The organism is Roseovarius arcticus (assembly GCF_006125015.1).
Classification (GTDB): domain Bacteria; phylum Pseudomonadota; class Alphaproteobacteria; order Rhodobacterales; family Rhodobacteraceae; genus Roseovarius; species Roseovarius arcticus.
The window spans coordinates 3,640,483-3,752,773 of record NZ_SZZN01000001.1; the positions used below are offsets into that span (position 1 = coordinate 3,640,483).

At 59.4% G+C, this 112,291-nt stretch carries 110 protein-coding genes, 3 tRNA genes, 2 pseudogenes and 2 riboswitches (2 of these 117 running past the window's edge); of the genes and pseudogenes, 63 read left to right on the plus strand and 52 right to left on the minus strand.

Annotation, left to right across the window (positions count from 1 at the left end; genetic code table 11):
- The 6 genes from MK6180000_RS17405 to MK6180000_RS17430 all read left to right on the plus strand — a co-directional run.
- Positions 1-135: the 3' end of an ABC transporter permease gene (locus MK6180000_RS17405; protein WP_138935896.1), read on the plus strand. 705 nt of this gene lie to the left of the window's left edge; the window shows 135 of its 840 coding nt (coding positions 706-840); its start codon lies beyond the left edge, outside the window; it ends in the stop codon at positions 133-135.
- Positions 132-1,754, plus strand: coding sequence for an ABC transporter ATP-binding protein (locus MK6180000_RS17410; protein WP_138935897.1), 1,623 nt, complete (start codon positions 132-134; stop codon positions 1,752-1,754). The genes MK6180000_RS17405 and MK6180000_RS17410 overlap by 4 nt, the downstream gene beginning before the upstream one ends.
- A 70-nt stretch (positions 1,755-1,824) precedes the next feature.
- Positions 1,825-2,457, plus strand: coding sequence for a lysophospholipid acyltransferase family protein (locus tag MK6180000_RS17415; protein ID WP_138935898.1), 633 nt, complete (start codon positions 1,825-1,827; stop codon positions 2,455-2,457).
- Positions 2,458-2,460: 3 nt separating this feature from the next.
- The gene (locus MK6180000_RS17420; protein ID WP_138935899.1) at positions 2,461-3,396 is read left to right on the plus strand and encodes a phosphatidate cytidylyltransferase; all 936 of its coding nucleotides are present in this window, start codon (positions 2,461-2,463) and stop codon (positions 3,394-3,396) included.
- A complete protein-coding gene (locus MK6180000_RS17425; protein WP_138935900.1) occupies positions 3,393-3,788 on the plus strand; it encodes a hypothetical protein in 396 nt (131 codons plus the stop codon). Before MK6180000_RS17420 ends, MK6180000_RS17425 begins: the two co-directional genes overlap by 4 nt.
- Complete coding sequence (locus MK6180000_RS17430; protein WP_138935901.1) at positions 3,781-4,428, plus strand: CDP-alcohol phosphatidyltransferase family protein; 648 nt, start codon at positions 3,781-3,783, stop codon at positions 4,426-4,428. The genes MK6180000_RS17425 and MK6180000_RS17430 overlap by 8 nt, the downstream gene beginning before the upstream one ends.
- A gap of 171 nt (positions 4,429-4,599) precedes the next feature.
- Here the strand turns inward: MK6180000_RS17430 and MK6180000_RS17435 are convergent, their stop codons facing one another.
- From MK6180000_RS17435 to MK6180000_RS17445, 3 genes are all read right to left on the minus strand, one after another.
- Positions 4,600-5,544: a sensor histidine kinase gene (locus MK6180000_RS17435; RefSeq protein WP_212751922.1), complete on the minus strand. Its 945-nt coding sequence runs from the start codon at positions 5,542-5,544 to the stop codon at positions 4,600-4,602.
- A gap of 376 nt (positions 5,545-5,920) precedes the next feature.
- On the minus strand, positions 5,921-6,127 hold the full coding sequence (locus MK6180000_RS17440) for a hypothetical protein (RefSeq protein WP_138935903.1): 207 nt from the start codon (positions 6,125-6,127) through the stop codon (positions 5,921-5,923).
- 48 nt (positions 6,128-6,175) lie between these two features.
- On the minus strand, positions 6,176-6,544 hold the full coding sequence (locus tag MK6180000_RS17445; protein WP_171054678.1) for a phasin family protein: 369 nt from the start codon (positions 6,542-6,544) through the stop codon (positions 6,176-6,178).
- A gap of 305 nt (positions 6,545-6,849) precedes the next feature.
- Between MK6180000_RS17445 and MK6180000_RS17450 the strand changes: the two genes are divergently transcribed.
- From MK6180000_RS17450 to MK6180000_RS17465, 4 genes are all read left to right on the plus strand, one after another.
- A complete protein-coding gene (locus tag MK6180000_RS17450) occupies positions 6,850-11,139 on the plus strand; it encodes a chemotaxis protein CheB (protein WP_138935905.1) in 4,290 nt (1,429 codons plus the stop codon).
- Positions 11,140-11,250: 111 nt separating this feature from the next.
- Positions 11,251-11,676: a recombinase family protein gene (locus tag MK6180000_RS17455; protein WP_246040563.1), complete on the plus strand. Its 426-nt coding sequence runs from the start codon at positions 11,251-11,253 to the stop codon at positions 11,674-11,676.
- Positions 11,677-12,006: 330 nt separating this feature from the next.
- Entirely contained in the window at positions 12,007-12,891 is an 885-nt protein-coding gene (locus MK6180000_RS17460) for a class I SAM-dependent methyltransferase (RefSeq protein WP_138935907.1), read from the plus strand.
- Positions 12,888-13,907 (plus strand): glycosyltransferase family 2 protein, encoded by a 1,020-nt coding sequence (locus tag MK6180000_RS17465; protein WP_138935908.1) that lies wholly within the window; start codon positions 12,888-12,890, stop codon positions 13,905-13,907. Before MK6180000_RS17460 ends, MK6180000_RS17465 begins: the two co-directional genes overlap by 4 nt.
- A gap of 1,571 nt (positions 13,908-15,478) precedes the next feature.
- Here MK6180000_RS17465 and MK6180000_RS17470 read toward each other — a convergent pair.
- The 5 genes and pseudogenes from MK6180000_RS17470 to MK6180000_RS17490 form a co-directional block, all read right to left on the minus strand.
- Entirely contained in the window at positions 15,479-16,459 is a 981-nt protein-coding gene (locus MK6180000_RS17470) for a lysylphosphatidylglycerol synthase transmembrane domain-containing protein (RefSeq protein ID WP_171054680.1), read from the minus strand.
- Between the two features lie 22 nt (positions 16,460-16,481).
- Positions 16,482-17,540, minus strand: a complete 1,059-nt coding sequence (locus tag MK6180000_RS17475) for a hypothetical protein (RefSeq protein ID WP_138935910.1) — start codon at positions 17,538-17,540, stop codon at positions 16,482-16,484.
- Between the two features lie 313 nt (positions 17,541-17,853).
- Positions 17,854-18,446: pseudogene (locus MK6180000_RS17480) on the minus strand (IS3 family transposase); the annotation flags it as partial.
- 94 nt (positions 18,447-18,540) lie between these two features.
- Positions 18,541-19,624 (minus strand): annotated as a pseudogene (locus MK6180000_RS17485) (IS3 family transposase).
- 98 nt (positions 19,625-19,722) lie between these two features.
- On the minus strand, positions 19,723-19,983 hold the full coding sequence (locus tag MK6180000_RS17490) for a hypothetical protein (RefSeq protein WP_138935911.1): 261 nt from the start codon (positions 19,981-19,983) through the stop codon (positions 19,723-19,725).
- A 197-nt stretch (positions 19,984-20,180) separates the two neighbouring features.
- Here MK6180000_RS17490 and MK6180000_RS17495 point away from each other — a divergent pair, with 197 nt between their 5' ends.
- From MK6180000_RS17495 to MK6180000_RS17525, 8 genes are all read left to right on the plus strand, one after another.
- Positions 20,181-21,122, plus strand: coding sequence for an ankyrin repeat domain-containing protein (locus MK6180000_RS17495; protein ID WP_138935912.1), 942 nt, complete (start codon positions 20,181-20,183; stop codon positions 21,120-21,122).
- 402 nt (positions 21,123-21,524) lie between these two features.
- Positions 21,525-22,787 (plus strand): tyrosine-type recombinase/integrase, encoded by a 1,263-nt coding sequence (locus tag MK6180000_RS17500; RefSeq protein ID WP_138935913.1) that lies wholly within the window; start codon positions 21,525-21,527, stop codon positions 22,785-22,787.
- On the plus strand, positions 22,777-23,505 hold the full coding sequence (locus MK6180000_RS17505; protein ID WP_138935914.1) for a hypothetical protein: 729 nt from the start codon (positions 22,777-22,779) through the stop codon (positions 23,503-23,505). The genes MK6180000_RS17500 and MK6180000_RS17505 overlap by 11 nt, the downstream gene beginning before the upstream one ends.
- Positions 23,506-23,595: 90 nt before the next feature.
- Positions 23,596-23,766 carry a helix-turn-helix transcriptional regulator gene (locus tag MK6180000_RS17510; protein WP_138935915.1) on the plus strand — a complete coding sequence of 57 codons (171 nt, stop codon included), beginning with the start codon at positions 23,596-23,598 and terminating at the stop codon, positions 23,764-23,766.
- 108 nt (positions 23,767-23,874) lie between these two features.
- The gene (locus tag MK6180000_RS17515; RefSeq protein WP_138935916.1) at positions 23,875-24,162 is read left to right on the plus strand and encodes a hypothetical protein; all 288 of its coding nucleotides are present in this window, start codon (positions 23,875-23,877) and stop codon (positions 24,160-24,162) included.
- A gap of 90 nt (positions 24,163-24,252) precedes the next feature.
- The gene (locus tag MK6180000_RS20425; protein WP_171054681.1) at positions 24,253-24,423 is read left to right on the plus strand and encodes a hypothetical protein; all 171 of its coding nucleotides are present in this window, start codon (positions 24,253-24,255) and stop codon (positions 24,421-24,423) included.
- Positions 24,423-24,881 (plus strand): helix-turn-helix domain-containing protein, encoded by a 459-nt coding sequence (locus tag MK6180000_RS17520; protein ID WP_138935917.1) that lies wholly within the window; start codon positions 24,423-24,425, stop codon positions 24,879-24,881. The genes MK6180000_RS20425 and MK6180000_RS17520 overlap by 1 nt, the downstream gene beginning before the upstream one ends.
- 124 nt (positions 24,882-25,005) lie before the next feature.
- Positions 25,006-26,442, plus strand: a complete 1,437-nt coding sequence (locus tag MK6180000_RS17525) for a S1C family serine protease (protein ID WP_138935918.1) — start codon at positions 25,006-25,008, stop codon at positions 26,440-26,442.
- A 490-nt stretch (positions 26,443-26,932) separates the two neighbouring features.
- On the opposite strand, the gene MK6180000_RS17530 is transcribed toward MK6180000_RS17525, so the two are convergent.
- The gene (locus MK6180000_RS17530) at positions 26,933-27,592 is read right to left on the minus strand and encodes an SOS response-associated peptidase (RefSeq protein WP_138935919.1); all 660 of its coding nucleotides are present in this window, start codon (positions 27,590-27,592) and stop codon (positions 26,933-26,935) included.
- 579 nt (positions 27,593-28,171) lie between these two features.
- Here MK6180000_RS17530 and MK6180000_RS17535 point away from each other — a divergent pair.
- The 3 genes from MK6180000_RS17535 (at position 28,172) to MK6180000_RS17545 (ending at position 29,921) form a co-directional block, all read left to right on the plus strand.
- Positions 28,172-28,828: a hypothetical protein gene (locus MK6180000_RS17535; protein ID WP_138935920.1), complete on the plus strand. Its 657-nt coding sequence runs from the start codon at positions 28,172-28,174 to the stop codon at positions 28,826-28,828.
- A gap of 125 nt (positions 28,829-28,953) precedes the next feature.
- The gene (locus MK6180000_RS17540; protein WP_138935921.1) at positions 28,954-29,295 is read left to right on the plus strand and encodes a hypothetical protein; all 342 of its coding nucleotides are present in this window, start codon (positions 28,954-28,956) and stop codon (positions 29,293-29,295) included.
- Positions 29,296-29,495: 200 nt separating this feature from the next.
- A complete protein-coding gene (locus MK6180000_RS17545; protein ID WP_246040564.1) occupies positions 29,496-29,921 on the plus strand; it encodes a thermonuclease family protein in 426 nt (141 codons plus the stop codon).
- Between the two features lie 263 nt (positions 29,922-30,184).
- Here MK6180000_RS17545 and MK6180000_RS17550 read toward each other — a convergent pair.
- Positions 30,185-30,260: transfer RNA gene (locus MK6180000_RS17550), tRNA-Thr, on the minus strand.
- 56 nt (positions 30,261-30,316) lie between these two features.
- Complete coding sequence (locus tag MK6180000_RS17555; protein WP_138935922.1) at positions 30,317-31,192, minus strand: hypothetical protein; 876 nt, start codon at positions 31,190-31,192, stop codon at positions 30,317-30,319.
- 154 nt (positions 31,193-31,346) lie between these two features.
- Here MK6180000_RS17555 and uvrB point away from each other — a divergent pair, with 154 nt between their 5' ends.
- The 5 genes from uvrB (at position 31,347) to MK6180000_RS17580 (ending at position 36,074) form a co-directional block, all read left to right on the plus strand.
- Positions 31,347-33,545 (plus strand): excinuclease ABC subunit UvrB, encoded by a 2,199-nt coding sequence (gene uvrB, locus MK6180000_RS17560; RefSeq protein WP_138935923.1) that lies wholly within the window; start codon positions 31,347-31,349, stop codon positions 33,543-33,545.
- Positions 33,546-33,607: 62 nt separating this feature from the next.
- Positions 33,608-33,793, plus strand: coding sequence for a PLDc N-terminal domain-containing protein (locus tag MK6180000_RS17565; RefSeq protein WP_138935924.1), 186 nt, complete (start codon positions 33,608-33,610; stop codon positions 33,791-33,793).
- A 276-nt stretch (positions 33,794-34,069) separates the two neighbouring features.
- Positions 34,070-34,783 carry a precorrin-6A/cobalt-precorrin-6A reductase gene (locus MK6180000_RS17570; RefSeq protein WP_138935925.1) on the plus strand — a complete coding sequence of 238 codons (714 nt, stop codon included), beginning with the start codon at positions 34,070-34,072 and terminating at the stop codon, positions 34,781-34,783.
- The gene (locus MK6180000_RS17575; RefSeq protein ID WP_425466850.1) at positions 34,765-35,409 is read left to right on the plus strand and encodes a DNA-3-methyladenine glycosylase family protein; all 645 of its coding nucleotides are present in this window, start codon (positions 34,765-34,767) and stop codon (positions 35,407-35,409) included. The genes MK6180000_RS17570 and MK6180000_RS17575 overlap by 19 nt, the downstream gene beginning before the upstream one ends.
- On the plus strand, positions 35,406-36,074 hold the full coding sequence (locus tag MK6180000_RS17580) for an alpha/beta hydrolase (RefSeq protein ID WP_138935926.1): 669 nt from the start codon (positions 35,406-35,408) through the stop codon (positions 36,072-36,074). Before MK6180000_RS17575 ends, MK6180000_RS17580 begins: the two co-directional genes overlap by 4 nt.
- Here MK6180000_RS17580 and MK6180000_RS17585 read toward each other — a convergent pair.
- From MK6180000_RS17585 to cysS, 5 genes are all read right to left on the minus strand, one after another.
- The gene (locus MK6180000_RS17585; protein WP_138935927.1) at positions 36,071-37,294 is read right to left on the minus strand and encodes an MFS transporter; all 1,224 of its coding nucleotides are present in this window, start codon (positions 37,292-37,294) and stop codon (positions 36,071-36,073) included. The two genes, MK6180000_RS17580 and MK6180000_RS17585, sit on opposite strands and share 4 nt — an antisense overlap.
- Before the next feature lie 130 nt (positions 37,295-37,424).
- Positions 37,425-38,276, minus strand: a complete 852-nt coding sequence (gene cobA, locus MK6180000_RS17590; protein WP_138935928.1) for a uroporphyrinogen-III C-methyltransferase — start codon at positions 38,274-38,276, stop codon at positions 37,425-37,427.
- Positions 38,277-38,491: 215 nt separating this feature from the next.
- Positions 38,492-39,271: a squalene/phytoene synthase family protein gene (locus MK6180000_RS17595; protein WP_246040565.1), complete on the minus strand. Its 780-nt coding sequence runs from the start codon at positions 39,269-39,271 to the stop codon at positions 38,492-38,494.
- Positions 39,264-40,874 carry a citramalate synthase gene (gene cimA / locus MK6180000_RS17600; protein ID WP_138935930.1) on the minus strand — a complete coding sequence of 537 codons (1,611 nt, stop codon included), beginning with the start codon at positions 40,872-40,874 and terminating at the stop codon, positions 39,264-39,266. The genes MK6180000_RS17595 and cimA overlap by 8 nt, the downstream gene beginning before the upstream one ends.
- Before the next feature lie 136 nt (positions 40,875-41,010).
- Positions 41,011-42,486: a cysteine--tRNA ligase gene (gene cysS / locus MK6180000_RS17605; RefSeq protein WP_138935931.1), complete on the minus strand. Its 1,476-nt coding sequence runs from the start codon at positions 42,484-42,486 to the stop codon at positions 41,011-41,013.
- 361 nt (positions 42,487-42,847) lie between these two features.
- Between cysS and MK6180000_RS17610 the strand changes: the two genes are divergently transcribed.
- The 4 genes from MK6180000_RS17610 (at position 42,848) to MK6180000_RS17625 (ending at position 46,422) form a co-directional block, all read left to right on the plus strand.
- The gene (locus tag MK6180000_RS17610) at positions 42,848-44,386 is read left to right on the plus strand and encodes a trimethylamine methyltransferase family protein (RefSeq protein WP_138935932.1); all 1,539 of its coding nucleotides are present in this window, start codon (positions 42,848-42,850) and stop codon (positions 44,384-44,386) included.
- Positions 44,387-44,426: 40 nt separating this feature from the next.
- Positions 44,427-45,278 (plus strand): EamA family transporter, encoded by an 852-nt coding sequence (locus MK6180000_RS17615; RefSeq protein WP_138935933.1) that lies wholly within the window; start codon positions 44,427-44,429, stop codon positions 45,276-45,278.
- Positions 45,279-45,282: 4 nt separating this feature from the next.
- Positions 45,283-45,900 carry a metallophosphoesterase family protein gene (locus tag MK6180000_RS17620; RefSeq protein WP_171054682.1) on the plus strand — a complete coding sequence of 206 codons (618 nt, stop codon included), beginning with the start codon at positions 45,283-45,285 and terminating at the stop codon, positions 45,898-45,900.
- Positions 45,901-46,128: 228 nt separating this feature from the next.
- A complete protein-coding gene (locus MK6180000_RS17625) occupies positions 46,129-46,422 on the plus strand; it encodes a gamma-glutamyltransferase (protein ID WP_212751923.1) in 294 nt (97 codons plus the stop codon).
- Positions 46,423-46,472: 50 nt separating this feature from the next.
- On the opposite strand, the gene MK6180000_RS17630 is transcribed toward MK6180000_RS17625, so the two are convergent.
- The 11 genes from MK6180000_RS17630 to MK6180000_RS17680 all read right to left on the minus strand — a co-directional run bounded on the left by MK6180000_RS17630 (position 46,473) and on the right by MK6180000_RS17680 (position 56,638).
- Complete coding sequence (locus MK6180000_RS17630; protein ID WP_138935936.1) at positions 46,473-46,826, minus strand: cupin domain-containing protein; 354 nt, start codon at positions 46,824-46,826, stop codon at positions 46,473-46,475.
- Positions 46,827-46,835: 9 nt separating this feature from the next.
- Positions 46,836-48,215 carry an NAD(P)/FAD-dependent oxidoreductase gene (locus MK6180000_RS17635; RefSeq protein WP_138935937.1) on the minus strand — a complete coding sequence of 460 codons (1,380 nt, stop codon included), beginning with the start codon at positions 48,213-48,215 and terminating at the stop codon, positions 46,836-46,838.
- A 9-nt stretch (positions 48,216-48,224) separates the two neighbouring features.
- A complete protein-coding gene (locus tag MK6180000_RS17640; RefSeq protein ID WP_138935938.1) occupies positions 48,225-49,730 on the minus strand; it encodes an aldehyde dehydrogenase family protein in 1,506 nt (501 codons plus the stop codon).
- Positions 49,730-50,767 (minus strand): aminoglycoside phosphotransferase family protein, encoded by a 1,038-nt coding sequence (locus MK6180000_RS17645; RefSeq protein ID WP_138935939.1) that lies wholly within the window; start codon positions 50,765-50,767, stop codon positions 49,730-49,732. Before MK6180000_RS17645 ends, MK6180000_RS17640 begins: the two co-directional genes overlap by 1 nt.
- Positions 50,764-51,108, minus strand: coding sequence for a cupin domain-containing protein (locus MK6180000_RS17650; protein ID WP_138935940.1), 345 nt, complete (start codon positions 51,106-51,108; stop codon positions 50,764-50,766). Before MK6180000_RS17650 ends, MK6180000_RS17645 begins: the two co-directional genes overlap by 4 nt.
- Positions 51,109-51,120: 12 nt before the next feature.
- A complete protein-coding gene (locus MK6180000_RS17655) occupies positions 51,121-51,483 on the minus strand; it encodes a cupin domain-containing protein (protein WP_138935941.1) in 363 nt (120 codons plus the stop codon).
- Positions 51,483-52,766 carry a glycosyltransferase gene (locus tag MK6180000_RS17660; protein WP_138935942.1) on the minus strand — a complete coding sequence of 428 codons (1,284 nt, stop codon included), beginning with the start codon at positions 52,764-52,766 and terminating at the stop codon, positions 51,483-51,485. Before MK6180000_RS17660 ends, MK6180000_RS17655 begins: the two co-directional genes overlap by 1 nt.
- A gap of 56 nt (positions 52,767-52,822) precedes the next feature.
- A complete protein-coding gene (locus MK6180000_RS17665; protein ID WP_138935943.1) occupies positions 52,823-53,878 on the minus strand; it encodes an ABC transporter ATP-binding protein in 1,056 nt (351 codons plus the stop codon).
- A complete protein-coding gene (locus MK6180000_RS17670) occupies positions 53,875-54,666 on the minus strand; it encodes an ABC transporter permease (RefSeq protein ID WP_138935944.1) in 792 nt (263 codons plus the stop codon). The genes MK6180000_RS17665 and MK6180000_RS17670 overlap by 4 nt, the downstream gene beginning before the upstream one ends.
- Positions 54,667-54,669: 3 nt before the next feature.
- Complete coding sequence (locus tag MK6180000_RS17675) at positions 54,670-55,521, minus strand: ABC transporter permease (RefSeq protein WP_212751924.1); 852 nt, start codon at positions 55,519-55,521, stop codon at positions 54,670-54,672.
- 67 nt (positions 55,522-55,588) lie between these two features.
- On the minus strand, positions 55,589-56,638 hold the full coding sequence (locus MK6180000_RS17680) for a polyamine ABC transporter substrate-binding protein (RefSeq protein WP_138935945.1): 1,050 nt from the start codon (positions 56,636-56,638) through the stop codon (positions 55,589-55,591).
- A gap of 331 nt (positions 56,639-56,969) precedes the next feature.
- Here MK6180000_RS17680 and MK6180000_RS17685 point away from each other — a divergent pair, with 331 nt between their 5' ends.
- Positions 56,970-57,773 carry a lytic murein transglycosylase gene (locus MK6180000_RS17685; RefSeq protein ID WP_138935946.1) on the plus strand — a complete coding sequence of 268 codons (804 nt, stop codon included), beginning with the start codon at positions 56,970-56,972 and terminating at the stop codon, positions 57,771-57,773.
- Between the two features lie 82 nt (positions 57,774-57,855).
- On the opposite strand, the gene MK6180000_RS17690 is transcribed toward MK6180000_RS17685, so the two are convergent.
- Together MK6180000_RS17690 and MK6180000_RS17695 are read right to left on the minus strand one after the other, a co-directional pair.
- Positions 57,856-59,298: an amidase gene (locus tag MK6180000_RS17690; RefSeq protein ID WP_246040566.1), complete on the minus strand. Its 1,443-nt coding sequence runs from the start codon at positions 59,296-59,298 to the stop codon at positions 57,856-57,858.
- A gap of 203 nt (positions 59,299-59,501) precedes the next feature.
- Entirely contained in the window at positions 59,502-59,999 is a 498-nt protein-coding gene (locus tag MK6180000_RS17695; RefSeq protein ID WP_246040567.1) for a helix-turn-helix domain-containing protein, read from the minus strand.
- Positions 60,000-60,025: 26 nt separating this feature from the next.
- Between MK6180000_RS17695 and MK6180000_RS20915 the strand changes: the two genes are divergently transcribed.
- From MK6180000_RS20915 to MK6180000_RS17710, 3 genes are read left to right on the plus strand one after another with little or no spacing between them, the layout of a single operon-like run.
- Positions 60,026-60,160 (plus strand): hypothetical protein, encoded by a 135-nt coding sequence (locus MK6180000_RS20915; RefSeq protein ID WP_281284833.1) that lies wholly within the window; start codon positions 60,026-60,028, stop codon positions 60,158-60,160.
- A 2-nt stretch (positions 60,161-60,162) separates the two neighbouring features.
- Entirely contained in the window at positions 60,163-60,909 is a 747-nt protein-coding gene (locus MK6180000_RS17705; RefSeq protein WP_138935948.1) for an amino acid ABC transporter ATP-binding protein, read from the plus strand.
- 11 nt (positions 60,910-60,920) lie between these two features.
- The gene (locus MK6180000_RS17710; RefSeq protein WP_138935949.1) at positions 60,921-61,715 is read left to right on the plus strand and encodes an inositol monophosphatase family protein; all 795 of its coding nucleotides are present in this window, start codon (positions 60,921-60,923) and stop codon (positions 61,713-61,715) included.
- Between the two features lie 190 nt (positions 61,716-61,905).
- On the opposite strand, the gene MK6180000_RS17715 is transcribed toward MK6180000_RS17710, so the two are convergent.
- Positions 61,906-63,540 (minus strand): MFS transporter, encoded by a 1,635-nt coding sequence (locus MK6180000_RS17715; protein ID WP_138935950.1) that lies wholly within the window; start codon positions 63,538-63,540, stop codon positions 61,906-61,908.
- Between the two features lie 348 nt (positions 63,541-63,888).
- Positions 63,889-63,964 (minus strand) — tRNA-Lys (locus MK6180000_RS17720).
- Positions 63,965-64,071: 107 nt separating this feature from the next.
- On the opposite strand from MK6180000_RS17720, the gene dapF reads away from it, so the two are divergent.
- The 4 genes from dapF (at position 64,072) to MK6180000_RS17740 (ending at position 67,467) form a co-directional block, all read left to right on the plus strand.
- On the plus strand, positions 64,072-64,929 hold the full coding sequence (gene dapF / locus MK6180000_RS17725; RefSeq protein ID WP_138935951.1) for a diaminopimelate epimerase: 858 nt from the start codon (positions 64,072-64,074) through the stop codon (positions 64,927-64,929).
- Complete coding sequence (gene mtaB / locus MK6180000_RS17730) at positions 64,926-66,176, plus strand: tRNA (N(6)-L-threonylcarbamoyladenosine(37)-C(2))-methylthiotransferase MtaB (protein WP_138935952.1); 1,251 nt, start codon at positions 64,926-64,928, stop codon at positions 66,174-66,176. The genes dapF and mtaB overlap by 4 nt, the downstream gene beginning before the upstream one ends.
- Position 66,177: 1 nt before the next feature.
- Entirely contained in the window at positions 66,178-66,792 is a 615-nt protein-coding gene (locus MK6180000_RS17735; protein WP_138935953.1) for an FMN-binding negative transcriptional regulator, read from the plus strand.
- Between the two features lie 72 nt (positions 66,793-66,864).
- Positions 66,865-67,467: a glutathione S-transferase gene (locus MK6180000_RS17740; protein ID WP_138935954.1), complete on the plus strand. Its 603-nt coding sequence runs from the start codon at positions 66,865-66,867 to the stop codon at positions 67,465-67,467.
- Between the two features lie 33 nt (positions 67,468-67,500).
- Here MK6180000_RS17740 and MK6180000_RS17745 read toward each other — a convergent pair whose 3' ends face one another.
- Positions 67,501-68,190: an outer membrane protein gene (locus tag MK6180000_RS17745; RefSeq protein ID WP_138935955.1), complete on the minus strand. Its 690-nt coding sequence runs from the start codon at positions 68,188-68,190 to the stop codon at positions 67,501-67,503.
- 322 nt (positions 68,191-68,512) lie between these two features.
- Between MK6180000_RS17745 and petA the strand changes: the two genes are divergently transcribed.
- The 3 genes from petA to MK6180000_RS17760 are packed head-to-tail and all read left to right on the plus strand — an operon-like array spanning position 68,513 to position 71,295.
- A complete protein-coding gene (gene petA / locus MK6180000_RS17750) occupies positions 68,513-69,073 on the plus strand; it encodes a ubiquinol-cytochrome c reductase iron-sulfur subunit (RefSeq protein WP_138935956.1) in 561 nt (186 codons plus the stop codon).
- A gap of 12 nt (positions 69,074-69,085) precedes the next feature.
- Positions 69,086-70,426 carry a cytochrome b gene (gene petB / locus MK6180000_RS17755; RefSeq protein WP_138935957.1) on the plus strand — a complete coding sequence of 447 codons (1,341 nt, stop codon included), beginning with the start codon at positions 69,086-69,088 and terminating at the stop codon, positions 70,424-70,426.
- Between the two features lie 20 nt (positions 70,427-70,446).
- The gene (locus MK6180000_RS17760; protein ID WP_171054684.1) at positions 70,447-71,295 is read left to right on the plus strand and encodes a cytochrome c1; all 849 of its coding nucleotides are present in this window, start codon (positions 70,447-70,449) and stop codon (positions 71,293-71,295) included.
- A 203-nt stretch (positions 71,296-71,498) separates the two neighbouring features.
- Here the strand turns inward: MK6180000_RS17760 and MK6180000_RS17765 are convergent, their stop codons facing one another.
- Positions 71,499-72,524 carry a LacI family DNA-binding transcriptional regulator gene (locus tag MK6180000_RS17765; protein ID WP_138935958.1) on the minus strand — a complete coding sequence of 342 codons (1,026 nt, stop codon included), beginning with the start codon at positions 72,522-72,524 and terminating at the stop codon, positions 71,499-71,501.
- A 120-nt stretch (positions 72,525-72,644) separates the two neighbouring features.
- Here MK6180000_RS17765 and MK6180000_RS17770 point away from each other — a divergent pair.
- Positions 72,645-72,721 (plus strand) — tRNA-Arg (locus tag MK6180000_RS17770).
- Positions 72,722-72,726: 5 nt separating this feature from the next.
- Here MK6180000_RS17770 and radC read toward each other — a convergent pair.
- Together radC and MK6180000_RS17780 are read right to left on the minus strand one after the other, a co-directional pair.
- Positions 72,727-73,491, minus strand: coding sequence for a RadC family protein (radC, locus tag MK6180000_RS17775; RefSeq protein ID WP_138935959.1), 765 nt, complete (start codon positions 73,489-73,491; stop codon positions 72,727-72,729).
- Between the two features lie 44 nt (positions 73,492-73,535).
- Complete coding sequence (locus MK6180000_RS17780; RefSeq protein WP_138936570.1) at positions 73,536-77,105, minus strand: hydantoinase B/oxoprolinase family protein; 3,570 nt, start codon at positions 77,103-77,105, stop codon at positions 73,536-73,538.
- A 124-nt stretch (positions 77,106-77,229) separates the two neighbouring features.
- Between MK6180000_RS17780 and MK6180000_RS17785 the strand changes: the two genes are divergently transcribed.
- Positions 77,230-77,661 (plus strand): protein tyrosine phosphatase family protein, encoded by a 432-nt coding sequence (locus MK6180000_RS17785; RefSeq protein ID WP_138935960.1) that lies wholly within the window; start codon positions 77,230-77,232, stop codon positions 77,659-77,661.
- Entirely contained in the window at positions 77,661-78,383 is a 723-nt protein-coding gene (locus tag MK6180000_RS17790) for a 2-dehydro-3-deoxygalactonokinase (protein WP_138935961.1), read from the plus strand. Before MK6180000_RS17785 ends, MK6180000_RS17790 begins: the two co-directional genes overlap by 1 nt.
- Positions 78,384-78,497: 114 nt before the next feature.
- Here MK6180000_RS17790 and msrA read toward each other — a convergent pair whose 3' ends face one another.
- The 3 genes from msrA to MK6180000_RS17805 all read right to left on the minus strand — a co-directional run bounded on the left by msrA (position 78,498) and on the right by MK6180000_RS17805 (position 80,375).
- Positions 78,498-79,151, minus strand: coding sequence for a peptide-methionine (S)-S-oxide reductase MsrA (gene msrA / locus MK6180000_RS17795; protein ID WP_138936571.1), 654 nt, complete (start codon positions 79,149-79,151; stop codon positions 78,498-78,500).
- Between the two features lie 118 nt (positions 79,152-79,269).
- Positions 79,270-79,755 carry a GNAT family N-acetyltransferase gene (locus MK6180000_RS17800; RefSeq protein WP_138935962.1) on the minus strand — a complete coding sequence of 162 codons (486 nt, stop codon included), beginning with the start codon at positions 79,753-79,755 and terminating at the stop codon, positions 79,270-79,272.
- Positions 79,752-80,375 carry an HD domain-containing protein gene (locus MK6180000_RS17805; RefSeq protein WP_138935963.1) on the minus strand — a complete coding sequence of 208 codons (624 nt, stop codon included), beginning with the start codon at positions 80,373-80,375 and terminating at the stop codon, positions 79,752-79,754. Before MK6180000_RS17805 ends, MK6180000_RS17800 begins: the two co-directional genes overlap by 4 nt.
- Positions 80,376-80,499: 124 nt before the next feature.
- On the opposite strand from MK6180000_RS17805, the gene ahcY reads away from it, so the two are divergent.
- From ahcY to MK6180000_RS17830, 5 genes are all read left to right on the plus strand, one after another.
- A complete protein-coding gene (gene ahcY, locus MK6180000_RS17810) occupies positions 80,500-81,891 on the plus strand; it encodes an adenosylhomocysteinase (RefSeq protein WP_138935964.1) in 1,392 nt (463 codons plus the stop codon).
- A gap of 162 nt (positions 81,892-82,053) precedes the next feature.
- Positions 82,054-82,881 carry a PRC-barrel domain-containing protein gene (locus MK6180000_RS17815; RefSeq protein WP_138935965.1) on the plus strand — a complete coding sequence of 276 codons (828 nt, stop codon included), beginning with the start codon at positions 82,054-82,056 and terminating at the stop codon, positions 82,879-82,881.
- A gap of 215 nt (positions 82,882-83,096) precedes the next feature.
- Positions 83,097-83,438 (plus strand): DUF2853 family protein, encoded by a 342-nt coding sequence (locus MK6180000_RS17820; protein WP_138935966.1) that lies wholly within the window; start codon positions 83,097-83,099, stop codon positions 83,436-83,438.
- A 124-nt stretch (positions 83,439-83,562) separates the two neighbouring features.
- Positions 83,563-84,663, plus strand: a complete 1,101-nt coding sequence (folE2, locus tag MK6180000_RS17825; RefSeq protein WP_138935967.1) for a GTP cyclohydrolase FolE2 — start codon at positions 83,563-83,565, stop codon at positions 84,661-84,663.
- A 137-nt stretch (positions 84,664-84,800) separates the two neighbouring features.
- The gene (locus MK6180000_RS17830; RefSeq protein ID WP_138935968.1) at positions 84,801-85,073 is read left to right on the plus strand and encodes a hypothetical protein; all 273 of its coding nucleotides are present in this window, start codon (positions 84,801-84,803) and stop codon (positions 85,071-85,073) included.
- A 90-nt stretch (positions 85,074-85,163) separates the two neighbouring features.
- Here MK6180000_RS17830 and MK6180000_RS17835 read toward each other — a convergent pair whose 3' ends face one another.
- From MK6180000_RS17835 to ftsY, 5 genes are all read right to left on the minus strand, one after another.
- The gene (locus MK6180000_RS17835; RefSeq protein WP_138935969.1) at positions 85,164-86,063 is read right to left on the minus strand and encodes a dihydrodipicolinate synthase family protein; all 900 of its coding nucleotides are present in this window, start codon (positions 86,061-86,063) and stop codon (positions 85,164-85,166) included.
- Positions 86,064-86,082: 19 nt separating this feature from the next.
- Complete coding sequence (gene metZ, locus MK6180000_RS17840) at positions 86,083-87,261, minus strand: O-succinylhomoserine sulfhydrylase (protein ID WP_138935970.1); 1,179 nt, start codon at positions 87,259-87,261, stop codon at positions 86,083-86,085.
- A 57-nt stretch (positions 87,262-87,318) separates the two neighbouring features.
- A riboswitch (SAM riboswitch) is annotated at positions 87,319-87,395 on the minus strand.
- Positions 87,396-87,469: 74 nt separating this feature from the next.
- A complete protein-coding gene (locus MK6180000_RS17845) occupies positions 87,470-88,069 on the minus strand; it encodes an inner membrane-spanning protein YciB (protein WP_138935971.1) in 600 nt (199 codons plus the stop codon).
- An 18-nt stretch (positions 88,070-88,087) separates the two neighbouring features.
- On the minus strand, positions 88,088-88,990 hold the full coding sequence (locus tag MK6180000_RS17850; protein ID WP_138935972.1) for a DMT family transporter: 903 nt from the start codon (positions 88,988-88,990) through the stop codon (positions 88,088-88,090).
- Entirely contained in the window at positions 88,987-90,234 is a 1,248-nt protein-coding gene (gene ftsY, locus MK6180000_RS17855; protein ID WP_138935973.1) for a signal recognition particle-docking protein FtsY, read from the minus strand. The genes MK6180000_RS17850 and ftsY overlap by 4 nt, the downstream gene beginning before the upstream one ends.
- A gap of 149 nt (positions 90,235-90,383) precedes the next feature.
- On the opposite strand from ftsY, the gene MK6180000_RS17860 reads away from it, so the two are divergent.
- The gene (locus MK6180000_RS17860) at positions 90,384-91,430 is read left to right on the plus strand and encodes an alkane 1-monooxygenase (RefSeq protein WP_138935974.1); all 1,047 of its coding nucleotides are present in this window, start codon (positions 90,384-90,386) and stop codon (positions 91,428-91,430) included.
- Positions 91,431-91,471: 41 nt separating this feature from the next.
- Positions 91,472-91,864, plus strand: coding sequence for a hypothetical protein (locus MK6180000_RS17865; RefSeq protein ID WP_138935975.1), 393 nt, complete (start codon positions 91,472-91,474; stop codon positions 91,862-91,864).
- A gap of 44 nt (positions 91,865-91,908) precedes the next feature.
- On the opposite strand, the gene MK6180000_RS17870 is transcribed toward MK6180000_RS17865, so the two are convergent.
- The gene (locus tag MK6180000_RS17870) at positions 91,909-92,556 is read right to left on the minus strand and encodes a ChrR family anti-sigma-E factor (protein WP_138935976.1); all 648 of its coding nucleotides are present in this window, start codon (positions 92,554-92,556) and stop codon (positions 91,909-91,911) included.
- A gap of 7 nt (positions 92,557-92,563) precedes the next feature.
- Positions 92,564-93,130 (minus strand): sigma-70 family RNA polymerase sigma factor, encoded by a 567-nt coding sequence (locus MK6180000_RS17875; protein WP_246040568.1) that lies wholly within the window; start codon positions 93,128-93,130, stop codon positions 92,564-92,566.
- Positions 93,131-93,380: 250 nt separating this feature from the next.
- On the opposite strand from MK6180000_RS17875, the gene MK6180000_RS17880 reads away from it, so the two are divergent.
- From MK6180000_RS17880 to MK6180000_RS17925, 10 genes are all read left to right on the plus strand, one after another.
- A complete protein-coding gene (locus MK6180000_RS17880) occupies positions 93,381-94,670 on the plus strand; it encodes an NAD(P)/FAD-dependent oxidoreductase (protein WP_138935978.1) in 1,290 nt (429 codons plus the stop codon).
- Positions 94,667-95,422 (plus strand): DUF1365 domain-containing protein, encoded by a 756-nt coding sequence (locus MK6180000_RS17885; RefSeq protein ID WP_138935979.1) that lies wholly within the window; start codon positions 94,667-94,669, stop codon positions 95,420-95,422. Before MK6180000_RS17880 ends, MK6180000_RS17885 begins: the two co-directional genes overlap by 4 nt.
- Positions 95,419-96,636 carry an MFS transporter gene (locus tag MK6180000_RS17890; protein ID WP_138935980.1) on the plus strand — a complete coding sequence of 406 codons (1,218 nt, stop codon included), beginning with the start codon at positions 95,419-95,421 and terminating at the stop codon, positions 96,634-96,636. The genes MK6180000_RS17885 and MK6180000_RS17890 overlap by 4 nt, the downstream gene beginning before the upstream one ends.
- Before the next feature lie 175 nt (positions 96,637-96,811).
- Positions 96,812-97,549, plus strand: coding sequence for an SDR family NAD(P)-dependent oxidoreductase (locus MK6180000_RS17895; RefSeq protein ID WP_138935981.1), 738 nt, complete (start codon positions 96,812-96,814; stop codon positions 97,547-97,549).
- A gap of 155 nt (positions 97,550-97,704) precedes the next feature.
- Complete coding sequence (locus MK6180000_RS17900; protein WP_138935982.1) at positions 97,705-98,976, plus strand: ABC transporter substrate-binding protein; 1,272 nt, start codon at positions 97,705-97,707, stop codon at positions 98,974-98,976.
- A gap of 13 nt (positions 98,977-98,989) precedes the next feature.
- Positions 98,990-99,706 carry a haloacid dehalogenase type II gene (locus tag MK6180000_RS17905; protein WP_138935983.1) on the plus strand — a complete coding sequence of 239 codons (717 nt, stop codon included), beginning with the start codon at positions 98,990-98,992 and terminating at the stop codon, positions 99,704-99,706.
- Between the two features lie 4 nt (positions 99,707-99,710).
- On the plus strand, positions 99,711-100,637 hold the full coding sequence (locus MK6180000_RS17910; RefSeq protein WP_138935984.1) for a branched-chain amino acid ABC transporter permease: 927 nt from the start codon (positions 99,711-99,713) through the stop codon (positions 100,635-100,637).
- Positions 100,634-101,578 (plus strand): branched-chain amino acid ABC transporter permease, encoded by a 945-nt coding sequence (locus MK6180000_RS17915; protein ID WP_138935985.1) that lies wholly within the window; start codon positions 100,634-100,636, stop codon positions 101,576-101,578. The genes MK6180000_RS17910 and MK6180000_RS17915 overlap by 4 nt, the downstream gene beginning before the upstream one ends.
- Positions 101,575-102,282: an ABC transporter ATP-binding protein gene (locus MK6180000_RS17920; RefSeq protein WP_138935986.1), complete on the plus strand. Its 708-nt coding sequence runs from the start codon at positions 101,575-101,577 to the stop codon at positions 102,280-102,282. The genes MK6180000_RS17915 and MK6180000_RS17920 overlap by 4 nt, the downstream gene beginning before the upstream one ends.
- On the plus strand, positions 102,282-102,977 hold the full coding sequence (locus MK6180000_RS17925) for an ABC transporter ATP-binding protein (protein WP_138935987.1): 696 nt from the start codon (positions 102,282-102,284) through the stop codon (positions 102,975-102,977). The genes MK6180000_RS17920 and MK6180000_RS17925 overlap by 1 nt, the downstream gene beginning before the upstream one ends.
- A 57-nt stretch (positions 102,978-103,034) precedes the next feature.
- Here MK6180000_RS17925 and MK6180000_RS17930 read toward each other — a convergent pair whose 3' ends face one another.
- The 7 genes from MK6180000_RS17930 to MK6180000_RS17960 form a co-directional block, all read right to left on the minus strand.
- Entirely contained in the window at positions 103,035-104,360 is a 1,326-nt protein-coding gene (locus MK6180000_RS17930) for a M16 family metallopeptidase (RefSeq protein WP_138935988.1), read from the minus strand.
- The gene (locus tag MK6180000_RS17935) at positions 104,357-105,733 is read right to left on the minus strand and encodes a M16 family metallopeptidase (RefSeq protein ID WP_138935989.1); all 1,377 of its coding nucleotides are present in this window, start codon (positions 105,731-105,733) and stop codon (positions 104,357-104,359) included. The genes MK6180000_RS17930 and MK6180000_RS17935 overlap by 4 nt, the downstream gene beginning before the upstream one ends.
- A 180-nt stretch (positions 105,734-105,913) precedes the next feature.
- A complete protein-coding gene (locus MK6180000_RS17940) occupies positions 105,914-106,429 on the minus strand; it encodes a DUF3035 domain-containing protein (RefSeq protein ID WP_138935990.1) in 516 nt (171 codons plus the stop codon).
- Between the two features lie 59 nt (positions 106,430-106,488).
- Entirely contained in the window at positions 106,489-106,959 is a 471-nt protein-coding gene (gene lspA / locus MK6180000_RS17945; protein ID WP_138935991.1) for a signal peptidase II, read from the minus strand.
- A gap of 27 nt (positions 106,960-106,986) precedes the next feature.
- Positions 106,987-108,576 (minus strand): bifunctional phosphoribosylaminoimidazolecarboxamide formyltransferase/IMP cyclohydrolase, encoded by a 1,590-nt coding sequence (purH, locus tag MK6180000_RS17950; RefSeq protein ID WP_138935992.1) that lies wholly within the window; start codon positions 108,574-108,576, stop codon positions 106,987-106,989.
- A gap of 24 nt (positions 108,577-108,600) precedes the next feature.
- Positions 108,601-110,355, minus strand: coding sequence for a heparinase II/III family protein (locus tag MK6180000_RS17955; protein ID WP_138935993.1), 1,755 nt, complete (start codon positions 110,353-110,355; stop codon positions 108,601-108,603).
- A gap of 93 nt (positions 110,356-110,448) precedes the next feature.
- Positions 110,449-111,708 carry an RsmB/NOP family class I SAM-dependent RNA methyltransferase gene (locus tag MK6180000_RS17960; RefSeq protein WP_138935994.1) on the minus strand — a complete coding sequence of 420 codons (1,260 nt, stop codon included), beginning with the start codon at positions 111,706-111,708 and terminating at the stop codon, positions 110,449-110,451.
- Between the two features lie 66 nt (positions 111,709-111,774).
- Between MK6180000_RS17960 and MK6180000_RS17965 the strand changes: the two genes are divergently transcribed.
- Positions 111,775-111,975, plus strand: coding sequence for a DUF1674 domain-containing protein (locus MK6180000_RS17965; protein ID WP_138935995.1), 201 nt, complete (start codon positions 111,775-111,777; stop codon positions 111,973-111,975).
- A 33-nt stretch (positions 111,976-112,008) separates the two neighbouring features.
- A riboswitch (TPP riboswitch) is annotated at positions 112,009-112,105 on the plus strand.
- A 53-nt stretch (positions 112,106-112,158) separates the two neighbouring features.
- Positions 112,159-112,291, plus strand: partial view of a hydroxyethylthiazole kinase gene (thiM, locus tag MK6180000_RS17970; RefSeq protein ID WP_138935996.1) — the 5' portion only. It continues 656 nt past the right edge of the window; 133 of the gene's 789 nt are visible here — the first part of the coding sequence; its start codon is at positions 112,159-112,161; its stop codon lies beyond the right edge, outside the window.

Sequence of the window (112,291 nt, forward strand, 5' to 3'; positions counted from 1 at the left end):
ACCGTAATTCGCACCGCGTGGTGGCTTTCGTTCCTACCGGGCATGGCGATTCTTCTGACCGTGCTGGCGCTGAACCTGATCGGCGAGGGCCTGAACGACGCGCTCAATCCGCGCCTGACGAGGAAATCCGAATGAGCCTGCTCAGCATCCGCAACCTTGCCATCGCCCTGCCTGTCGGGGCCGATCGCCTCTATGCGGCCAAGAACATCAATTTCGATTTAGCCGCGGGCGAAATCCTATGTATCGTCGGCGAAAGCGGTTCGGGGAAATCCATGTCCGCCAACGCGGTGATGGGCCTCTTGCCGCAAGGGGTGGAGCCTGTGGAAGGCACTATCACGTTTGACGGGCGCGAAATTCTAGGGCTGTCCGAAAAGGAAATGCTAAAGCTGCGGGGCAGCCGCATTTCGATGATCTTTCAGGAGCCGCTGAGCGCGCTGAACCCGCTGATGCGCGTCGGCGCGCAAATCGCCGAAGTTTTTGAGGCGCATGGCGTGCTGAAAGGCCCCGAGCGTCGCGCACGCGCGTTGGAGTTGCTGGGCGAAGTTGGTATTCCCGATCCACAATCGGCAATCCGCGCCTACCCCTTTCAGCTGTCGGGCGGGCAGCGCCAGCGCGTGATGATCGCGATGGCGCTGGCGCTGGAGCCTGACATCCTGATCGCGGACGAGCCGACGACGGCGCTGGACGTGACAACACAAGCGCAGATCCTGACGCTCATCGAAAACCTGCGTAAGTCGCGCGGTATGGGGGTTATCTTTATCACGCATGATTTCGGTGTGGTCGCCGATATCGCGGACCGCGTGATCGTCATGCAGACCGGCGAGATTGTGGAGACAGGCACCGCCGACGAGGTTCTGCTGAAGCCGCAGCATCCCTACACCCGCGCGCTGATCGATGCGATCCCGCGTTTGACACAGCGTGCAGAGGCCGCCGAGCAAACGCGCGAGCCGATCATGTCCATCGAGGGTCTGAACAAGACCTTTTCTACCGGGTCCGGCACGTTTTTTGGCAAGCGCCGCGTGGTAAAGGCCGTACAGGACGTCAGCTTTCAGCTCTACGCAGGCGAGACGATCGGCATCGTGGGTGAAAGCGGCTCGGGCAAGTCGACGGTGGGCAGGTGCCTCGTGCGCCTTTTGAATCCCGACAGCGGCCGCGTGATGGTCGATGGCGCGGATATTGCGCACATGTCCGGTGCCGAATTGCGCGATCAGCGGCGCAAATTGCAGATGATATTTCAGGACCCGTTTTCGTCACTGAACCCGCGCGCACGGGTCTCGCGTATCCTGACCGAAGGACTGATTGCCTACGGCACACCCAAGGCGCAGGCGCTGGCCCGCGCCCGCGAGTTGCTGGATCTGGTCGGGCTGGATGCCTCTGCGATGAACCGGTTTCCACACGAATTCTCGGGCGGGCAACGTCAGCGGATCGGCATAGCCCGCGCACTGGCGCTGGAGCCCAAGATTATCATCGCGGACGAGGCTGTATCGGCGTTGGACGTGTCAATTCAGGCCCAAGTGCTGGATCTGCTGGCCGATCTTAAGTCGCGGCTGGACTTGTCGATGCTGTTTATCACCCACGACCTACGCGTCGCGGCGCGCATCTGCGACCGGATCATTGTCATGCAAAAGGGCCGCATTGTTGAGGCGGGGCCAGCCGGCAAGGTGCTGCACAACCCCGATACCGAGTACACGCAATCCCTGCTGGACGCGATTCCAGGGCAGGAGTACGAGCGCGCGCTGGCCAACGCCGAGTAGCGAATTTTATTTGGCTTGTGTCGCCGAGCGGGCCTAGCCCGGCGCGGCACACCTCTTTGGGAACTGCCTCATGTCCAGCCTTGCCAGTATTTGCGCGATACTGATCGTAGGGTTTGCCCGCGCCATTACCGCTGTGCGCGGTATCTGGGCGGGGGCCCCTCCCACGCCAGTGCAACGCATCTACTACGCCAATCATGCAAGCCATGGCGACTTCGTCCTGATCTGGACCGTGCTGCCACGCGCCATGCGTGCCCGAACGCGGCCTGTCGCCGGATCCGACTATTGGCTGACGTCCAAGCTGAAGGGGTTTATCGGGCGCGAGGTGTTTAACGCAGTGCTGATCGACCGAAACCCGGCCACGCGGCAGGGCGATCCCGTCACGGACATGAGCGAGGCGCTAACCGGCGGCGATAGTCTGATCCTCTTCCCGGAGGGTACGCGCAATACCGGCGATGAGGTGCTGTTGCCGTTCAAGTCGGGCCTCTATCATTTGGCGGCAGCGAACCCCGAGATTGATATGGTGCCCGTCTGGATTGCGAACCTGAACCGCGTCATGCCTAAAGGTGCGTTAGTGCCGATCCCCTTGATCTGCACCGTCACTTTTGGCGCGCCTATCCGACTGATACCGGACCAGGGCAAAGCCGACTTTTTGGCGCGCGCGCAAGCTGCGCTACGCGATCTGTCACCTGATGGAGGGGCCTGAGGCATGGACACACATTTTCTGATCTTGGCCATATGCGTGCTGGCCGTGCTGGGCGCCGCCACGGTCGCGGGGCAGCTACTAAAACGCCGGGCAGGGCCGGGTGATCTGACCATTCAGAACCTGACAGCGCGGATCAACGCATGGTGGGTCATGGCGGGCGTCATCGCATTGGCATTCATCGCGGGGCAGGTGGGTGTCGTCATTCTATTCGCGCTTTGCTCTTTCGCGGCGCTGCGCGAATTTTTAACGCTGACCAATACGCGCGCCGCCGATCACTGGGCGCTGGTTGCCGCCGTGTTTGTCGTGCTGCCAGTGCAATATGTGCTGGTCGGCATCGGCTGGTACGGACTCTACTCGATCTTTATCCCGGTCTATGCGTTTTTGTTGATGCCGATCCTGTCGGCACTACGCGGGCAGACCGATAACTTCCTGATCCGCGTGTCCGAAGCGCAATGGGCGCTGATGATTGCTGTTTTCTGCGTTAGCCACGTGCCTGCGCTGCTCAGCCTGCAAATCCCCGGCTACGAGGGGCGCGGCCTCTTTTTAATCTTTTTCCTGATTGTCGTCGTACAGTTTAGCGACGTGATGCAATACGTCTGGGGCAAAATGCTGGGCCGCCGCAAGATCGCGCCCCGCCTGTCTCCGTCCAAGACGCTGGAGGGCCTGGTGGGCGGTGTCCTCAGTGCTAGTCTGCTGGGTGCCGCGCTCTTTTGGATAACGCCGTTCACGCCTGTCCAGGCGTTTGGCATATCGCTTGTGATCACGCTGATGGGCTTTTTCGGCGGGCTGGTCATGTCGGCGATCAAGCGCGACCGGGGCGTCAAGGATTGGGGCCACCTGATTGCGGGGCATGGCGGATTTATCGACCGGCTGGATTCGGTGATCTTTTCGGCGCCGATCTTTTTCCACATCGTGCGGTTTTATTGGAGCGCGGTGTGAGCTTTGCGCGTCTTGCAGCCAGTACGCCGGTCCATGTCGCCATCGGTTTTGCCGCGATGGGCGGTTGGGCAGTCTGGGCCAATGCGGGCCACGGGATGCACGCGGCGCTGCTGGCCGGGTTGGTGCAGGGCGCGCTTTCGGGCGCGCTGACGCTGGGCCTGAAGCGGTCGGTCGACTGGATGCGGCCGCGGTTTGCGGGGCTGCTGGCCTATCTGCTGCCGCCGATCATCGCGGGGGGATGCTCGGCCATGCTGCTGATTATCGCTCATCGGCTGGCAGGCACACCCGAGCTTCTGGCGACCATTGCGGTGCCGCTGTTTGTGTCGCTGACCTATATTTTTGCCTACAATAGCCTGCGCCAATGCAGGGCCGAAAGGATGCGCAATGCCTGATCTGACCAGCCGCCGCCCGCTAAGCAGCCGCGACACCAAATGGGCCGCGCGCGTCACCCGCGCGCTGGCGGCAAGAGGCGCGACGCCTAATGGGATTTCGCAGGCCAGCATGGTCGCCGCACTAATCGCGGGCCTCGCATTCTGGGCCCTCGCGGCGACGTCGGGCGGCGTGCTCACCGCTCTCTTGCTGATCATTGCCGCGCTGGGATGCCAGATGCGTCTTTTGTGCAATCTGTTTGACGGCATGGTCGCGGTAGAGGCGGGCCGCGCTGCGCCTGATGGCCCTCTCTGGAACGAGTTTCCCGACCGCGTGTCTGACATCTTAATCTTCACGGGTGCCGGTCTTGGCGTTGGCCTGCCTTGGCTGGGAATTGCGGCGGCTGCGATGGCCGTGCTCACCGCCTACACGCGCGAGTTGGGGGCCAGCATCGGTGTTGCGCCCGATTTTTGCGGACCAATGGCCAAGCAGCACCGCATGGCGGCAATCACGCTGGCCGCATTCCTTGCGCTGTTCGAGACTGCGATCGTACCCATGGGCACCGCGCTGATTACGGCGCTCTGGCTGATCATGCTAGGGGCTGCTGCTACGTCGCTGCGCCGGGCATGGCGTATTAGTGCAGCCCTTTTAGCGCGCGGCTGATGCTGGGTATGCCGAGGGAGGGCGCCTGCGCAAAAGGGCCCCGGACATGCACATGCAGGACCCCGCGGCTACTTCACACCTAGCAGGGCGCGCCGCGGGGACAGTACTAACACCTGAGCTTTGGCAAGAGACGCTCTGACCAGAGTTCGATGATCTACAGGCACTTTGTCATCAATGTGTATGCATGTTCCGTCCACGTTCCAATTCAAGCCGCGCCGAATTAGACGCCGCGCTGATGTCAGCACTTCGCGGCCCATCTTTTTCACCTCGCAACGGCAGAGTAATTTCGAACCCGGCACCGGATCCGTGCAGAGGGCTCAGAGTACCGTCCAGCTTTTCCACTGCTGAGGTAATGATTGTCATCCCCAAGCCGTCCTGTGTGTGAAGGGAGAACCCCGCGGGCAGTCCGCGTCCATTATCGCGCAGCGTGATCCGCAACTGGTCGCGTCCACTGTGCACGGCTTCCAGCGACAGGATGACGGATTCATCATCATGGCCGCCGTGCTTGACCGCATTCATCGCCAGTTCGTTCAAAATGATACAGACTTGCGTCGCCTTATCAGCGCGCAGAGTCACGTCTTTGGCCTGAACCTCGATAATTGCGCCAATGCTTTGCGTGATGTCTGAGCAGAACGGAGTGAGAAACCGTGCCAGATCGACCTCGCTGTCCGGCAAGTCCTGACTAAGTTGCCGATGCATTCTGGCGATTGCCGTCAAACGCGACATCGCACTTGCAAGTGCATCGCGCGCCGAGGCGACATCGGTAATCCCGCGGCTCGCATGTTTCACCATCGCGGCGGCGATCTGGATACTGTTGGCGATCCGGTGATCGATCTCTCTCGCTTGCGCCTCAAGTTCGGTCGCACGGGAATGTCTGACCGGCCGGGGCCGGACATCAGCACATCGCTCTCTCGCTGATGTCGACCTGTTCAGGCGCCTGATACCGTCCTCAATTACTTCCAACGGAAGATTGGCCGCTCTGCTCATTTCACGCGGATTGAGACCAAGATCGACAAACATCTTCAGGCTATTCTGCAGGAGCTTTTCACTCACCAGCCTAGATTGCACTTTCCAGGGTGCCTCAGACCGGAGTGGCGCGACTTCGATATCTGACATGGTAGCTCTAGAACTGTGAAACTTCATCATTGTGACAACACCTCTCAAAAACCGAGACAATTAGCACCCCGCGAATATAAGGTTGGGATGCCGACGCAACAACCGGCCACATTAGATTTGCAATGGTTCAGTTTTGGGCAGTGAACCAGTGGAAGGGACGGAACTCGTTACGCTGGAACACCCCCGCCCATACCAATATCCATTCGGCGGAGGTTGCGAATATGCACCAAGTAGGCTCTCAGCAGGTGCATGATTTTGTAGAAACTCACTTCTGGCCGACATCAAGAATATGAATTCGATCAATCAGCCTTCCAAGTTTCGGCCATACATAAAGAAGCGACCTTGGAATCTCCTTTGTATCATTGTTGCAATCGCGCTAACTGGGTCGCGCGATGCCGTACCGGGCGCGCAGATCACAGACATCAATGCGGCTGATCGCAAAATGCTTGGCAATCTGGGCGTAGGGCATTCCCATGGAAATCAGTGCGCGCAGCGGCGCAGGACCTAGCGGCCATTTCGCGCCTTCCAGGAATGCAAGTCTAAGCACTTCTTCACGCGGATCTGTTTGTGTACTGTTTGGCATGTCAAAAACCCCCCTTTTGTGGACGGCGATACAGGTATTCCAATCAATTCAATGATCTGGTGCCGGGCGTTTGGCGGCGGCGGTTATCATGGCGACTGTCCGCTCTGATATGTTCTGGGCATGTTCGGAGTATTGCGCCGTCGCGTTTTCCATAAACTCGCGCTGGTGTCCCGCCAGTTCCGCTGGATCATGGCAAGACGAAAGCGAGCGGCATGCCTCAATATTTGCCTGCAGACGAGCCTGCGTAAACTGATGCACCGTCTTTGCCGTCTCGCTCATCTGGGTCAAAAGCGCAGCATTGGACTGCGCCCAGATATTGACAGCAGGATTAATGGCGTCGAACCAATTCTTAGTCTCTTGTGTGGCACGGGTCGGCGCCTCGGGTGATTTCCGCATCGGTGTCTGATCATTCGGCATATTTTCATCCTCATTTAAAAGTGTCGACTTTGCACAAAGAGGGACATCGCTACGATTGCGCATCTAATCCAATGTGGCCTTAGCGCGGCACCCACCCCCAAGCATCGCCTCCCGATTAAGTTAACGTCGGAACAACCTGAGGGTGAGACTCGGAAACTACGTAGAGACCTCAAAACTCAGCGGGATTTCGCCGTTTGAAGATAGTATAGTGCTGTTGCAGCCTCTCGGGTTTAATCTGCCGGTGGGCGTTGGTCGCGCGCCCCTGCGGTCATTTCACCCAGAGGTGTAGCGCGACAGGTGAACCGATGGAAAACGAAAGCAACCCAAACACAGCGCATACACAACGGTCTGATAAATCGGCACTATTTCCAATTGTGGCGATTGGCGCCTCTGCAGGCGGGCTTGAGGTGATCCGAAAGTTGCTGAACCTCATGCCAGCTAACACTGGTTGTGCTTTTGTCATCATCCAGCATCTCGACCCAAACCACAAAAGCATGATGGTAGATTTGTTGGCGCGCGATACGACCATGGCGATCGTTCAGGCGACGCATGGCATGGTGATTGAACCCAATTGCATCTACGTCATTCCGCCGCAACATTTTCTGTCTGTGTGCGATGGGGAGCTTCGGCTTTTGCAGCCAGAGCCGCCGCACAGGGTGCATTTGCCGTTCGATTTCTTTCTGAGGTCGCTGGCGGCGGAATCTGGGCCACGCGCCATCGGGATCGTCCTGTCAGGAACCGGGGCAGATGGCAGTGTCGGACTAACAGCGGTCGATGAGGCGGGCGGGCTTGTTATTGCGCAGGTGCCAAGCGAGGCCGCTTATGACGGAATGCCCCTTAATGCGATTGAGACCGGTGTGGTGGCCCAGATATTGCCGTTGGCGGACATCCCTGCTGCGCTGATCGAATACGCGGCTAACGTCGCTATCGATCCTCATCGCGGGCCTGGCCCGTCGCAACCGGTTGATGATGAACCGCTGGCAGCGATCGTTGAGCTGCTGCGAGGCCGTACATCGCAAGATTTTAGCCACTACAAGAAGGGTACATTGATGCGCCGCATAGGGCGCAGGATGTCGATTTTGGCAATCGATTCGATCAATAACTACATCGACAAATTGCGCCATGACCGTTCAGAATGCCAAGTTTTGGCAAAGTACCTGCTAATCCATGTGACGCGTTTCTTTCGCGATACAGACCATTTTCAGGATTTCGCCCGGTATGTCAGTCCGGAATTGGTGCGCAAAAGCACGCAAGGCGGGCCAATTCGTGTCTGGGTGCCTGCATGCAGCACCGGAGAAGAGGCATATTCCATTGCGATGTTACTTCTAGACGAATTCGCCGCCGCCGGGCGCCGTCCCGAACTCAAGATTTTCGCGTCCGATGTCAGCCCGGAGGCCATCGCCTTTTGTCGCAGCGGTCTATACCCGCCTTCCATCGCGGCAGATGTCCCGCCCGAGAGGCTGGCAAAGTATTTCGCGCGCGAAAGCGGCGGCTATCAGGTAACCGAAGCGTTGCGCAATACGGTTACCTTTACCGTGCAGGATTTGCTTTCCGATCCGCCATTCTCGCGGCTCGACCTCGTCTCGTGCCGTAATATGCTGATCTATCTTGAGGCAGGCGAACAAGAGAAAGTACTGCACCTTTTGCACTACGCATTGCGGGAGGACGGATACTTATGGCTCGGGTCGGCGGAGTCGATTGGCAACCTTGCACAACACTATCAGCGCGTTCAGGGCACGAAACACATCTATCGCCGCATCGGCCACGGCCGCCTAAGGGCGCGCGACACCGCGCTATCGATCAGCAGCTTTGCGCGTGCCTTTCTGCCGCGCAGCGCGCGAACGGGCGACAGCGACCGATCCAGTCTTGGCGCGGCGGTCCAGCGGCGTCTGCTTGAAATCAGCGCGCCCGCTACTGTTGTCGTGGATTCCATGGGTCAGGCCCTGTATTTCTTTGGGCCGACAGATCGATATCTGCGCATCGCCGAGGGTATTCCCGGCGATAACATCAGCACGATGCTGCGAAACGGTCTGTCAATCAAGTACCACGCGGCGATCCGGCAGGCCAAACGAGATCAAGACACTACCATCGTAATGGGTGCACGGATGCGGCTCGACGGCGCTGATTTCGCAGTTCAGATCACAGTGCGTCCAATGGAGCATAAGGGTGACGCGCTCCTGCTGGTCAGCTTTTCTGACGAGCCGGCCGACCAAGCCCCGCAAAGTTCCGAGCCGCCGGTATTGGCGCGTCACGACGACGACTTGAAACAAGAGCTGGAAATTACCCGTAGGGAACTTGACGAAGCTCTACGAGATCTTGAGGCCTCAAATCAGGATCTAGTCGAATTCACCGAAGAAGCTGGCATGCTGAACGAAGAATTCATGTCGACCAACGAAGAGCTGGAGGCGACGCGCGAAGAGCTTCAGTCGCTAAACGAGGAGTTGACGACCTCGAACAACCAGCTTCAGGAAACCCTTGAGGAGCGCGACAAGACCGCAAGCGACCTGCACAACATTCTGACCAGTTCCGACATTGCCACCCTGTTTCTGGACGCTGATCTGAACATCCGCTATTTTACACCTGCCGCAGTGCCGTTGTTTAAGTTGATCCCGTCCGATATCGGACGGCCGCTTGCTGATCTTTCGATCAGCTTTGGCGGTGTCGATCTGATCGCAGATGCAAGGCGGGTACTGGCCGGTCAAACGTCGGTCAAGCGCGATGTCGTCAACTCTATGGATGTGTGGTTCCTGTGCAGCCTGTCGCCAATGCGCTCGCAGGGCGACAGCATAGACGGGGTTGTGGTCAACCTTGCAGACATCTCGGATCTGGCCGCAGCGAAGGAAAAGGCCGAATTGGCCAACGTAGGCAAATCCCGCTTTCTGGCCGCCACCAGCCACAATTTACGCCAACCATTACAGACGCTCAGCCTAGTGCTGGGTGCAATGAAACGGCAGATTAGAAATAACAAAGCGCTGGCACTGCTAAACCGTGCAGAGGCCTCTCTTAGCGTGATGGCGACCATGCTGAACACGCTGCTAAACATCAATCAACTCGAAGCCGGTGTCATATCTCCAAAATTTGCCGAGTTCCCGGTCAACGGCTTACTCGATACTATCAAGGAGGAATTCGCCGAAGAGATGGCCGACAAGGGCCTCAAATGGCGGGTCGTCCCTTGCGGTCTGACTATCCGCAGCGACCGGCTTCTGCTGACCGACATGGTGCGTAATCTGGTCTCGAACGCGATACGATATACCGAAACGGGATCGGTGCTGCTGGGTTGCCGCCGACACGGCGACCGAATTTCAATAGAGGTCTGGGACACCGGCATCGGCATCGCCGAGGATATGCTGTCCTCGATATTCGACGACTATTTTCGCGCGTCGGGCGGACCGACGAACGGCAGCTTCGGGCTTGGTCTATCCATAGCGCACCAGATCGGGACTTTGCTGGGAAGTCCGCCGGCTTTGCGCTCAACGCTGGGCAAGGGGTCGGTCTTCTACATCGAAGTCCCCTGCGCGCGCGCCGCCAAACCCCGGCCAAAGCGACGAGAGGAACCGGCCGACAATGGCGGCGCGTGCCGTCCCGCCCGCGTCTTGCTGATCGAGGACGATATTTCCGTACACGAGGCGATCACCCTTTTGCTGAGCGCGGAGGGACATGACGTTTTCCCGGTCCGCACTCCAAAGGCGGCTCTGGAGCTGGTCACCATAGGTAAGCTGCACCCCGATCTGTTGATTTCGGACTACAATCTGCCCGGCAATATGAACGGCGTTCAGGCGGCCAAGGCCCTTTGCAAAAAGGTGGATCGCGCTGTCCCGGTGATTATCCTAACGGGCGATCTCAGGCTCACGGTCACGCGCGATATAGCCGAGAGCGGGTTCATGAAACGGGAAAAACCGTTGAAGGCAGATAAGCTGCTGTCCGACATCCGCAAAATTTGCGCCAAGCTTGAGCGGTCGCCGCCACCCACTGCGCCCGGCGCCGCGCCTGCCGCCGCCATGGTTTACGTGGTTGACGATGATCGGGCCGCGCGGGAGGCCATGCAGGTGTTGCTGGAACAGGCCGGATACAGTGTCGACGCCTTCGCCGATGCGCCGGCGTTCCTTGCATCTTACAAGCCGCGCAGCAGATGCTGTATCATCACAGATGTCCGCATGCCCGGCATGACGGGGCTCGAACTTCTCGCACAGATCGGGCAGACGGCAGGCGGCCCGCCGACAATCGTCGTGACGGGCAAAGGCGATATCTCGATGGCAGTCCAAGCGATCCGGGCAGGTGCAATCGACTTTATCGAAAAGCCGACCGCGCCGGATGCGCTCCTCGCCGCGGTTGACCGGGCGCTACGGCAGGCGGCAAGCCCTGCCGAAAAGTCAGCCCGGCAAATCGCCGCCGCCAGTCGGTTTTCGCGCCTCACAAAGCGCGAGCGCGAGGTCGCACAACTTGTCGTGGCCGGCCACGCCAACAAGGAGATTGCAGCACGACTTGGTATCAGCCAACGTACCGTCGAAACCCATCGCGCGGCTGCTATGAAAAAAGTGGGCGTCGAGACGATCTCTGACCTTGTCCGGCTGGAGATGGCGGCGCAAGGCAACTGACGGCGCAGGATAACGTCCAGACCAAAACGGCTCGACACATGAATTTCACCGGGACCAATGAGATGCGGCCCGACGAGACCTCATCTCAGGCCCCTTAAGATAATACCGGTCGTGGCCGTCTACGTTCGCGATGCCGAACAGGCATCGGATGAACGCGACGTGGGCCTTTGCCGGTGCCGCTGCGGATTTGGCTTCATTGCGCTCTTTGTCGAGAAACGCGGTGTTGATGGCTTCAAAGGTGTTCTCGACCGCCTAGCGCGGTCAGTCCCTCACCTTTTGGAAATCCTCAGTGTGCGGGATGACAAGGGAGCCAGCCTGCACATCCTTGGCACGGGAATAGATACCGCGACGCCGACGGGAAAGCTCGTGCTGACAGTCTTAGGGGGGATCGCGGTGTTTGTGCGCGAGATGATGCTGGAACGTCAACGAGAGGGTATCGCGGTGGGAATAGGGCCGACGATCATTGCCAAGGAGCTAGGGATAGGCCGTGCATCGGTCTGCCGGATAGTAGGTGACCGCGCGGAGCAGGCAAAGTAATAAGCTGGGCTAAATGGTTTTGGTAAAGGTTAGCTAGGCAGACCTAGATGGTGTCGGCACGAAGTGATCGTAAGATTACTGGTGACCTCAGGTGCACCAGAACTGGGGTCATTCTCAAGGCGAGCCCCTGCTCGCCCGCGTCCCAACTCCCGCAGGCTCGTCCTATTCACCAATTGCCGGGATTGAAAACCTAACCCCTGTCCGAACACTGCCCCAAATTTGACAAGATGTATTTCTAGCCTGTCGGCAAGCCAATCAAAGGTGGGCGCAGGCTAAGATTCCGGCGCGTGCCTTGTTAAAAGCAATTAGTTTTGGCACGAGGCAAAGCGAATGAACAAAATGACGTCGAATAATGCGATTGCAACTGAGTGGATTGTCGAGGAAACAGACTGCCCTCTCTGCGGCAGTTCCAGCGCCAAGGACACCCCCTACAAACAGCCACCCTTTGCAATCAAGACCTGCCGCACTTGCACGCTGTCGTTCCTCAGCCCGCGCCTTGCCGCCGAGGAAGCCCACCGGTTTTACCAAAACGACGCCTATTTTTCGGGTGGCGACGGCACATCGGGATATGAAGACTACGAGGTGCAGGAAGATAGCCTGAGAGCGACGTTCAGAAAGCTTCTCAAGACGCTTGATAGTCAAGGAGCCTGTGGCGGTACGTTGCTCGAGGTCGGATGCGGGCCTGGATACCTTCTGGACGAAGCGCGGGACTATTTCATAGATCGTGCTGGGGTCGAACTTTCAAATGCTGCGGCGCTCAAGGCGCAAGCGCGTTCGAATGCCAAAATTTACCTTAGCGTCGACGAGATTGACGATTTACCAGCTTTCGACTGTATTATCGCAACTCATGTCATTGAGCACATCTACGAACCGGTAGAGTTTGTGCAAAGCCTTGCAAGACGCCTTAACCCAGGTGGCAGTCTCATACTGGCCGCCCCTCATATGGGCAGCATTTTTCGGCATGTAATGGGGCGGCGCTGGCCATCTTTCAAATACCCCGAACATGTTACGTTTTATGACCAGAAAACGCTGCCGGACCTTTTGCGCCGCGCCGGACTTGAGGTAGTGGAACAAGTGTCTTACCCGCATGTGTTCCCGCTGTCGTTGGTCCTGTCAAAATTAGGCATCAGTGCAGGTCCTTGGGCTGACAAAGTCAGCGTCACGCTGCCTGCAACCACGATCAGCTTCAGAGCTCAACTCCAGAGCGTGAGATGACCGTAATGCCGATATTGTCGATCATCATCCCTGCCTATCATGAGCAAGAGGGTATTGAGGAGGCGCTTAGACATATCCGCGCTTGCGCTGAGCCGCTCTGCACCGTTGAATACATCATTGTGGATGACGGATCGACGGATCAGACATGGGATGTAATCGAGTCTCTGGCCGCTACTCAAGATCGTGTGCGTGGGGTTCGGCTGTCGCGCAACTTTGGCAAAGAAGCCGCAATTTCGGCCGGCCTGAATGCTGCGCACGGGGATGTGGTTGTCACGATTGATGCAGACCTACAGCATCCACCGAGTTTGCTACCGGAAATGTTCTCCTGTTGGCAGGCGGGTGCAAAAGTCGTCAATACCGTCAAGCGGACGCGTGAAAGCGAAGGGCGGATAAAGGCGTGGATGACACAACGCTATTTCGGGCTGTTCCAGCGTTTAGCCGGTATCGATGTTGGAAATGCGTCCGACTACAAGATGCTTGACCGTGAAGTGGTCGAGTGTCTTAAACAACTTCCCGAGCGCGAACGTTTTTATCGCGGCCTAGTTGGCTGGGTCGGATTTGAACAAAAGACATTGATGTTTGACGTGGCACCGCGCATTGCGGGTAGCGGTAAATGGTCCGCAACCAAGCTGATTGGTCTCGCGTTGGACTCCATCGTCTCGTTCAGCACGGTGCCCATGCATCTGATGACTATTCTCGGTACGGGTTTTGCTGCACTTGCTATCGCGCTTGGAGCGCGTACCACATGGCTGTGGTTATCCGGTAGCGCCGTGCCCGGATTTGCGACCGTCATTCTGCTCTTGATCGTCATCGGCTCAGTACTGATGATCGGTCTGGGCATCATTGGGGTCTATATTGCCAAGATATATGAAGAAGTTAAGCAGCGTCCGGGCTTTATCGTCCAGCAATCGACGCCGTTGAATTCTCTAAACTACGATAGCGATAGAGATCAAATGGCCCCACAGAAACGGGCACGTCGGAGCGGTCCCGAACTTGTTCAAGAAGCATCTTGCTAAGGGGCGTCAGATATTTGTCCTGACGCCGATGCACCACGAAAAGCGGTGCCGCGGTGTCCAGTGCGCGAACGGTCGTGCGCAGGTCCTCAGCACTTCGCAAACCCAAAGGCGTGCCGTAAAAGCGTACTGGTGATTTGCGTCCTGTCATAAAATTTAACTCGGGATCCATGGGCAGCGTCATCAGCGGTTCATCCACTCTCGCCACCGTGTCGATGGTTTGGACCATGCGTCGGTATGTTTCGGCGTCTGACGGCTGTATCCGGAGGCCAACGCGCGGCAGGGCCGCAGGTTCATTTGCGGGCGCGCGCAGGCCTGCAACCGTTCCTGAAAGGCCACGCTCCAACGGCTGCCCGGCTTGGAACACTACCATATACGCGGACAAAGCAATCAGCGTCACAGTCATTACCTGCCCTGGTCGCGCCATAAGAAGTGCCAGGAAAACGGCAGGTAGAGCAAAAAAGAGATAGATGGGGATCTGATAATGCAGCGCGCTTACAGACCAAAACACGGCCAGGATGACAGGCGCTGGCACTTTTTTGTCGCGCCACATCAGCCATGTTGCGAGCACACCAAGAAAGGGGACCGACGCGACCAACGCAATCCAAGCACCGCCAGACAGAACTGATGTAAAAAATGCACCCTGCGTTACATTCTGCCAGCCCAAGCTAAGCACCTGGCCGAAACTTGCTTGATTGATGAATTCCTGTCCATTGATTATCAGAGCCGTAAAGAAGATGTCTGAAATCCAATAGGAAAAGGCACCTTGCTGCATGGCTACGACGGCGAGTGGTAGACCGGACATTAAAAATCCCACGGCAACCAGTGCGCTTGTGCGACCCGCAACGGCCCACGTCATGCGCGCTCTAAATGTGACAAGTATTAGTAAGGCCAATGGCCAGATGCCCGCCCAGATCATTCCGAACATTTGCTGCTTTGATGCGATATAGACTAGCACCCCGATAAACGCTGTCGAGCCGATCAATAGTCCGGGGAGACGTCCACCACTTTCGTCCTCGGCGTTTTCCGACAAAAGCACGCAGATCAGGCCAAGCGCTAGAAAAACGCCGCTGAGTTGCCGTGTAAAAAAGCATAAGCCAAGAATTGCTCCAGCAACCAGTAAGCGGGTCGCTGATTTGATAGAGCTCTTCTCAAGAAGCAAGCATAGCAGAAAAAACGATCCCAACGCGTGCCAGTTGGCACTAGGGTTGGGAAACTGGATAAACGAGAATGCGGCGACCGTGATTGCGCCTGTTAGGGCCACGGTGCTGCCTGCTGGAGCCAGAAGTTTATAGGCGACCGCACATTGTAGCACCGCTATGGCGACCAACGGATACCGGAGGCTCAGTAGGTCTTCTCCAAAAAGTTGGAATGCCCAGATATTAAGAAGGTTTCCATAGCCTCCATGCAGGTCAATCAGGTCACGGTGTAGGACATCGCCGGCAAGGGCACGCTGCGCGACATAAGCGTAAACGCCTTCGTCCACTGGCCACCAAAACTGATCATGGTACCAGTATAGCAACGCGCCAATACTCGCGATAGCAACAAGCAATGGGCCGACATGTGCGCGTGCGTCAGTCATACTGCTTTTCTTTTCTACGGCTTTGCAAAACGAAAAATGCCGTGCCCAACCCGGCTGCGATTGTTTGCGTGACCCCGAACATAAAGGCCATAGCAATGGCGGTAGACGCACCAAGACCAACCGTTGCAAAAGCACCGATGGCTGCAAGTTCACGCGTTCCCCAACCACCGACGGAAACTGGCACAGAAGCGGCAAGCAGCACAGCAGGAAAGAGAACAAACAGAGCACCAATACTGACAGACACCGGTTGATCTTGCAGGAAGATAAACGCAATACCAATCGAGACGAGGTGCGCGGCTACCGAGAGCGCGATAGCCTCGCTAACAAGAGCCTTGGGCCGTGACCCGTTGGCAGAAAGGACACGTTCTCCTCTCCGCCACCTCACCAGCGAAAAGACGACAAGCCCCGAACACATGGCACATAAAAGGAAGACGCCCCACAAGGGAATAAGCTGTGGTGCAATAAATGTGCCAATAAGAACGACCGAACCGAGTGATGCAAGGCCTATCACGCGGTCAAAAACACCGACGGTGACCGCGGACTTTAGCGAAAGCCCGTATCTGCGCACCAGCCATACGCGCCCCACATCGCCGGCCAGAGATGTCGGGAAAAGCATGTTTGCGAGGGTTGCGCCAAAGGTAAGGCGGTTTGCATCCTGCAGCGATATCGCTGCGCCAGCAGCGTGCGTAATGCGCGCAAAACGCCAGGACGTCAGTAAGATGATAACTAGATGCAACGCCGTCATCACGGCCAATGTGTATGCCGACATTTGGGCGAGATGGCTTTGGACTTGAGACGTATCAACAATGCTGAGTACACAGACAACGAGCGCCAAAAACGCCACTAGACGCAAGACGGTCCGCCAGTGTGTGGACGATTTTGGCTTTGCATTTGCTGATGCAGTTGGCAGGCCAGATCCGAAAAGCGACAGCCCCAGCTGCCGCTTCTTGGAATTTTTCTGATCCTCTGACATGCAGGACGTACACATTCTACGCTCAATCGTTCGGTGCGATGTCCAGCGTCTTTTGTATCTTTGGTTTGCGCAACTTCCAGATCTTGCTGTCGATCATATAGTGGTGGAAGTTCACGATCTGATAAAGCACGATCGTCGCGGATAGCCCGGCAAAGAAAAGCCAGTCCAGTGTGCGCAGTATACCCCAGTAGATGACACCAGTAATCGCAACACCCACCAGCAGATAAAGCCAGATCCGCCCGTTTTGTGAGATATAGGACAGGAATCTAGCATTCGGATCGACCCCATCGGCAAAGCGCTTGTTATTATACATCCACACAAAGAGAATATACTGCGCGTTGTGCCAGATGTTGATCATCAGCCAACCAAGCGTGATGTCGCTTGTGGCAATATAGGCCAGATAGAAAATCGCGAAATGCGTCATCATGTACATCGTGTGCACGATCGCCAGACGCCCTTCGACCGCAGCCCTCAGACGAGAAAGTATCCAGTAGGTCAGCAAACCAACCGCGATATAGCCAGAGGCATCAGCGATTTGTGTTGGTACTGGTAGAGACCATAACTCCATCCCGATGAAAGTTGGGTGCTGTTCTGCGGAACGTGCAAGGATACCGAAAACCGGAATTGAGTAAAAAATAGCCTGATCCAGCCAGCCATCTTCGTATAGGCCGTTTTTATCCCGACCACGGTATGCGCGGGAGATACCCCAGCTTTGACGCGTGTAGTGATACCACTGCCAATAAAAATAGATTGTCACCACTACCCACAGACCAAAGACCCACACGACGCCTAAAGTCGCAACAATCACAATCGGCAACAACCCTACCATCAGGAACCTGTGCTCCTGAAAGCTTTCCTTGTCGAAACATATACGTGTGAAGGTCGAGATTACGTGGTGATAGCCCAAGAACCACAGATCAAGGACTAGGATTGGATAAAAGAGCGAAGGTTCGTACGTTATAACCAAACCGGTTATGCATGAGAGAGCCAATAGTCCAAAAATGAAAACGGCATCGAACTTCGCGTTACGAATCCATGGAAGATCCGCGTAGAAATTTGTCGGCGTTGCTGTATCGGTCACTGTTAATTTTCCTGCAATTTTGTGCCGTTTTTCGACACGTCTTTGTGCCGTTGTTCGACACGATTATCTAGAGCATAGCGGTAAAAAGCGGCAAATTTTGGGCAGCAAGTAGCGTGCTGAGAAACTTAATTTCGGTTTTTCGACTTCTTTCAGCCAATGCATTCGCCAGTCTCTTCGCCCATTCAAACTGGCCACTGACACCTACTAGATGTTTGACCCCACGGTTTTATGGCACGAACCTTTCAAAGGAGTGTAAGGAAGCCGTGCAGCAAAAGTGGACCTGTCCCATTTGAGTGCCGCCCAAAGTGCATGTTTAAGCCACCTTCCGTTCGAAAGCGGCAGGGCTTTTCCAGTTCAGTACTGAGTGCTCAGTGCCTTCGGCGCGGATTGTAAAGCCGTCTATGTATTCGAAGATTGCCATATCAGTTGACCGGCGTGTCTCCGAAGTATGACGCCAGATCAGTTCAGCCTTGATAGTTTTGAAGAACGTCTCAACAGCAGCGTTATCGTAGCAATTGCCTTTGCCACTCATCGGTGCCCTTGAACCCATGCTGGCGCAAGACCTTCTGATAGTCATGCGAACAATATTGGGCTGCCACGATCGGTGTGGTGGATGCAGCCTTTCTGCGGTGAACGGAAGGCTATGACCCTCTTTAGTGCTCGAGTCGCCAAATCACGCTTCTTCCAGTTGCTGACCGCCCAACCAATGACGCACCGGGAATGCAAATCCAGGATCACAGCAAGATGGAGGCAGCCTTACCGCGTTCAGATATAGGTGATGTCACCAACTCACTTCTGGTTGGGACCATCAGCAACAAAGGTTACGGTCCAGCGAGTAAGGCGCGAAATTGAACTTATGATTGTGTCTGACGTAGCCTTGTGTTTGCGCGTTCTGACCACGGATACCGGTCTACCGGATGCTGAGTGATCGCGCCGAGCAGGCAAAGCAGTCACCTTTGGGGGTAATCCCCCCATTTTTAATGGGGTCCAGCCGTAGAATTCAGGCGGCTGTCTTTAGTTTCATGGCAGGTGTCATGCCGCCGATTCCCATGTTGGGTCGCTCGTTGTTGTAAGTCCAGAGCCATTCAGTTGCTTGGTCCTGTGCCTCCTCGATGGTTTCAAGGATGTATTGCCCCAGCCATTCACCGCGAACGGTACGATTGTAGCGTTCGATGTAAGCGTTCTGTTGTGGCTTGCCCGGCTGGATATATTCCAGCCGAACATTGCGTTTCTCGGCCCATTCCATCAGCTTACCACTGATATATTCTGGGCCATTATCGACGCGAATTGTCTGCGGTTGTCCGCGCCATTCAATGATCTGGTTTAAGCTTCTGACAACTCTCCCTGCGGGCAGCGAAAAGTCCACTTCGATGCATAGACCCTCGCGGTTAAAGTCATCCAGCACGTTTAATGTCCTAATCGAGCGCCCGTCTGCCAGCTGATCCGCCATGAAATCCATGGACCATGTCTCATTGGGCTTATCAGGCACCGCCGAGGCTCCGGCTTGTCCCGCTTCAAGCGTTTCTTCGGCTTGATACGCAGGTTTAGCTCCATTGCGCAGTAGATCCGGTAAACCCGCTTGTGGTTCCAGCCGTAACCACGGACGTTGCGCAGATACAGGAAGCACAGGCCGAAGCCCCAGTTGCGCTTGTTTGCTGTCAGACGTTCCAGCCAATCGGCGATCTCTTCATTCTCATCGCTCATAACAGGGCTGTATCTGTAGCAGGTCTCGCTGATCTGGAACGCCCGGCACGCCGACGCGATGCTTACGCCGTGTCGTGCGACCGCATTCATGGCCATCTCTCGTCGCAGAGACGGCCTTAACGCTTTCCAAGGGCTTCCTTCAGCAGATCATTTTGCATGCTCATCTCAGCATACATGCGCTTCAGACGGCGGTTCTCCTCCGCCATATCCTTCATCTCAGACATCAAAGACGCATCCATGCCGCCAAACTTGGCGCGCCACTTATAGAAACTGGCGCTGCTCATGCCATGCTCACGGCAAAGCTCAGAGACCGGCACACCGCCCTCCGCCTGCTTCAACACGGCCATGATCTGCGCGTCGCTGTATCGTCCGTTCTTCATCGTAAATCTCCTCAGATACCTTGCCGAGAAAATGCTACTTTTGAACACCACTAATTTTAGGGGGGAATACCTGGGTAGATGGCTTTGGTAAATGTTAGCTAGATTGACTTACCGGAAGAGGCACTGCCATCGGCAAAAAAAGATAGTTGCAGTTCGTCATAACTCATGTCTGACAAATGGCGCGCGATCTTGGAAAATATTACCTTCCGCTGTGCGTAGATCTTTCTCATCGCGCTTTGGTAGATGTCTCCGAGTGGAAGGATGTCGTCCGCGTCTGGTGGAACAAACATACCATCGCCAAGTTGCATAAGAATTCTTGGCACAAAAATACTGCGGTCGAACGGCTCTTGGTCTGTCACGGTACCCTCGGGCCCTTTCAAACTAGAGCTGGTGTATTATTTAATGTGCAAACCGTCGTTTTGGATGCTACCGAGATAGCCCCCCTGATGGTGAGCCTCACCTCACAGGTGTAGCTGTCTATAGTCAGGCTCATAAGCGCCTCCAGCACACGTTTCATCTCGACTCTTCATCTGGGTCGTGAGACAAATTCAGCATAATGAACCGTATCGTTCGTGCCTCTCTCCGAGTTCTTGGGATTAGTCTCATTCCAGTTGCTTGGTTAGCTATGGTCGTAGGCGTTTGGCAGGATACTGTCGGCGGAGGCGGAGTGATTCCGGTTTCAGGCGACACTTTGATAAACTACGGAATACTCATTTTCTCCATTGGCGTGGGAATTTCGATAATGCGCCATGAAATGATGTTGAGTGATTCTCACATACTTGCAGGCAACGAACCACTACGAAAGCTTCTCGAAGATGGTATTTGGCTGACCGAAGACGAATACTTTCGTCGTGTTTCGTCTGGTGATTTGGGTGTGGCGCGCCGTTTCTGGAGTGCAGGCATTGTAAATAAAAAGAATTCCAGCGGCGAGTCTGATCTTCAAATGGCATGTATCTCGGAAAATTATCTACTGATAAAGGGTATTTTGGAGCGCGGGGCTGACCTTAACGGTACAGACCGACAGGGTAGAACCCCACTGCATTATGCCATCGAAAGGGGCAATCCGGTTTCAGCAAAAAAGCTGATTGAGATTGGTGCAAAAGTTAACGTCCAGACGCTGGAGGGAATAACGCCATTACATTGCGCAGCAGCGAAGCGAGATGCTGATAGTATGCAGGCATTGCTTGATGCTGGAGCGCGCATAGACAGCACGGACAGTGACAACATGACCCCCATGATAACTGCTGCCTGCCAGAGCAGGTGGGAGTCAGTTCGCATCCTTCTAGATGCGGGCGCAAATGCTAAGCATAAGGACTGTCACGGAGCCACTGTTCTTGATTATGCCTACCATCGGAACGCTGATGGAAGCCTGATCGATCTGTTGTTGGTTGCTGGCGTTGAGAGCAATCCTTTGCTCGTCAATCGTGGTCACTGCAGCAGTTCTTCCGGTAAAGCCACTGCGAATTGGGAGTTGAAGCATGGCCCCGCTGCGCCGTAGTTGCTGATTGCTCGGCCACCGGCTTCCACATCCAAGTAGTAGACGTCGGGGTTTCTGCCTGCCTGGAGGTCCAGACGAGCATAGTTTAGCTTTGCCCGGTCTTGCGGTACTATTGCGAGTGAATCATTCTCTGGATCGGAATGATCTGACTACGCCAGTCCACCGCAACCAAGCCAAAGGGTGGCTAGAAGTTGAACGATAAACGTTAACTAACTGTAAATACCAACAAAAAAAATACTTTGATGGTGCCCCCACACGGCGTCTAAACGCTATATAGTGATGCACTGCAATACACCAATCGGACAGTAAAATAGAGACAATTAAGGGATTATCTATTCCACCTCGCTTCACAATGCCCCATAGCATACCATATGTTGAGGGGGATTGAGAGGGGGATAGAAAATGGGTCGTGCCTTGAATCGTCTGAGCGCATCCGCAGTCAAAACCGCCAGCATTGGCAAACACGCTGATGGCGGGGGCCTATGGCTGGTCAAGCGGGAGGATGGCGGCGCGCAATGGGTGCTGCGCGTCACAATGCATGGCAGGCGGCGCGAAATGGGCCTTGGTGCCTATCCTGACCGCTCCCTAAAAGAGGCGCGCGAGGTGGCCGACACTTGGCGAATGGTGGCGCGGCAGGGTTTAGACCCGATCAAGGAACGCGACCGCCAGAGGCGCGAGGCGGCGCGCAATATCCACATGCTAGCCGATGTCGCGCTGGACGCGTTCAACAGCCGCAAGGCCGAACTTAAAGGCGACGGCAAGGCGGGGCGCTGGTTCTCGCCACTTGAGCTGCACGTCCTGCCAAAGCTGGGCAAGGTGCCTGTCGCCGATATCGACCAAAAGGATATCCGCGACACGCTGGCCCCTATCTGGCACAGCAAGGCCGATACTGCGCGCAAGGCGATGAACCGATTAGGCATCGTTCTGCGCCACGCGGCGGCGTTGGGGTTGGAGGTGGATCTGCAAGCGACGGACAAGGCCAAGGCGCTGCTCGGCAAGCAACGCCATACCGTGACGAACGTGCCCGCGATGAACTGGCGAGATGTGCCCGCCTTCTATCAATCACTGGACGGGGGCAGCATCACGGAATTGGCCCTGCGGCTTTTGATCCTGACGGCGGTGCGGTCCTACCCATTGCGGTTCATGCACGTTGACCAGATCGACGGCGACGTGTGGACTATACCCGCAGCGGCGATGAAGGGCCGTCTGGGCGCGACAAGCGATTTTCGGGTGCCGCTATCGGTCGAGGCGCAGGGCGTCATCGCAAAGGCCCGTAAGTTTGCCCGCGACGGTTTTTTGTTCCCTGGCATGAAGCGGGGCGTGATATCCGATATGACCATGACTGCCCTTATGGATCGGCGCGGGCTGAAAGAGCGCCCGCACGGGTTCCGATCCTCGTTCCGTGACTGGACGGCAGAAGTGCCATCCAATCGGTCTGAGAAAACAGAAGGGGAAAGCGCAGCAGACTACGAGAGGGAGGCGACGTATACTGCGCATGAGGTGGCCGAGACCTGCCTTGGTCATATAACGGGCGGCGCAGTCGAGCGGGCTTATCGGCGCACGGACTTTCTGGAACAACGCCGAGCGCTGATGGAACGGTGGGGAATGTGGTTAGTTGCGCCATGTAGCGTTGATGAACATTTGGAGGTCGCTCATGTTCTATAAGAAAGGCTGGATACCTCTTCTGCGAGCCTTCTATGATACCAACAATTTTTTTCTAGAGCAGCGTTACGAAAATGCTGTGCTAACTCAACCTGAAATCTCAGAACCAGACATCGAGCGCTCAGAGTATTCCCTCCAGTCTGATAGATTGGATTTAGAGGAAACAGAAGCGTTAACAAGAGCTTATATGGCTCCAATTTATTCGCGTCTCTGGGCGCTACTAGAAGATGAAGTTGAAAAACAAAACATCGGTGTCACGACTCAGGATGGGGGGACCGCCTTAATTGACAAGGAAATAGTCAGGTACTTCGATCCCGAGCGAGAGAGCGGCTATCATATTTGCTTGTCAATCTGCACAGTTGGCTCTTCGCCTTTGATGATGCGGGAGCTTGACTCTAGGAGAGTACAGCCACTGGAGAAACACCGATATGGTGCCTTCTTGTTTAGTCCAATTGTTGTGAGGGAAGCTAGCTATCGGAAATACATAGGCAACTTGGGATTATCAGATTCCATGGCAGAGGTTACGAGCAGACATGAAAAGATCGCTAATGAAATCGTTTCTAGGTTCGACAAAGGCCAAGGAATTACAAAAAGATGGGTAAGAGAAAATCTCGCCCCCAATATGAAGGTCGCGGAGTTTCAGGCTACTTGGAGAATGGCGTCGGGCGAGCGGCCCGAGCTATCAAAGTCCGGTCCGAAGGGCCCGAGGGAACATCTCTAATTCGAAAACAATAATTCGAATTCGAAAACGGTTCGTAATTCGGATTCGATCGCGCAGATTGTGAATCATGCAAACACATGGAGCACAGCTATGCGTTACCTTTCCTTCCCTGAATTACAAACAAAAATTGGCGGTCGCAGCCGCTCGTCTATTTACCGTGATTTAGAATTGGGCCGCTTGCCCGCGCCGATCAAATTCGGCGCACGCCTCTATTGGGTCGAGGCCGACATAGACGCGGCCTTGGCCGAGGCCCGGAACTGAAAACACCCCCACACTTGCGGATACCGCAGGCGCTGGGGGTGCCGTCTTCAGTCTAAGCAACTCAGACATACGCCTAGCGCCTTTCTTTTTCAACAGAAAGGCTCACCAATGACCCAAGACAAATCCTACTCCAGCGACTCGCAGGTACTCTGGACCTGCAAAGCATTACTGAACCGGCGCACGATCAGCCACGAATCCGAAATCCGCGAAGTGCGCGGCTGGCGGCTAAGCGCAATAATCCATCGTCTGCGGCACGATTACGGATGGCCGATTCAAACGGAGTATCGGGGACCGCAGAACGTCGCGCACTATTTCCTGAAAGCAGGTATCGACCGGACCGCGCTGCGGTTCCCCAGATCCGCGCGCACCTTAGCCGATAGCGAGGCCGCGCAATGACCGCCGCGCGAATCCGTCGTCTTCGCCGTCTCTTCGGCCTGACCGAAACCCAAGCCCGTCTTATCGCGATGCTGCACTATGGGGCCACTCATGACTGACACACAAACCCGCTTGGTCCGCGATAACGGCAGATGGCACATCATGGCCCGCAAGGGCGCTGAGGGGGCCGCTGAGGCCGTCTGGATATCCCTTGGTGGCTGTCCCTGCCAAACGACCGCCATTCGCGTCTGGCTGGCGTGCCTGACGATGGGAAAACGCTGATGGCTGGCGCGTTTTACAAACGGGAAAAAAGGGGGCTTGGGCGTTTCGTCCAACTTCCCGAATGGGTGCAGGCGTCCGAGGCGTGGGCAACCCTGCCTCCTGGCCCCCGCGCCCTCTACATCGAATTGAAACGGCGCTTTAACGGCACGAACAACGGCGCGATCTATCTCAGCCACAGAGACGCGGCGGCGGCGCTGAACGTGCATCGTAACACGGTTGGCCCGTGGTTTAAGTTGCTGGAGGAACGCGGCTTCATCTACATGACGCAAGGTCCGCACCTGGGGCCGTCTGGCATCGGGCGCGCGTCAATCTGGGGGTTGGCCGAGGAATCCACGCCTGACGGTCGGCCTGCTCGCAAAACCTTCATGCAATTTCGGAACCCCCGCACAAAATCTGTGCATGCCCGTCACAAAAAGCAGGCCATATCTACATCTAGCCATAGGCTGCCTATCAGTTGAATACAGCCTTTTGGAGGTGTCCCTGCCGACGACCGTCAAGGCCACTGCCCAATGTAAACAGATAGACGGGATTGACGGTAAGTGTTTCATCCCAGAAGCTAATGCTAAACTATTGGGACCAAACATGCTTCGCCTCATCAAACGACTTATCCTTATGTTTGCCCTAGTCGCCAGCCCGTGCAGCGTTGGGGCACAAGATTATTCCAAGCTGTTAGAAGATTTCGACGCTCATGCACTGACCCAAACGGACAAACGGTTCTTGCAAGCAGCTTTGGCGTTCGAAGGTTACTACTACGGCCTTCTAGATGGCGACTGGGGAGCGAAGAGCCGCGATGCAATGAGCAGATACAGTCGGGTAAAGTTTAAAGGTGCGCCCGAAGACTGGCATATGGCAGTTTTAGCTCTTTCTCTTTTTGAACGGATAGACCGCGACGGATGGAGGATGGATTACTTTGATGGCTTGGGCATGTCTTTTCTATTTCCCGTCGACAGCGCAATCGCGGACCCCCCGACCAAAGATTTCGTAAATTGGCGTCATAGAAACAGTAGCCTGTCATACTCTCTGGGTATTCATGACAAAGTTACCACGCAAAATTTGCATGATTTCACTGTTCGCCAGCATGAGATTTCGGGAGGGCCCTATACGGTTAGGAAAACTAATTTCGCCGTCACATCCTCAACAAGTCGGGACGGCTCCTCGCTCTACACGAGGTCGAATTTCGTAAACGGACATTGGTCGACTGTGATGTTGTCTGCGAGTAACCACGATGGCTCTATTCTCGCTGCTGTCTCATCAAGCATCAGCGCGGGCAATGCACCTTCACTTATGGTTTCCGAGAATGGGCGCTTAGAAGCTGCAATTTTGCAAATGATTGCCTTTATCGACGAAGATCGAGAAAAAACAGAAGAAGGCAACAGTCTCGCTAATTCAAATCAACAGGATGCCCCATCTGGTGGGTCAGGTTCAGGATTCTTTGTATCAAGTGGCGGATACGTTCTGACCAACGAGCATGTAGTCTCCGACTGTAGAAAAATCGAAGTGAACGGCGAAGTTGCTGAGCTAGTTGAAGTTTCCGAAGTATTTGACCTTGCAATTCTTAAAACAACGCTTGGCCCCCACGATGTTGTTGCCGAGTTTTCTGTAAGGCCTGCCAAACTGAATTCTGACGTTACGGTTATGGGTTATCCTTACGCCGGTCTTCTTAGCGGATTGAATGTGACCCGTGGCTCAGTGTCAGCCTTGAAAGGCTTGCGCGGCGAACTCACTCAAATGCAAATCTCAGCGCCAGTGCAGGCTGGGAACTCCGGTGGGCCAGTATTGGCTACCAACGGCGAAGTCGTCGGCGTGGTCGTGTCCAAACTGGACGCCAAGTTGATTTCAGACGCAATTGGAGATGTGCCGCAGAACGTGAACTTCGCCATTCGTGGGGAAATAGCCAAACTATTCTTGTCTCAGAACGGGGTTGATCCGACTCTTGGTGCTTCAAGTCAACACTTACTGCCAGAGCAGCTTGCTGAAAAGGCTAGTTTTTTCACTGCCTTTATAGAATGCAAACGATAAGGTGCCTCCATCCTTTTGGACAAAATGAACCAGAAGCGATGGGTGGAATTGGCAGCAGCACAGAATGGATGGCCCGTGGTTCAGGGAACTGGAGGGGCGCGGTTTTTCTTCCTGACTCAAGGCCCGCATCTGGGGCCGTCCAGGATCGGGCGCGCATCAAGCTGGGGTTTGGTCGAGGAAGCCACGCCAGACGGTTGGCCCGCGCGAAAGACCTTCATGAATTGCAGAACCCCCGCACAAAAACTGTGCATGCCCGTCACAAAAAGCAGGACACTTGATGAGGTTTATTATGGTCGAGGGCGTGAACCGTCCTGTTTTTTGTGCCGCTAAACCCGGGAATCGGCACTGGGGCGTCACAATAACCCGGACATATATACATCTAGCCATAGGTAGGGCGATTGGTAGACGCTGTTCAGGGGATCTACCAGCCAGTCAGTCAATGCGCTTATCTGAAGGTCAGGACCGCTTGAAGCACTGACAAATTGCGGATCTATCTCGGATCGGCTCTTTGACCGCGCGCAACTATCGATAGGCTTCCATGCGGCAATGGGACTTGTAGGCTCAATGCCGCCTCTGTCGGCTCAGTCAGCCATGCATCCACCTGAGCCGCAGTGGTCAAAATGACTGGCATCGCCTTGGGGTGAATCGGCTTCACTATCTCATTCGCATCTGTGGTCAGAAATCCAAACAGGTTGTTAGTGGTTTCGCCTTCGGCAAGTTTGCGTACTGACGTCCATTCGGTCCAGATCCCCGCGAAAAATGCCAGCGGGCGCGTCTCATTCAAGGCAAACCAAACTGGCTCTTTGTTCTTGCCGGGGCGGGTATCGTATTCGCAAAAGCTCGTGACCGGCACAACGCATCGGTTTTCTGGACCCAGCCACCGCCGCCAATGGGGCGACTTGGTGTTGCGAACATTGGTTACGCCCGTATCAGTCTTACGATTTTTCAACGCGAATGCGGGCGATGGCATACCCCACCGCATGATGGTTAATTCCCGACCGCCTTCAATGCTGCGCACCACGGGCGCAAACTGGTCAGGGAATATGCTGGGGGATGGCTCTAGGTTGCCGACCGCATCTGCCACGGTCATAGCCCGCGCCACATCGACTATCGCTTGGCGGTTAGAGGTCATGCTGTAGAGGTTACACATGAACAAACGCTAGAGCCGAAATCGTGCTTGGACAAGCACTCCAGTGTGTTCTATTTTTGTTCTCATAATGCCAGCATCGATTCTTCCCATACGCGCCCACCCGGCGAAGCCTTTTCGCACCATCGCGGATGCCGCCCGATCGCATCAGTTGCTGACCCTGCGCTGCAACGTTTGTCGGCGGCGCATGTCGTATCTCGCCAGTGACCTTGTGCAGGTGATCGATCCGCATTGGCCTGTCCACCTCCCGCCATTCGGCTGTGGCAGATGCGGCAAAGATTACATCAACGTCACATGCTGGTCGCCAAAGTCTGAGGACTTAGGAAAGGTCGCGGTTAGACGTCCTTATAAGCTCATCCAGACGTGGCGGACGGTTATGTTGGGAGACTGAAGCTAGACCAGCGCAGCCATGGATAGGGGTGGCGGGCGAACGTGGCGAGAGGGTTGACGGCTAAAAAGGAAATCGGTTCAGTGGCCAATCTGGTGCTCATATTCGACATTTACGATCAAGATATTCCACAATCATTTCAACCACAGATGATAAACTTTCCTAATGATTTCGGAAAAAACAGGAGGCCACACATGGGTGGATACGGCTCAGGACGACTTAGCTATCGACAAAAGGCAGAGGACTGTCGCTCACTGGACGTTAACCGCTTTCACCGTGACGGTTGTCTACGTCCCGGCAGACAGGGCAATTGGGTTTGGTCCCGCGATGGCGAGGAAGTCGGGCGAATAGGATACAAGGCAAAGGGCGGACGACTGGTCCTAGACTACCGTGTGCGCCAGTATGGCGGCGACTGGGAGCCTATAACCGAAACCATCCGCATCACATACGCAGATTGCAACTATGGCAATGTACGTCCCTATTTTATGTGCCCGGGTGTGGTGAATGGTCGGCATTGCGGTCGGCGCGTCGGCAAGCTGTTTTCAGGCGGTCGCTATTTCCTATGCCGTCACTGCTACAACGTCAGCTATTCTAGTCAGTCAGAGGCGCGCTATGACCGCGCTCTGAGACGCGCGAACAAAACTCGCATGGCGCTGGGTGGCGAACCTGGCACAGCAAGCTGGATTGCGCCAAAGCCAAAAGGGATGTGGCAACGGACCTATGAACGCCGCTGCGAGCAGATTGAGAGCGACGAAAGCGAAGCGGACCACCTTTTTTTCAGCAGGTTTGAAGGACTTCTCAACGCGGACGAGCTCGAGATTTATAGCATGGCGAGCGCACTCAGATCCTAGTCCACGTCATGGACAGGTTTACAGCTTTATGTAGCTTCTCAAAATCTTCCTGAGTTTGACTTGGAAAAGACGAACTCGGCACTTAGCCCGAGAACGTCGAAACTAGGAAAGATGAAGATATACCTATGAAGAAACTTTATTCAAACGCAGCACTTGTTCTGATGACCGCTCTTGCTGCTGGCTGTGCGAAGCCGCCCGGCAGCATTCCTCCTGTTGCCGTTTCGACGCAGAACTACGAGAGACACTCGTGTTCAAAGCTTGCCGCAGAAATTAATGTCAACTCGAGTGAACTGTCCGACGCTGAGCGTAGACAAAAAAACGCAGTTGCAGGTGACGCTGTCGGTGTGTTCCTTGTTCTTATTCCGCCAAGCGCGTTTACAGGCGATGCTTCGGCAGACGTGGCATTGAACAAAGGTGAGGATATCGCAATGCGTCAAGCTTTCGCATCACGCTGTGTGAGCGGTTAAGGCAACTATGCGCCCGAATTTCAAAGCAGTGCTTTGAGAGCCATTTAAGGCATGACCGGGGTCGGCTACGGCGTTGAGGCCGACGACCTCGGTTTAACAGGCTGTGAGATTGTTAGTTTGCGAGACCCGCATAGTCGAAGCCGGTCTGGCCTAAAACTGGCTGCGAGTAAGAGTTAGTCACAATGGAGCAAAGCTGACACATGAAGCTGAAAGCCATCATCACTGCAACCACAGTCGCCATTTTCTTCATGGGAACAATGGTCAGCGCAAACGAGGTCAAAGGTAAAGTTACCCATGTCAGGGATGCAGACACGATTGAAGTCCGTGGCGTTCCAATTCGCTTTGACGGTGTAGATGCTCCTGACAAAGGCCAAGCGGGTTTCAACGAAGGCAAGGATTGGATGAAGCGCAACTATGCTAACCGGATGGTCCGCTGTGTCTTGACCGGTGCAAAAACGTATGACCGTTACGTTGGAACTTGCTTTGGCAGCAAAGGCGAAAATATCAGTGCTGCGGTTATAAGCGCTGGCTGGGCCAGAGATTGTCCAAGGTATTCGAGCGGTAAGTATCGCAAATACGAAACAGCAAGGTCGCGTTCCGTTGCCATGAAAGACTATTGCAGGTGAAGACTTGTAAGGTCTTATCTTTGACGGATCTAGCGGCGGCGAACCCAAGCACATGCACTACGCGACCAAGCAGAGACTAGTTGCTGAATATGAAAAAAGCGAGGTTGAGGTGTCGAGCACTTTGCTGAATTGGTTGCTATCGTATGAGGATCGAACTGAAAGATAGAACCAGTGACCGCCGTGAGCGAGGGGGATTCGCAGGGGGACTAGATAGTAAGGTTATCGCTTATCTATTTGATAAATATAGCGAATATTGTCTTAAATGGTGCCCCCACACGGACTCGAACCGCGGACCTACTGATTACAAATCAGTTGCTCTACCAGCTGAGCTATAGGGGCGCCGACGCGGCATTTAGCAGGGTGCCGCGGTGTTGGCAAGCGTGTCCGGCGACGTATCAGGGTGATAGTAGCGTGATGCCGGGGATGCGTCCGATATTGTACAGGTCGTCGTCATATAGATCGCTCAACTCGTCGACGGTTTCGTCTGTCCAACCGGGTAGGTCAAGTTCTTCTTCGATGGCATCCTCGTTGGCGAACTTGTCGAGAAAGGCCGAGATCACGCGACGTTTTTGCATCTCGGTCATGCCGGGATGCTTCTCAAGATAGCTGTCAAAGCGGGACATGCCTACGGGCGTCATGATCTCGCGCAGCAGCGCATGTTCGCCGGCCAGCGGGACGCCCGGTTCAACTCCTGCCATCTCGCGCAGAATCTGGCCCCAGATCAGCGGCGTATCTTCGTTGCACCAAACGGTGATCGGTATATCGGGGATCGAGCTACGTACGTGCCGGATCATATCAGACCAGCGCATTTCGCGCGGATCCGTGCCGCCCAGATAGGCCGCCAGACTGTCGTATTTCGTTTGCGCCATAATCGCGGGCAGGAACGTAGCGGGACTGCAGATGGCAAAGAACATCTCAATCTCGTCATGTGCGAAAATATCCCGGAATATCTGGGTGCGGCCTGCGGCGGCAGTATAGAACTTGCCGCCCGATGCCGCCATCTTTGGCGTGCCAAAGAAGCCGGGGTTTGACAGGATCAGCCTGTCCGGCGTGCCATCAAAGCCCAGCGCATCCATCAGGACATCGCGCGTGTCGTCTGCGACGCCAGTATTTGCGGCGGCGTGCAGGACGTCGCGCATCAATCGGCGATATTCCTTGGGATAAGGCACTTGGGTCCCGCGTTCGGCCAGCATGTCCCGATTGGCCGTCAGGCATCTCAGCAGGCGGTCCTCGTCGGTAATGTGGGCGCCTGCGTGAAGAACGAGCTGCATGAGCGGTATGTCTCGGTTTGGGTATCCTTGGTCTGTATATGGCGCATTGCAGGGCAGATAAACCGGTTTCGATGCGTGGCGCTGGGCTGCCTTGGGTTGAACGGCGCGGAAAAAACATCAAATGTGTGGCCAGCCCCCGAAGGATGCCCCCGCAATGCCCTACGCCCATTCCGACAGCCAACCAGCCGTCCTGTCCAATCCTGCCCCCGACATACGCGAACGCCTTAAGCTGGAGGGTGGCAAGCGGTTCGAGATGGTTAGCGATTTTGAGCCTGCAGGGGACCAGCCGACGGCGATTGCCGAGATCTCTCAGGCGATCAAGGATGGCGACCGCGATCAGGTGCTGCTGGGCGCGACCGGGACGGGCAAGACGTATACGATGGCGATGGTGATTGAGGAAACGCAGCGCCCTGCGATTATTCTGGCCCCGAACAAGACACTGGCGGCCCAGCTATACGGCGAGTTCAAGGGGTTCTTTCCGAACAACGCGGTCGAGTATTTCGTCAGTTATTACGATTATTACCAGCCCGAGGCCTATGTCGCACGCAGCGATACCTTCATCGAGAAGGAGAGCCAAATCAACGAGCAGATTGACCGCATGCGCCACTCGGCCACGCGTGCCCTGCTTGAGCGAGACGATGTGATTATCGTCGCATCGGTCAGCTGCATCTACGGTATCGGTAGCGTCGAAACATATGGCGCGATGACCCAAGACCTGAAGGTCGGCTCTGATTACGACCAGCGCCAAGTGATGGCTGATCTGGTCGCGCAGCAGTACAAGCGCAATGACGCGGCATTCCAGCGCGGCAGTTTTAGGGTCCGTGGCGACAGCCTTGAGATTTTCCCGGCTCACCTTGAGGATCGCGCGTGGCGGCTGTCCTTCTTTGGTAATGAGCTGGAGGCGATCATCGAGTTTGATCCGCTGACCGGCGAAAAGACCGGCAGTTTCGAGCAGATTCGCGTTTATGCCAACAGTCACTATGTGACACCGAAACCCACGATGAATCAGGCCATTATAGGGATCAAGAAGGAGCTGCGCATCCGGCTGGATCAATTGGTCGCCGAAGGCAAGCTATTAGAGGCGCAGCGGCTGGAGCAGCGCACGAAGTTCGATCTGGAAATGTTGGAGGCCACAGGCGTCTGCAACGGGATCGAGAACTATTCGCGCTACCTAACAGGCCGCGCCCCCGGTGAGCCGCCCCCCACGCTTTTTGAATTCATCCCCGACAATGCCATCGTGTTCGCTGACGAATCTCACGTGTCAGTGCCGCAGATCGGCGCGATGTACAAAGGCGACTATCGCCGCAAATTCACGCTGGCCGAGCATGGTTTTCGCCTGCCGTCCTGCATGGATAACAGGCCCCTCAAATTTGAGGAATGGGATGCGATGCGGCCCCAATCAGTGTTCGTATCTGCGACCCCCGCCAAGTGGGAGATTGAGCAGACAGGCGGCGTCTTTACCGAACAGGTGATCCGCCCCACCGGCCTTTTGGACCCGATGATTGAGGTGCGCCCCGTCGGCACGCAGGTTGACGATCTGCTGGACGAGGTGCGCCGCGTCACGGCCGCAGGCTACCGCACACTGGTGACGACCCTGACGAAACGCATGTCCGAGGACCTGACTGAATACATGCACGAGCAAGGCATCAAGGTCCGCTACATGCACTCAGAGATCGACACGATCGAGCGGATCGAAATTTTGCGCGATCTGCGTCTGGGCGCGTTCGATGTGCTGATCGGGATCAACCTGCTGCGGGAGGGTTTGGATATTCCTGAATGTGGCCTCGTCGCGATCCTTGATGCAGACAAGGAAGGCTTTTTGAGATCCGAAACTTCGCTGATTCAGACAATTGGCCGCGCGGCCCGAAACTCTGACGGTCGCGTCATCATGTATGCAGACCGCATAACGGGCAGTATGGAACGCGCGATAGGCGAGACGGATCGCCGCCGAGACAAGCAGATCGCCTATAACGAAAAGCACGGGATCACCCCAGCGACGGTCAAAAAGAACGTCGAGGACATCCTTGCGGGTCTCTACAAAGGCGACGTCGATATGGCCCGCGTCACAGCCAAGATTGACAAGCCGATGCATGGCGCCAATCTAGCGGCGCATCTGGACGGCTTGCGCGTCGACATGCGAAAGGCCGCCGAGAACCTCGAATTCGAAGAGGCCGCGCGCCTGCGCGACGAGGTAAAGCGTCTGGAGGCCGTCGATCTGGCTATCTCGGACGATCCAATGGCACATCAGTCGGCTGTAGAGGAGGCTGTGTCAGCCGGGTCCAAGATGCGCGGACGCTCCACAGCGGGCAAGCCGGGTCAGCGCGGTGGAAATGTCAAGCGGCGGAGGAAGTGAGGAACCCTTAGGGCGATTGCTACGTTGCATGTCCAAGTTATTTAAAAAAGGGAATGCACGTCATGGAATATGGTCTATTCGGAATTTTGGTTCTGATCGCAGACATATACGCGATCTACCAGACACTCACCTCCTCCGCATCGACGGGGAAAAAGGTCGTCTGGACATTGGCGATCCTGATCTTGCCGGTGCTCGGCTTCATCGCTTGGCTGATCTTTGGCCCGCGCGGCAACAAGGCGGCTGTATAGCACCTGTTTTATGTTCAGCTGCGAAAAGAGCGGGCGTATCTGCCCGCTCTTTTATTCGTCTGACGTAAGTTGGACAAACCTGCCGGACGTCCGATATCGAAGGTTTGGCTGGGAGAGCCCCCACGACATTCTGAGAAACAGCCCATCGCAAACCCCGAACGTTACTTGCTCTTTGCGTGCTCCGTATCGCTGATTGTCGATTGGCGCAGGCTGGCCGTAGCGCTATGGTTTGGAAATGACCAATACCATCTCTGCACCGCCACTACGGCCCGCCGCATGAGCCTGCTTTTGCTAGCCGGGACGGGCGAGGCGCGCGAACTGGCGGACGCGATGGCGGCCAATGGGCTACCTTTCACCGTCTGGCTGCCCGAAGGCGGACGAGTAGCGCCCGATTGGCCGTGCGATATTCATCGCAGCCCGTTGGCAGAGTGTCTGGCGGTATCGGTGCCAACCGCAATCCTAGATGCCAGCCATCCATTTGCCGTGCAAATATCGCGCGTTGCCGCCGATCATTGCGCGCAAAGAGGCCTGCCCTATTGCCTGCTGCGCCGCCCCGAATGGCGTGCGCAGTCCGGCGATCTATGGGTTCATGTGAGTAGCGAAGCGGAGGCGGCGCAAAAGATCGCGCCCGGTAGCCGGGTGCTGGTCGCGTCGGGGCGCGAGGGTCTAGCGGATTTTGCGGCGCTGAATGAATGCTATGTATACTGCCGCCAGATTGGCGGCGCGCCCGATGCACCCTTTCCGCTCCCCAATGGTGAGTGGTTGGTCCAGCAGCCCCCCTTTCCGGTCGAGGAGGAGATTGCGCTATTCCGCCGTCTGAGGATCGACTGGTTGGTATTGCGCAATGCAGGCAGTAGGCGGGCGGATTCCAAATTGACAGCCGCGCGCCGCGCGGGTGTCCAGGTCGCGATGATAGGCCGCCCCGCGCCGCCAGACGCACCTTGCGTGAGTACGGTTGAGGCGGCGCTGGAATGGGCGCAATCGCTGTGAGCGTGCGTATCATCGAAACGGACGCCGACGTGGCAAAGGACGCAATCGCACTTTGCGCGATGTGCTCGCGTCTGGCCGATGCCTTCACCCAGACCGGGCAATTGCCCCTGCGGCGCAAGCCAGACGGCTTTGCCGAACTCCTCAGCGCAATTGTCAGCCAGCAGGTCAGTGTCGCGTCGGCCAATGCCATCTGGGCGCGGATGCAGGAGGCGGGCCTAACCGCCCCTGCGCCCGTCTTGCGGGCGGGCGAAGGTGGTCTGCGCGCCGCTGGCCTTAGCCGTCAAAAGATTCGGTATGCTCAGGAACTGGCTCGCGCCGGGATTGATTGGGTCGCGCTGCGCGCCATGCCCACGGATGCGGTGCTGAAAACGCTGACACAGGTACCCGGCATTGGCACATGGACTGCGGAAATTTATGCGATGTTCAGCCTCGGCCATGCCGATGTGTTCGCCCATGGCGATCTGGCCCTGCAGGAAGCGGCGCGCATTCTATACGATCTGCCCGAGCGCCCGGACGAGCGCGCGATGCGCGTCATTGCCGCAGAATGGAGCCCCTATAGGTCGGTTGCTGCCCGCCTGCTTTGGGCCTACTACCGGGTAGCGAAACAAAGAGAAGGCATCAGATGACGCGCGTACTTAACGCTGGCCGCAAAGAGCCGATTTCGGGCGAGACGAAGTCAATCGTGGTGTTTCTGCATGGGTATGGCGCCAATGGGCCTGACCTCTTGGGCCTTGCCGACCCGCTGGCCGATCACTTGCCAGATACGTTGTTCGTAGCGCCTGACGCACCTGAAAACGTTCCGGGGATGCCGAACGGGTTTCAATGGTTTCCCATCCCGTGGATCGACAACAGCAGCGAGGAGGAGGCCGAGCGCGGATTGCTGGCCGCCTCGGACGATCTGAACGCGTTTCTGGATGCGCTGATGGTGGACGAGGACGTGCTGCCCGAGCAAGTCGTGCTCTTCGGCTTTTCCCAAGGGTCGATGATGGCCCTGCACGTCGCGCCCCGGAGGGAGGACGCGCTTGCCGGGATCGTCGCCTTTTCGGGCCGCCTTTTGCGCCCAGAATTGCTGGAGGATGAGGCCGTCTCGCGTTTGCCTATCCTGCTGGTGCATGGCGACGCCGATGAGGTGGTTCCTGCCAAGTCACTGCCCGAAGCCGCCGAGGCGCTGCAAACGGCCGGTTGGAAGGATGTCTATGCCCACGTGATGAAGGGTACTGGCCACGGCATCGCGCCCGATGGGCTAGAGGTAGCGCTGGCCTTTATGGCGGATAAGCTGGGGCTGGGTTAAGCCGCTTCGCGGCGTTGCCGCAGCACCAGCCAGATCAGCGCGCCAGCCGCCAGCACCAAGAAAGGCGCCATCGCCAGATTGACCGATGTCCAACCCGTTTGCGCATCGCCGCCCGAGCAATTCATTAAGCCGCCCGATGCCAGTGACGCGACGGTGACGCCGCCGAAAACCAGCAAATCGTTCAATCCTTGCATCCGCCCCCGCTCGTGCGGCTCATGCGCGCTGGTCAGCATCGACGTGGCCCCGATAAAGCCAAAGTTCCATCCCAGGCCCAGCAGCACCAGCGCGACAAAGAAGTTGGGAAGCTCGACCCCCTGAAGGGCAACCACACCTGCCGCAGCAAGGATCGCGATTCCCGCGCCCATGATCCTCTCGGAGCCAAAGCGCGCGATCAGGTGCCCGGTAAAGAAGGACGGCGCATACATCGCCAGGACATGCGCAGTCACCACGTCCGCCGCGCGCCCCGGACCAAATCCGCACCCGACCACTGCCAGCGGTGTCGATGTCATCACAAGGTTCATCAACGCATAGGACACCATCGCGCAGATCACCGCGACTGCAATACGCGGCGTCTTGAGCAGCTCTAGCCGGGTGCGCCCGCGCGGCGCATTCTCAGACGGGACCGGCGGCTTGGGGATACTGAGGAATAAAAACAGGGTGGATCCGGTGACGTTTAGCGCGATCACCGCCAGATAGGTGCCGAGGAAAGGCACGACCATCGCCTCTGCCGTCACCTTGACCAGCTGAGGGCCGATGATCGCGCTCATCAAGCCGCCCGCGAGGACGTATGAAATTGCTTTGGGACGGAATGCGTCGCTGGCTGTGTCGGCTGCGGCAAAGCGGTAGAAACCTTGCGCGCTCATGTAGATGCCGGTCAGAAAGCTGCCGAACAAAAACAGCGGGAAGGACGCGGTATATAGACCATAAGCCCCCACAGCCCCGCCGATCGCGCCGCCCGTTGTCCCGACGAGAAAGCCGACCCTGCGGCCATACCGCTGCATGATCGCCGACACCGGCGTCGCCGACAGCATTGAGCCGATGACGATCAGCGAGATGGGAAGTGTGGCGAAACAAGCGTTCGCAGCCAGCCCGCCGCCCGCCAGACCTGCGACGACGAATATCATCGGCATTTGCGCACCAAGGATCGCCTGCGCCAAAACCAGAACGGTGACGTTTCGGCGGGCGCGTGCGTCGTCGATGAGGGGGGCTGCTTGTGTCATGCGGCAAACTGCTAGACTTGTTGCGGTGCCTTAGCAAGAGGCGGGCAACGGCGGAATGTTTGCCTAAGGAATCCCTATTCTTCCCAAGAGCGAGCGAACTAAGACACTCCTTGTCAGACGCTTACTCTACTCAGGCCACCTCGGCTGCCAGCCCCCGGCACAGCGGATCCATGTCGCGCACCGAATCGCCAGCCATCTGGCCCTGCCAATCCAGCACTTGGCGCATCAGCACCGATCGTCCGATGCACAGCAGGGCAGGCGGCTCCAGCCCGCTGGCCTCAATATCGGATGCCATGCGGCTAAGTGTCGTTTCAATGACTTGCTGCTGCGGCGTTGTCGCGTTGCAGACCACGGCGCAAGGCTCGTCCGGGTCGCGGCCGTGCGTTATCAGCGAGGCTGAGATTTGCGCCGCGTGTTTCATACCCATGTAGATCACCAGCAGTTGACTGCCCTCTGCCAGCGCCTTCCAGTTCAGCGAAGAGGGCGCGTTGCCCGACTGATCATGGCCGGTCACGAAGGTCACGGACTGATTCACGTCGCGGTGCGTCACCGGGATGCCGGCATAGGCCAGCCCGCCGATACCCGCGCTAATGCCTGGAATAATCCGCACTGGCACGCCATGCTGCACCAGCGTCTGTGCCTCTTCGCCGCCGCGTCCAAAGACGAAGGGATCACCTCCCTTGAGGCGCAGCACCCGCTTGCCCGCGCGGGCGAGGTCGACGAGGCGAAGAGATATGTCGCGTTGCACAGTGGACGGTTTCCCGCCGCGCTTGCCAGCATAAATCTTCTCGGCCTGAGGCGCCCAATCGAGGATGACCTCCTGCACCAGCGCGTCATAAACCACTACATCAGCCTGCCGCAGTGCGTTCAGCGCGTGAATCGTCAGCAAGCCCGGATCACCGGGGCCAGCACCGCACAGCCAGACCCATCCGGGCTGAATCGTGGGCCACTGATGGGCAGGGAGGGGAAGTGCATCAAACATGTATGTAGATATGGCGCAGGATTTTGCAGACGAAAAGAGGTGGGCACTGCGCGAAGCAGGACCAGCGTAAAACGCTGTTCGGCGCTCTGGGCCGTAAGGAGCGTCTTTGTTCGCGCTTCCATGGATGGCGATGGTTTTGGCCTGCTTTTAACCGCTATCGCGGAACAAGGTTTTAATTCTCTAGGGACGACGCCGTGGCTGCTGGAACACTGTTCCTACCATCTTCCCGTCACTGAGCGAGCCATCAAGCCCAGAGATGACCGAATCGGCGACGGCTCCAGCCCCCCATCCGGCACTAATTGAGGCTGGGCAAAGGCGTGCCGCAAAACGCCCTCGGCCTGCCAAGAGGCGAGCAGGGCGGGCCGCGCCTGAGCGCTAATGTCATTGCGCCGTGCGCGCGCCGCAGCAAGGCGGCGCAGCCCGTCCTGGGCCAACGCACGGATCCCCTCGGGGCGGCCATCCAGCAGCGGTATGCGTCCGGCCTCCTCCAGCGCTGGAATGGCGCGCAGCCATCCTGCGACGCCAGTGGCGTATCCCGCGTCCATAACGACAGCGGCATCGGCTTGCCCTAATGCGCGCGCGGCGGCCAGCATCAGGTTGCCGCTGGTATGTTCAAGATAGCGGGTCAAATGCGCCTCATCCTCGAACGGGTCGCGGTAGATGTCCCACTGCCGCGACACGATCAGCGCATCCAGTAACGCGGCGCCTTCGGCGTCCAGCACTTCGGCGAGAGGTGTGACGACCTCGTGCCGCCGCACCTTGCCGCCCTGCGCGATCTCATCCAGCGCGTCGCGCCACCATTGCAAGCGCATTTCGGCAATGATGGATTCCTGCGTCAGCCATGGGGCGCGCGACACTTCGACGTTGAAGGCATAGACCGGAAACAGCACCCGGCGCGCCGCCACCGGCGCCGCCATCGCCGCACGAAAGCGGTCGGGATCGCCCCGGCGCAGCAAGTCGGCGCAACCTGTCAGGTCATCGCCTAGATCACTCACCTTGCAGCAGCTTCCAGTTGATTGCGTCCAGCAGCGCATCGAATGATGCATCGACTATGTTCGCGCTGACGCCCACGGTCGACCATTGGCGACCCTGCTCGTCCTCGCTGTCGATGATGACGCGGGTCACGGCCTCGGTTCCGCCTTGCGTGATGCGGACCTTGAAATCGACCAGCCGCATGTCGTCTATTGCGCTTTGGTAGCGGCCCAGATCCTTGGCCAGCGCCTTTGCCAGGGCGTTGACCGGGCCGCGGTCGCAGCCGTCTGCATCCATCGACTCGCTGACCGACAGCTTTTTCTCGCCGTCGACCTTCACCACGACGACAGCCTCGGACAGGCTGACCATCTGGTCATACTTGTTCTTGCGCCGCTCGACGGTGACCTTGTAGCGCTTGACCTCAAAGAACTGGGGTAGTTGGCCTAAGGCGCGCCGCGCCAACAACTCGAAACTGGCCTGCGCGCTGTCGTAGGTATAGCCAGCCGCCTCACGTTCCTTGATCTGCTCGAGGATGAGGGCAAGGGCGGGATCGCCCGGCGCCACGTCGATCCCTGCCTCCATCAGGCGCTGGCGCAGGTTCGACTGGCCGGCCTGATTGGACATTGGGATGATGCGCGCGTTGCCGACCAGCGCTGGGTCGATATGCTCGTAGGTCGACGGGTCCTTGAGGATCGCGCTGGCGTGCAGGCCGGCCTTGTGGGCAAAGGCCGACGCGCCGACATAGGCGGCCTGCCGCATTGGCACGCGGTTCAGGATATCGTCCAGCTTGCGTGACACGCGGCTGAGGTTTTGCAGGGCATCCAAGTTGACGCCGATCTCGTAGGTGCTGGCGTATGGCTCCTTCAGCAGCAGGGTCGGGATCAGCGTGGTCAGGTTGGCGTTGCCGCACCGCTCGCCCAGCCCGTTCAGCGTGCCTTGGATCTGGCGCGCTCCTGCATCGACAGCGGCCAGCGCGCCTGCGACGGCATTTTCGGTGTCGTTATGGGTGTGGATGCCAAGGCGGTCGCCGGGGATGCCGGCCGCGATTACCTCGGCGGTGACGCGCCCGATTTCGGTAGGCAGGGTGCCGCCATTGGTGTCGCATAGCACGATCCAGCGGGCGCCGGCGCTCAGCGCGGCATGGCACACCTCCAGCGCATAGGCCGGGTTCGCCTTGTAACCGTCAAAGAAATGTTCAGCGTCCAGCAGCGCCTCGCGACCGCTAGCGACAAGGTGTTTGATCGAGGCTGCGACGTTTTCCGTATTCTCGGCCAGCGTTATGCCCAGCGCCCGCTCCACATGGAAATCATGCGCCTTGCCGACCAAGCAGACGGAGGCGGTGCCTGCGTTCATCACGGCAGCCAGCACATCGTCATTGGCCGCGCTGCGGCCCGCACGCTTGGTCATGCCAAAGGCGGTCATGCGAGCGCGCGTCTTGGGGCCCGCGTCGAAAAAAGCGCTGTCGGTCGGGTTCGCGCCGGGCCAGCCGCCCTCAATATAGTCGACGCCGAGGCTGTCCAGCATTTCCGCAATGCGCTGCTTTTCAGCGGTCGAGAATTGGACGCCCTGCGTCTGCTGCCCGTCGCGCAGAGTGGTGTCGTAGAGAGAGAGGCGGGTGCGGGTCATGCCCTCGCCACCGAATGTGATGCGCTGTGCTTGAGGTGTTCTGCCCGTGGGAACCACGGGCAGCCCCCGACCGCCCCCACGGGCGGGGGCTTTGGCCCCACCCTCGGTCGGGGGCTGCCTTTGTATTGGAGGACGGTCATTCGAGGGCTTCCAGTTTTGCCATGTCTACTTCTTTGGTAAACTCCCAATGTCTCCCATCAGATGCAAAATCCACCTTGATGCCCAAATCAGCAAGACCATCTCGCAACCGGTCTGCAACCGACCAATCTTTCTTGCTGCGCGCCATCCGCCATTTCGCGATTTTCTCCCGCACCAATGCGTCTATCATTTCGTCAGTTCGGGCCGCTTCGTCGTCGCCTAGCACATCCTTTATCGCCTTGCTGATATGGTAGGCTGGATGCAGCCGGTGCATATCGAGATTTTCAAAACCTAGAAACCGCAATGACGCTAAAAAACTTGATGCTGCTTCAACGCCGAAAGTGCGTACGGACATCGCCTCACCTGCAAGCTTATGCAACCTCGTCAACGCCAACGGTGCATTTAGATCGTTCGTCAGAGCCTGGAATATCTCTGGATCTAATTCGCCGGTCCGAGCTGACAGATCTGGGTACGTATTCAGCAGCTGACGCTGCAACGTCTGATACTTGCTCAAACGCCCGATCGCCTCCTTCGCCTTCTCCGCTGTCCAATCCATTGGCTTCCGATAATGCGTGCTTAAAAACACAAACCGGATCACTTCCCCCGGCACGCCCTGATCCAGCAGATCCCGCACGGTAAAGAAATTGCCCAAGCTCTTGGACATCTTCTTGCCTTCGACCTGTAGCATCTCGTTATGCATCCAGACCTGCGCAAAGCCGCCCTCGGGATGGGCGCAGCAGCTTTGCGCGATTTCGTTCTCGTGGTGCGGAAACATCAGGTCGTTGCCGCCACCGTGAATGTCGAACGAAGCACCCAGTAATTCATACGCCATGGCCGAGCATTCGATATGCCAGCCGGGGCGGCCATAGCCCCACGGGCTGTCCCATCCGGGCTGCTCGCCCGACGATGGCTTCCACAGAACGAAGTCCATCGGGTTGCGTTTGTATGGCGCAACCTCGACCCGCGCGCCGGCGATCATGTCGTCGATGCTGCGGCCTGACAGGGCGCCGTATTCGGAGTAGCTCTCGACCGCGAATAGCACATGCCCCTCGGCCTCATAGGCGTGGCCCTTGGCAATCAGATCTTCGATCATCGTAACCATCTGGGGGATGAATTCAGTCGCGCGCGGCATCAAGTTTGGCTGCAGGGCGCCAAGGCTGCCCATATCGTCCAGAAACCACTGGATTGTCTCATCCGTGATCTCGCCTATCTTGCGACCGCTCTGGGCTGCCCGCGCGTTGATCTTGTCATCGACGTCGGTAAAGTTGCGCACGTAGGTCACGGCGCTCTCTCCATAGACATGGCGCAGAAGGCGATAGAGCACGTCGAACACCACCACAGGCCGCGCATTGCCCAGATGCGCGCGGTCATAGACAGTTGGCCCGCACACATACATCCGCACGTTTTCGTCGTCCAAGGGTGTGAACACTTCTTTTTGGCGCGTGCGGGTGTTGTGCAGCTTGATCTGGGTCATGGCGGGCCTCGCGGGGCTGGGATGGCTTTGGTTTGCGCTGGGCTTATCAATTCCGCGTCGGCTTTGAAATAGTGCAGATAGCCGCGATTTGCGCTGATGCGGATGAGGGCCCGAAGGCGCGGGCGCCTTATTTATGGTGCAAAAGCGACATAGGTCGCAATCAGGACAGACGGCGCGCACCCCTCATGCTGAGTTTAAGGTGTCACTAGCGGAGAGATGGCCATGACGCCATTCAGCAAGATCGCCCTCGTCGTGCGCACCATCGGCGCTGAGAGGGGCCGTGCGGCACGGGGCGGGCCGGTGGATCGCTGCTGACTGCTCGCCGATTTCCCTTTGACCTCTCGCAAATGAGGCCCCTGACATGAACGATATCTCTCCACGCCGCTCTGGTGGACGCGCCGCGCGCCGCGCTGTCCGGTCTGCACCACCATCCGATGCCATGCGCTCAATCCGGCCCGGAATGGAAGGGGGGCGGTATAATCCCCTGACGGATGCTGAGGTGCTGCGCATCCACAATACCGCGCTAGACGCGCTGGAGCAGATTGGCCTTGCCGATGCGCCTGCCAGCGGGGTGGCCTATCTGACGGGTGCAGGTGCTATTCTGGGCGATGACGGGCGCATTCGTTTCCCCCGAGCGCTGGTTGAGGATGTGATTGCACGTGCCAATCGCAGCGTGACCTTGATGGGCCGCGATGCGCGGCACGATTTGCACCTATCCGGCAGCCGCGTCCATTATGGCACCGCCGGCGCGGCGGTAAACATGATCGATGTAGACGGCCGCAATTACCGCGAGTGTACCGTGCAGGATCTGCACGATGCCGCACGGATTGCTGACGTGCTGGATAATATCCACTTTTTGCAGCGCCCGATGGTGTGCCGCGACATTCCCGACAACCTCGAGATGGACCTGAACACGATCTATGCCTGCTGTGCCGGCACGACCAAGCATGTCGGTGTGTCCTTCACCGAGCGCGATTTCGCCCGTAAGGGGATCGAAATGCTGCACCTGATCGCAGGCGGCGAGGCGGCATGGCGCGAACGGCCATTTGTGTCGAACTCCAACTGTTTCGTCGTGCCGCCGATGAAATTTGCCACCGAAGCGTGCGAGGTGATGGAGGAGTGCATCAAGGGCGGCATGCCCGTCCTGCTGCTGAGTGCGGGCATGGCGGGCGCGACTGCGCCGTCGACGATCGCGGGCGCTATTGTGCAAGCGACCGCTGAATGCCTTGCTGGTCTCGTTTATGTCGATGCGGTAAAGCCGGGGCATCCGGCGATTTTTGGGACTTGGCCTTTTGGCCTCGACCTGCGCACGGGCGCTATGACTGGCGGCTCGGGCGAGCAGGCATTGCTGACGGCCGGCTGTGCGCAGATGCACCGCTTTTACGATGTGCCCGGCGGGGCAGCGGCAGGCATTACGGATGCCAAGCTGCCCGACATGCAAGCCGGGTGGGAGCAGATGTGCTCGAACGTGATGGCGGGCCTGTCGGGGCTAAATATGGTTTACGAGGCGGCGGGAATGCACGCTTCGCTACTTGGTTTTTGCCTCGAGTCGCTGATTTTGGGGAACGACCTGATCGGACACGCCCAGCGCTGTGTCCGCGGTATCGAGGTTGATGACGAGACGTTGGCGCTGGAACAGATCCGCTCGGTCTGTATCGGCGGCCCCGGTCATTATCTGGGCACGCCTCAGACTCTGGCCCGGATGGAGAGTGACTATCAATACCCTCAGACCGGTAACCGGATGAGCCCCAAGCAATGGGCCGAAGAGAACAAGCCAGACCTCAATACCGATGCGACAACTCGCAAGGAAGCAATCCTGGCTGAACGGTCGGCGGCGCGCTTTGCCCCCGATGTCGATGCGGCGATACGGGCAGCGTACAACATACACCTTCCGTCCTGAGGCGCTTCTGCGTTAGCGTGGCCGCGATTAGGAGCCGCGCATGAGCCTAACTGTATTCCTCGCCGTCATCGGCGCCGCGATCCTGCACGCCGTTTGGAACGCGGCGGTCAAGGGTAGCACGGACAAGCGGACGGCCATGGGGGCGGTGGTGATTGGCCACGCGCCTCTGGCGGCGCTCGCGTTATGCTTTGCGCCGATGCCCAGCCTCGCTAGCCTGCCATGGATGGCGGCGGGACTGGCGTTGCATTTTGGCTATCAGCTGTTTTTGATGCACGCATACGAGCATGGCGATCTGAGCCAAGTCTATCCCATTGCGCGCGGGTCTGCACCTTTGATCGTCGCGGTCGTTTCGGTCACCGCGCTGGGCGTGCATCTAAAAGGCGCCGAGATGCTGGCGGTCGCGGTTATCGCTGCCGGTATCCTCAGCCTCGTTCTGGTGCGCCGGGCTGACGGGATGCGCAATGGGCGCGCCGCAGGGCTGGCATTGGTCACCGGCATGTTTATCGCATCCTATTCGCTGGTCGATGGATATGGCGCGCGGATTGCAGGCACTTCTTTGGGTTTCTACGGGTGGGTCGCGTTGATCAATGCGCCGCTGATGGCGATCTATCTTGGGACGCGAGAACCGGGGATACTGCGGCGCATCGCAGGAACGGGGCGCGTTACCGCCATATTCGGCGGCTCCGCGTCGTTTGTCGCGTATGCAATAGTGACGTGGGCGTTCACGCAGGCGCCGATCGCGCTGGTCACAGCATTGCGCGAAACCAGCGTTGTGTTTGCACTGTTGATTGGCGTTTTTTGCCTGAAGGAGCGTCTGGATCTGGCCAAGGTGCTGGCCACGTCTGCCACGCTCGTCGGTGCGGTCCTTCTGCGCTATGCGCGGCAGTCCTGATCCTATGCGCCTCCTCGCCTTTTCCGATTTGCACCGCGACACGAACGCCGCCCGCAAGATCGTGGAGGCAAGCGAAGAGGCAGACGTCGTAATTGGCGCGGGCGATTTCGCCACGAAAGGCATCGGCGCGTCGGAGACGCTGAAGATCCTCGCAACCTGTCATGCGCCAGTGCTGATCGTGCATGGCAACCACGACGCGCCCGGTGAGATTGCCGCGCTGTGCGCGCGCTGGCCGAACGTGACCTACCTACATGGCACGGGTGTCCGCATCGGGGGCGTCGATTTTTTCGGCGTCGGCGGCGAGGTGCCCAAGCGAAAAGCGTATGATTGGAACACCGCCCATTCCGAGGATGAGGCCGCCCGGATGCTAACCGCCTGCCCAGCAGGGGCCGTGCTGATCACCCACACCCCGCCACTCGGCACCGCCGATCTGCAAAAGAATGGCGCGCATGAGGGCAGCGCGGCGATCCGTGATGCGATCACTGCACATAATGCGGTGCTGTGCCTGTGCGGCCATATTCATGCGTCTTGGGGTGCGGGTGGACAGGTGGGCTGCGCGCACGTGCGCAATCTGGGGCCGGTGCCAAACTGGTTCGACATCGGGGCCCGGGCAGGGCAATAAAAGTCCAAGCGGGTAGGGGGCGCGCCATTCAACCGGGCCATCTGGTGATCAACACGGCCTTGCGATGGACGGCGCTGCCGCAATTTTCCGCCATTCAGGCTTTTACATAACGCCGGGACTTGTCTGGCGGGACGAGTGGCTGAGCCACCCAAACGGATTGGTGCGGCACACTCCAGATGCCATTTCGCGGATATGAGTTGCACGAGGTACCGCCAAACGGGCAGGGCATTGCCGCGCTCATCGCGCTGGGGCTCGTCGATCGCACGGGCGTCGTGGGGGCAGGACCCGCAGGCAGCCAGCGACGCACCGCGGTGGCAGGTGGTGTCAGGCCGCAAAGTTGCGGTTGAGAATGCTATGCCCGAGCCGACTGTCGAGGCGTTGCGCGCCATGGGGCATAATGTGGTGCGCGAAGGGACGGCAGCCGAGTTCGGTTTTGGCGGGGCGCAGCTGATCCGCCGTATGGAGGATGGCTATATCGGTGGGTCGGACCATCGCAAGGATGGCGGCGTGGTTGGGTTCTAAGGCGCTTCGACGCGGGAGAACGCCAAGCGCACATTCAACGTCACCTCCCCTCAGGCGAGGATGAAGTAGACCTTGCGCACATGCGTCAGGTTTTCCCACGTCCCGTCAAAGCCTGCAGCAACGACAAAGGTATCACCGGCGCCAAACCGGCGCTGTACGCCTGCACTGTCGGTCAGGCACACTTCACCCTCAAGGATATGGCACATCTCGTCAAAATCGCACTTGCACCGTTCCAGATGTGGCTCCGCCTCCCATATCCCGGCAGTCGCGCCTTTGCCCTCGTTCTGGAAATGTTGCCAACTGGTCGCGTGATAGGGTGTGTCGACGGCGGCAGGATCGTCTGTGATGCTCTCGCTGGCGGGAACAGACTTGTCGAACGGGATGACGTGGGCGGGATTGGTCATGATACTACCTTATGAGCCAAAGCCGATGTTGAACCGGTCCAGCGTTTTAAGAAAGACTGAGCGATGCCCTGTTGCGTCCTCGCGCGCAAGGTCGCGCTGCGCCCATTTTATGCCAAGACTGCGCAGAGGCTCGGGTGGGAAAGGTATAGCAATGCTGCGCAGCATTTTGAGTTCTGTGCGTTCCGTCTTGCGCTCTTGCAGGCGGTCCAGCATCGTCAGCGCGCCAAAGCGCGTCGCAGCCACGCCCTGCCCGGAAAAACCGGCGGCATACGCGACGCGCCCGCCCATGGCCGTGCCGACAAAGGCGGTCAGGCGCGCGGACGTGTCGATGATGCCGCCCCAGCGGTGAGTGAACCCAATATCACCAAGCGCGGGAAACGCGTCGCGAAAGTTCGCCTCAATCCGCGAGTAGGTGATATCGCGGTGATGCAATTCCTCGCCCCGTCCGCTGCCGTAGTGATAGACAGCGTCATACCCACCCCAGAGGATGCGGTTATCCGCCGTTTTGCGAAAATAGTGAAACTGGTTGCCGCTGTCTGCGATGCCGTAGCGCCCCTGCCAGCCGATGGACTTTAGCTGCGTGTCCGTCAGCGGCTCGCTCATCAAAGTGTAGTCGAAAACCGGGATGATTAAGGGCCGCACCCGGCGCAGCAGCGGCACGGCGGCATTGGTCGCAAGGATCGCCTGCGCTGCCGTGATGATACCAGCGGCGGTCGTTAGGCCCACATTTTCCTGCGCATTTGCGATGCCTGTAACCTTGGTATCCTCAAAGACCTGCACGCCCTGCGCGATCGCTGCCTTGGCCAGCCCATCCACCAGCTTGGCGGGGTTCACCAGCGCATAGTTCGGCTCAAAAAGGCCAGCATGATAGCGCGGCGTGTCAAATCGCGCATCGAGCGCCGCACCCTCCAGCAGCTCTGTCTTGATCCCGAAGCGTGCGTAGGTCGCCTGCATGTCCCGCAATCCAGCTACCTGCCAAGGCGCCGCGGCGACGTTCAGCTTGCCCTCACGCTCAAACTCGGCGTCGATGGCGTAAGTGTCCAGATCGGCCTCTAGTTCGTCGAGGTTTTCGCGTCCCAGCCGGACCAGCGCCTCGGCCTCACCGGGCCAGCGCGCAACCGCATTACTCACCCCATGCGAGATGCTGGGTGCGCAAAATCCGCCGTTGCGCCCGCTGGCGGCGTTGCCCATCTGGCCGCCCTCCAGCACCACGATACGGGCATCTGGCATCCGCTCGCGCGCCTTTAGGGCCGACCAGAGGCCCGAAAAGCCGCCCCCGACGATTGCCAGATCGCAGGTGATATCGCCGTCCAGCGGCGCGGCAGTCACCGGATTGGTAACGGTCTCGCGCCAGTAAGGCGCGGATTTCGCGGCGGCGAATTTGGTCATAAGACCAGCCTACACATGCTTGCGACCACCTTCGTCAAGGAACCAGTCGTCGTCGTAGGGATACCACCAGTCGTGGCGTTGTGGCTTGTGGTCCATGATGACCATTTTTGTACGGCGGAACGTGTCTAGGCCCATGCGCCCCAACTCTCGCCCGATGCCGGAGTTTTTCCAGCCGCCGAACGGCAGCGCGTCATTGTCGATCATCGGATTGTTGATCCAGACCATGCCAGCCTCCAGTCGCTCATACGCTTCATGCGCCTCATTTAGGTCAGTGGTGAACACCGACGCGCCAAGGCCGAACTCGCTGTCATTGGCCATAGCTATGGCCGTGTCAAAGTCGGGGACGCGAACGATGGCGGCGACGGGGCCGAACACCTCTTCGTTAAGGATTGCCATGTCGGGTGTGCAATTCGTGAGGATCGTGGGGGCGTAAAACCAGCCGGTTTCAAGCCCTTCAGGGACGCCGCCGCCGCATTCGACTACTGCGCCTTGCGCGACTGCGTCATCGACCAGACGTGCCACCTTGTCACGGGCGGCCTCACTGACCAATGGGCCGATCTCGGACTTTTGCAGGCCATTTCCGATGCGCAGGCGCTGCGTCTCGGTCACGAATGCGGCGACAAATTCGTCATGTACTGCGTCCACGACATACATCCGTTCGGTCGAAGTGCAGACTTGGCCGCTCATGTGGAATGCGCCAGTAACGGCTCCGGCTGCTGCGATGGCTATGGGGGCATGCGCGGTGATTATCATCGGGTCCGATCCACCCGCCTCAATCACCGCGGGTTTCAGGCGCCGTGCCGCGGCCTCGGCCACGGCGCGGCCCGCCTTGACCGATCCGGTAAAGGCGATGGCGTGGGTTTTGGGGCTATCGACCAGCGCCGTGCCCACATCCACGCCGCCGGGCAGGCAGGCGACGAGGCCTTCGGGCAGGCCCGAGAATACCTTCATGAATTCCAGCGTCGATAGGGTTGTCGCCTCGGCGGGCTTGATAATTGCCCCATTGCCTGCGGCAAGTGACGCGGCGACGGTCCAGCACATCAGCAGGATGGGAAAGTTGAAGGGCATAATATGGACAGACACGCCCAAAGGCTCGTACCGAGCAAATTGCAGTGATCCCATCTGCGTGGTGCCCGCCACCTTCCCCGCCTCGTCGCGGGCCATTTCGGCATAGTACCGGAAAATAGGCGCGCAGTTGGCGACCTCACCGATGGCCTCTGGGTAGGGCTTGCCCATCTCGCGGCTCATCAGGATTGCGCAGTCTGTCATGTCATGCGCCTCAATTGCGCTGGCTAGTTTGTGTAAGGTCGCGGCGCGAGACTTGGCGTCGGTATGTGCCCAGATTTTCTGCGCAGCATTGACCGAGGCAAGGACGGTCTCAATCTCACTTTCCCTGACCTCTGCGCGCTGGCCGACGACTTCTAGGGTGGCAGGATCAACCACGTCGCGCGGTGTGCCTTGGCTAGCGTGAAAGCCGGGGGCGAGATAGTAGACGGATGAGGGGGCGCTAGACATTAACATGCCCTTTCAGTGTGCTGGGTAGAGGTGATCCGAGCGGCGGCAGCCTGCCAATCGGGCAGATGTGTCTCCAGCAGCGCTGTGATGTCGCGTAACTGCGCGGCTTCTAGCGCTGTGCGCAATTGCTCCGCGACGCGGGGTATCCACTTGAGGTAGGCCTGCTTGCCATTCAGGCGGTCCAACCGCACAAAAACGCCCAGAATGCGCGCGTGTCGCTGCGCAGCGAGGATGTGATAGCGTTGGCGAATATCCGCAGCATTGCCCAACCCAGCGGGTGCATTTTCGATATAGCGCGCCAGCATTTCATCCTCCAGACCCGGCGCCAGATCGCGGCGCGCATCTTGCAAGAGTGACATCAGGTCATACTCGCACGGGCCGATGACGGCATCCTGAAAATCCAGCAGACCGCAGCGAGCCACACCGCTGCGCGCGCTCAGCAGAAGCAGGTTATCGACGTGGAAATCGCGCATAACCAGCGTGTCATGACGTTCTGCAATCGGTGCTAGCGCGCCTTGCCAACGGGCGCGCCAGTCGCGCGCGAAATCGTCGCTTAGGCCCGGTGCGATGGCGGGCGCAAACCATTCGGCAAAGATCGCCAGCTCGTTCAAGTGCGTGTCCAAATCATAGAGCGGCTGAACCACCTCGGCGCTGCGGGGATCGTGGTGCAGGTGCAGCAGCGCATCAACGGCGAGGCAGTATAGCGCGTGCTCGTCCTCGCCCGTCCTGAGGCATTGCGCATAGGTCGCATCGCCCAGATCCTCGATCAGGGCGAGCCCATTTTCCGGATCATTCGCCAACACCCGTGGGGCCGACAATCCAAGCTGGTTCAGGTGCGCCGACAGACGCAAATAGGCGGCATACCCGACTGGATCGGTTGGATCCTCCATTAGGATCAGGCCGCACCCCTCCAGCCTGTGATACCGCCGGGGGGAGGCGTCTGCAGTGAACGGCGTCAAGATTGCCCCGCCATAGCCCTCCGATGCCAGAAAGGCGGCGGAAGTGGTACTGAGCGTCGTGGCGGGCGCGGCGGTCATCGGATCATGTAGACCTTCTTGATTGTCTCATGGACGGTGCAGACCCCCTTCCAATCCTTTGGGAAGAACGCCGCCGTGTCGGGCGCTATTTCGATCACATCGCCGGATTCGTGGACATAGGTGCAGCGCCCCTCAATGAAGTGACAGAATTCGTCCGACGTCACGTGGCAGTCCCATTTACCGGGGGTGCAGATCCAGAGGCCACATTCACTCTGCCCATCCGGCCCCTTGTGCAGGACCTTGCCCGATACGTGGCTCTCTCCTTCTATCATGGTGGGGATGATGCCCCAGTCGACAGTGTCGGTGATCTCTAGCGGGTTTCGCATCACAGGTGCTTTCATCGGCTTTCTCCTTCAGACCAGCATGTAAATGTTGCGCAGTGTCTCGGTGATCTCTGCGGTGCCTTCCCAGCCTGCGGGGAACATGACGCAAATTCCGGGGCCTGCCTCGACCACCTCATCGCTGCCGTCGCGGCGGTAGGTGACGCGGCCCGCTACGAAGTGGCAGAATTCGTCTCGCGGCACGCAGATGCGCCAAGTGCCCGGGGAGCAGACCCAGACGCCCGTTTCGGGTGAGTTGCCGGGCCCCTTGTGCAAGAGCCGCCCGGTCGAGTGCGACTGGCCTGCGATCATATCCGGCTGCGGGCCCCAATCGGCCAGATCGTCATAGGTCGTGGCATCATGGATATGCGGCGCAGATGATTTGAGATCGGTCATTATTGCGCCTCTGCCAGGTCGCAAAGCAGCTTGGCCGCTTTTTCCTGACCGTTCTGCGACTGCATATGCGCGCTGGTCTTGGCCAGCCGCGCGGCCATATCCGCATCCGTCAGACAGGCCTCAATTTTGGCCGTCAGATCCTCGTCCGTCCACTCATAGCGGTCCGAGCGGAAGCCGTGACCCGTCTCCTGCACGCGCATCGCGTTATCGTGCCCGTCCCAGACGTAGGACATGATGATCGCCGGTTTGCCGAAGTAGAGGCATTCGGTGAACGAGTTGTTTCCGCCGTGGTGGATGACAACATCGACCTGCGGAATGACCGAGGGCTGGGGGAACCAGCTGCCGATTATGACATTGTCTGGGATGTCCGAATACTCAGTCTCGTAATCGCCCACGTTAACCAGCGCGCGGTAGCGGCTTCCGCCGATCAGTTTAATGATCCGTTTCAGCAGGTCTGTATCGCCAGCACCCAGTGAGCCGAACGAGACATAAAGGAGGGGGCCGTCGTTGTTCTCCTTGAACGTCGGAACCTCATACGGCTTGTCCTGCCGCACACAGCCTTCGAGATATTGGAAGCGCTTAGGGTCAAGCGATTGCGCGCGGTCGTATTTCATCTGCTCAGGATAAAGCAGCAGGTTCAGATACGGCGACGGCTCAAAGAATTCGCCTGTGGGGTAAGGGTCTTCGCCGGTGGTCTTAAGGAAAGCGTTGAAATCGTCGTGTATCGGCTTGATGACCTCATTGAATTTCTTGCGAAAGGCCGCGTGACCCTCGGTATCGTTGACCGACATGCCCGACAGGTGTGGCGGGATGTCCGCATCCTCAATCTCGTTTTCCGAGCATGAAATGATGCGCACCCACGGCACGCCGAACTGCTTGATCGCGGGGAACAGGATCACATTATCGACGGCGATCACATCCGGCTTAATCTTGGCGAGGATGCCCGGCAGGTCCTTTTCGGCCCATTTTGCGCTGTCGACGATCGCCTCCCAGCATTCCTTGACGTAGTTGTCGATCTGGTCGATCGGCGTTTTGCGAAAGTTGGGGATGTGTCCGTTGATAAAATCCTCCCAGAACTTGGCCATTTTCTCGGGGGGCATCGGCTCGCTCAGGTTTACGGGATACGCCTCAAAGCCATAGTCCTTGTAGATATCGACAAAGCCGGGATCGGATAGGAACACCACCTTATGACCCTTCCGCTCGACCGCTTGCGCGATACCGACGGAATTGAGGGCAGGGCCAAAGGCGGCCTCGGGAAAGAAGGCGAAGGTTTTCTGGGTCATTGGGTGGTCTCCTTGTCGGTTTGGTCTGCTGCCGCTTGGACGCGGTCATTGGTGTGTCAGAGGGGGAATGCACGGGTGTCGCGCGCAGCCCAGTAAACGATGATTTCGTCGCCCTCGGCCACTGGGCGGGCCTCGGCATCACCAGCCGTCAGGCGCATCAGGATTGGCTCGGGCGCGGCAGGGGTTTTCAGGTGCACTTGCAGATCAAGCCCGTGATAGGCGGTCGCGACTACCCTGCCGGTGGTGCTGTTCTCGGCCTTAGGAATCAGGCTCAGACGTTCGGGGCGCACGGCCGCCACGCCTTGCTGGCCATCGCTCAGCGGCGTTCCGGCGGCAATGACGCTGCCATCCTCGGCGAAAAGCTGGCCGGCATTCTCGCGTACAGGAAAGAAGTTCATCACGCCAATAAAGTCCGCGGCAAAGCGGCTGCCGGGATGCTCGTAAATCTCGCGCGGTGTGCCTGATTGCAGTAACTTGCCATCCTTCAGGATCGCGACGCGGTCGGCCATCACCAGCGCTTCCTCCTGGTCGTGCGTCACGATGATGAAGGTGATGCCGAACTCATGCTGAATGCGCTTGAGCTCCAATTGCATTTCGCCGCGCAGCTTCTTGTCCAGCGCGCCCAGCGGCTCGTCCAATAGCAGCACACGGGGCCGTTTGACCAGCGCACGCGCCAACGCCACACGCTGGCGCTGGCCGCCCGATAGTTGGTCGGGCTTGCGCTTGGCCAGATGGCTTAGCTGGATCACTTCGAGGATCTCATCAACGCGGGATTTGATCTGGACCTTTGGCAGCTTCTCCATCTCCAGCCCGTAGGCGATGTTCTGCGCTACGCTCATATGCGGGAACAGCGCGTAGGACTGAAACATCAGGTTGACGGGGCGGTGATTGGGCGGAACGTTGGACACATCCTTGCCGTCGAGAATGATTTGCCCCGCATCGGGTATCTCAAAGCCGGCCAGCATCCGCAGCAACGTTGTTTTGCCACTACCGGACGCACCCAAGAGGGCGAAGAACTCGTTCTCATGGATGTCGAGGTCGATCCCGTCGATGGCGCGGACCGCACCAAAATGCTTCGAGGCGCCCTTGATCGATAGCAATGCGTCGGTCATTGGCCCGGTAGCCCCCCACGGTTCAGACGTTGCGACAGGGCCAGGATGATAACCGAGACGGTCATGACAATAGCGGCGAGCGCGTTGATTTCAGGGGTGACGCCGAAACGGATCATGGCAAAGATTTGCATCGGTAGTGTGATGGAATCTCGGCCCGCGCCTGCGGTAAAGAACGCGATGATGAATTCGTCCAGCGACAGGGTGAATGCCAGCAGCGCACCGGCGATCACGGCGGGCAGCATGACGGGTAGCACCACGCGCCAGAGTGTGACGATCATCGGCGCCCCCAGATCAGCGGACGCCTCGACGATAGCCCAGTCGAACGTTTTCAGCCGTGCGCGCACGACCGAGCAGACAAAGGCGAGATTAAAGACGACATGGCTGACGATCACAGTGTGCAGGCCCATCGTGAAGTTAAGCAACGAGAAAAAGCTGAGCAACGCGATCGCCAGTACAATGTCGGGGATAATCATGGGGGCAAAGATTATCGTCTCAAGGAACCGTCCCTTGCGGCGGCGGATTTCGACACCAACGGCAAGCAGCGTGCCGAGGATTGTCGCGAGAATGGTGGACACTATGGCAACGATCAGCGTGTTTAGGGCGGCGCCCATGATGTCGCCATTGCGGAACAACTCGCCGTACCATTTGACCGAAAATCCTGTCCATACGGTGGGCAACCCGCCCTCATTGAACGACAGCGCGAAGAGAACGGAAATCGGGATATAGAGGAACGCAAAAACCGCCGAGAGGATCATCAGCATCAGTTTCGGGTTGGCGGTGCCGCGCATGATCTAGTCCTCCCGCCGCGCGCCAGAGGCACGCTCGGTCGCGAAGGTCTGAAGGGTTAGCAGGCCCATCATGATCGCAATCAGGAACATCGACAGCGCGGCGCCAAAGGGCCAGTCATTCGCGGTAAGAAACTGCGCATAGACGAGGTTGCCGATCATCTGGAATTGCCCTCCTCCTAGAAGTGCCGGTGTCACGAAATTGCCGATGCTGAGGACAAAGACAAAGACAAAGCCCGTCGCGATCCCCGGCACTGTCATAGGCAGGATCACCCGGCGGAACGTGGTCCAGCCACCGCCACCCAGATCGCGCGACGCCTCTGCGATCTCGGGGTTGAGGCGCGACAGCGGCGCGTAGCAGGCCAGAATGACGAAAGGCAGGTAGTTATAGACCAGCCCGATCACCACGGCGGTTTCGGTATAGAGCATCTTGGGCAAGTCCCCGTCATAGCCCAGCCAAACAGCGACGCCGGCGATCAGCCCTTCGCGATTCAACATCACGATCCATGCGTAGGTGCGCACGAGATAATTCGACCAAAACGGCAGCACTGCGAAAAAGAGCAGCGTTGCCTGACGGCGGGATGGCGCGGCGGCGATGGCGTAGGCGGCAGCGTAGCCGATCACAACGGCAATGGTCGCTGACAGCCCCGCGATCCACGCCGATTTCAGGAAAATCCCCGCATAGAGAGGGTCGAACACCAGCGCGATATTTTCCATCGTAAAGGTATATTCGATGCCGCCATAAATACCGCGCCGAAAAAACGCCAGCGCAAGGACAAGCAAGCACGGCACCACCATGAAAGCAGTGAGCCACACCAGCGCCGGCGTCATCAGGTATAGCGGTTTGCGGTCGGTCATCTGCTCGCTTTGGTCAGGTGAGCGAAGCGCGAGTGCGCCTCCCTCCGAGGTCTTGTCAGGTGGCGGATCAGTTGGCTTTGATCTCGGACACGATGCGCGAATACGCGCGCTGGGCCTCGCCCACATCGCGCAGCTGCTCATACTTCAGCAGCTGGTCGGGGGTGATGCCCATGTTCGGGTACTGCGCGACGAAATCCTCGGATAATGCCTCCATCGCCGACTTGTTCGGCACCTTGTAGAGGATATTCTCGGCGGCCCAGCCGTGGTTCGCGGGTTCGAGGATAAAGTCGACGAAGGCGTAGGCGGCCTCCTTGTGCTCGGAATTTTTGAGGATCACCATGGTATCGACCCAGAGGTCTGATCCCTCGCTGGGGACGATATATTTGATGTCAGCATTTTCCGCGATGCCGTAGTTGCACCATCCGTCCCATGCCTGCACCAGCTCGGCCTCGCCCGACACCAGCTTGGCGTAAAAGGTAGTATCATCATAGGCCAGCAGGGTGCCTTTGGTTTCGATCAGTTGGTCGCGGACGGTGGCCAATTCATCCGCGTCGGTGGTGTTGACCGAATAGCCGTTTGCCAGCATCGCGGCGCCTAGCAGCCAGCGGTCGGTGGCCAGCATGGTGGTCTTGCCGCTCAGCGCCTCCGTTGGTTTCAGCAGGTCGCTCCAGCTATCCGGCGTGCCTTCGACTAAATCCGAGCGATAGCAGAGGCCCGTCGTACCCCACGCATAGGGCAGCGAAAATGTGTTGCCTTCATCGTGCGACAGCTGTGTCGCCTGCTCGTAAAGGTTTGTAATATTGGGGATCTTGTCGTGGTCCAATTCCTCGGCCAGCCCCAGATTGTGCAGCACCTCGGCGAAGGGGGACGACACGAATACCACGTCATAGCCCTTGCCCTTGGACGCGATCAGCTTGCCCATGATCTCCTCATTGGTGCCGTGCAGCACCAGTTCGGCCTCGTTGCCGGTGGCCTCATTGAAAGCGTCGATAGCCCCGGGTGCCATGTAGCCGTCCCAATTGGACACCACCAGTTTTTCGGCCCCCGCGACGGTGGCCGAAAGGGCCAGCGCTGTGCCAAGCGCTGCGGCACCAATAACCTTGAGTTTACTAAACATCGTATTCCTCCGCTTTTGCTGTCAGTGCGCGGGGCATCATGGCCGCCGCGTCATTTTTGGTATTGGTGGACATTATAGATCAATTTCCGCAACAGTATTAAGATTAGTAAAAATACGTCAAACTGTATTCGGTGTTCTTTTGTGCCTTTGGCCCGAACCTGCTGCTCGCCCCGCAGGCGGTAAGGTATGAACGTGCTGATTTGATCAAGCGGGCGGCGACCCGAACCCCGCTGCAGTATGCTCAAGAGGGTTGATCCAAGCGCAAAACAGCGACAGCATGGGCGACGAGGCATTCTATCTGGGGAATGCCATTTAGAAATTGAGGTTGCTCATGCGTTTGATCACATTCATGTCCACAGCATTGCTCGTGGTGGTGGGTTTTGCCGCGCCGGTAGCGGCAGCCCAATGCGGCAACAATTCTGGCGGTTTCAACGCGTGGAAATCGGCCTTCGCGCAAGAGGCCGAAAATGCGGGTGTCGGGCAGCGCGGATTGAACGCTCTTGCACAAGCGCAATATGCGTCCGGCACCATCGCGGCAGATCGCAATCAAAAGTCGTTCAAATACACGCTGAGCAAGTTTATGCAGGTTCGCGGGGCTGATACGATTGTGGCCCAAGGCCGCAAGCGCAAGGCGCGTGACGCCGCCTTTTATCAGTCCCTAGAAGCCCGCTTTGGCGTCCCTGCAGGTGTCATTATTGCGATCCACGGAATGGAAACCGGATTTGGCGGCTTTATGGGCGATAGCGCTGTCGTGTCGGCGATTAGCACACTCGCCTATGATTGCCGCCGGTCAGACTTTTTCAAACCGCACGCTATCGGCGCGCTGAAACTGGTCGATACCGGCGCCATTACCGGAGCTACCAAGGGGGCAAAACACGGCGAGCTGGGCCATACTCAGTTTCTACCCGGCAACGCGCTACGCTACGGCATTGATGCCAATGGCGACGGGCGTGTTGATTTCTACAATCAGGCCGACGCGCTGGCGTCCACGGCGAATTTTCTGCGCCAGAAGGGCTGGCAACCGGGAAAGGGGTACGGTGAAGGTCAGGCCAACTATGCCGTGATCAAGCAGTGGAATGCCGCTGGCGTTTATCAAAAGGCGATTGCCATCATGGCCGCGCGGATCGACGGCTAGAGGCGGTTCTGTCCGGGCTCTGATCATGGGGCGCAATGGCGGGCGCGCGCCAGAGGGATGCCTATTGCAAGGTAGGCATTAGTTAACTCTGCACAGGGTCGATCGGCCCCAGCGGTCCGCCCATCGCCATCTCGACAAACCGTGCAGCAGCCAACAACCGGGCCTCGCCGCGCGGCTTGCCCACTAGTTGCAAACCGATGGGCATGTTGCGGGGGCCAAGCCCCACTGGCACCGATATCGCGGGAAGGCCCGCCGTCGTCGCAAGGAAGGCGAAGCGCAGCCAATCCATGTAGCCGGTAAGGGTCTGGCCGCCGATCTCGCTCACCCATTCCTCGGATTGAGGATGCGGCATGCAGCCGACCACGGGCAGGGCCAGCACATCGAACCGCCCAAAGAAGGCCTGCATTGCGTTAAAGATGGTCATGCGGCCGACCTGTGCTTCAGCCACGTCCTGAATTGTCAGGCTCTCGCCGAAACGGGTGTTTTCCTCCAGCGTCGGTTTGAAGTGCTGGCGCACCGCCGGGTCTACTGTGCGCGCGCCGGTGACCCAGCTGATTCCGCGTAGGATGTGATAGGTCCGGTCCAGTCCGGCAACATCGGGGCAGGCCTCTTCGACGGTGGCACCGCTCCGCTCTAGCTGCTGCATCGCGGCGCTCAGATGATCTGCCATCTCGGCATCCACCGGGCAGAGGCCGCCCAGATCAAGCGCGAAACCGATACGCAGCTTGCCGTTGGCCCGTTGCACAGCCTCCTGAAACGGCACGTCTGGGGCGGGATATGAGATGGGAAATCTCGCCTCGAACCCAGCCATTGTATCGAGAAAGAGCGCGCAATCGGTGACCGAGCGCGCCATCGGACCCTGCGCGCTTTCGATCATGAATCCGGCTTTGGGCGATGCCCCCCCTGCGCGTCCGGGGCTGGGACGCATTCCGACGACGCCGCAATATGCCGCTGGCGTGCGCAGCGAGCCGCCGTGGTCGGACCCGTGGCTGAGCCATACCTCGCCCGTCGCCAGACCTGCCGCTGCTCCGCCAGAAGAGCCGCCTGCGTTCATCGACGTGTTCCACGGGTTCACCGTCGCACCAAATACATCGTTGAACGTATTTGCCCCTGCGCCCATTTCGGGTGTGTTGGTTTTGCCCACCACCAGTGCGCCGCGCGCCTCCAGCCGCTCTACCAGCGGATCGCTGGCATCGGGGACGAAGTCCGCCAGGCCCCGCGTGCCGAAGGTCGTGCGTACGCCAGCGACCGGCATCAGGTCCTTTATGCCAATTGGCAGCCCGGCCAACCAGCCGGGCGCGCCGCGCTCACCGTTGGGCAGCGCAGAAATTGCAGCCTCCGCGCGGTCCCAGCAGGTCGTGGGCATAGCATTGACGATTGGATCAACAGCCTCTGTGCGGGCGCGCGATGCCATGATCAGGTCGCGCGGCTCAATCTCGCCCTTGCGCAGGAGTGCAACAACTTCGTGAGCCTCGAACGCGCACAGGTCCGGTCCGGTAAAAGGATGTGATTCAGACGATTTCATTGCGTCCTCCCGGCTGCTTGCGCGTTTTGAAGGCGCTCGCAAAAAAGTAAACAAGGGAAGGCGTCCAAGTGCAAGAAAACTTGGTTACGGTTCCTCGGGTTCTGGTTTGCACCCACGGCCAGCTCAGGTACCTCTGACGCCTCCCGCTCGCGTTATCTGTTCACTTTTACATCACGCGTTTGCTCGGCAAATGCGCTAGATAACTACTTCAAATGCAGCAAGAAAAGGCTGAATAGCTCAGCCTGAGAGGATATGTTTAGCTTGCTGTAAGCATTGCGCCTATGGCTTTTCACCGTTGGCAGCGAAACGCCCAGAGTCAAAGCGATCGATCTGCTGCTGTGACCAATGAGAACAAGCTGTACGATCTCTCGCTCCCTCTCGGTAAGGATGTCTGCACCAAAATCATGAAACCGGGTTTCTTGGTTCATACCGCTGTTGATGGCATCCAAGCTACTGGGATTCAGTGAAAATTGTCGTTGCAGTACAGAGTTCAAAATTGGAAACAGCTTCTTGATCGACGCATAACACGCCTGTGTTTCGGCGCTCCCTAATGGGGTGAGAAAACTCAGGTCGAGCGCTGTGCCGTCGGGTAGATTCACGAGGGCGATTACCTCGGCCATGTTCTTGGGCCAGCCCGGCGTGCAGTATCCGATCGCCTCAGAATCCTCAATATGCACGTCGAGTTCGTTTTCGTCCGGCATGTGCTGGTTGGATCGCGCGCACGATCGTGGCGCAGACATATGCGCCCTATGAAATCTTCATCTCGCTGGCGATCATCTACATGATCATCACGTTTTTCATCCAGAAATTAATGGCCCGGATCGAACGCTGGCTGGGCCGCTACACGGTAAGGACGGGCTGAGTATGACCGTATCGCAACCCCTCATCCGCATGGAGAATGTCGGCAAGCATTTCGGCAACTTCAAGGCGTTAAACGACATCAACCTTGCCGTTGCCAAGGGCGAACGGATTGTGGTTTGTGGCCCCTCCGGGTCGGGAAAATCGACCATGATACGCTGTATTAACCGGCTGGAAAAACACGACGAGGGCCGGATATTTATCGGCGATATCGAGTTAGCGGACAAACTAAAAGACCTCAACGCGGTACGCCGCGAGGTTGGCATGGTCTTTCAGAGCTTCAACCTGTTCCCGCATATGACGATCCTCAAGAACCTGATGTTGGCACAGAAACTGGTGCGCAAGACCCCCAAGGTCGAGGCACGAGAGGTGGCGATGCACTACCTTGAGCGCGTCAAAATCCCAGAACAGGCCGATAAATACCCGATCCAGCTGTCTGGCGGGCAGCAACAGCGCGTCGCCATTGCCCGCGCCTTGTGCATGAAGCCTGAGGTGATGCTGTTTGACGAGCCGACATCGGCGCTAGACCCCGAAATGATCAGCGAGGTGCTGGAGGTGATGACCAGCCTTGCCAGCGATGGAATGACGATGGTCTGCGTGACGCATGAGATGGGCTTTGCCAGGTCGGTCGCCGACCGCGTAATCTTTATGGACGGCGGCGAGATCGTGGAAGAGGGCCCGCCAGACACATTTTTCAGCGCGCCCAAGCATGCCCGCACACAGCTTTTCCTTAGCCAAATCCTCAGCCATTAGGACGCCCAAGAATGACCCAATCCCTCCCGCCGCATGAAACTTTCCTGAGCTTTGCCGAGACGCTGGCCGACGTCAGCCGCGCCATGCTGCGCGAGGCGAGCGAGCAGGTTCCGCAAGTTGAGATCAAACCAGACGCGTCCTTTGTTACCACCACCGATAAGGCGGTCGAAACGGCACTGCGCGATCGGATCATTGATGCCTACCCAAGCCACGGTATCCTGGGTGAGGAATTTGAGAACGTAAATACCGATGCCGAATTCGTCTGGGTGCTGGACCCGATTGACGGCACCGCACCCTTTATTGCCGGGATTCCGATTTACGGCACGTTGATTGGGCTTGCCTGGAATGGCGCGCCATTTCTGGGCGTGATCGACCAGCCTGTTACCGCTGACCGTTGGACGGGCGTCGCCCACAGCTTCGCTCTTCATAACAACAGGCCCGTTCATGTGCGCCCTTGTGCGTCACTTGAAACCGCCTTTGTTACCTGCAGCAACAGTGACTTTATGTCAAACAGCGAGCGCCCGCGCTTTGATCGCATCCGAAAGCGCGCGCAGTACGTGCAATACGGAGGGTCATGCTTTGCCTACGGTGCGATGGCATCAGGCCGTACAGACATGGCCGTGGACAGTGGGCTGGACCCCTTTGACGTTTATGCCTGCGCAGCCGTCATACTGGGCGCCGGTGGGCAATTCGGCGATTGGACTGGCGCGCCGCTCAGCTTCGAAATGGCGGGTCACGTTCTCGCCGCAGGTGACAAAGCGCGGTTTGACGAGGCAATATCAATCCTCGGATCTGCCCACGCTTAGAGAGAGCCTAAGAACGCCGATCGACAATGCTGCAGACTTGGATGCGTGGCGCCAAAATAAGATGGCCCACCGTTCTGACCATGAGGGAACTTGCAACTGATCAGGCCCATGCAGAGCCAAAACCGCCTTGCATGGGCTAGGGTAAGATTGCCGATGACCTATTTGCAGTTTTAGCCAGAAACAGACCCTTTTATTCTGCATTTTCCTCAGGCCCGTCTTTGAGCGGTGTATCGTCTCGAAGCGATATTGCCTGCCGTTCAATCATACGATGCACCTTGGGCCGTTCCTTGCCGCGATGCAGCTTCAGAACGCTCTTGTAGGACTCGGCGTCTGCTTGGGTTCGACGCTCGTGGTGGCGAACATACTCGACCCAAGTGGGGACATGATACGTCTCGGTCCAGACGTCGGGGTTTTCAAGATCACGCAACAGCGCCCATTGCTGCGCGCCGTCTCGGATTCTGATGCGCCGTCTCACGTTCATCACAGCCAGAAATTCGGTTACGTCCGCTTGGGCAATCGTGTAGTCAACCATGATCATTATAGGCCCGCTGCGTTGTTTCAGGTCGAGCCGCAACGACGGCTCGGTGAAGGTATTTAGCGGATTGAGGTCAAGCTCGGTGGAATCTGGCAATGGCACGCTAAAGCCGATCAAAGCCCCAAAGATCAGCATAGCGGCTGCCACAAACATCGCGCGGTCCGCACCGAAGTTTTCAGCTATAGCGCCCCACGCCCAACTTCCCCCGGCCATGCCGCCGAATACGCCGGTCTGATAGAGTGCAAGGGCCCTGCCGACGACCCAGCGCGGCGTCGACAACTGCACCGTGACATTGAACAACGACAAAGCAATGACCCAGCTGCCCCCAGCTAGCAGCAAGGCGCCGCCGCTGAACACGTAGTCGCGGCTTAGGGCCAGAGTGATGCTGCTGATCGCGAAGGCGAGGAACGCGGCTTGTGTAATACGCTCGTTCTGAAACCGAGCGCGCAGGCGAGCGTTCAGCAGCGCGCCGAACACTGCCCCCATACCGAAGCAGCCTAATAGCACACCATAGACAAAGGCCCCGCCCTGCAGCAACTCCCTGACGATCAGGGGCAGAAGCGCCAGTATCGCAATGGCAGAGAGGCCAAACAGGAAGCCGCGAAAGATCACTTTCATGAGGTTGGGCGACATCGCGACATAGCGCAGGCCCGCCGAAAACGCGCTGCCCATCCGCTCGCGCGGCAAGCGCCGCTGCGGCGTCGCGGGTCGCCACAGCCAAAGGGCAGTAATGATGCCGAAATAACTGAACGCATTTACCGTAAACGCAGCCGCAGCACCGGCGATGGCCACGATTGCGCCGCCAGCAGCAGGCCCAATGCTGCGCATCAAATTGAAGCCCATACTGTTGAGCGACACCGCCGCCGACAGCTCGTCACGCGAAACTATATCGCCCATCGATGCCTGCCATGACGGATTGTGCAACGCCGTGCCGCACCCGATCAGAAACGTGAACCCTAGTAAGAGCCAAGGTGACAGCAGTCCCTCATAGGCCATAATAGCAAGCGCGATCGACACGATGAGCATGAAGGATTGCGCGATGAGCATAACCTTGCGGCGGTCAAAATTGTCGGCAAACACCCCTGCCAGCAAAGAGAATATCATGATGGGAAGCGTCACGGAGGATTGGACGAGCGCGACCATGCTTTGGGACTGGGTCAACGATGTCATCATCCAAGCTGCCCCAACGGCCTGCACGAGGCCCCCAAAGTTCGAGGCAAGGGCTGCAATCCACAGCATACGAAACGTCTGATTTCGAAAAAGCGTCAGTGTGGACGTACTTTGCGGCACGAGGCGCTCCCTTACTCGACCAGACCCTGCCGTGATTGATATCGCTGTCAAACGTTACGGGCAACATGGAGGTCACCTTTCGGCAAGACCGCCTTTACCCACGCGCCAACGATTTCCGACGGGCAAAGTTTCGCGCGGCCAATGATTAGCTGCCTTTATAGGCTGCGGCATAGCCCGGTCTGTCGCCGACGCCTCTAGCTTTTTCTTCGTCAATTTTTGACGTGTATCTTGCGGCAAGCGCAGCGTTCGGCGCGACGGCTGCTTGGGCGCATTTGAAATTCCTACGGCCCAGCCGGGCCCCAGTAGCACACCGGCTACTGCGGAATCACGACAAGTCTCTGAATAAAGTGGTGAGCCCTACAGGATTCGAACCTGTGACCCACTGATTAAAAGTCAGTTGCTCTACCAACTGAGCTAAGGGCCCACTGCGGGCGTAAGTAGAAAGAGCGCCGCCTAGGGTCAACCCCAATTCCGCCGGCGCGGGTGTGCAAACTCTGGATTCATTTCTGGCGGGGGGGTATAGCGCGCAGCATGGATACGCGCCGCGATACGGGTTTGCCCTTCATGAAGATGCATGGGCTGGGAAACGACTTTGTCGTGCTGGACGCGCGCGAGTTGGGTGTGCTGGATGCGCGCGCGCAGGATATGGCGATGACGCCGGCGCTGGCGATCCTGCTGGGCGACCGGCATCGCGGCATCGGATTTGACCAATTGGCAGTGATTAGCGCCGGTGCTGGCGACGCACATCTGACTTTTTGGAACAGCGATGGCAGCATGGCGGGCGCGTGTGGCAACGCCACCCGCTGTATAGCGCGCTACCTGATGGACGAGGCCGGCACTGATACGCTTCACCTTACCACGCAGCGAGGCGATCTTTATGCGCAGGATGCGGGCGATGGATTGACGTCGGTGAATATGGGCGCGCCTCAGCTTGACTGGCAGGACATTCCGCTAGCCGAGGAGATGGACACGCTGGAATTGCCCATCGAGGGCGGCCCCGTCGCTACCGGGATGGGCAATCCGCACTGCACGTTTTTCGTCGCCGATGCCGAGGCTATCCCGCTGGAGCAGTTCGGCCCGCGGTATGAGCATCATCCACTGTTTCCCCAGCGTACCAATGTACAGGTCGCCAGTGTCATAGGCGCCGATCACATTCGCATGCGCGTGTGGGAGCGGGGGGTCGGCGTGACGCTCGCCTCTGGCTCCTCCTCTTGCGCGGTTGCTGTGGCGGCGGCGCGGCGGGGGCTGACCGGGCGCGCGGTGCGCGTTGATCTGGATGGCGGCACGTTGATGATCGATTGGCGCGGCGACGGCGTCTGGATGACTGGTCCGACGATGCATGTGGCCAGCGGAGTGCTGACGCCCGCATTTCTGGCAGGTGCGACATGAACGCACCGATTTTCTCCAATCACGGTTGCCGCCTGAACGCTTATGAGACGGAAGCGATGAAGGAACTGGCCGCCAGCGCCGGGCTGCAAGGCGCTGTCGTGGTCAACACCTGCGCCGTGACGTCCGAGGCCGTGCGCAAAGCGCGCCAAGACATTCGCCGCCTGCGCCGCGACAACCCGGACGCGCGTATCATTGTCACCGGCTGCGCAGCCCAGACCGAGCCTGCGACGTTTTCCGCCATGCCCGAAGTCGATACCGTCATCGGCAACACCGAGAAGATGCAGGCCAGCACATGGGCGGCCCTTGCCGGTGATTTCGGGACCGAGCCTGTGCAGGTCGACGATATCATGTCCGTGACCGAGACGGCGGGCCACCTGATCGACGGGTTCGGCACGCGGTCGCGCGCCTATGTGCAGGTGCAAAACGGGTGCGATCATCGCTGCACGTTTTGCATTATCCCCTATGGCCGCGGCAATTCGCGCAGCGTGCCTGCAGGTGTCATCATCGACCAGATCAAGCGTTTGGTCGATGCGGGCTATAATGAGGTGGTGCTGACGGGGGTGGACCTGACCAGCTGGGGCGCGGATCTGCCCGCCACGCCAAAACTGGGCGATCTGGTCATGCGCATCCTGCGTCTGGTGCAGGATCTGCCGCGCCTGCGCATCAGCTCGATCGATTCAATTGAGGTGGATGAAAACTTGCTGGCCGCCATTGCGACCGAGCCGCGCCTGATGCCGCATCTGCATCTGAGCCTGCAACACGGTGATGATTTGATCCTAAAACGGATGAAGCGGCGGCATTTGCGTGATGACGCTATCGCCTTCGCCGAGGAGGCGCGGCGACTGCGCCCCGACATGACATTCGGCGCTGATATTATTGCCGGATTCCCGACCGAGACTGAGGCGCATTTTGAGAATTCCCTCGCGCTCGTACGGGAATGTGATCTTACATGGCTGCACGTCTTTCCCTATTCGCCCCGCCCCGGCACGCCTGCCGCGCGGATGCCGCAAGTGGACGGCCGGGCGATCAAGGATCGCGCGGCGCGGCTGCGAAGCGTTGGCACGGCGCAGGTGGAGCGTCACTTGAGCGCGCAAGTAGGTCGCAACCATGCTGTGCTAATGGAGAGCCCACATATGGGCCGGACTGAGCAATTTACCGAAGTCACGTTTGACACGCCCCGTCCTGAGGGCCAAATCGTCGCTGCGTGTATCAATGGCGTACGCGGCACGCAGCTAGTGGCAGCCTGACATGCATCCCAACCCCGTCTACCGCGGCGCGACTACAGATTTTAACCTCGATTTCGCGCGGCAGCAGGGATTTGGGATGTTGGCGGTGGCGGGAGATGGTGCACCGCTCATCAGCCACATCCCTTTCGTGCTGAACGATGCGGGCGACAGCGCGGATTTTCACCTCGTCCGCTCTAATCCCATCGCGCGGTTGGTTCAGGTGCCGACGCTTGCGCGGCTAGCCGTCCAAGGGCCCCATTCCTACATATCGCCCGATTGGTACGGGGCCGAGGAACAGGTGCCGACGTGGAACTATATCGCCGTGCATCTGATCGGCGAGATTGAGCTGCGCCCTGCTGATGAATTGCGCGCGCTACTGGATCGCCAGACCGAGACGTATGAGGCAAGCCTCGCGCCGAAAGCGCCATGGACCGCCGCCAAGATGACGCCCGAGGTTCTGGACCGCATGATGCGCCAGATCGTGCCCTGCCGGATGCGTGTGGCCGAGGTGCATGGAACTTGGAAGCTGAACCAGAACAAGCCGGGCGATGTGCGCCTGCGCGCCGCCGATCACGTCGATGCCTATGGCATGGGCCAAGAGGTGCGGCTGCTGGCCGCCCTCATGCGCAGCGCCTGAGATGCCTGCACTCTGGACAGCGCCCGCGCCCGTCCATACGCTGCATCAGACACCCTGAGAGGAGCAATCTTGATGAAACTTCTGACTGGCTCAACCTCGCCCTTTGGCCGCAAAGTTGTGGTCGTACTGCACGAGTTGGGCATGATCGATTCGGTAGAGGTGGCCAATATCCCCACCAGCCCAGTCAAGACCGACCCCGCTGTTGCCGCAGCCAACCCGCTGGGTAAGGTTCCTGCGTTGATCCGCGACGGCGGGTCGGCACTATATGACAGCCGGGTGATCTGCCAATATCTGGATGCGCAGGCGGGCGGCACGCTCTATCCCAAAGCGCGCCTGTGGGAGACGCTGACGCTGGAGGCGACAGGCGATGCGATCATGGATGCGGGCGTATCGATGATCTATGAGGTCCGCCTGAGACCAGAAGACAAACAATGGGACGGCTGGATTGATGCCCAATGGGGCAAGATCACGTCAGCGATGGACGCGCTGGAGGCGCGCTGGATCAGCCATCTGGCGGGCCCGCTGGACATAGGCCAAATCGCCGTGGGCTGCGCGCTGAGCTATATCAGCTTTCGCCAGCCGGACCGCGAATGGCGCGGCACACGTCCACAGCTAAGCGCATGGCACGCGACGTTCGATCAGTGCGAATCAATGAAAAAGACCCGGCCTGAATAGGCCGGGCCGTATGCGCGCCTGTGTAAGTCGCGACTAGAAACTGTAGCTGATGCCGATGTTTACGGCGTGAGTCAGTAGCTCAGTGCGCAGCTTGCCGTCGGGTTGGCCGGGCACGCCGGGATCGGCATTGATCGTCACGTCATTATCGGACCACACGATCTGATACTCACCAAAGAGCGACCAGTTTTCGTTCAACTCGTATTTCATGCCCGCGATGCCGCGCAGGGCCAGCCCTGTCATCTCAAAGTCATGTGTGCGGTTACTCGCGCCGATGACCTGAATATCGACATGCGGAACGGCTATGCCGACGCCCGCGCCCGCATAGGGGGTAAAGCGACTGCCGCCGAACGCTCCCGGATAACGCTTCATCACGTTAGCAGTGAAGATGTTATGCCCGTCCGTGAATTCCAATCGGCTAACACCAAAAGCGGCGCGGTCGCCGGCGCTGGCATATGCCTTGGTGTGAGTGCCTTCGATGCCGAACCCGAGGTCACTATTGGTCCACCACATCGCGCGGCCACCATAGTAATAGGGGTTGTCGAGCGATTTGCCCTGCCAGTCCACGTTGCGATTAAATGCGGTGCCGTCTGGCAACGTACCTGACGCGTCGCTGTCTGTGACGGTCTGGGTACCCAGATAAAAGCTCAGCTCCAGCTCGGCGGCAGCGGGGGAGGCGGCCATCAGCAAGGCGGCGGCGATGGCGGTTTTCGATATGATGGACATGGGCAAGGCTTTCACATGAGGCGGCAGTTATAATCTTTACTACACCGCACGGCGCACCGCCTCAAGCGCCGCAGAGTCGCATGTTTCTGGCTGTTGCCGTTAGCACGCCTCTGGCGCCGGGAAGTTAACGCACCTTTTGCAACCAGCAGTGGGCGCGCCTCTGGCGCGACACATCCGCGCCCTTGCCCGATATAAGGCATTGCGCACTGGACGGGCTGGAAAACCCTCGCTAAAACGCGTTCCTGAACGGTCGCGGAAATCCTGTGGCCTGTAACCCCCGTATGGGACTGACCAGACAGCCCCTGAGATTGGAGTAAACCTCGTGTCCCACGCAGACGATCACGAAGGCACCCGGAGGGATTTCCTCTATTACGCGACCGCCGGCGCCGCCACCGTCGCGACCGGTGCCGCCGTTTGGCCGCTAGTCAATCAGATGAATCCTTCGGCGGATGTTCAGGCCCTCAGCTCGATCCGGGTCGATGTCGCGGACGTCGCCGTCGGCACTCAGATCACTGTCAAATATTTGGGCAAGCCGGTGTTTGTTCGCCGCCGGACCCAGGCCGAGATTGATGCGGCCAAAGACGTGCCGATGAGCGAATTGATTGATGCCAAGTCGGAGAATCCCAACAAGCCGGATACCGATGCCTCGGACATCAACCGCGTTATTGGTGACAACGAGGAATGGCTGGTAATGATCGGGGTTTGCACGCATCTTGGCTGCGTTCCCATCGGTGATGGTGCCGGCGATTTTGGTGGATGGTTCTGCCCCTGCCACGGCTCGCACTACGATACCGCCGGGCGTATCCGCAAGGGGCCGGCCCCGGAGAATCTGCACATCCCGGTGGCAGAGTTCGCCGACGAATCAACGATCAAATTGGGATAAGGACACGAATAGATGAGTGGTATTCCGCACGATCATTACGAGCCGGGCTCGCGGGGCGAAAAGTGGCTGCATCAGCGCTTGCCCATTGTCGGTCTGCTCTACAGCACGTTGACGATTCCGACGCCCAAGAACCTTAACTGGATGTGGATCTGGGGCATCGTCCTGACGTTTTGCCTGGCGCTTCAAATCATTACAGGCATCGTCCTGGCGATGCACTACACGCCGCATGTCGATCTTGCCTTTGCGTCCATCGAACACATCATGCGCGACGTGAACGGCGGGCATTTCATCCGTTATCTGCACATGAACGGCGCCTCACTGTTCTTTGTCGCGGTTTATGCGCACATCTTCCGCGGGCTCTACTACGGCTCGTACAAAGCACCGCGCGAGGTTACGTGGATCATCGGCATGCTCATCTATCTGATGATGATGGGCACGGCATTCATGGGCTACGTCCTGCCTTGGGGCCAGATGTCATTCTGGGGCGCCACGGTCATCACCGGCCTCTTTGGTGCGATTCCGTTTATCGGTGAGCCTATTCAAACATGGCTGCTGGGCGGACCAGCGGTAGACAATGCCACGCTGAACCGGTTCTTCAGCCTGCATTACCTGCTGCCGTTCATCATCTCTGCGCTGGTGGCCGTGCATATCTGGGCGTTCCACACGACGGGCAATAATAACCCGACAGGCGTCGAAGTGCGCCGTACTTCCAAGGCAGAGGCCGAAAAAGACACCGTTCCATTCTGGCCGTATTTCGTGATCAAGGATCTGTTTGCGCTGGCGATCATCCTGATCGTTTTCTTTGCCATCGTTGGCTTCATGCCGAACTATCTGGGCCACCCTGACAACTACATTGAGGCCAATGCGCTCTCCACGCCTGCGCACATCGTGCCGGAATGGTACTTCTTGCCCTTCTACGCAATTTTGCGTGCCTTCACGTCTGACGTGTGGGTCGTGATGATCGCCAGCTGGATCACCGGCGGCATCGTGGACGCCAAATTCTTTGGCGTGTTGGCGATGTTCGGCGCGATTGCTGTCATGGCGCTGGCGCCGTGGCTCGACACCTCCTCCGTACGTTCGGGACGGTATCGCCCGATGTTCAAGTGGTGGTTCGGGCTGTTGGTACTCGATTTCTTTGTCCTGATGTGGGCGGGGGCAATGCCGGCCGAAGGTATCTATGGCATCATCTCATTGACCGCCTCGGCCTATTGGTTCGCGTATTTCCTGATCTTGCTACCGCTATTGGGCGTGATTGAGAAACCGCTGCCGATCCCGGCGACGATCGAAGAAGACTTTAACGCGCATTACTCCGAAACCGGTGGTACGCAAACCATCGTCAAACCGGCCGAATGAGGGGCAGAATGATGAACGCAATGTTCCGTAAAATTGGCGCACCTGCCGCTATCGCGCTATCGCTTGCGCTGCCTGGAGGCGCTGCCTTGGCAGCGGGGGATGTCCATGTAGAGGATATAGACTTCTCCTTTGAGGGTCCGTTTGGCAGCTTTGATCCGCTTCAGCTTCAGCGCGGGCTCAAGGTCTACACCGAGGTCTGCTCGGCCTGCCACGGCTTGCAATACGTGCCGATCCGCACGTTGCATGACGATGGCGGACCGCAACTGCCCGAGGATCAAGTGCGCGCGTATGCGAGCCAATACGAAGTATTCGACGGCGAGCTGGATGATTTCCGTCCTGCGACACCGGCTGACCACTTTCCCAAATCGTCGCTGGAAAACGCGCCTGACTTGTCATTGATGGCAAAAAAGCGTGCTGGATTTCATGGCCCCTACGGCACCGGCATCAACCAGTTCCTCAAGGGGATGGGCGGCCCTGAGTACATCTATACTCTGCTGACCAGCTATCACGAGGCACCCGATTGCGCGCCCGAAGACTTCCCGGGTAGTTATAACTCCGCCTTCGCTACTGGCGGTTATCCCGAAGAGTGCAAGGATGAGCACGGTCACACGACCGTGCCCGGCAGCTGGATCGCGATGGCGCAGCCTCTCTACGAGGATTCGGTCGAATTCGATGATGGCCACCCCGCCGATCTGGAAAACTCGGCCAAGGATGTCGCGGCCTTCCTGACATGGACGGCCGAACCCAAGATGATGGCGCGCAAGTTCGCGGGCCTAACTGGCGTTATCTTTCTGACGCTTTTGTCGGTCCTGCTTTATCTGACGAACAAGCGGATCTGGGCGCCTCTAAAGGGCAAGAAAAAGCATTAGTAGCTTTCTCATTGTCTATATATTCACTATCAAACCCCGCCCGGAAACGAGCGGGGTTTTTCAATTGCCAGGCACGGCAAATGCGTTCCATCCCGCACTATCAAGCATCCTATTTCGCCTGAGATCTAGGGCCCTGCCGGAACCGGAAGGCTATAGAAGTGCATGGTCGTTGGTCGGCAGATCGGCCTGAGATGAGTGCTTCTCTACGGCCTGCGCAGTGTATCGCCGTAGCTGATTGTCGGCTCCAGCGCGATGCGCTGCGGCGACTGGTCTGCGCCCGGTTGCGCCCGGTCCGCGATGATCTGCGCCGCCTGCCGCCCGATCTCGTACCGGCATGCATCCATAGTTGCCAAGGTGCGCGGCAGTCCCTTGAGGATATCAAGACCATTGAAGCCCGCAAGACCGATCTTGCCGGGTATATCATAGCCCTGCTCCAGCAGCCACAAAAGGCCGCCCGCGCCGATCATGTCATTGGAATAATATAGAAAGTCCAGATCTGGATCACGCGCCAGCATGGCTTGCGTCATCTCGCGTCCCTTGAGCAATGCAGACCCGCCAGAATAAAACTCCTTCTCCGCAATTTCTACGCCGGACTTCGCTAAAACGTCGGTCAGACCCTCAAACCGTTTGCGCGCCCGGTGGTCGCGCGGCATTGTGGTGCCCATAAAGCCGATGCGCCGATAGCCCCCCTTGAGGATCGCGCGCCCCATCTGCTCGCCCGCGCGGCGGTGCGATATACCTACCACCGAATCGACCGGCGTGCCGTCCACATCCATGATCTCGACCACCGGAATACCCGATGCACGTAGCATCGCGCGCGCCGCCTCGGAATGCTCTAGCCCCGCAATTATGACGCCCGAGGGCCGCCAAGACAGCATCTCGTAAAGGACCTTTTCTTCCTTCTCTCGGGTGTAGTCCGTCAGGCCCATAACGGGCTGTAGCTCTGTCTGCTCCAATACCTGAGTAATGCCGGTCATAACCTCAGGGAAGACCATGTTGGACATGGACGGTATGATGACCGCGACCAAATTGACCCGGTTCGAGGCCAACGCGCCTGCGATCTTGTTCGGGACATACCCTAGTGCTTTGGCGCTATCCAAAACCTTTTGCCGCGTCGCGTCCGACACATCGCCCTGCTTGCGGAGCACGCGGCTGACGGTCATCTCCGACACGCCCGAAGCCTCGGACACGTCTCTGAGGGTCAGCGGACGATTTGATTTCTCGTTCAATTTGATAATCCTAGGTAAACTTGCCAAACGTTACCGCGAACATCCAAGCCGGATCAAGAGAGATGCCGCCCGCGAATTCCCCGATGACAAGCCCGCCGACCCACGTTATTCAGACCGCGTGGCCCCGTGGCTCAACTGGATAGAGCAGCCCCCTCCTAAGGGGCAGGTTACTGGTTCGAATCCAGTCGGGGTCACCAAGCCGTTATAGATAGCCCTCACTGCGAAAGCTTAGCTCGCAGGACTTTCCGATGATCAGATGGTCGTGGAGGGTGATGCCCATGACTTCGGCGGCGTCCTTGATCTTTTGGGTCATGACGATGTCGGCTTCGCTGGGCGTCGGATCCCCTGATGGGTGGTTATGGACAAGGATCAGCGCCGATGCGTTCAGCTCTAGTGCGCGTTTAACGACCTCTCGCGGATAGACGGGGACATGATCGACAGTACCACTTGCCTGCGCCTCGTCAGCGATCAGAGTGTTTTTTGTGTCTAGGAAAAACAGGCGAAACTGCTCGGTGTCGCGGTGGGCCATCGTGGTGTGGCAGTAATCCAGCAAGGCGTCCCATGACGAGATGACCTGCCGCTGCAAAACACGCGCGCGGGACAGGCGCTGGCTGGCGGCCTCGATGATCTTTAATTCGGTGATGACGGCCTCGCCGACGCCGCTTATCGATTCCAGCCGCGAAATTGATGCCGACACGACGCCGTTGAAGTCGCCAAACTGGTCCAGCAAGGTGCGCGCCAGCGGCTTGACATCGCGGCGCGGTATCGCGCGAAAAAGGACCAGTTCAAGCAGTTCGTAATCCGGCATTGGCCCCGCGCCGCCCTGCATAAAGCGACTGCGAAGCCGCGCGCGGTGATCACGGATGTAGGACGGTTGGGCCGCACCGTTTGGGACAGCGGCGGCCTGAGCCTCGTCACCGCCGAAAAGGGGCAGGGACGCCTCGCTGAAATGGGAATAACCGCTCATACAAGCTAGATTCCACGAGAATGCTTAACAGCGCGTTAAGAGGCTCAGGATTTGCCCCATCCACCACCGCCCGGCGTCTCTATTCCGAAAATGGCACCAATAGGTAAATCGATCTCGTCACAGCCTTTTAGGTCGCGCCGCGTGCCGTCCGGCATTTCGGCCCAATTGACCCCAACCTTACCGGGCGCACCGCCATCGACGCCGAAGGGGGGAATGATGCGGTGCGAGCACAGCGTCGTGACTGTGACCGGCCTGAGGAACCGCATTTTTCGGATCACTCCATTGCCGCCGCGCCATTTGCCAGTGCCACCGGATGCACTGCGAACCGTGAATTCTTCCAGCCGGACGGGAAACCGCTTTTCCAAGATTTCGGGATCGGTCATGCGGGTGTTTGTCATGTGGCTTTGTACCGCGTCGCAGCCATTAAAACCGGGGCCTGCGCCAGTGCCGCCTGCAATGGTCTCATAATTCTGAAATTCGTCGTTGCCCCAAACGAAATTGTTCATCGTGCCCTGACTGCACGCGATCACCCCCAGCGCCCCATACAGCGCGTTGCAGGTCGCCTGAGATACCTCCGTATTGCCGGCTATGACTGCTGCTGGATAGATCGGATTCAGCATGGAGCCATCCGGTACGATCACGCGCAATGGCTTGAGGCAGCCTTGGTTCAGCGGAATGTCGGCGCCGACCATCGTGCGAAATACGTAGAGGACGACGGCGTCGCAGATCGACCTTGGCGCGTTGTAATTGCCGCTGTGCTGCGGTGACGTGCCGGTAAAGTCGATGACCGCCTCGCGCGCTTCGCGATCAACAGTCACGGCGACCTCAATTGTTGCGCCGTGGTCCATCGGGTAGGTGAACCGCCCGTCCGCGAGCTTGTCTATCACGCGGCGCACCGATTCCTCGGCGTTGTCCTGCACATGGGCCATGTAAGCCTGCACCACGTCGAGGCCATACGTCTCTATAACGCCGGATAGAGCCTGTTTTCCCGTCTCATTTGCAGCGACCTGCGCCTTGAGATCCGCCATGTTTTGACGCACGTTCCGGCATGGGTAGTGGCCAGAGCGTAGGACGACTTCGGCCTCTTCCTCCAGAAAATCACCTTCGCGAACCAATTGAACATTGTCGATCAGCACGCCTTCTTCATCTATGTGAGTGCTGTCGGGCGGGGCGCTTCCGGGGGTACGTCCACCGATGTCGGCGTGGTGACCGCGGCTTCCTAGCCACATAACCGGGCGACCCTTGGCAAAAAGCGGCGTGATAACCGTCACGTCAGGCAGGTGGGTGCCGCCGGCATAGGGTGAGTTCAACATGTAGGCGTCGCCGGGGCGGGCATTAGGATTGAGCCGCATGATCGTTTTTACGCTGTCGGACATAGACCCCAAATGAACTGGTACATGTGGGGCGTTCGCAACCAAATCGCCACGTTCGTCAAATATTGCGCAACTGAAATCGAGCCTCTCTTTGATGTTCACGGACCAGGACGTGTTGGCCAGCGTTGCGCCCATTTGGTCGGCGACAGACATAAACAGGTTGTTGAACACTTCCAGCAAGATTGGATCAGCCTCAGTTCTCGCGACCTCTGCGCGTAAGGCGATGTGACGCTCGATTATGAGGTTCGCACGCGTGTCCAATTGGGCGGACCATCCGGACTCAATCACATTGGTCCCCGTCGGCTCTGTGATAATTGCGGGGCCTTGGATGCGGCTAGCCGCGTTCAGAGTATCGCGGGGATGGACCGGTACGTCGGACCAAGCGCCGCCTTGAAACATTGGGAGATGTGCGGTGGGCGTGCCGTCACCATCTGGCAGAATTGGCGCCACATCGTCGCGGCTGGTGCCGTTTGCCTCAACACTAATCATATCGATGATAATGTCGCGGCCCGGCGAGATGAAGCCATAGCGCTGCTTATGTGCCGCCTCGAACAACTCGCGCGCATTGGCCTCGGCGCTGCCCTCAACCGGGATCGTCTGGTGCGAGCCGTCATAGCGAAGGTGGAGGCGGTGGGTGGCAGCAGGATCATCACCGCCCTGCGCTGCAACTTCGGCCAGCGTGTCAGCGCTGAGGGTTTTGACCGTCTGCATCGCCGCACCAAACGCGGCGAGCGGCACATCCATCTGCGCCTCTTTCATCGCAGTAATTGGCGCGAGGCCCATGCCGTAGGCTGACAGAACGCCCGCGTAAGGATGAACCAGAACGCGCGTCATCCCCAGCGCATCGGCCACGCCGCAAGCGTGTTGGCCGCCCGCGCCGCCAAAGCATTGCAGGGTGTAACGTGTCACGTCATGGCCGCGCTGGACGCTGATCTTCTTGATCGCGTTTGCCATGTTGTCGATGGCGATCCGGAGGAAGCCGTGCGCCATATCCTCAGGCGTGCGGGGGGCATCGCCGGTTTCGGTGGCAACAATCTGTGCCAGCTCAGCGAACTTGCCGCGCACGACATCCACGTCCAGCGGCTGATTGCCATCCGCGCCAAAGACCTGCGGGAAATGATTTGGATTCAACTTGCCCAGCATGACATTGCAATCAGTCACGGTCAGCGGGCCGCCCCGGCGATAGCAGGCAGGGCCGGGATCGGCGCCGGCGCTGTCCGGTCCAACTTGAAATCGGCCATCCTCAAATTTGCAAATGCTGCCGCCGCCAGCGGCCACCGTGTGAATGTCCATCATAGGCGCACGCATCCGCACGCCCGCCACCTCCGTCTCAAAGCTGCGCTCGTATTCGCCTGCGTAGTGACTGACATCGGTGCTGGTGCCGCCCATGTCGAAACCGATCAGGCGGTCGGCGCCAGCTGCGCGGCCCGTATGGACCATGCCCACAATGCCGCCTGCGGGCCCGGACAGAATCGCGTCCTTTCCTTGAAAGCGGCGGGCCTCCGTCAGGCCGCCGTTTGACTGCATGAATAGCAACCGCTCGCACGCTGTCCCAAGGTCCAGCGCATCTGCCACGCGGTCGACATAGCGGCGCAGGATGGGCGAAAGATAAGCATCTACGACGGTGGTATCGCCGCGCCCGACCAGTTTGGCCAGGCGACTGACCTCGTGGCTGACGCTAATTTGGGAATAGCCGATCTCTGCTGCGATCTCGGCCACGCGGGCCTCATGTACGGGATTGAGGTAGGCGTGAAGCCCGGCAATGGCGACAGCACGAATGCCGCTCTCATAGGCCGATTGCAGCGCGGCGCGCGCGGCATCCTCGTCCAGCGGGCGAATTATTCCGCCATCCGCATCCAGCCGCTCATCCAACTCTGCTACCTCGTGATAAAGCAGATCGGGCCGCTTGATATGCAGATCAAACAGACGGGGCCGCGTCTGGTAGCCGATCAGCAGCAGGTCGCGAAATCCTTTGGTGATCATCAGCAGAACGCGCTCGCCCTTACGCTCCAGCAGTGCGTTGGTAGCGACGGTTGTGCCCATCTTGACCGCTGCGATGCTGTTCGGCGCGAACTCCTTGGTTCCGATCAGGTCCGCGATGCCCTGCACGGCGGCGTCCTCATACCGCTCGGGGTTTTCTGACAGCAGCTTGTGTGTGTGCATCTTGCCCGCCGGATCCAGCGCAACGATGTCGGTGAATGTGCCGCCCCGGTCGATCCAGAATTCCCAACGCTTGTCCATCGACGCCCCCAGCTGTGCAGTCGCCACGTTTGGCGGCGCGCCGCTAAATGTCAACGGGCGGGGGCCATTGAAACAGGGGCGGCATTGGGGCCATATGGGGTGCAAATTCACAAGGAGTGGCCACATGGACCTGCGCAAAATCACCGACACTTTCAGCGTCTCGCCCCAGATCGAGGTGGCCGACGTGCCCGCCATCAAGCAGGCAGGCTTTCGCGCTATCGTGTGCAACCGGCCCGATGGCGAGGATGCAGGCCAGCCAGACAGCGCCGCGATTGAGGCGGCAGCGACGGCGGCGGGGCTGGAGTTTCGGGCTGTGCCGATCATATCGGGCGCGCTGAGCGGCTCCGATATTGAGAGCTTCAATGCGGCGCTGGACGAGTTGCCTGCGCCCGTGCTGGCCTATTGCCGCAGTGGCACGCGCAGCACAACGATGTGGAGCATTTCGCAAGTCGGCCAAATGCCCGAGGACGAGATTATCGCCGCCGCTGCGGACGCGGGCTATGACGTGCGCGGTATCGTGGCGCAGATGTCCGCGCAGAAGGATGATCGCGGCTGATGAGGATCCCATGGGGCGCATTGCTGGCCGAGGGCGGGCGCGTCACGCTTTATGCGGTGCAGGACGACGCGATAGGTGCGCATGACTTCGCATCGCTTGACGAGGCTGTGAGCCAGTGCGGTATCCCTGCTGCGCGGTTGGTGAAGCTGGACGATACGTCGCATGTATTGCCGCCCGCGCCGACGTTGATCGATAAGCCCGGTGTGCTGAGCGCAATTCAGCAGGCATCGCCCGCAGCCGTGCTTCCCGCCGCTGCGCGTGTGCTGATCGCCGGGGCCCTTGCGGCGCAGCCGGACTGGGACGGCATATTGGTGTTGCCGGAGCGGGACGTGACCCACTGGGTCCATGTCAGTGCGCGTGAGATCGTCAGCTTTCAGGGTGCCGCGACAGGCAGACTGGCGTCTGCGCTGGGCGCTACTGCTCATGCGTTCGACGAAGGCGCGCTAAGCGATACAATGTCGCGCCCTGAACGGTTGGCGGCGCAGTTGAATGCAGCTTCGCTTACCGGTGGCAGCGCGGTGGTGCTGGGTCATCTCTTGGGCGCAGAGTTGGCGTCGATGAAGATGTACTGGCTGGGGCAGGATGTGCGGATCATCGGTGATCCTGCACCCTACGCCGCGGCGCTGGTATCGCAGGGCATCACTGCCGAGGCCGTTCCGCGCGCGCAGGCGTGGCAGGCCGGGCTGCTGGCGCTGGGGCAGGCAGCGGGTCTGAATGGCTGATACCGCGTGTGTGACCTGTCGAGAAATGGGGATGCTCGACCCAAGGAAAATCCAAGCGGCGTGACTGAAGACCGGGCCACGATGGGCGGCCCGATCACGCGTCACCAAATGAATTCAATGCCCCTTGGCGAATGGTGCGGCATCACCCCAGAGCTGGCGAACACGCTTGTCGCGACTGCAGGCGCTGCGATAGCGCTTGTAGGCTTCGGCCTGGTTTTTAATGCCAAAGCGGGTGACTTGCAGATCGTCGCCCTTGTAGTAATTCTGGTGATAATCCTCGGCTTTGTAGAATGTTTGCGCGGGTAGGACGGGGGTTACAATCTTTTGCCCCAGTTCCTTTTGCGCCTGCGCGATGGATTGCTTGGCTTCTTGCGCTGCTGCGCCGCTGGCAAAGATTGCCGTGCGATAGCTGTCGCCGCGATCGCAGAACTGGCCGCCTGCATCCGTCACATCAACCGAGCGTAGAAACATGTGCAGCAGTTGGGGCCGCGTGACCTGCGCAGGATCATACATGATCTGAACCGCCTCATAGTGACCAGTGCCGCCGCGGGTGACGTCCTTGTAGGTCGGGTTCTTGCTGGTGCCGCCCGTATAGCCCGAAACGACTTCGCCGACGCCCTTTACAGCCTCGAAATCGGCCTCGACGCACCAAAAGCAGCCACCAGCGACGGTGAGAGTTTCGGTTGCCGCCGCATCAGCGTTTGTGCCGTGCGCGGCAAATCCGACAGCGATCAACCCTCCCAGCAGAAGTGTCTTGAAGTTGGTCATGGCTTTGCTCACCGCATATCCTCCTGAGGTTAGAAAATAGCATGACGCAAGGACGGATGCGCGCCAACCCGTCGCAACACCGGCTCACGCAAGGGTGAGAAGCGGTGATCAGCCGCCACTAGATATCATAGCGCTTGAGGACTTTGTCGACCCGGCTGCCCGAGGCTAGGGCGACGCCTTCGCGGCGGCCATAATCGCGAAAGCCCCTGCTCTGATAGTAGATCAGTCCGCCGTCATTATCGGCGCGGATATCGGCATTGATCCAGACATAGCCCAGCAATTTTGCCGCCTTGGCGGTGGCAGCAAAGAGGGCCGATCCGATACCAAGCCCGGTGCGCCCGATCTGAACGAATGTTGCGATGCTGCACGCCTCTGGCGGCAGGTGATCCGACGGCTCAATGTACTGAAAGCCGCGCAATGCACCGTCTGCGTTTAGCGCCGCGTGCCAGACGGATCGGTCTGGCGCCGTCTGCATCATCCGGGCCATGTCGCGCGTGGTCACCGGGCGGGTGAGCGCAGTGGTGCCGCCTTCTGCAATGATCTCGTTCAGCAGCTCCGCCATGGGCGGTGCGTCCAGCGGGGTGGCGCGGCGCACGGTTATCATCCCATTGCCTCCAGCAATTCATTTGTGCGCGCTGTGTAGTCGGCGCGCGCCTCCAGCGGGGGACGTAGCCAGATAGCGAGGCCGTCCATCAGTGCGGGATCAGGCTTGCCAAAGAAACGTCCGGCCTCGACGGCGTCAAAGCCGGCGATTTGCGTGGCCTCCATCCAGGCGCTGATTTTGTCGGCCTTCTTGATCTGCCGCTTGACCGCCACGGGTATCGCGGCAGGCAGGCCAAAGCGAATGTGAATCGCCGCCGCCAGCCTCTGGTCCAGCTCGTCATACCCTGGACCCACCGCGTTTTTGACAGGCGATATCATATCGCCGATCACATATTCCGGGGCGTCGTGCAGCAGCGCGGCCAGATGCCATTTCGGCGGCGCCTTGGGCGCGATGCGCGCAAAAATGCGTTCGACCAGCAGAGAATGTTCTGCCACCGAATAGGCGTAATCGCCCAACGTCTGGCCGTTCCATCGCGCCACAAAGGCGAGGCCGTGCGCAATATCTGTAATTTCTATGTCCACCGGGGTCGGGTCCAGCAAGTCAAGCCTGCGTCCCGATAGCATCTTTTGCCATGCCCGGGGTTGCGGGCTTCGGGGCGTCTTTGCGCTGGGTTTTGCCATGTTCGGGTCTCCGGGTATTGCTGATGTATCTCATACCCGGCGCAGGCCAGCCATGCCAGCATTGCCGCACGTGCGCCTTGGTGCTATCTGCCCCTCAAACCTAATTTTTAAGGAGCCGACCGAGATGGCACAGGACTATATCGTCAAAGACATTAACCTAGCCGCCTTTGGCCGCAAGGAACTAAACATTGCCGAGACTGAAATGCCGGGCCTGATGGCCCTGCGCGAGGAATTTGGTGCGGCGCAGCCGTTGAGCGGCGCGCGCATCGTTGGCAGTTTGCACATGACGATCCAGACCGCCGTGCTGATCGAGACACTGAATGCGCTCGGCGCAGATGTGCGCTGGGCGTCGTGCAATATCTTTTCCACGCAAGACCACGCAGCGGCGGCGATTGCTGAGGGCGGCACGCCCGTATTCGCGATCAAGGGCCAGACCCTGACTGAGCATTGGGATTACCTTGATCGGTCATTCCAGTTTGCCGAGGGGGCCAATATGATCCTCGACGATGGCGGCGATGCGACGCTTTATGTCCTGCTGGGCGCGCGCGTCGAGGCCGGCGAGACGGATCTGATCGAAACACCCACCTCGGAAGAGGAAGAGGCCGTGTTCGCCCAGATCAAGAAGCGCATGGGCGAGACCCCCGGTTGGTTCACCAAAACACGCGACGCAATCAAGGGCGTATCGGAGGAGACGACGACTGGCGTTCATCGCCTCTATGATTTGCACAAGAAGGGCCAGCTGCCCTTCCCGGCGATCAACGTGAACGACTCGGTGACCAAATCGAAGTTTGACAACAAGTATGGTTGCAAGGAATCGCTGGTCGACGGTATCCGCCGCGCGACCGACACAATGATGGCCGGCAAGGTCGCCGTCGTCTTGGGCTACGGCGATGTTGGCAAAGGCAGCGCTGCGTCACTGTCGGGCGCCGGTGCGCGCGTAAAAGTAACCGAGGTCGATCCGATCTGCGCGCTTCAGGCTGCGATGGACGGGTTCGAGGTGGTCCTGCTAGAGGATGTGCTGGCCTCTGCCGACATCTTTATCACCACGACCGGCAACAAGGACGTGATCCGCATCGAGCATATGCGCGAGATGAAGGACATGGCGATCGTCGGCAACATCGGCCATTTCGATAACGAAATTCAGGTCGCCAGCCTGAAGAATCACAAGTGGACCAACATCAAAGAGCAGGTGGACATGATCGAGATGCCATCGGGCAATCGGTTGATCCTTCTGTCTGAGGGACGCTTGCTGAACCTTGGAAATGCCACCGGGCATCCCAGTTTCGTCATGTCAGCTAGCTTTACCAACCAAGTGCTGGCTCAGATTGAGCTGTGGAAGAACGGCGGAGAATACGAAAATCAGGTCTATATTCTGCCCAAGCATCTGGACGAGAAAGTCGCCCGCCTGCATCTGGACCGGATCGGAGTGAAGCTGACGCCCCTATCGCCGGAACAAGCGGCCTACATCGGCGTATCACCCGAAGGCCCGTTCAAACCTGAGCATTACCGGTACTGATTTATCGCTAAAAAAGCAGGGGAACCGACAGTTTTCCGCCGAAGCAGGCAAGGCCCTCAGCGGGTTCTTGCCTGTCGCGCGCCCGGGATGTCCACGGCCGGGAACCAACAACCTCTCCTGTGACTTTTCTCCTCGTAACTGACTGTTAAGGAGGAAACCAAAGTGAAACTCAATACATTCATGATGACTGCCGCCGCTTCTGCATTGATTGCGAGCGGTGCAATCGCTCAAGATACCACTGCAACCACAGGCTCTGACGCCACCATCGGAACTGGGACGACCGCTGATGCACCCGCAATGGCGCCGCAGTTCACGTCGATCAGTGAAATGACCGTCGGCGATATTGTGGGCAAAAAAGTGTATGAGCCAAACGGCGACACCATTGGCGATGTTGATTATGTCATTGGCCGCGGTGGTGGAGCAGACGCTGTTATCGGGATCGGCGGTTTCCTAGGCCTCGGTGAGTATACCGTTGCGTTGCCGCTGTCCGAATTCACCTTTGATGCAGAGCAGCAAATGGTGAAGTTGGACACAACGAAGGACGCTTTGAAAGAGCAGCCGGAGTTCGACGAGTCAGGTGCAGAGAGCCTGCCCGACGAGACGCCACTTGCTGATCTGGTGGTAAGTGCCGCCACGTCCGCTACGACTTCGACAGCAGATGACGGCGCTATGAAGTCGGATGACACCGCTGTTGAGGGCGACGCAGCCGTTGAGGGCGACGCGGCCGTTGAGGCCGACACAGCCGTTGAGGCAGACACAGCCGTTGAGGCCGACACCACGATGAGCGACGACGCGGCTACGAGCGAAAGCACGGATATGGACGAAGAGCCTGCCACCGAAGAGCCTGCCACCGAAGGTGCCACTTCGACCGAGGGCGGCGCTACAGTTGACACCGAAACATCGGGTGATGCGGCTATGGACACCGAAGCAACCGATGACACTACATCCACCGAAGAAGGTGCAGCTGACGAAGAAAAGAAAACTGAGTAAGTTACTCATTCAGAATAACGACAGTTTAGAATAGCCAACATTACCCCCGATCTTTTTGGTCGGGGGTTTTTCTTTGGCTGGACGCCTATCGCACAGCTGACCGGATTTTTTCATTGTCAAACCGGGCGCACCCGATACTCTTTGCACCGCGGCCGCTGCAGGCGGCTTGAAAGATTGAAAACTGCGGGGCTACAGCCGCGAAAAGGAGATTTGAAATGGGTAAACGCGATGATTTGATTGCACGGTATGCAGAAGATCTGAAATCAAAGTGTGGCATGACGCCAGATATGGCACTGCTGACAAAGGTCACGATCGCTTGTGGGCCATCAATTTATAACGCTGATGCGTCGACCGTCGCCTCAAGCCAAACTGCCGAATTGGAGACGGTCAAAGAAAATTTCCTGATCAAGAAGCTGGGCCTCTCTGATGGCCCCGAACTGATGGGCGGAATCCAGAAAGTGTTGGAGACGTATGGTCGCGCCGAGCGAAACAAGTACCGCGCGGTCGTCTATTACATGCTGACCAAGCATTTCGGAAAAGAAGCCGTCTACGGCTAATCTGGCCTCGTTCTATTGGCGCCCGCCCGGTATGGTACTGCGGCGGGCGTTTTCATTGGGCCATGGCAATCGCCAATTGCGGCCCTAAATTATAACCGCAGCCACCAAGGTAAGGAGCCGCAGGATGACACACCAAACGGGCAATATACACCCAGCACCGGACCGAGATGATGCGCAGGACGCGCTAGACCTGCTGCGCCGCTGGGCCTCTGGTGCAACCCCCGAAGAGGTGGCCGATCTTGACCCGTCCATTGCGCGCCTGCTGCCGGGGGGCGAAGTGTCGAACTATCCGGCGCTGTCGCGTGTTTATCCCGAAGGTTTTGACGCGAATGCCGCCCACCGCGCTACGATGCCCGATTTACAAAATGGCCCGGCGTCGCTGATCAAGGGCGCGCATCAGCAGCTCCAGCATGTTGGCATTTCGAATTTCCGCCTGCCCATCCGGTTTCACACGCGCGGTGGCGGCGATCTGACACTTGAGACGTCGGTAACTGGCACCGTCAGCCTTGAGGCGAACAAAAAAGGCATCAACATGTCCCGCATCATGCGCAGCTTTTACAAGCACGCTGAAAAGACGTTCAGCTTTGAGGTGATCGCGGACGCGCTGGATGACTACATCTCAGATCTGGGATCAGTCGACGCGCGCATTCAGATGCGATTTTCCTACCCTGCCAAGGTGCAATCACTGCGTTCGGGATTAGAGGGCTATCAGTATTATGACATCGCGCTTGAGCTGGTCGAGACGGCTGGCGTGCGGCGCAAATTCATGCATCTGGACTACGTATATTCCTCCACCTGCCCCTGCTCGCTGGAGCTAAGCGAACATGCGCGGCAGTCGCGCGGGCAGTTGGCGACGCCCCATTCGCAGCGTTCTGTTGCGCGCATCTCGGTCGAGGTGACGTGCGAGGATTGTTTGTGGTTCGAGGATCTGATTGATCTGGCCCGCGATGCCGTGCCGACAGAGACGCAAGTCATGGTCAAGCGTGAGGACGAGCAGGCATTCGCCGAACTGAACGCCGCAAATCCGATATTTGTCGAGGATGCCGCGAGGCTATTCTGCGAGGGACTTCTGGCTAACGAGCGCATCGGTGATTTTCGCGTGATTGCCAGCCATCAAGAGAGCCTGCACAGCCATGATGCCGTCAGCGTGCTGACCGAGGGAGAAACGTTTGCCGCGCAAAGCCTTGATCCCAAGCTGTTCACAACGCTCTTTCACGTTGGTTAAGTCATAGCTTGAGGTTTCGAAGTGGCTCCCGGCGGATTTCCGAGCATATCAGTTGCCGGATGCCATGCCGCTTGGCGACTCGCCACACGTCATGCGATAGTCAGGTTGGTTTAACCCTCTGCCAAGGGAGGCGAACAATGTATCGCTCATATACACCTATCCATTATTCGGCTGTCGGTATCCAGATGATGGGTCAGATATTCGAGCAGCAGGTGCGCATTGCGCAGGCGCTGGGGATGGTGGCATTTGCGACTAACCCATTGCTATCGTCCGCACCTTCTGCTGCGCCGCAACGGACTATTCGGTCAGCCGCCAAAATTGACGCGTCGACTGATCGGCACACCCGTGTTCCGTTTGCGCTGCCGCGCATGACGGAATGTGTCAAGCGCACCCACTCGATGCCTGTCTGACTGAGATTAGAGTCTGATCCAGAACAGTTTGGACCACCCCTAATGCAGGGTTGGTCTGAAGTGCTGCTCGCTAAGGGCAATTGGTGAGGTTCAGCCGCGCCAGATCGTATCAGCCAGAGGCGCTGCCATATCAGGCGTCGCGGGCATCAGCGGTGGGCGCAGATTCAACCAGCGAACGTCGCCCGTCTGCTGTGCCTTCAGCGCCTTGAGGGCAGGGATCAGTCCGCCCGAGAATACGGCGTCGCGGTGTGCGTCAATCTCAGGTCTCAGCGCTGCGGCGCCCGACATATCGCCCGCGCGGGCAAGGTCATAGAGCCTGCGAATACCAGCCGCATTAGAATTGCAGCTGGCCGAGATGCATCCCCCGCCGCCCAGCGCCATCGCCTCTAGCATTGCGCCCTCGCTACCGGGAAAGACGGAAATGCCCGGTGCGGCCTCAATCACAGCGCGTGTATTTTCCCATACGCCAGAGCTATCCTTCAGCGCTGTCACGACCTCGGGGAACGCCTGATTTAGGCGCGCCGCCAATGCGGGCGTGAAGCCAATGCCGGCATATTGCGGAATGTGGTAGAGGCAAATGGTCAAATCGTCACTGGCAACGCTCTCAATCAGGGCGCTGAAGTAGCGGTATAGCCCCTCGTCGTTGGCAGTGACAAAGAAGAAGGGCGGCAGCGTCATGACCGCCGTGCAGCCAATATCGACGGCATGGCGACAGAGCGTCGCCGTTTCTTCCAGATTGCAGAGGCCCGTGCCGGGAATCAGCTGATCGGGGCGCGCCGCGCCGCTGGACACGAGGAGCTCTACCAACCGCATCCGCTCGGCTACCGAGTGGCTCAGCGCCTCGCTGGTGGTTCCGAAGGGCGATAGATAGTGCGAGCCGTCGGCCAGACAGGTGGCCGCGTGGGCAGTATAAAGATCGTCCGCGACGGTGAAGTCATCGTTGAAGGGCGTCAGCAGCGGGGTGACGATGCCGCTAAGTCTGTCAGTCATTTTGGCGTCTCCTAAGTCGTTACACCGCGTCCAGCGCCTGCCGGATATCGGCGATCAAATCACCCTCATCCTCTATGCCCAGTGACAGACGCACAAGCCCCGCCGTGATACCCAGCGTCGCGCGCTGCGCCTCGGGCAGGCGTTGATGAGTCGTGGTTGCTGGGTGGGTGACGATGGACTTCGTATCGCCCAGGTTGTTGGATATCAGCACGATCTTAAGCGCATTGAGAAAGCGAAACGCCTCGGGCTGGCCAGCCAGTTCCAGCGCAACGACGGTGCCGCCCTTACCCATCTGCCGCGTGTTCAGATCATGTTGCGGGTGGCTGGCGTGGCCGGGATAGACGGCGCGCGACAGCTTTGGGTGGCCTTGCAGCGCCTCAATCAGCGCCAGAGCGGTCGCGGCTTGGGCCCGCACGCGAAGGTCCATCGTCTCTAGGCCCTTCAGCATGATCCACGCGGTGAAGGGCGACATGGAGCCGCCGGTATGCTTCATGTAAGGCTCGACAGTGCCGCGAATGAACTCCCGCGAGCCAAGGATCACGCCACCGAGGGCGCGGCCCTGACCGTCGATATGCTTGGTCGCTGAATAGACGACAACATCGGCGCCCTGACTGATCGCACGGGAAAAGACGGGCGTCGCAAACACGTTATCGACCACGACCAGCGCGTCATGTGCATGGGCCAGCTTGGCCACTGCCTCGATATCGACGACCTCAAGCGTGGGGTTCGCGATAGTCTCAAAAAAGACAGCGGTGGTATCCGGGCGGATGGCCTGCTCCCACTGGTCCAGATCGGTGCCGTCGACAAATGTCACCTCAACGCCATACCGCGTCAGGATTTCGCTAAGTACGTATAGGCACGACCCGAAAAGTGCGCGCGCGGCGACCACATGATCGCCAGCCTTTAACATTGATGTCAGCGCGCCCGAAACGGCGGCCATGCCGCTGGCGGTGGCAAAGGCATCCTCGGCCCCCTCGATCATCGCGATGCGTTTTTCAAACATGGCGACGGTCGGGTTCCCGTAACGGGCATAGATGTATTCGTCTGGCCCGGTCTCGATGAACCGCGCCTCGGCAGCCTCGGCTGTGTCATAGACGAACCCTTGGGTCAGAAAGATGGCTTCGCTGACCTCGCCCCATTGGCTGCGCGCAGTGCCGCCATGCACCATCGCCGTGCGTGTGTTCCAGTCATTTGTCATGGTCGACCTCCGGGGGCATGCGCCCCATAAAAACCCCGTGCCGGTCATGCGAAAAGGGGGGCCTTTCCCGTGACCTTTTAGCGAATTATTTAACGTGGCCCGCAATCCGGTAACAAATCGCCACGAGTGCTGGCTTACTCCCGCGCCCCGCTTGCGTCAACTGGGGGAGCCTCCGGCGGGGATATTTAGCGGCAAGAAGAATGGGCAATCACTCTTTTGGCTCAGAGCTGTACTGGCTGAACAACTTGGACTGAGTGATGAAGAAAACGAAGATCGCCGCCGTAAGCCCGAAGGTCTTGAAATAGACCCACGTTTCCTCGGACTGGGTGCGCCAGATGATTTCGTTCAATATTGCGAGGCCAAAGAAAAACAGCATGATGCGGCGGGTAAGGATCATCCAGCCCTCGTGCGTCAGTGGCATCATCGTGTCCATGACGGTCTGTAGGTAGGATTTGCCTTGTAATAGGCCCACGCCCAGGATGCCGCCAAAGAGTAGGTAGATCATCGTTGGTTTCATCTTGAAGAACTTTGGATCGTTGAACCAGATACTGAGACCGCCAAAAACGGTAATCAGGATCGCTGTCATCGCTTGCATTTTTGACAGATGGCCGGTTAGCGCCCAGAGGATGCCGATCGATAGCAGGAAAATGGGGATGAACCCTGCCGTGACGATGATAAAGCCGTCGTATTCGGTGCCGCCGATGGTAAAAACCCGGTCCTTGAGCCAGATATAGGCGACAAAGAACGCGAGGATCGGCCCGAATTCCAGCGCGGTCTTCAGGCCGCCATTGATCTTGCGTTCGTTCATGGTCTGCTCCCTCTAGCTTTAGCCGCCCATTTCAACGATGACGGCGCCGATGGCAATAAGCGACATCAGCGCAGTGCGCCGGGGTCCGACAGTATCGCCCAGAAAAAGCCAGCCGATAAGCGCTGCAAAGACGGTGGACGTCTCGCGCAGAACCGCGGCCTCGCCGACGTTGCCCACGCGCGTCGCTAGCATGATCGCGCCGAACGAGAGCAGCGCGACGCCGCCGCCGATCACGCCGCGCAGCATCAGAGGGCCGGGGGTGGGGCGCGCATCCATCTGCCGCCAGCGGCGGAGCGCCACCAGGGGCATGACCAGCCCGTCGATGAAAAAGAACCAGGCAAGGAATGTAAACGGATCAGCCGTGGCGCGAATGCCATAGGCGTCAAATGTGGTATAGGCCGCGACCAGCAGTCCGGTCATAACGGCGAGCGTCAGGGCAGCAGGCAGCGTATCGCGTGCGGCCGTCAGGTACATCAAGTTATAGGCCGCGAGCCCAAAGATGCCGCATAGCAGGACGCTGACGCCTGCCCATTGCACCGCATTAAACGTCTCACCAAATATCAGGTAGGCGCCGATCACCGCAAAGAGCGGCCCGGTGCCACGCACCACGGGATAGACAACCGTGAAGGCGCCGCGCGAATAGGCCATCGCCTGCAGAAACTTATAGACGGTATGGATCGCCCATGCGCCTGCAAAGATCGCCCACATGTGCGGCTCGGGCCACGGCACCACCAAAAGAGTAAAGGGCGCGGCCATAACTGCATAGCTGACATCGACCGCCCCGCGCGTCAGCCACGGATCGTGCCGCCCCTTTTGGATCGCGCCAAAAACGGCGTGCAGGATCGCGGCAAAAATGGCCAACGCGAGGGCGAGGTGATGGCCGGACGCCGTGCCTTCCAGCGATACCAGCCAGTCGCTCACTCCGTGTCGAGGCCAGTCAGAGCCGCCGCAAACTCCTCGGGGTCGAAGGGGGCCAAGTCATCAATCTGCTCGCCCACGCCAATGGCGTGGATAGGCAGGCCGAATTTGTCGGCCAGCGCTACCAGAACGCCGCCGCGCGCCGTTCCGTCGAGTTTTGTCATAACGAGACCCGACACGTCAGCCAGCTTCTGAAACGTCTCAACTTGGCTCAGGGCGTTCTGGCCGGTGGTCGCGTCTAGAACTAGCAGTGTGTTATGCGGCGCAGTCGGGTCCTTCTTGCGGATGACGCGGACGATCTTGGCCAGCTCCTCCATCAGGTCGGCGCGGTTTTGCAAGCGCCCGGCAGTGTCGATCATCAGCAGGTCGGTGCCATCACGTTCCGCCTGCGCCATCGCGTCCCACGCGAGGCTTGCCGGATCGCTGCCCTCGGGGGCGGTCAGTACGGGCACGCCGGCGCGGTCGCCCCAGATTTGCAACTGCTCAACTGCGGCAGCGCGGAACGTATCGCCAGCGGCGATCACCACCGACTTTCCCGCGGCCTTAAACTGACTTGCTAGTTTGCCGATGGTCGTCGTCTTGCCTGAGCCGTTGACGCCAACAACGAGCACCACCTGCGGCTTGCGCGGATATAATGGCATAGGGCGCGCAACAGGCTCCATGATGCGGGCAATCTCGCCTGCCAGCAGCTGCTTGATCTCGGTCGCTGACAGGCGCTTGCCCATGCGGCCCTCGGCCATGTTGGCAGTGACGCGCAGGGCTGTGTCGACACCCATGTCGGCCGTGATCAGTAGCTCCTCCAGTTGCTCCAGCATGTCGTCGTCCAGCACGCGGCGCGGCGCGCGGTCCTGTTCGCTTCGGCCCAGAAGGCGGCCCAGAAGGCCGGTGCGCGGGGCCGTATCCTGCGGCGCGGGATCGTCCAGAGGGATTTCGAGCGGAGCAGGCGTGGGCGCGGGGCGCGATGGCGCAGTAGGGATCTCGACCGGGGCCTCTGGGGGAAGTTCGCTGATCGGAGGCGGGATTTCCTGCGGAATAGGATCAGGCGTGGTTTCAGGGGTTGGACCGGGCGCGGGTCTGGGCGGCGTCTTCTGCTCAGATTGTTCAGATTGTTCAGTCTGATCAGCCTGTTCGTCCAACTGTGGCGGCGCGTCTGCTTCGGCGCCGTCCTGCATGATGGCGTCCAAGCCTTCGTCCAGCTTACTGGACGAATTGAACAGCCGATCCTTAAGTTTCTTGAAAAAGGCCATGGTGCCCTCATGTTATCTGACCACAACCATCTAGTCGGCTTGGCGCCCAGATGGAAGGGACCGGTACGGTCGCGGGATTTGGGATGATATGGGCGCTCGGTTCCTATATTGCATGGGCGAGTTGCGGCGGCGCGAAATGGAGGCGGTAGATGATCTTGTTCTCATGCGCCACGCTGGCGCCACTGGTGCTGATCCTGCTTGGTGCAGGTCAGGGCGGACTATGGCCTGCGGCGGCTCTGATTTACATGACCGCTTTGACCTTTGCGCTTGACCGGTTGGTCGCCGCTGCGCCCGGCGCTGTAGGTGAGACCGAGGAGTTTCCAGCCGCACCCGTCCTGCTGGCTGTGCTGGGCACCTTGTATTTCGCGGTGCTGCCCGCGGCGGTCTGGGCGACTTCGGGGCACGGAGGCCTTGCGATCTGGCAGCGCCTTTGCCTTGGGATCGCGGCGGGCCTCATCTTTGGCCAGATCGCGCATCCTGTCGCGCATGAGTTGATACACAAGCGCCCCCGCGCGCTACGCATTATGGGGCGGGCCATCTATACGAGCCTGCTCATTGGCCACCATGCCAGCGCGCATTTGCTGGTGCATCATGTTCATGTCGCCAGCGCGGATGATCCCAGCTCTGCGCGCCGCGGCGAAGGATTCTATCGTTTCGCCCTGCGGGCAGGTCGCGGCAGTTTTTATGGTGGCTTGCGCGCTGAGACTGCGATGCTGCGCCGCGCTGGCCGGCCCATGTGGCGCCATCCCTATCTGTTCTACGTCTTGGGCGGTATTGCGTGCGTGGCCGCAGCTTTTGCGCTGGGGGGGGCGGCGGGCGTAATAGTCTACGTTGCAATATGCCTCTATGCGCAGATGCAAATCTTGATGTCCGACTACGTCCAGCACTATGGCCTGCGCCGGGAAGTGTTGCCGAGCGGTAAGCTGGAGCCCGTGGGTCCGGGCCATTCGTGGAATGCGCCGCACCGATTCTCGTCCGCGCTGACGTTGAACGCCCCGCGCCATTCGGACCACCACATTGCGCCGTTGCGCGCCTACCCGGCGTTGCGCCTGAATCCCGGTGAGATGCCGTGCCTGCCCTATCCGCTGCCGCTGATGGCGGCTTTGTCGCTGGCGCCGCCGATCTGGCGCAGGGTCATGGACCGCCGGGTTGATAACTGGGCGGCCCCCCGCGCAACCCCAATGCCGGACAGATGAAACGGGTGGCCGGAATGTTTGTGCCGTGCCATGATCGCAGGATGCGCATTCTTAGCTTGCTTTTGACCCTCACCGCACTGCCTGCCGCCGCCCAGGGCATGATGACGGCGAGTGAATTTGACGCCTATACCCAAGGCAAGACATTCACCTACGGCAGTATGGGCGCGCCCTATGGCACTGAGCAGTACTTGAAGGATCGCCGGGTCCGGTGGGCCTTTGAGAACGGACAATGCCAAGAGGGGGGCTGGTATGAGCAGGACGGCCTCATCTGCTTTACCTACGATACCGAACCCGAACCGCAATGCTGGAGCTTTAGGCGCAGCGCGGCGGGGCTGATTGCGCAGTTCGAAAACGATCCGTCGATGACCGAATTATATGAGGTCGAACGTAGCAATGTGCCGCTAACTTGCTCTGGGCCTGACGTGGGTGTCTGACGCCCGGGCCTATGTGCGCCCTCGGGTGCGCAACACCCGAAATCTCATATCCTCAGGAACGGCTGCGCGAGTCTGGGTATCCAGCTTAGAAACCTTAGAGGCGCGTCGGTGGCGGCCAGGCAGATGCAGTCTATCCCAGTATCGGCGACGGGCGTGTGCTCCAGATCCTCGTTCGCGATCTCGATATCGCCCCGCCCAAACCGGCCGCCATCGTCGGCAAACGCCCCTTGCAGAACCAGCGTCAGCTCGATGCCGCGATGGCCGTGGTCAGGCACAGCTGCTCCGGCCTTGATGTGCAGCAGGCGCGCGGTGGCGCCGCCCTTGGTGGGCAATAGTGCCTGCCGCACGCCCATGCCGACGGGGCGCCAACTCACTGCGTCCAGATCGCCGCCCACATATTCCTGCAAGGGGGCGGGCAGAATACCTGCTTTGCGTGATGGCCAGACTGGCGCGGTGCCGCCGGATTTCGCTGCCGCCAGCGCTGCCTCCATGCTGCCGCCACCCATTTGGGGTGCGTCGCCATTCTCTAGAATTTCGCCGCCGATACTGTCGAATGCACCCAGCCGCGCGCGGCACCCGTCGCAAAGCGATATGTGCGCCGCGACGGTCAGGTTAAATGCCTCTGGCAACGTGCCGACCGAATAGGCCATTAGCAGAGAATCTGTCAGGTGATGTGCAATGTGATGTGTCATAAATGCTTCAATTCATTGTGTGGCGCAGGCGATCCAGCGCCAGACGGATGCGGGATTTAATCGTTCCAAGGGGCAGGCCTGTCTGATCGGCGATCTCGGAATGACTGAGGTCGCCGAAATACGCGGCCTCAATAAGGGTCTTTTGTTTGGCGGGCAGGGCGGCGATAGCGTCGGCCAGTTGCGCGATATCCTCCTCCAGCGCTAGAATGTCGGACTGGTCAGGGGCGGCGCCCGGTCCCCAATCAATATCCTCAGGCTCGGGGCGGCGCGCCTTGCGCAGGGCGTCGATGCGGCGATTGCGCGCGATGGTAAAGATCCACGTGGCCACACTGGCGCGCGACGGATCGAACAAATGGGCCTTTTGCCAAAGCGTCGCCATCACGTCCTGTGCACATTCCTCGGCCAGTGCTGCGCTGGCGCCTGATTTCATCAAGAAGCCCTTCACGCGCGGCGCAAAGTGACCGAAAATCTGAGCGAACGCCGCCTCGTCCGCGTCAACGCGTATCCGCGCAATGCAAGCGATCCAGAGGCTATTTTCGCTTTGCCGGTCATGATCGGGCCGGTCTGTTGGCACGGGGCAGGGTCCTGACGTCTGGCTTCTTAACGTACGCGGGCGCGGCACTATTGCCGCATGCGCACATTGGAACGATGCCAATCTATCGCCAGAGGTGTCAATCATACAAACCATGTGTCCAATACGCTGGACAACGCGAACTGGATCACCGACGCGTGAAAATCAATCTTGATGGCGATAATTTGCATCCGAAACGACGCCGGATGCGTAGTTACTCCTAACGGCCCGAACAAAACGGACAAATTTACATATGCCATTTGAATTGCAGCCTGCCCCGAGGCGCAAAATAGCGATCATCGGAGCAGGCATCTCAGGCATGGGCGCGGCCCATCGTCTGTCACCGGATAACGACGTCACGTTATATGAGGCCGAACCGCGACTTGGCGGTCATGCGCGTACTATCATGGCCGGCAAGCGGGGCGATCAGCCGGTCGATACCGGCTTTATCGTGTTCAACTATGCCAACTATCCGCATCTGGCTGATCTGTTTGCAGAACTTGAGGTACCTGTCGTGCCCAGTGATATGAGCTTTGGCGCGTCTATAGATGGTGGTCGGCTGGAATACGGGCTGTCGGGTGCACGCGCGGCGTTTGCACAGTGGCGCAATGCTGCGCGACCTGCGTTTTTGAGGATGCTCCGCGATATATTTCACTTCAACGCCAATGCCGCCCAAGCCGCGCGCGGTAGCGAGATGACGATCGGCGACTTGCTATCGCACCTGCGCACCGGGTCGTGGTTTCGCGAGTACTATCTCTTGCCATTGTCCGGCGCGATCTGGTCAACGCCAACCGACAAGATAATGGATTTTCCGGCCGAGACGATGATGCGCTTTTTTGAGAATCACGCGCTACTGGGCTATGAGGGCCAGCATCAGTGGTACACGGTTCAGGGCGGATCGGTACAGTATGTCACCCGGCTGGAGGCGCACCTGCGCCGCATTGGCGCGCGTCTGCGCACCGGTTGTCCCGTTCAGGCAGTACGGCGGACGCCGGGCGGCGTTCAGATAAAGGCCCACGGCGATTGGGAGCGATTCGACGAGGTCATAATGGCCACCCATTCAGACGACAGCTTGCGCCTGCTGGATGATCCGACAGCCGACGAACGGCGCTACTTGGGGGCCATCGCCTACCAGCCGAACGATATCGTGCTGCATTCGGACGCCTCTGTCATGCCGCGCCGCCGCGCCGTCTGGTCGTCGTGGAATTACACCGAGGACCGGGCAAAGGAGGACAGCCGGATTGATCTGACCTACTGGATGAACAAGCTGCAGGCGATCCCCATGGACGATCCGCATTTCGTCACGCTGAACACCACACGCCGTATCCGCGAGGATCTAATCCATGATCGCGTGACACTGCGCCATCCCGTCTATGACCATGCTGCGCTGGCAGCGCAGGGGCGCATCGCCGCGATGAACGGGGCGCAGAATACGTGGTATTGCGGTGCATGGATGAAGAACGGCTTTCACGAGGATGGCCTTGGCAGCGCCGTCGACGTGGCGGTTGCGTTATCGGCGCGCGGAGTGTTGGCAGCGGCATGAGCCGGGTCCGCCATATCGCGGGCCACACGTGGCATGGGCGCAAGGGGGCGGTGCGCAATGCCTTCAAGTACTCGATTGATTATATGCTGCTTGACGCCGAAGGGCAGGATACTGCGCCGCGCCTCTTTGGCCGCAACGCGCGCGGACTAGCCAGCGTGCACGACATTGATCATGGCGGCGCGCCGCATCAAGGGATCGGCGCTGCATGGGTGCGGCAGGTGCTGGAGCAATACCAGCTGCCCTCGCCCGCGCAGATCGAGCTGTTGGCGCAGCCGCGTATTCTGGGCCATGTGTTTAACCCCGTCTCGTTCTGGCTGTGCCGCGACAATCAGGGCGGTCTGCGGCAAGTGATCGCGGAGGTCAGCAACACCTTTGGCGACCGGCACAGCTATCTATGTCACAAGGCTGATGGTTCGGTGATCGAAGCTAGCGACACTCTGACGGCCGCCAAGATATTCCACGTCTCGCCCTTTCAGCAGGTCGATGGCGGGTACGAGTTCCGCTTCAATCTGTGCGAAGATCATATCGACATCCGCATTGACATGACCGGCGGCAATGGCGGCGTTGTCGCCACGTTGGTCGGGCCCATTCGCGCGCTAACCAATCGCAGTCTGCTGGCGGCTATGCTGCGTCGGCCCTTGGGGTCACGCCGGGTGCTGGCGCTTATCCATTGGCAGGCGCTCAAGCTGTGGTGGAAAGGCGCCGCATATCACCCACGGCCGGAGCCGCCGGAGCAAGAAGTGTCAAAGTGAGCGCTGCCCCGCGCCTGCCTGCCTATTCACTGTTTGCTGCATTTTTGGCGGCGGCCGGCCTGCCGATCTACATTCACGCACCCAAATTTTACGTCGATGAATATGGGGTGTCGTTGGCGTTGCTGGGGACCGTTCTGTTCGCGCTTCGGCTGATCGACGTGGTGCAGGACCCCCTGCTAGGCAGGCTTGCCGCGCGCACGCAGCGATGGCGTGCGCTGATGGTTTGCATCGCTGGCGCCGCGATGGCTGCCTCTATGGTCGGCCTCTTTGCGATGACGCCGCCCATCGCACCGATCTGGTGGTTTGCGTTGATGCTGACAGTGGTGTTTTCCGGCTTTAGCTATCTAACGATCTGTTTCTATGCTCAAGGTGTGTCGACCGCTGGCACGCTGGCGCAATCGGGGCACCTGCGGCTGGCCCGCTGGCGTGAGACAGGCGCTCTTTTGGGTGTCTGTGCCGCGTCCGTGGTGCCGATACTGTTGGGCGGGTACGGCGCGTTCGCGTTCGCATTTGTCGCGCTGGGGGCGGCAGCGCTGATCGTGATGTGGGGCCAATGGGGGCGCGCATCCATCCCGTCCGATGGGTTTGGCCCGGTCCTGCGCGACGGTATTTCGCGGCGTCTGCTATTGATAGCGCTGGTCAATGCGGCGCCTGTTGCCGTCAGCTCGACCCTCTTTTTATTCTTTGTCGAGAGCCGTCTGGGCGCACCGGGATGGGAGGGACCATTGCTGCTGCTGTTTTTCCTATCGGCGGCGGTAGCCACCCCGTTCTGGGGCCGCGCGGCCGAGCGGTGGGGCGCCAAGCGCGTCCTGCTGGTCGCAATGGTGCTTGCCATCGCCGCGTTCGGCTGCGCCGCGCTGCTAGGAACGGGCGATACATGGGCGTTCGCCGCCGTCTGCGTGGTGTCGGGCGCCGCCGTCGGCGCCGACATGACGCTGCTACCCGCCATGTTCGCGCGGCGCATGGCCGAGATTGCTCCGGGTGCGAGCGAGGGATTTGGCCTCTGGTCATTTGTGTCCAAATTGACGCTGGCGCTGGCTGCCGTGGCCTTGCTTCCGGCATTGGCCGCCGGGGGATTTCAGGCGGGCACACAGAATGACGAGGATGCGCTGCGTCTGTTAACGTTGCTCTATTGCGCGCTGCCTTGCGTGCTGAAGGTAGTGGCGATTGCCCTGCTGGCCGGTATAGAGATGCCCGAGGAGACGGCAGCATGAGCGCGGTTTGGCAATCCTTCGCTGGCGCGCTAGGTTCTGCCCGAGCACTGCGGGGCGCGTTCTGAGTTGCCAGTCTGAGTTGCCAGCGCGGAACCACCGCTAATTACCGCGAGTTTTGTAAACACGGTATTAAGGTAGCCGTACTGGTCGCCGCGATGAAAAGGATAGACACCCAATGATCGAATGGACCGGGAAACGCTACTGGATGATCGGGGCCAGCGACGGTCTGGGCGAGGCGCTGGCGCGCAAGTTGAGCGCAGCTGGCGCCGAGGTTATTGTATCATCGCGCAGCGAGGACAAGCTGAAGGCTGTGGCGGATAGTCTGCCGGGCCGTGCGCATGTCGTCACTGTGGACGTCGCCGATCTGGATAGCGTGCGCCGCGCCGCCGAGCAGGTGGGCGAGATTGACGGTATGGTCTATACCGCCGGAGTATATTGGCCCTTTGCCGCGCAAGACTGGAACGCCGAGCAGGCAGTGGCGATGGGCAACATCAATTTTGTCGGCGCCTTGCGCGCCGTGGGCGAAGTGGTCCCCAAAATGGTCGCGCGCGATGCAGGCCATATAGTGTTGACCGGCTCGCTGTCAGGCTTTCGCGGGCTGCCGGGGGCCGTCGGCTATGCCGCGTCAAAGGCCGGCGTGATGGCGCTGGGCGAGAGCCTTCAGGTCGATCTGTTCAAGACCGGTGTGCGGGTACAGATCGCCAATCCCGGCTTTATCAAGACGCGACTTACGGAAAAAAATGATTTCAACATGCCATTCCTGATGACACCGGAAGAGGCCGCCCAAGAAATGTTCGAGATGATGTGCGACGACGGTGCGACTGTGCGTCACTTTCCGCGCCTGTTTAGTTACCTTTTTCGGTTCAGTCGGGTCTGGCCTGACTGGCTGTACAACCGCTTTTTTGGTAAGTAGGCGTTTGGTCGCATGCGTCGGAATTAGGCATTTTCCCCAAGAAAAGCCATGGCGGAGAGTGCAATGTCACCTGCGGTCCGCAAAGAACTGGACAATCGCGGCGTAGCTTCGCAGGATCGCGCCGGGCGCATCGGGCGCGATAAGAGGGTATGGCAATGACCAGAACAACGCTAACACGGCGCAAGGCGCTGACCACGATCGCAGGCGGCGCAGCCGCGCTACCGCTCTGGGCGCGTTATACCCATGCGCAGACCGCTGAACCGATCAAGGTGGGATTTCAGGTTCACCGCACTGGCATCGGCGCCGCATATGGCCGCTGGTACGAGCGCACGGCAAATGCCGCTGCCAAATTCATCAACGATGGCGGTGGCATCAATGGCCGCATGGTTGAGTTGGTGCCGGAGGACGATGGCACAAACCCCAAACGCGGCGCAGAGCTGATCGAGAAATTCGCCAACCAGCATAAGTGTGACATCGCCTATGGCACGCTGTTCAGCCACGTCGTTATCGGCTCCGCGCCGCGCGCGGGTGAGTTGAAGCTGCCCTATTTTGTGGTGTCCGAGGGGCATCATGTCGCCAGTGGGATGCTGAACCGCTACACGCTGCAGCCCGGCATCACGGATGTGAAGAGCCAGGTTCTGTCCATGGCCCCCTATGTGGCCGAAAATATGGGCAAGAAGGTCACGATGATTTTCCCTGACTATGCTTTTGGGCACGATCATCGCGACTTCTTTAGCCAGGCGATTGAGGCGCAGGGGGGCGAGGTGCTGGCGCAGATCGCCATCCCGCCCAGCGAGACATCATTTACCCGCTATTTCCCCAAGATCCCGCGCGAGACCGAGGTGGTATACCACGTCCTGGTCGGGCCATCCGTGTTGACCTTCGTCAAGGAGCTGGGCGAATTCTTTGGTGGGTCGGGGCCTCAGCTGTTCGGCTTTGTCGACAGCCTCGAGGCGATTGACATTGGCAGCCCCGGTTTGGAATTCCTAGAAGGCTCGCATTTCTGGGAGGGGATGTGCCGCTATGCGCAGCCTGACCAGACAGAAGCCAAGGCATTCTACCGGGCTGCTGTGGGTGTGAATGATGAGGGTGCATCGCTGGACGATCCGCGCGACGTATCGGCATATGGACACATGTTCGGCTGCTGGACCACGCTGAGCGCGATCAAGGAGGGGATGGAGGCCGCCGACTATCGCGGCCCGCAAGACCGCGGCGCGCTGATCGAGGCGGTTGAGGCAATTGACGAGATGCCGCATAGCAAAGCTTATCCGCAAGGGCCTATGCGCTTTAACGGTCGTACCCATCAGGTATTTGGTGAGCAACATATCAGCCGGGTAGAAGGCGGCCGCCTCGTGCGGGTGCATACTGCAAGCATCGACGAGACGCTGTATCCTGATGAGGTGGATTACACCAAGCAGCCACTGTGACGGAGCGTCGGGCATGAAGCTAAGCGATTACAAGGCGCTAACATTCGACGTCTATGGCACGTTGATTGACTGGGAATCGGGCATGATCGCGGGGCTGGCGCCGCTAACAGATCAGCTGGACCTTGGCCGCGACGCGGTGCTCGAGGCGCATGCCTTTCACGAAAGCACATGCCAGCGGGTAACACCGGGAAAGAATTACCGCGATGTTCTGGCCACCGTCTACAAACGGCTGGCCGAGGAATGGGCGCTGCCCGCGACATGGGAGGAGGCTCAGGTCTATGGCCGCTCGGTGGAGCAATGGCCCGCATTCCCCGATAGTGCAGAGGCGCTGGCGTATCTAAAGGACCACTTCAAGCTGATCGTATTGTCGAACGTGGATAACGCCAGCTTTGCCTATAGCGACGCGAAGCTGGGGCGTCCCTTTACGGCCAGCTACGTGGCCGAGGACGTCGGCAGCTACAAGCCGGATGCGCGAAATTTCGATTATATGCTGGAGCAAATGACGCGCTTGGGACTGGCCAAGGGCGATATCCTGCACACCGCCGAGAGCATGTTTCACGACCACGCCCCGGCCAATCGCCACGGGCTGGCCAATTGCTGGATCTACCGCAGGCATGACAAAGAAGGGTTCGGCGCGACGATGAACCCCGGCGATATGCCGACATATGACTTTATGTTCCATTCTATGGCCGAGCTTGTTCAGGCGCACCGTGCCGAGATGAACGGCTAAAACGGTGGAGCTTGGCCCCTACCTGATGCTCGCCATGCTGGAGGGTGCTGTGATGGCGTCGGTTCTGGCGCTGACGGCGGTGGGACTATCGCTGGTTTTTGGCGTAATGCGGGTGGTCAACATCGCGCATGGCGAATTTTTCATGCTAGGCGCGGTGCTGGCATGGGTCATCACGCAGATGGTGGGCGGGCCGCCTGCCGTAGGGTTCGCCGTGGCGCTGGTAGCTGCTCCGCTGATCGTGGGGGCCATCGCAGTGGCCGCCGATATGACCATTCTCAAGCGTGTCGATTACGACCCCGAGCGGACCATCGTGGCGACCATAGGCCTCCTTTATATTATCCAGCAGTTGACGCTGATGGGTTACGGCCCCGATGCACGCCCCGTCGAAGCACCGTTCAACACGCGCCTCGCGCTGCCGTGGTTTGAATTCAAGGAGGGCGCACTGGCAATGTACTGGCCATGGGGCCTGAGCACGACCAGCTACAAACTGGCGGTCATTGGCGCGGGCGCGGCGGTGCTCTGCGGTGTCTGGGCAATGATGGCGCGCACGCGGATCGGGCTGGTGATGCGCGCGGTGCAGGCGGACCGCGATATGGCGCTGGCCTTTGGTATCCCGGTCGAGCGGGTCTATGCCATGGTCTTTGGCATCGGCGCGGCGCTTGCGGCCCTCGCTGCCGTGCTGATCGTGCCGATCACGCAGGCGCATTACCTGATGGGTGCCGATCCGTTGCTGCTTGCCTTTACGGTGGTTATTATTGGCGGTCTTGGCAGTTTGCCAGGCACTGTGGTCGCGGCCATTCTAATCGGGCTGAGCGATGGCATAATCTCGGTCTTTTTCTCGCCCACACTGGCCAAGATTTTGGCGACGCTGCTGGTGGCACTTGTGCTTGTGTTCCGCCCTCAAGGCTTATTTGGCACGCGGGCGGTATGAACGAGCGCGCCCGCGTTATTGCCCTTCATGGCGGGCTGCTGGCGCTACTTTTGGCAGGCCACTTCGTATTGCCCGCGTATCATCATGGCAATCTGGCACGGATCATGGTGCTGGCGACCTATGCGATGGGGTATAATATCGTCTTCGGCTATACTGGTCTGCTAAGCTTGGGCCATTCGCTGTTCTTTGCCGCCGGCATGTATGGCATGGGGCTGAGCGTCCAGCATCTGGGCTATTCTGCCGGACCTGCGCTGCTGATCGGTGTGCTATCGGCGGCTGTGGTGGCTGCGGGGTCAGGCGTGCTGGCGCTGAGAACGCGCGGCGTGGCATTTATGATCGTTACGCTGATGTTCGCGCAGGCGGGATACCTGACCGTCCTTTATTTCGGTGAGTGGACGCGCGGGGACGAGGGGTTCGTCATCGCGCGCGGCGCTCGCGTGCTGTGGGGCATCGACCTGAGTGATGAAGGCAATCGATATTTAGCGGCGCTGGTGCTGTTCGCGGCCGCGATGATCACCTGTCTCGCGCTGGTGCGCGCGCGGTTCGGGCGGACGCTGGTGGCGATCCGCGAGAACGAGGTGCGCACCCAGATGCTGGGTTATGACACGTTCCGGGCCAAGCTGACGGCGGTAACGATATCCGGCGCAATATCCGGCGCGGCGGGGGCGGCATACGGTCTGCTCTTTGGCTATGCCGGAGCCAGCTTTGCGGGGGTCGAATACTCGATCCTGCCACTACTTTGGGTACTTCTTGGGGGCGCGGGTACGATACTGGGGCCATTCATCGGAACGCTCTTTATGTTCTATCTGATCGACCTCAGCTCGGGCTTTACGACCGCCTATATGCTGATTGCGGGTGTCGCATTGGTGCTGCTGACGCTGTTCGCGCCGCAGGGGATAATGGGCGAGGTGCGCCGCCGCATCTGGGGGTGGCTGCCATGAGCCTGCTCAGTGTGCGCGGCCTGACCAAGACGTATGACGGCGTGCGGGCCGTGGATGATGTCAGCCTCGATATCGAGGTGGGCGAAGTGCGCGGGCTGATCGGCCCCAATGGCGCGGGCAAGACGACGCTGGTGGGCATGATCTGCGGGCGGACCGCGCCCACTGCCGGGCAAGTGATATTTGCGGGCCGCGACATCACCGGGTTGGCCGCGCACCGCCGCACGCGGCTGGGCATGGCTTATACGTTTCAGATCACGTCGATCTACGCCCGGGTGCCACTGGCCGAAAATGTCGCGCTGGCGGCGCGGCCGCACATGGCTGTGGCCCAGGTGCCTGCCGCCGTCGATGCAGCGCTTTCGCAGGTCGGTCTGGACGGGCACAGCGCCGCACTGGCGGGCGATCTGAGCTACGGCCACCAGCGCCTGCTGGAAATCGCGATGGGGCTGGTGCAAAAGCCGCGTCTGCTGATCTTGGACGAGCCTACGCAGGGACTGTCGGAGGCTGAAATTGCGCGGTTCCTCAGCCTAATCCGGGGGCTGCCGGACGACATGACCGTCCTGCTGATTGAGCATAACATGGACGTGGTGATGGCGCTCGCGAACCGGGTGACTGTCCTGAATGCAGGCGAGCTGCTGTTTGAGGGCACGCCGGATCAGGTGCGCGCCGATGCAGGCGTGCAGGCCGCCTATCTGGGGGGCGCGTGATGCTAAAGCTGGAGAGTATCAGTGCCGGTTATGGCGGAGGCCGCGTGCTGCGCGAGGTGTCGCTGGACGTGGCGGCGGGCGATATCGTCTGCCTCATGGGCCGCAACGGCGCGGGCAAGACAACGGCGATGCGCAGCATCATGGGATTGATCCCGCTGATGTCGGGCCGCGTTATGCTGGACGGCGCGGAGGTCAGCGCGCTGCCTGCATATCAAGTGCCGCGAGCCGGGATCGGATATGTGCCGCAGGGAAGGCGCCTGTTTGCCGGACTGTCGGTCGCGCAGAACCTGGAAATCGGCTTGCGCGCGCGGCGCAGCCCGCCAGTGGTGCTGGAGGAGGTGCTCGACCTCTTTCCCCGCCTGCGTGAGCGATACCGCCAGCCCGCGCAGACCCTGTCGGGCGGCGAGCAACAGATGCTGGCGACCGCCCGCGCACTGTGCTTGCAGCCCAAGGCGCTGCTGCTGGACGAGCCGATGGAGGGACTGCAGCCCTCAATGGTGGACGCGATCCGCGATGTGGTCGTGCAAATGCGCGCGCGGGGCGTTGCGATTCTGCTGGTAGAGCAGCGCATTGAAGCGGTGCTGGCCGTCGCGGACCGCGTGGCGTTTATCGAAAATGGGCAACGGGGCGAGGTGGTACCAGTGGACGTTCTGCGTCACGACCGAACGCTGATTTCGCGTTATTTGGGGGTCTAGGCCGTTCCGCCAGCGCACATAGATATTGCGACCGTGAAAATATCCGAGAGTAGCGCCTTACCCACCAATACCCTCGGGTTTGCCAGCGACGACAAAGCTGAGCTTGGCCGGGTCCAGCAATTCGCGCGCGACGCGGTTTATCTGTTCCAGCTTCACAGCCTCGACGAGGTCGTTCCGCGTGGCGATATACTCGGGTGGAAGCCCCTCGATCTGCATCTCCACGGCGATATTGGCGATCGGTGCGTTGCCGTCAAAGCGTAGGGGATAGGCGCCGGTCATATAGGTCTTGGCGTCGTCCAGCTCTGTCTGAGTGACGCCAGTGTCCCGCATCTTGGTCCACTCATCCTTGATCACATCAATGGCTTGAGCCACGCGGTCATTGGCCGAGGCGACCTGCCCCATCCATAGCTGCGCGTCGTCTTTGTCGACGAGGTAGGAGTAGACGCCGTACGTCAGGCCGCGCTTTTCGCGGACCTCCTGCATCAGGCGGCTTTCGAACCCACCACCGCCGAGGATTTGGTTTAGCAAATAGGCGGCAAAGAAGTCGGGATCGTCGCGGTCGATGCCGGGTTGGGCAAAGGTGACGACAGATTGCGGCGTGTCGTAGTCGACAACGAGGGTGCCGCCGGGCAGGTTTAGGGCGGCATCACCCGGCAGGGCAATGTCTGAGCTGTCGGGCAGTCCGGCCGTTAGATCAGCGACAAGCGCGGTCAGCTCATCGGCCGTGATATCGCCGACCGCCGCAATATAGAGGCGATCCTTTACCAGCGCGGTCTTGTGTGCCGCGATCAGATCGTCGCGGGTGATGGCCGCAATGCTGTCCAGCGTGCCATTGATGGGGGTGGCGTATGGATGATCGCCAAATGTTTGCGCGCCAAAGGCGAGCGATGCGAGGGCGCCGGGATCCGTCTCGTCCGAACGGATGATGGACGAAACCTGGCCCTTCACACGGTCGATGGATTTTTGATTGAACACTGGGTCCGTAAGGCTCTGGCGCAGAAGGTCTATCGCCTCATCCCGATTTTCGGTCAGAAAACGGGCCGAGACGGAGATGGTATCATCACCGGCACGGTAGGAAAAGGAGGCGGCCAGCGCCTCTGCCTGCCGGGCAAACTCGCGGCTGTCCATGTCGCCTGCGCCTTCCTCTAGCAGACCTGTCATCAGGTTGGTCGCGCCACGTTTGCCGGGGGCGTCCAACGATGCGCCGCCGCGAAAACGCAGCTCCAGCGCGACAAAGGGTATCTCGTGGCTTTCGACCAGCCACAGACCCGGCTCGCCGGGGGCCGATAGGTCCTGCACCACGATTTCTGCGCGGGCGGGCAGGGCAAATGTGCAGGCGAGCAGCGCAGGCAGCAGCAGGCGGGTCAGCAAGGGGCGGTTCATTGAACAATCTCCATGTCGGACGCGGCTGGAGCGGCAGCGGGCGTCGTCTCGGGCGCGCTCAGATAGCCAGTCACCGAATTTTTTAGCTGAAATACGTCGCGCGCTGCCTGCATTACATCTTCGGCCGTGACTGCCGACAGGATGCCGGGCCAGTCTTGGACGTCCTGAATTGTCAGGCCGGATGCGAGGGCGGCGCCGTATTGATTGGCCAGTCCATTCACGTCGTCGCGGGCATAGATTTGTGCGGCCCGGACCTGCATCTTGATACGTTCCAGCTGTGCGGCGTCGACACCGTTTTTCATGAAGCCTTGTAGGACCGCGTCCATCGCCGCCTCCGCCTCGGGCAGGGTAACGCCGGGGACAGGCACGACCGCCATCTTGAACGTGGTGTCATCGAGTGATTCGCCATCGTACCAGACCGACGATTGCACCGCGATTTGCGTGTCAAACTGCAGCTTTTCGGCCATCAGGGATGTGGTGCCACCGCCCAGTATTTCGGCCAGCACGGTCAACGCTGCGGCGCGCGTCTGATCGCCGCTGTCCCGCTCGGGCGCGAGGTAGGAGCGGACGAGATACGGCTGCGATACGCGCGGGTCTTCCATGCTCAGGCGGCGCGCGGCCATCTGGCGCGGCTCTTGCGGGCGGCTGCGCTGGGGCAGATCAGGGTTGGCGGGGATCACGCCGTAGTATTCTTGCGCCAGCGCCAGCACGTCATCGGGCACCACATCGCCTGCAACCACGACGATGGCGTCGTTGGGGGCGTAATAGGTGCTGTAAAAGCTCTTGGCATCGTCCAGCGTCAGCAGTGGCATCTCGTTCTTCCAGCCGATTACCGGCGTGCCGTAGCGGTGGTTCAGGAACTGCGCCGCGCCCAATTGCTCGCGAAAGAGCGCGCCTGCGTCGTTCTCGACGCGCATGTTGCGTTCTTCGATGATGACGTCGCGCTCGGTTGCAACATTCTGTTCGTCCAGCTTCAGATTTACCATACGGTCGGATTCCATCCGCATCATCAGCTCTAGCCGGTCGGCGGCGATGCGCTGGTAGTAGGCGGTGAAATCATAGCTGGTGAAGGCGTTGTCGTTACCGCCCTGCTTGGCCACTGTGGCCGAAAATTCGCCGGGTGCGAGGGTGTCGGTCCCCTTGAACAAAAGGTGCTCGAGGAAATGCGCGACGCCCGAGCTGCCCGGAGGCTCGTCTGCCGATCCGGCACGATACCAGACCATGTGCGTGACAACGGGTGCGCGATGATCCTCAATCACGACCAGCTGCAGGCCGTTGTCCAGAGTATAGCTGCTGACTTGGTCCAAGCCGGTATCCTGCGCGGCGGCTGTCATGGGTAAAAGAAACATGAAAGCGATCGAAAGGGCGCGCATAAGCAAACTCCGGCTTGGTTCGGTCCTGCGGGCGCAGGCGGCATCTGTTAGATACAGTGCGCCTCGCCCAGTGCAACCCGCGATGCCAGTTCCGTGATCGCCAGAGGCGTAGATTTTGAAGTAACTGCGCCCCGGACCGTGTCGGCCGGGGCGCAGTTGCGCGGAAATCTGGCCGGGCGTCTATTCGGGCGGCGGCGCCGAGGGCGTGATCACGCCGCTGCGCGTCATCCGGCTTTGCTCGGCCTGACTGTCGAGCCATTGTTTCTTGTAGGCGTCGGTGTAGTCATCGTTCGGCCCGATGTTAAAAATGTTTACCCGGCCATGGCGGCGGCGCGTCTGTGCATCCTCGACTGCCAGTTCCTGCCGGACACCAGGCGTCACGCCAAAGCGGCCCGTATGGTTCACGAGGCCGCCGTCACCAGCGCCGACAGAGCCCGGCACAGGTGCTGCAAGACTGCCGCCAAGTGCGGCAACGCCCTCGGCACGCGGATTGGAATCGACCAGATTGACGCCGCCCGGCGTGGGCGCGGGCAGGGCGTTATATGTCTGGGGCGTCTGCAAGGGGCCGGTAGGCAGGACTGTGAATTCGTCCGGCCCGTTACCATCGTTTTTGATGCGGGTCAGCGTGCCATCGCCTCGCCCGCAGGCAGCGACGGCCAATACCATCAGGGAAAGTGTCAGGATGCTGCGGCGCATGGGGTCTGCCCTTCTTTCACAAAGTGTCGCGGGATGTTTACCGCAATAGCGCAGGAAGGTCACGCAGGCTTTTTACTGGGACTAAGGATGACCATACCGATCGCGCCAACAAAGATCGTGATGTCGGCGACATTGAACGCATAGGGATTATTAAACCCGCAGCAGGAGGTGTTTATAAAGTCGGCGACCGCGCCATAGAGCATGCGGTCGACCACGTTGCCGAGCGCCCCGCCCACCAGCATCCCGGCGGCAACTTTTTGCCATTTTCCGCCCGGCTCGTGATGCACCCACCACAGGACAGCGCACGAGATGGCGACCGCGACGGCAATCAAAATCCAGCGCGTCAGGGGCGAATCCCCAGCCAATAGGCCGAAATTAATGCCGTAATTCCACGCCATTCGCAGCGTCAGCAGCGGCGGCGCAACCTCGATCGTGCCCAGAGTGCGCAGGTCCATCCAATGCACGACCAGATACTTGGTGGCCTGATCGACCAAAAATACCCAGAAGGCCGTCCAGAATACGGTTTTCATCGGCGTCCCTCCTCAGGCACAGCAGTATTAGTGACGGAAGTGGCGCATGCCTGTGAGAACCATGGCGAGACCGGCCTCATCGGCGGCGGCAATCACCTCGTCGTCGCGCATAGAGCCGCCGGGATGGATAACGGCAGTCGCGCCCGCCTCGGCTGCGGCCAGCAGGCCATCGGCAAAGGGAAAGAACGCGTCAGAGGCGACCACGCTGCCGTTGGTCAAGGGCGCCTCTAGGCCCAATGCGTCGGCCATGTCCTGCGATTTGCGCGCGGCGATGCGGCTGCTGTCTATCCGGCTCATCTGGCCAGCACCGACGCCGACTGTTGCGCCGTTTTTCACATAGACGATGGCGTTGGATTTAACGTGTTTGGCGACCTTCCATGCAAACAGCATATCGGCCATCTCGGCATTGGTGGGCTGCCGCTTGGTCACGACTTTCAGGTCATCGGTGGCCAAATACCCGTTATCCTTGTCCTGCATCAGATATCCGCCAGATACCTGCCGGATCGTCTGGGCAGCGGCGCGCGGATCGGCCATGCCGTCTGTGATTAGCAGGCGCAGGTTCTTTTTGGCCTCAAAGATCTTGCGCGCATCGTCGTCCGCGCCGGGGGCAATGACGACCTCGGTAAATATCTGCGCGATTTCCTCAGCGGTGGCGCCGTCTAGCGGCTGGTTCAACGCGATGATCCCGCCAAAGGCCGACGTGCGGTCACAGTCGAACGCGCGGAGATAGGCCTCCTTCAGCGTTGGCGCGCGCGCCACACCGCAGGGGTTAGCGTGCTTGATGATTGCGCAGGCAGGGCCGTCCGCGCTGGCAAACTCGCTGGCCAATTCGAACGCGGCATCCGTGTCGTTGATATTGTTATAGCTCAGCGCCTTGCCCTGAAGCTGGCGGGCGGTTGCCACGCCGGGGCGGGCGCTACCGTCCAGGTAAAAGCTGGCCGATTGGTGCGGGTTCTCGCCATAACGCAACTCTTGGGCCAGCGTGCCGGCGACGGTGCGGCGGCGGGGGGCTTTGTCGCCCTGCTGCGCCGCCATCCAAGTCGATACGGCCGAATCGTAGGCGGCGGTGCGCGAATAGGCGGTCATCGCTAGTTTCTGGCGAAAGGCGAGTGCCGTGCCGCCATCGTTCGCGTTCATCTCGGCCAGCAGCGGGGCGTAGTCCTCGACATCGACGACTACAGTCACAAACCCATGGTTCTTGGCAGCGGCGCGGATCATCGCCGGACCGCCGATGTCGATATTCTCGATGCAGGTGTCGTAGTCTGCGCCGCCGGCTACCGTGCTTTCGAACGGATAGAGGTTCACGACCAGCAAATCGATCGCGCCGATGCCGTGCTGCTCCATCGCCTTAACATGATCGCCGTTGTCCCTCAGCGCCAGTAGACCACCATGCACGGCCGGATGCAGCGTCTTGACCCGTCCGTCCATCATTTCGGGAAAACCTGTCACATCGGCCACATCGCGCACCTCTAGGCCCGCATCGCGCAGCGCCTTTGCACTGCCCCCGGTGCTAAGAAGCTCGACACCCTGCGCGGCCAGCGCGCGGCCCAGATCAATCAGCCCCGTTTTGTCCGATACGGATAGAAGGGCGCGGCGGATGGGGGCGATATCGGTCATATGGTGATCCTGCGTGTTGGCGTGTCAATCGTCGTATTGGTCGCCGTTCGGGGCGGGATACAGCGCGTCCTGCGCCAGATCACGGATGCTGATCGGCGTATCTTGAGCCTTGGCCAGCGACCATCTGATGCGGCCCGCATACTCTAGCGCGCGCCCGGATAAAACTATCTGTTTGGCCGCACGGGGGCTAAGTCGCGATTTTTCTAGATAAACTGACGGCTCCAGCGTGATTCGTGCCCGCGCATCGGTGCGAAATACCCAGATTTCGCCACTGCGCAGCGCCAATGATACCGCCGCGCCGCCCATGTCGATGTTCGCATCCACCTCTGGGTGCAGGTGGAAATGGATCTGGTAAGGCACGCCCTGCATGCGGTTTGCATCCATCGCCTTATCAAAGCGGCGCTTGTCCCCATCGCTCAGCGCCAGCAGCATGTCCTCGCCCGCGACGCCACGCCCGTCAAAGGTCATCTCTACCGTGCGCGCGTGGGTCAGGCCAAAGCTGGGCACGTAACCGTCATGCCCGCCCTCAAAGCGCACCCCGTCGGACGCATGGCTCATCTGAACCGGCACGTCGCGCGGTGCTTGCGTCAGCCATTCGGCCTCGGCGCCGGGATTGCCCAAACGGGCGCTTGATTCGCCCCCTACAACGAGGGTGGAGTGCGAGGGTGTTGCACGCCCCGCCCGCCGCCAGTCCGCGCCAAAGCTGGCGCCGGAGCCGCAATTGACAATCACCGGGCGGCGGCCCGACGTCAGCTCAAACGCCATGGTCGAGGCATGCGCGCCCGCCGATGCCGCGCCTTTGGGCGGCGGCGCTGCGTCGATGATAACTGATGTGCGCCCGGCGCTGAGGCGGGCATAGCCCATGGCCAGCCCGTCCTTGCGGCGGCCCTTGGTGCCGCTGGCTGCCAGCGCAGTATCCAGCCGCCCTTCTAGCCCGCGCCCGCCGCCATGAAACCGCGCCAGCCCTCCATCAGCGTGCCGCAGTGTGCGCAGGGTGGGGGCGATGCGTGCGGTCGCAGCGGCCAGCGAGGGCGCCTTGATGCCTGCCTCGCCCAGCGCCGCGGCGGCCCATGTTAGCAAGGTAAATACGTCCAGCAACTCCTCGGGGTTGCGGGTGGGCAGGTGGCCTGCCTCGCCAATATGCGCGTCGCATTCGCGGCTCAGTGCGCGGGCGGCGGGGGCGATGTAGCGGTCCATTCCCTCTAGCGCGATCCCGGCATAGATGAGCCCGGTCAATGCCTCAAAGCGGGGCAGGCCCGGTACAGTCGCGTGCCAGCGTTTGCCCAAAAACAGCGTTTGCTGCGCCATCGAGCGATAGAAGGCATCCGACGCTGGTTTTTCCTGACCGGCGAGGAGAAAGAGCGCGTGATTAATCCAGCGTATCATGCGCCGACCGGTCAAGTCGGGCGACCAGCCGGGGCCGCGCCCTTTTCCGTGCCGCTCAATCCAACTTTGAGTCCAGTTTTGCGCGCAGACCCGCGCGGGCGCGTCCCCAGCGGCGGCCAGATCATCCAGCCAGCCAAATCCGTGCGCCTCGGCGGCAAATGCGGCGCTGGGCGCGTCCAGGTCCCACGGCGCCGTATCGAGGCTATGCACCAGATTCCCGGCAAACATAAAATTGCCCGCCGTCAGCTGCCGCCCGCGGGCAAAGCTGCCGATCGTGCGCGGCTCGGGCGAGGATACGAAAGCGGTCGCAGGTCGCGCCCATGCCGCGCGCCGCGCCGCGATGCGGTTTTGCAGCCTCGTCCATTTCGCGCGGATCGTGCCTTCTGGTGCCATGCGCCTCGTCTCCGGACGCTCTTGGTGGCGCCGCCTCGGGCGGATCATATCGCGCAGCCACGCCCAAGTCACCGAAGGATTGCTAAAATCGGATCAGGTGCGCAGCAGCGCGATGTAGAAGCCATCCATGCCGCCCAGATCGCCCCAGTAATCGGGGCGCAGCCGTAGCCCGCCCTCTTCGGTAATCCAAGCGGGGTCTATCCCGGGCAGATTAAGCGCGGCGCGGTCCACTGATAGCGAGGAATGGCGCACCAGCGCCTCGTCGATCTGGCATTCGCCCTCGTCCGGCAGCAGCGAGCAGGTACAATAGAGCAGTCGGCCTCCCGGCTTTAGCAAGCCCAGCGCGCGGTCCAGCATCGCGGCCTGAAGCGCGATCAGATCGCCGATTTCGGAGCCATCGCGCGCGTAGGGCAGGTCGGGATGCCGCCTAATCGTACCGGTGGCCGAGCACGGCGCGTCCAGCAGGATCGCATCATAGCTGCCCTCATGGGTCAGTGCGTCGCCCGTCACGAGGCCCGCGTTCAGCCCCGTGCGCGCCAGGTTTTCGCGCACCCGCGCCATCCGGGCGTCTGATATATCCAGTGCTGTCACATCTGCGCCAGTCGCCGCCAGTTGCAGCGTTTTGCCGCCCGGCGCGGCGCACATGTCCAGTACAGCCTCGCCCGGCAGGGCGGCCAAGACGCGCGCGGGAATCGCGGCGGCGGCGTCCTGCACCCACCAGTCGCCGGCCTCGTAGCCGGGCAGCGCGCTGATCTGGCCCGCGTCTTGCAGCCGGACCGACCCCGTCGGAAGCGCCGTGCCACCGACAGCCTGCGCCAGTGCGTTTGCATCGCCTTTGGGTGTCAAATCCAGCGGCGCGCCTGCGAAATGTGCAGCCTCAAAGCCTGCCACAGCGGTGGCGTCATACGCCTCAGTCAGGGGGCCGCGCAGCCAGTCGGACAGATGCGGCACCGGTAGATTGGCCCATTCGGCTGGGCCATCGGCCGCCACTTTGCGAAGTACGGCGTTGACCAGCCCCTTTAGCCGGGCAAAGCGCGCATTTCCTGCGATCAGGCCCACACATTCGTTAACGACGCCGTGCGCGTCACCGCCATGGCAAAGCTCTGTCGTGCCCAAACGCAGGATGTTCATCACCGGCAGGGGGGGCGGCTTGCGTAGGTGTTTGGCCAGAAGCGTGTCTGCCCGCTCCATACCTTTGAGGGTTTGCGTCGCGAGGCGCTGGGCGCGGGCGCGGTCCGGCGCCTGCAGCCGGTCCAGCGCGCCGGTGGCCAAAAGTTCGGACATCTGGCGATGCTCGCCCAATATCTGGTCCAGCAGGTGGGCGGCGGCGGCGCGCGGCGATGGCGTGGGCATGTCGTATCCTTGCTGATTGGCGATTGCGGCGTATATCAAGGGTACGCTCGCAAAGGAACCCATGCCATGACAGACCGCCACAATACGATTGCAAAGCAACCCACCGATTTGCCACCCGCTGCGCAGCGCGCGCTGGCCGAGGCAGAAGAGCGCCGATTGAAAGCCGATGCCACCGACCTGCCCACCGAACTGGGCGGTCGCAAGGATGGGCTAGAGGCCGTGCGCTATGGCGATTGGGAGAAGAAGGGTATTGCGATCGATTTCTAGCCCTTGACGCTGCTTGTGCCGCTGCGCATCCTGCCCTTGTAACAGGGGCGCCCGCCGCATGGTGGGCTGAGATGCACCCTTCGAACCTGAACCGGATCATGCCGGCGGAGGAAGTTGCGCGCAGATCGGTCCCGTTTAGGGACAGACTTGCGGCATGTCCCCTGCCTGCGAAGGGGAGCTAAGATGAACGACGCAGGACAGTATCTGGCGCATATGCGCGCCCGCGCGCCGCTGGTGCAAAATATCACAAATTATGTCGCGATGAACGTCATGGCCAACATCATGTTGGCCGCAGGCGCCAGTCCCGCGATGGCCC

Excerpts from the sequence above, each read along its gene's own strand:
- MK6180000_RS17410 (WP_138935897.1), top strand. The coding sequence starts at position 132 with ATGAGCCTGCTCAGCATCCGCAACCTTGCCATCGCCCTGCCTGTCGGG.
- MK6180000_RS17415 (WP_138935898.1), top strand. The coding sequence starts at position 1,825 with ATGTCCAGCCTTGCCAGTATTTGCGCGATACTGATCGTAGGGTTTGCC.
- MK6180000_RS17420 (WP_138935899.1), top strand. The coding sequence starts at position 2,461 with ATGGACACACATTTTCTGATCTTGGCCATATGCGTGCTGGCCGTGCTG.
- MK6180000_RS17430 (WP_138935901.1), top strand. The coding sequence starts at position 3,781 with ATGCCTGATCTGACCAGCCGCCGCCCGCTAAGCAGCCGCGACACCAAA.
- MK6180000_RS17435 (WP_212751922.1), bottom strand. The coding sequence starts at position 5,544 with ATGTCAGATATCGAAGTCGCGCCACTCCGGTCTGAGGCACCCTGGAAA.
- MK6180000_RS17440 (WP_138935903.1), bottom strand. The coding sequence starts at position 6,127 with ATGCCAAACAGTACACAAACAGATCCGCGTGAAGAAGTGCTTAGACTT.
- MK6180000_RS17445 (WP_171054678.1), bottom strand. The coding sequence starts at position 6,544 with ATGCCGAATGATCAGACACCGATGCGGAAATCACCCGAGGCGCCGACC.
- MK6180000_RS17450 (WP_138935905.1), top strand. The coding sequence starts at position 6,850 with ATGGAAAACGAAAGCAACCCAAACACAGCGCATACACAACGGTCTGAT.
- MK6180000_RS17460 (WP_138935907.1), top strand. The coding sequence starts at position 12,007 with ATGAACAAAATGACGTCGAATAATGCGATTGCAACTGAGTGGATTGTC.
- MK6180000_RS17465 (WP_138935908.1), top strand. The coding sequence starts at position 12,888 with ATGACCGTAATGCCGATATTGTCGATCATCATCCCTGCCTATCATGAG.
- MK6180000_RS17470 (WP_171054680.1), bottom strand. The coding sequence starts at position 16,459 with ATGTCAGAGGATCAGAAAAATTCCAAGAAGCGGCAGCTGGGGCTGTCG.
- MK6180000_RS17495 (WP_138935912.1), top strand. The coding sequence starts at position 20,181 with ATGAACCGTATCGTTCGTGCCTCTCTCCGAGTTCTTGGGATTAGTCTC.
- MK6180000_RS17500 (WP_138935913.1), top strand. The coding sequence starts at position 21,525 with ATGGGTCGTGCCTTGAATCGTCTGAGCGCATCCGCAGTCAAAACCGCC.
- MK6180000_RS17505 (WP_138935914.1), top strand. The coding sequence starts at position 22,777 with ATGTTCTATAAGAAAGGCTGGATACCTCTTCTGCGAGCCTTCTATGAT.
- MK6180000_RS17510 (WP_138935915.1), top strand. The coding sequence starts at position 23,596 with ATGCGTTACCTTTCCTTCCCTGAATTACAAACAAAAATTGGCGGTCGC.
- MK6180000_RS17515 (WP_138935916.1), top strand. The coding sequence starts at position 23,875 with ATGACCCAAGACAAATCCTACTCCAGCGACTCGCAGGTACTCTGGACC.
- MK6180000_RS20425 (WP_171054681.1), top strand. The coding sequence starts at position 24,253 with ATGACTGACACACAAACCCGCTTGGTCCGCGATAACGGCAGATGGCAC.
- MK6180000_RS17520 (WP_138935917.1), top strand. The coding sequence starts at position 24,423 with ATGGCTGGCGCGTTTTACAAACGGGAAAAAAGGGGGCTTGGGCGTTTC.
- MK6180000_RS17525 (WP_138935918.1), top strand. The coding sequence starts at position 25,006 with ATGCTTCGCCTCATCAAACGACTTATCCTTATGTTTGCCCTAGTCGCC.
- MK6180000_RS17530 (WP_138935919.1), bottom strand. The coding sequence starts at position 27,592 with ATGTGTAACCTCTACAGCATGACCTCTAACCGCCAAGCGATAGTCGAT.
- MK6180000_RS17535 (WP_138935920.1), top strand. The coding sequence starts at position 28,172 with ATGGGTGGATACGGCTCAGGACGACTTAGCTATCGACAAAAGGCAGAG.
- MK6180000_RS17540 (WP_138935921.1), top strand. The coding sequence starts at position 28,954 with ATGAAGAAACTTTATTCAAACGCAGCACTTGTTCTGATGACCGCTCTT.
- MK6180000_RS17545 (WP_246040564.1), top strand. The coding sequence starts at position 29,496 with ATGAAGCTGAAAGCCATCATCACTGCAACCACAGTCGCCATTTTCTTC.
- MK6180000_RS17555 (WP_138935922.1), bottom strand. The coding sequence starts at position 31,192 with ATGCAGCTCGTTCTTCACGCAGGCGCCCACATTACCGACGAGGACCGC.
- uvrB (WP_138935923.1), top strand. The coding sequence starts at position 31,347 with ATGCCCTACGCCCATTCCGACAGCCAACCAGCCGTCCTGTCCAATCCT.
- MK6180000_RS17565 (WP_138935924.1), top strand. The coding sequence starts at position 33,608 with ATGGAATATGGTCTATTCGGAATTTTGGTTCTGATCGCAGACATATAC.
- MK6180000_RS17570 (WP_138935925.1), top strand. The coding sequence starts at position 34,070 with ATGAGCCTGCTTTTGCTAGCCGGGACGGGCGAGGCGCGCGAACTGGCG.
- MK6180000_RS17575 (WP_425466850.1), top strand. The coding sequence starts at position 34,765 with ATGGGCGCAATCGCTGTGAGCGTGCGTATCATCGAAACGGACGCCGAC.
- MK6180000_RS17580 (WP_138935926.1), top strand. The coding sequence starts at position 35,406 with ATGACGCGCGTACTTAACGCTGGCCGCAAAGAGCCGATTTCGGGCGAG.
- MK6180000_RS17585 (WP_138935927.1), bottom strand. The coding sequence starts at position 37,294 with ATGACACAAGCAGCCCCCCTCATCGACGACGCACGCGCCCGCCGAAAC.
- cobA (WP_138935928.1), bottom strand. The coding sequence starts at position 38,276 with ATGTTTGATGCACTTCCCCTCCCTGCCCATCAGTGGCCCACGATTCAG.
- cimA (WP_138935930.1), bottom strand. The coding sequence starts at position 40,874 with ATGACCCGCACCCGCCTCTCTCTCTACGACACCACTCTGCGCGACGGG.
- cysS (WP_138935931.1), bottom strand. The coding sequence starts at position 42,486 with ATGACCCAGATCAAGCTGCACAACACCCGCACGCGCCAAAAAGAAGTG.
- MK6180000_RS17610 (WP_138935932.1), top strand. The coding sequence starts at position 42,848 with ATGAACGATATCTCTCCACGCCGCTCTGGTGGACGCGCCGCGCGCCGC.
- MK6180000_RS17615 (WP_138935933.1), top strand. The coding sequence starts at position 44,427 with ATGAGCCTAACTGTATTCCTCGCCGTCATCGGCGCCGCGATCCTGCAC.
- MK6180000_RS17620 (WP_171054682.1), top strand. The coding sequence starts at position 45,283 with ATGCGCCTCCTCGCCTTTTCCGATTTGCACCGCGACACGAACGCCGCC.
- MK6180000_RS17630 (WP_138935936.1), bottom strand. The coding sequence starts at position 46,826 with ATGACCAATCCCGCCCACGTCATCCCGTTCGACAAGTCTGTTCCCGCC.
- MK6180000_RS17635 (WP_138935937.1), bottom strand. The coding sequence starts at position 48,215 with ATGACCAAATTCGCCGCCGCGAAATCCGCGCCTTACTGGCGCGAGACC.
- MK6180000_RS17640 (WP_138935938.1), bottom strand. The coding sequence starts at position 49,730 with ATGTCTAGCGCCCCCTCATCCGTCTACTATCTCGCCCCCGGCTTTCAC.
- MK6180000_RS17645 (WP_138935939.1), bottom strand. The coding sequence starts at position 50,767 with ATGACCGCCGCGCCCGCCACGACGCTCAGTACCACTTCCGCCGCCTTT.
- MK6180000_RS17650 (WP_138935940.1), bottom strand. The coding sequence starts at position 51,108 with ATGAAAGCACCTGTGATGCGAAACCCGCTAGAGATCACCGACACTGTC.
- MK6180000_RS17655 (WP_138935941.1), bottom strand. The coding sequence starts at position 51,483 with ATGACCGATCTCAAATCATCTGCGCCGCATATCCATGATGCCACGACC.
- MK6180000_RS17660 (WP_138935942.1), bottom strand. The coding sequence starts at position 52,766 with ATGACCCAGAAAACCTTCGCCTTCTTTCCCGAGGCCGCCTTTGGCCCT.
- MK6180000_RS17665 (WP_138935943.1), bottom strand. The coding sequence starts at position 53,878 with ATGACCGACGCATTGCTATCGATCAAGGGCGCCTCGAAGCATTTTGGT.
- MK6180000_RS17670 (WP_138935944.1), bottom strand. The coding sequence starts at position 54,666 with ATGCGCGGCACCGCCAACCCGAAACTGATGCTGATGATCCTCTCGGCG.
- MK6180000_RS17675 (WP_212751924.1), bottom strand. The coding sequence starts at position 55,521 with ATGACCGACCGCAAACCGCTATACCTGATGACGCCGGCGCTGGTGTGG.
- MK6180000_RS17680 (WP_138935945.1), bottom strand. The coding sequence starts at position 56,638 with ATGTTTAGTAAACTCAAGGTTATTGGTGCCGCAGCGCTTGGCACAGCG.
- MK6180000_RS17685 (WP_138935946.1), top strand. The coding sequence starts at position 56,970 with ATGCGTTTGATCACATTCATGTCCACAGCATTGCTCGTGGTGGTGGGT.
- MK6180000_RS17690 (WP_246040566.1), bottom strand. The coding sequence starts at position 59,298 with ATGAAATCGTCTGAATCACATCCTTTTACCGGACCGGACCTGTGCGCG.
- MK6180000_RS17695 (WP_246040567.1), bottom strand. The coding sequence starts at position 59,999 with ATGCCGGACGAAAACGAACTCGACGTGCATATTGAGGATTCTGAGGCG.
- MK6180000_RS17705 (WP_138935948.1), top strand. The coding sequence starts at position 60,163 with ATGACCGTATCGCAACCCCTCATCCGCATGGAGAATGTCGGCAAGCAT.
- MK6180000_RS17710 (WP_138935949.1), top strand. The coding sequence starts at position 60,921 with ATGACCCAATCCCTCCCGCCGCATGAAACTTTCCTGAGCTTTGCCGAG.
- dapF (WP_138935951.1), top strand. The coding sequence starts at position 64,072 with ATGGATACGCGCCGCGATACGGGTTTGCCCTTCATGAAGATGCATGGG.
- mtaB (WP_138935952.1), top strand. The coding sequence starts at position 64,926 with ATGAACGCACCGATTTTCTCCAATCACGGTTGCCGCCTGAACGCTTAT.
- MK6180000_RS17735 (WP_138935953.1), top strand. The coding sequence starts at position 66,178 with ATGCATCCCAACCCCGTCTACCGCGGCGCGACTACAGATTTTAACCTC.
- MK6180000_RS17740 (WP_138935954.1), top strand. The coding sequence starts at position 66,865 with ATGAAACTTCTGACTGGCTCAACCTCGCCCTTTGGCCGCAAAGTTGTG.
- MK6180000_RS17745 (WP_138935955.1), bottom strand. The coding sequence starts at position 68,190 with ATGTCCATCATATCGAAAACCGCCATCGCCGCCGCCTTGCTGATGGCC.
- petB (WP_138935957.1), top strand. The coding sequence starts at position 69,086 with ATGAGTGGTATTCCGCACGATCATTACGAGCCGGGCTCGCGGGGCGAA.
- MK6180000_RS17760 (WP_171054684.1), top strand. The coding sequence starts at position 70,447 with ATGTTCCGTAAAATTGGCGCACCTGCCGCTATCGCGCTATCGCTTGCG.
- radC (WP_138935959.1), bottom strand. The coding sequence starts at position 73,491 with ATGAGCGGTTATTCCCATTTCAGCGAGGCGTCCCTGCCCCTTTTCGGC.
- MK6180000_RS17780 (WP_138936570.1), bottom strand. The coding sequence starts at position 77,105 with ATGGACAAGCGTTGGGAATTCTGGATCGACCGGGGCGGCACATTCACC.
- MK6180000_RS17785 (WP_138935960.1), top strand. The coding sequence starts at position 77,230 with ATGGACCTGCGCAAAATCACCGACACTTTCAGCGTCTCGCCCCAGATC.
- MK6180000_RS17790 (WP_138935961.1), top strand. The coding sequence starts at position 77,661 with ATGAGGATCCCATGGGGCGCATTGCTGGCCGAGGGCGGGCGCGTCACG.
- msrA (WP_138936571.1), bottom strand. The coding sequence starts at position 79,151 with ATGACCAACTTCAAGACACTTCTGCTGGGAGGGTTGATCGCTGTCGGA.
- MK6180000_RS17800 (WP_138935962.1), bottom strand. The coding sequence starts at position 79,755 with ATGATAACCGTGCGCCGCGCCACCCCGCTGGACGCACCGCCCATGGCG.
- MK6180000_RS17805 (WP_138935963.1), bottom strand. The coding sequence starts at position 80,375 with ATGGCAAAACCCAGCGCAAAGACGCCCCGAAGCCCGCAACCCCGGGCA.
- ahcY (WP_138935964.1), top strand. The coding sequence starts at position 80,500 with ATGGCACAGGACTATATCGTCAAAGACATTAACCTAGCCGCCTTTGGC.
- MK6180000_RS17820 (WP_138935966.1), top strand. The coding sequence starts at position 83,097 with ATGGGTAAACGCGATGATTTGATTGCACGGTATGCAGAAGATCTGAAA.
- folE2 (WP_138935967.1), top strand. The coding sequence starts at position 83,563 with ATGACACACCAAACGGGCAATATACACCCAGCACCGGACCGAGATGAT.
- MK6180000_RS17830 (WP_138935968.1), top strand. The coding sequence starts at position 84,801 with ATGTATCGCTCATATACACCTATCCATTATTCGGCTGTCGGTATCCAG.
- MK6180000_RS17835 (WP_138935969.1), bottom strand. The coding sequence starts at position 86,063 with ATGACTGACAGACTTAGCGGCATCGTCACCCCGCTGCTGACGCCCTTC.
- metZ (WP_138935970.1), bottom strand. The coding sequence starts at position 87,261 with ATGACAAATGACTGGAACACACGCACGGCGATGGTGCATGGCGGCACT.
- MK6180000_RS17845 (WP_138935971.1), bottom strand. The coding sequence starts at position 88,069 with ATGAACGAACGCAAGATCAATGGCGGCCTGAAGACCGCGCTGGAATTC.
- ftsY (WP_138935973.1), bottom strand. The coding sequence starts at position 90,234 with ATGGCCTTTTTCAAGAAACTTAAGGATCGGCTGTTCAATTCGTCCAGT.
- MK6180000_RS17860 (WP_138935974.1), top strand. The coding sequence starts at position 90,384 with ATGATCTTGTTCTCATGCGCCACGCTGGCGCCACTGGTGCTGATCCTG.
- MK6180000_RS17865 (WP_138935975.1), top strand. The coding sequence starts at position 91,472 with ATGCGCATTCTTAGCTTGCTTTTGACCCTCACCGCACTGCCTGCCGCC.
- MK6180000_RS17870 (WP_138935976.1), bottom strand. The coding sequence starts at position 92,556 with ATGACACATCACATTGCACATCACCTGACAGATTCTCTGCTAATGGCC.
- MK6180000_RS17880 (WP_138935978.1), top strand. The coding sequence starts at position 93,381 with ATGCCATTTGAATTGCAGCCTGCCCCGAGGCGCAAAATAGCGATCATC.
- MK6180000_RS17885 (WP_138935979.1), top strand. The coding sequence starts at position 94,667 with ATGAGCCGGGTCCGCCATATCGCGGGCCACACGTGGCATGGGCGCAAG.
- MK6180000_RS17895 (WP_138935981.1), top strand. The coding sequence starts at position 96,812 with ATGATCGAATGGACCGGGAAACGCTACTGGATGATCGGGGCCAGCGAC.
- MK6180000_RS17900 (WP_138935982.1), top strand. The coding sequence starts at position 97,705 with ATGACCAGAACAACGCTAACACGGCGCAAGGCGCTGACCACGATCGCA.
- MK6180000_RS17905 (WP_138935983.1), top strand. The coding sequence starts at position 98,990 with ATGAAGCTAAGCGATTACAAGGCGCTAACATTCGACGTCTATGGCACG.
- MK6180000_RS17915 (WP_138935985.1), top strand. The coding sequence starts at position 100,634 with ATGAACGAGCGCGCCCGCGTTATTGCCCTTCATGGCGGGCTGCTGGCG.
- MK6180000_RS17920 (WP_138935986.1), top strand. The coding sequence starts at position 101,575 with ATGAGCCTGCTCAGTGTGCGCGGCCTGACCAAGACGTATGACGGCGTG.
- MK6180000_RS17925 (WP_138935987.1), top strand. The coding sequence starts at position 102,282 with ATGCTAAAGCTGGAGAGTATCAGTGCCGGTTATGGCGGAGGCCGCGTG.
- MK6180000_RS17930 (WP_138935988.1), bottom strand. The coding sequence starts at position 104,360 with ATGAACCGCCCCTTGCTGACCCGCCTGCTGCTGCCTGCGCTGCTCGCC.
- MK6180000_RS17935 (WP_138935989.1), bottom strand. The coding sequence starts at position 105,733 with ATGCGCGCCCTTTCGATCGCTTTCATGTTTCTTTTACCCATGACAGCC.
- MK6180000_RS17940 (WP_138935990.1), bottom strand. The coding sequence starts at position 106,429 with ATGCGCCGCAGCATCCTGACACTTTCCCTGATGGTATTGGCCGTCGCT.
- lspA (WP_138935991.1), bottom strand. The coding sequence starts at position 106,959 with ATGAAAACCGTATTCTGGACGGCCTTCTGGGTATTTTTGGTCGATCAG.
- purH (WP_138935992.1), bottom strand. The coding sequence starts at position 108,576 with ATGACCGATATCGCCCCCATCCGCCGCGCCCTTCTATCCGTATCGGAC.
- MK6180000_RS17955 (WP_138935993.1), bottom strand. The coding sequence starts at position 110,355 with ATGGCACCAGAAGGCACGATCCGCGCGAAATGGACGAGGCTGCAAAAC.
- MK6180000_RS17960 (WP_138935994.1), bottom strand. The coding sequence starts at position 111,708 with ATGCCCACGCCATCGCCGCGCGCCGCCGCCGCCCACCTGCTGGACCAG.
- MK6180000_RS17965 (WP_138935995.1), top strand. The coding sequence starts at position 111,775 with ATGACAGACCGCCACAATACGATTGCAAAGCAACCCACCGATTTGCCA.